This window comes from Serratia grimesii NBRC 13537 (genome assembly GCF_001590905.1).
GTDB lineage: Bacteria > Pseudomonadota > Gammaproteobacteria > Enterobacterales > Enterobacteriaceae > Serratia > Serratia grimesii.
On the sequence record NZ_BCTT01000015.1, the window covers coordinates 57,500 to 172,842 of the forward strand.

General features: G+C 53.5%; 98 protein-coding genes, 2 pseudogenes and 1 riboswitch (2 of these 101 running past the window's edge). Of the genes and pseudogenes, 46 read left to right on the top strand and 54 right to left on the bottom strand.

The features are described 5' to 3' along the window. Both SGR01S_RS18975 and SGR01S_RS18980 read left to right on the top strand, forming a co-directional pair. On the top strand, positions 1–2,368 hold the 3' portion of the coding sequence (locus SGR01S_RS18975) for a diguanylate cyclase (protein ID WP_061808279.1). Its footprint begins 974 nt before the window's first position; only the last 2,368 of its 3,342 coding nucleotides appear in the window; its start codon lies off the left edge, out of view; its stop codon occupies positions 2,366–2,368. A 208-nt stretch (positions 2,369–2,576) separates the two neighbouring features. Beyond that, positions 2,577–2,927 (top strand): DNA-binding protein, encoded by a 351-nt coding sequence (locus tag SGR01S_RS18980; protein WP_037424512.1) that lies wholly within the window; start codon positions 2,577–2,579, stop codon positions 2,925–2,927. Between the two features lie 10 nt (positions 2,928–2,937). Here SGR01S_RS18980 and alkA read toward each other — a convergent pair whose 3' ends face one another. Further along, entirely contained in the window at positions 2,938–4,434 is a 1,497-nt protein-coding gene (alkA, locus tag SGR01S_RS18985) for a DNA-3-methyladenine glycosylase 2 (protein ID WP_061808280.1), read from the bottom strand. A 166-nt stretch (positions 4,435–4,600) separates the two neighbouring features. Here alkA and yegD point away from each other — a divergent pair, with 166 nt between their 5' ends. From yegD to SGR01S_RS19000, 3 genes are all read left to right on the top strand, one after another. Further along, positions 4,601–5,953 carry a molecular chaperone gene (gene yegD / locus SGR01S_RS18990; protein ID WP_061808281.1) on the top strand — a complete coding sequence of 451 codons (1,353 nt, stop codon included), beginning with the start codon at positions 4,601–4,603 and terminating at the stop codon, positions 5,951–5,953. Between the two features lie 175 nt (positions 5,954–6,128). Further along, a complete protein-coding gene (locus SGR01S_RS18995; RefSeq protein WP_037424519.1) occupies positions 6,129–6,692 on the top strand; it encodes a GNAT family N-acetyltransferase in 564 nt (187 codons plus the stop codon). Continuing rightward, positions 6,671–7,195, top strand: a complete 525-nt coding sequence (locus SGR01S_RS19000) for a P-loop nucleotide/nucleoside kinase family protein (protein WP_061808282.1) — start codon at positions 6,671–6,673, stop codon at positions 7,193–7,195. Before SGR01S_RS18995 ends, SGR01S_RS19000 begins: the two co-directional genes overlap by 22 nt. A gap of 6 nt (positions 7,196–7,201) precedes the next feature. Here SGR01S_RS19000 and SGR01S_RS19005 read toward each other — a convergent pair whose 3' ends face one another. Next, on the bottom strand, positions 7,202–8,155 hold the full coding sequence (locus SGR01S_RS19005) for an aldo/keto reductase (protein ID WP_061808283.1): 954 nt from the start codon (positions 8,153–8,155) through the stop codon (positions 7,202–7,204). A 269-nt stretch (positions 8,156–8,424) separates the two neighbouring features. Here SGR01S_RS19005 and SGR01S_RS19010 point away from each other — a divergent pair, with 269 nt between their 5' ends. From SGR01S_RS19010 to baeR, 6 genes are read left to right on the top strand one after another with little or no spacing between them, the layout of a single operon-like run. After that, a complete protein-coding gene (locus SGR01S_RS19010) occupies positions 8,425–9,672 on the top strand; it encodes an MdtA/MuxA family multidrug efflux RND transporter periplasmic adaptor subunit (RefSeq protein WP_061808334.1) in 1,248 nt (415 codons plus the stop codon). After that, complete coding sequence (locus tag SGR01S_RS19015) at positions 9,672–12,791, top strand: MdtB/MuxB family multidrug efflux RND transporter permease subunit (protein ID WP_061808284.1); 3,120 nt, start codon at positions 9,672–9,674, stop codon at positions 12,789–12,791. The genes SGR01S_RS19010 and SGR01S_RS19015 overlap by 1 nt, the downstream gene beginning before the upstream one ends. Continuing rightward, a complete protein-coding gene (gene mdtC / locus SGR01S_RS19020; protein ID WP_061808285.1) occupies positions 12,788–15,868 on the top strand; it encodes a multidrug efflux RND transporter permease subunit MdtC in 3,081 nt (1,026 codons plus the stop codon). Before SGR01S_RS19015 ends, mdtC begins: the two co-directional genes overlap by 4 nt. A 10-nt stretch (positions 15,869–15,878) precedes the next feature. Continuing rightward, complete coding sequence (locus SGR01S_RS19025) at positions 15,879–17,309, top strand: MFS transporter (protein ID WP_061808286.1); 1,431 nt, start codon at positions 15,879–15,881, stop codon at positions 17,307–17,309. Beyond that, a complete protein-coding gene (baeS, locus tag SGR01S_RS19030; protein ID WP_037417777.1) occupies positions 17,309–18,691 on the top strand; it encodes an envelope stress sensor histidine kinase BaeS in 1,383 nt (460 codons plus the stop codon). The genes SGR01S_RS19025 and baeS overlap by 1 nt, the downstream gene beginning before the upstream one ends. Then, a complete protein-coding gene (gene baeR / locus SGR01S_RS19035) occupies positions 18,691–19,407 on the top strand; it encodes an envelope stress response regulator BaeR (protein ID WP_061808287.1) in 717 nt (238 codons plus the stop codon). Before baeS ends, baeR begins: the two co-directional genes overlap by 1 nt. On the opposite strand, the pseudogene SGR01S_RS19040 reads toward baeR, so the two are convergent. Continuing rightward, positions 19,402–19,554 (bottom strand): annotated as a pseudogene (locus tag SGR01S_RS19040) (PIN domain-containing protein); the annotation flags it as partial. The gene baeR and the pseudogene SGR01S_RS19040 overlap by 6 nt on opposite strands. A gap of 185 nt (positions 19,555–19,739) precedes the next feature. On the opposite strand from SGR01S_RS19040, the gene SGR01S_RS19045 reads away from it, so the two are divergent. From SGR01S_RS19045 to gutQ, 16 genes are all read left to right on the top strand, one after another. Then, positions 19,740–20,078: a YegP family protein gene (locus SGR01S_RS19045; protein WP_037417767.1), complete on the top strand. Its 339-nt coding sequence runs from the start codon at positions 19,740–19,742 to the stop codon at positions 20,076–20,078. A gap of 178 nt (positions 20,079–20,256) precedes the next feature. Next, positions 20,257–21,609 carry a prephenate-dependent tRNA uridine(34) hydroxylase TrhP gene (gene trhP / locus SGR01S_RS19050; RefSeq protein WP_061808288.1) on the top strand — a complete coding sequence of 451 codons (1,353 nt, stop codon included), beginning with the start codon at positions 20,257–20,259 and terminating at the stop codon, positions 21,607–21,609. A gap of 475 nt (positions 21,610–22,084) precedes the next feature. Further along, positions 22,085–22,999, top strand: coding sequence for a lipid kinase YegS (gene yegS / locus SGR01S_RS19055; RefSeq protein ID WP_037417760.1), 915 nt, complete (start codon positions 22,085–22,087; stop codon positions 22,997–22,999). Between the two features lie 224 nt (positions 23,000–23,223). Then, the gene (gene manD / locus SGR01S_RS19060; protein WP_037417757.1) at positions 23,224–24,438 is read left to right on the top strand and encodes a D-mannonate dehydratase ManD; all 1,215 of its coding nucleotides are present in this window, start codon (positions 23,224–23,226) and stop codon (positions 24,436–24,438) included. Positions 24,439–24,452: 14 nt separating this feature from the next. Further along, complete coding sequence (locus SGR01S_RS19065; RefSeq protein WP_061808335.1) at positions 24,453–25,469, top strand: Zn-dependent oxidoreductase; 1,017 nt, start codon at positions 24,453–24,455, stop codon at positions 25,467–25,469. An 88-nt stretch (positions 25,470–25,557) separates the two neighbouring features. Beyond that, positions 25,558–26,847, top strand: a complete 1,290-nt coding sequence (locus SGR01S_RS19070) for an MFS transporter (protein ID WP_037417819.1) — start codon at positions 25,558–25,560, stop codon at positions 26,845–26,847. 55 nt (positions 26,848–26,902) lie between these two features. After that, entirely contained in the window at positions 26,903–28,375 is a 1,473-nt protein-coding gene (locus SGR01S_RS19075; RefSeq protein ID WP_061808289.1) for a mannitol dehydrogenase family protein, read from the top strand. Positions 28,376–28,533: 158 nt separating this feature from the next. After that, on the top strand, positions 28,534–29,220 hold the full coding sequence (locus tag SGR01S_RS19080; protein ID WP_061808290.1) for a GntR family transcriptional regulator: 687 nt from the start codon (positions 28,534–28,536) through the stop codon (positions 29,218–29,220). Between the two features lie 206 nt (positions 29,221–29,426). Continuing rightward, complete coding sequence (gene fbaB / locus SGR01S_RS19085) at positions 29,427–30,476, top strand: class I fructose-bisphosphate aldolase (RefSeq protein ID WP_037417752.1); 1,050 nt, start codon at positions 29,427–29,429, stop codon at positions 30,474–30,476. A 268-nt stretch (positions 30,477–30,744) separates the two neighbouring features. After that, positions 30,745–31,293, top strand: a complete 549-nt coding sequence (srlA, locus tag SGR01S_RS19090) for a PTS glucitol/sorbitol transporter subunit IIC (RefSeq protein WP_061808291.1) — start codon at positions 30,745–30,747, stop codon at positions 31,291–31,293. Between the two features lie 15 nt (positions 31,294–31,308). Beyond that, entirely contained in the window at positions 31,309–32,289 is a 981-nt protein-coding gene (srlE, locus tag SGR01S_RS19095; protein ID WP_061808292.1) for a PTS glucitol/sorbitol transporter subunit IIB, read from the top strand. A 21-nt stretch (positions 32,290–32,310) separates the two neighbouring features. After that, on the top strand, positions 32,311–32,673 hold the full coding sequence (gene srlB / locus SGR01S_RS19100) for a PTS glucitol/sorbitol transporter subunit IIA (RefSeq protein WP_037417743.1): 363 nt from the start codon (positions 32,311–32,313) through the stop codon (positions 32,671–32,673). A 10-nt stretch (positions 32,674–32,683) separates the two neighbouring features. Beyond that, positions 32,684–33,463, top strand: a complete 780-nt coding sequence (gene srlD / locus SGR01S_RS19105) for a sorbitol-6-phosphate dehydrogenase (protein ID WP_037417740.1) — start codon at positions 32,684–32,686, stop codon at positions 33,461–33,463. A gap of 52 nt (positions 33,464–33,515) precedes the next feature. Continuing rightward, entirely contained in the window at positions 33,516–33,872 is a 357-nt protein-coding gene (gutM, locus tag SGR01S_RS19110; RefSeq protein ID WP_037417737.1) for a transcriptional regulator GutM, read from the top strand. Positions 33,873–33,955: 83 nt separating this feature from the next. Continuing rightward, positions 33,956–34,729, top strand: a complete 774-nt coding sequence (gene srlR / locus SGR01S_RS19115) for a glucitol operon DNA-binding transcriptional repressor SrlR (RefSeq protein WP_037417734.1) — start codon at positions 33,956–33,958, stop codon at positions 34,727–34,729. Beyond that, entirely contained in the window at positions 34,722–35,693 is a 972-nt protein-coding gene (gene gutQ, locus SGR01S_RS19120; protein ID WP_061808293.1) for an arabinose-5-phosphate isomerase GutQ, read from the top strand. Before srlR ends, gutQ begins: the two co-directional genes overlap by 8 nt. Before the next feature lie 57 nt (positions 35,694–35,750). Here gutQ and SGR01S_RS19125 read toward each other — a convergent pair whose 3' ends face one another. The 4 genes from SGR01S_RS19125 to thiM all read right to left on the bottom strand — a co-directional run bounded on the left by SGR01S_RS19125 (position 35,751) and on the right by thiM (position 39,269). Further along, positions 35,751–36,785, bottom strand: coding sequence for a methyltransferase (locus tag SGR01S_RS19125; protein WP_037417816.1), 1,035 nt, complete (start codon positions 36,783–36,785; stop codon positions 35,751–35,753). Between the two features lie 347 nt (positions 36,786–37,132). Then, on the bottom strand, positions 37,133–37,591 hold the full coding sequence (locus tag SGR01S_RS19130) for an inhibitor of vertebrate lysozyme family protein (protein ID WP_061808294.1): 459 nt from the start codon (positions 37,589–37,591) through the stop codon (positions 37,133–37,135). An 86-nt stretch (positions 37,592–37,677) separates the two neighbouring features. Beyond that, positions 37,678–38,478: a bifunctional hydroxymethylpyrimidine kinase/phosphomethylpyrimidine kinase gene (gene thiD, locus SGR01S_RS19135; RefSeq protein WP_037417728.1), complete on the bottom strand. Its 801-nt coding sequence runs from the start codon at positions 38,476–38,478 to the stop codon at positions 37,678–37,680. Continuing rightward, the gene (gene thiM / locus SGR01S_RS19140; RefSeq protein ID WP_061808295.1) at positions 38,475–39,269 is read right to left on the bottom strand and encodes a hydroxyethylthiazole kinase; all 795 of its coding nucleotides are present in this window, start codon (positions 39,267–39,269) and stop codon (positions 38,475–38,477) included. Before thiM ends, thiD begins: the two co-directional genes overlap by 4 nt. A gap of 36 nt (positions 39,270–39,305) precedes the next feature. Beyond that, positions 39,306–39,397: riboswitch (TPP riboswitch) on the bottom strand. A 68-nt stretch (positions 39,398–39,465) separates the two neighbouring features. Between thiM and SGR01S_RS19145 the strand changes: the two genes are divergently transcribed. Further along, a complete protein-coding gene (locus SGR01S_RS19145) occupies positions 39,466–39,891 on the top strand; it encodes a GNAT family N-acetyltransferase (RefSeq protein ID WP_061808296.1) in 426 nt (141 codons plus the stop codon). Positions 39,892–39,929: 38 nt separating this feature from the next. On the opposite strand, the gene SGR01S_RS19150 is transcribed toward SGR01S_RS19145, so the two are convergent. The 4 genes from SGR01S_RS19150 to SGR01S_RS19165 form a co-directional block, all read right to left on the bottom strand. Then, the gene (locus tag SGR01S_RS19150; RefSeq protein WP_037417722.1) at positions 39,930–41,195 is read right to left on the bottom strand and encodes an MFS transporter; all 1,266 of its coding nucleotides are present in this window, start codon (positions 41,193–41,195) and stop codon (positions 39,930–39,932) included. 107 nt (positions 41,196–41,302) lie between these two features. Continuing rightward, positions 41,303–42,280 carry a sugar phosphate isomerase/epimerase family protein gene (locus SGR01S_RS19155; RefSeq protein ID WP_061808297.1) on the bottom strand — a complete coding sequence of 326 codons (978 nt, stop codon included), beginning with the start codon at positions 42,278–42,280 and terminating at the stop codon, positions 41,303–41,305. A 9-nt stretch (positions 42,281–42,289) separates the two neighbouring features. Beyond that, a complete protein-coding gene (locus tag SGR01S_RS19160; protein ID WP_061808298.1) occupies positions 42,290–42,997 on the bottom strand; it encodes a GntR family transcriptional regulator in 708 nt (235 codons plus the stop codon). Between the two features lie 203 nt (positions 42,998–43,200). Further along, on the bottom strand, positions 43,201–44,436 hold the full coding sequence (locus tag SGR01S_RS19165) for an MFS transporter (protein WP_061808299.1): 1,236 nt from the start codon (positions 44,434–44,436) through the stop codon (positions 43,201–43,203). Positions 44,437–44,531: 95 nt separating this feature from the next. On the opposite strand from SGR01S_RS19165, the gene SGR01S_RS19170 reads away from it, so the two are divergent. Further along, a complete protein-coding gene (locus SGR01S_RS19170) occupies positions 44,532–44,981 on the top strand; it encodes a winged helix-turn-helix transcriptional regulator (RefSeq protein ID WP_073963485.1) in 450 nt (149 codons plus the stop codon). Between the two features lie 48 nt (positions 44,982–45,029). Here SGR01S_RS19170 and SGR01S_RS24570 read toward each other — a convergent pair. Then, a pseudogene (locus tag SGR01S_RS24570) lies at positions 45,030–45,298 on the bottom strand (Tn3 family transposase); the annotation flags it as partial. Positions 45,299–45,687: 389 nt separating this feature from the next. On the opposite strand from SGR01S_RS24570, the gene SGR01S_RS19180 reads away from it, so the two are divergent. Next, positions 45,688–47,409 carry a colicin-like pore-forming protein gene (locus tag SGR01S_RS19180; RefSeq protein WP_061808301.1) on the top strand — a complete coding sequence of 574 codons (1,722 nt, stop codon included), beginning with the start codon at positions 45,688–45,690 and terminating at the stop codon, positions 47,407–47,409. 14 nt (positions 47,410–47,423) lie between these two features. Here the strand turns inward: SGR01S_RS19180 and SGR01S_RS19185 are convergent, their stop codons facing one another. The 4 genes from SGR01S_RS19185 to SGR01S_RS19200 all read right to left on the bottom strand — a co-directional run bounded on the left by SGR01S_RS19185 (position 47,424) and on the right by SGR01S_RS19200 (position 49,328). Further along, positions 47,424–47,762 (bottom strand): colicin E1 family microcin immunity protein, encoded by a 339-nt coding sequence (locus tag SGR01S_RS19185; RefSeq protein ID WP_061808302.1) that lies wholly within the window; start codon positions 47,760–47,762, stop codon positions 47,424–47,426. Positions 47,763–47,829: 67 nt separating this feature from the next. Continuing rightward, positions 47,830–48,189 (bottom strand): TonB family protein, encoded by a 360-nt coding sequence (locus SGR01S_RS19190; protein ID WP_061808303.1) that lies wholly within the window; start codon positions 48,187–48,189, stop codon positions 47,830–47,832. 439 nt (positions 48,190–48,628) lie between these two features. After that, on the bottom strand, positions 48,629–48,970 hold the full coding sequence (locus SGR01S_RS19195) for a TonB family protein (RefSeq protein WP_061808304.1): 342 nt from the start codon (positions 48,968–48,970) through the stop codon (positions 48,629–48,631). A gap of 49 nt (positions 48,971–49,019) precedes the next feature. Continuing rightward, positions 49,020–49,328: a YcgJ family protein gene (locus SGR01S_RS19200; RefSeq protein ID WP_061808337.1), complete on the bottom strand. Its 309-nt coding sequence runs from the start codon at positions 49,326–49,328 to the stop codon at positions 49,020–49,022. Positions 49,329–49,526: 198 nt separating this feature from the next. Between SGR01S_RS19200 and rluF the strand changes: the two genes are divergently transcribed. Further along, entirely contained in the window at positions 49,527–50,327 is an 801-nt protein-coding gene (gene rluF, locus SGR01S_RS19205; RefSeq protein ID WP_061808305.1) for a 23S rRNA pseudouridine(2604) synthase RluF, read from the top strand. A gap of 23 nt (positions 50,328–50,350) precedes the next feature. On the opposite strand, the gene SGR01S_RS19210 is transcribed toward rluF, so the two are convergent. Together SGR01S_RS19210 and SGR01S_RS19215 are read right to left on the bottom strand one after the other, a co-directional pair. Next, positions 50,351–53,404 carry an autotransporter outer membrane beta-barrel domain-containing protein gene (locus SGR01S_RS19210; protein WP_061808306.1) on the bottom strand — a complete coding sequence of 1,018 codons (3,054 nt, stop codon included), beginning with the start codon at positions 53,402–53,404 and terminating at the stop codon, positions 50,351–50,353. 216 nt (positions 53,405–53,620) lie between these two features. After that, a complete protein-coding gene (locus SGR01S_RS19215) occupies positions 53,621–53,935 on the bottom strand; it encodes a putative periplasmic lipoprotein (RefSeq protein ID WP_037417704.1) in 315 nt (104 codons plus the stop codon). 179 nt (positions 53,936–54,114) lie between these two features. Between SGR01S_RS19215 and SGR01S_RS19220 the strand changes: the two genes are divergently transcribed. Together SGR01S_RS19220 and SGR01S_RS19225 are read left to right on the top strand one after the other, a co-directional pair. Then, the gene (locus SGR01S_RS19220; protein ID WP_061808307.1) at positions 54,115–54,741 is read left to right on the top strand and encodes a LuxR C-terminal-related transcriptional regulator; all 627 of its coding nucleotides are present in this window, start codon (positions 54,115–54,117) and stop codon (positions 54,739–54,741) included. Position 54,742: 1 nt separating this feature from the next. Beyond that, on the top strand, positions 54,743–56,524 hold the full coding sequence (locus SGR01S_RS19225; RefSeq protein ID WP_037417700.1) for a hybrid sensor histidine kinase/response regulator: 1,782 nt from the start codon (positions 54,743–54,745) through the stop codon (positions 56,522–56,524). Between the two features lie 101 nt (positions 56,525–56,625). Here SGR01S_RS19225 and SGR01S_RS19230 read toward each other — a convergent pair whose 3' ends face one another. After that, positions 56,626–57,468 carry an enoyl-CoA hydratase/isomerase family protein gene (locus SGR01S_RS19230; protein WP_061808308.1) on the bottom strand — a complete coding sequence of 281 codons (843 nt, stop codon included), beginning with the start codon at positions 57,466–57,468 and terminating at the stop codon, positions 56,626–56,628. 125 nt (positions 57,469–57,593) lie between these two features. On the opposite strand from SGR01S_RS19230, the gene SGR01S_RS19235 reads away from it, so the two are divergent. Continuing rightward, positions 57,594–57,953, top strand: a complete 360-nt coding sequence (locus SGR01S_RS19235; RefSeq protein ID WP_061808309.1) for a winged helix-turn-helix transcriptional regulator — start codon at positions 57,594–57,596, stop codon at positions 57,951–57,953. Positions 57,954–57,979: 26 nt separating this feature from the next. Here the strand turns inward: SGR01S_RS19235 and SGR01S_RS19240 are convergent, their stop codons facing one another. Next, entirely contained in the window at positions 57,980–58,510 is a 531-nt protein-coding gene (locus SGR01S_RS19240; protein WP_061808310.1) for a GNAT family N-acetyltransferase, read from the bottom strand. Positions 58,511–59,151: 641 nt separating this feature from the next. Here SGR01S_RS19240 and SGR01S_RS19245 point away from each other — a divergent pair. Further along, the gene (locus SGR01S_RS19245) at positions 59,152–60,564 is read left to right on the top strand and encodes an HdeD family acid-resistance protein (protein WP_061808311.1); all 1,413 of its coding nucleotides are present in this window, start codon (positions 59,152–59,154) and stop codon (positions 60,562–60,564) included. A gap of 5 nt (positions 60,565–60,569) precedes the next feature. Next, the gene (locus tag SGR01S_RS19250; protein ID WP_037417688.1) at positions 60,570–61,343 is read left to right on the top strand and encodes an Lnb N-terminal periplasmic domain-containing protein; all 774 of its coding nucleotides are present in this window, start codon (positions 60,570–60,572) and stop codon (positions 61,341–61,343) included. A gap of 171 nt (positions 61,344–61,514) precedes the next feature. Here SGR01S_RS19250 and guaA read toward each other — a convergent pair whose 3' ends face one another. After that, positions 61,515–63,092: a glutamine-hydrolyzing GMP synthase gene (guaA, locus tag SGR01S_RS19255; RefSeq protein ID WP_037417582.1), complete on the bottom strand. Its 1,578-nt coding sequence runs from the start codon at positions 63,090–63,092 to the stop codon at positions 61,515–61,517. A gap of 101 nt (positions 63,093–63,193) precedes the next feature. Next, the gene (gene guaB / locus SGR01S_RS19260; RefSeq protein WP_061808312.1) at positions 63,194–64,657 is read right to left on the bottom strand and encodes an IMP dehydrogenase; all 1,464 of its coding nucleotides are present in this window, start codon (positions 64,655–64,657) and stop codon (positions 63,194–63,196) included. A gap of 170 nt (positions 64,658–64,827) precedes the next feature. Here guaB and xseA point away from each other — a divergent pair, with 170 nt between their 5' ends. Continuing rightward, positions 64,828–66,219 carry an exodeoxyribonuclease VII large subunit gene (xseA, locus tag SGR01S_RS19265; RefSeq protein WP_061808338.1) on the top strand — a complete coding sequence of 464 codons (1,392 nt, stop codon included), beginning with the start codon at positions 64,828–64,830 and terminating at the stop codon, positions 66,217–66,219. A gap of 113 nt (positions 66,220–66,332) precedes the next feature. On the opposite strand, the gene SGR01S_RS19270 is transcribed toward xseA, so the two are convergent. Next, complete coding sequence (locus SGR01S_RS19270; RefSeq protein WP_061808313.1) at positions 66,333–68,699, bottom strand: glycoside hydrolase family 31 protein; 2,367 nt, start codon at positions 68,697–68,699, stop codon at positions 66,333–66,335. 11 nt (positions 68,700–68,710) lie between these two features. Next, a complete protein-coding gene (locus SGR01S_RS19275; RefSeq protein WP_037417576.1) occupies positions 68,711–70,018 on the bottom strand; it encodes an MFS transporter in 1,308 nt (435 codons plus the stop codon). A 365-nt stretch (positions 70,019–70,383) separates the two neighbouring features. Between SGR01S_RS19275 and SGR01S_RS19280 the strand changes: the two genes are divergently transcribed. From SGR01S_RS19280 to SGR01S_RS19290, 3 genes are all read left to right on the top strand, one after another. Then, positions 70,384–71,466 (top strand): LacI family DNA-binding transcriptional regulator, encoded by a 1,083-nt coding sequence (locus SGR01S_RS19280; RefSeq protein WP_037417573.1) that lies wholly within the window; start codon positions 70,384–70,386, stop codon positions 71,464–71,466. A 243-nt stretch (positions 71,467–71,709) separates the two neighbouring features. Continuing rightward, a complete protein-coding gene (locus SGR01S_RS19285) occupies positions 71,710–72,735 on the top strand; it encodes a M4 family metallopeptidase (RefSeq protein ID WP_061808314.1) in 1,026 nt (341 codons plus the stop codon). Continuing rightward, positions 72,735–73,076 carry a protealysin inhibitor emfourin gene (locus SGR01S_RS19290; protein ID WP_037417570.1) on the top strand — a complete coding sequence of 114 codons (342 nt, stop codon included), beginning with the start codon at positions 72,735–72,737 and terminating at the stop codon, positions 73,074–73,076. The genes SGR01S_RS19285 and SGR01S_RS19290 overlap by 1 nt, the downstream gene beginning before the upstream one ends. 70 nt (positions 73,077–73,146) lie before the next feature. Here the strand turns inward: SGR01S_RS19290 and SGR01S_RS19295 are convergent, their stop codons facing one another. The 13 genes from SGR01S_RS19295 to SGR01S_RS19355 form a co-directional block, all read right to left on the bottom strand. After that, positions 73,147–73,368 carry a zinc ribbon domain-containing protein gene (locus tag SGR01S_RS19295; RefSeq protein ID WP_061808315.1) on the bottom strand — a complete coding sequence of 74 codons (222 nt, stop codon included), beginning with the start codon at positions 73,366–73,368 and terminating at the stop codon, positions 73,147–73,149. Positions 73,369–73,381: 13 nt separating this feature from the next. After that, on the bottom strand, positions 73,382–74,338 hold the full coding sequence (locus tag SGR01S_RS19300) for an AEC family transporter (protein WP_037417564.1): 957 nt from the start codon (positions 74,336–74,338) through the stop codon (positions 73,382–73,384). Positions 74,339–74,436: 98 nt separating this feature from the next. Beyond that, on the bottom strand, positions 74,437–75,924 hold the full coding sequence (gene der, locus SGR01S_RS19305) for a ribosome biogenesis GTPase Der (RefSeq protein WP_037417561.1): 1,488 nt from the start codon (positions 75,922–75,924) through the stop codon (positions 74,437–74,439). A 241-nt stretch (positions 75,925–76,165) separates the two neighbouring features. Further along, the gene (bamB, locus tag SGR01S_RS19310) at positions 76,166–77,347 is read right to left on the bottom strand and encodes an outer membrane protein assembly factor BamB (RefSeq protein ID WP_037417558.1); all 1,182 of its coding nucleotides are present in this window, start codon (positions 77,345–77,347) and stop codon (positions 76,166–76,168) included. 11 nt (positions 77,348–77,358) lie between these two features. Continuing rightward, a complete protein-coding gene (locus SGR01S_RS19315) occupies positions 77,359–77,979 on the bottom strand; it encodes a YfgM family protein (protein ID WP_037417556.1) in 621 nt (206 codons plus the stop codon). A gap of 13 nt (positions 77,980–77,992) precedes the next feature. After that, on the bottom strand, positions 77,993–79,267 hold the full coding sequence (hisS, locus tag SGR01S_RS19320) for a histidine--tRNA ligase (protein ID WP_037417553.1): 1,275 nt from the start codon (positions 79,265–79,267) through the stop codon (positions 77,993–77,995). Positions 79,268–79,405: 138 nt separating this feature from the next. Then, positions 79,406–80,527 (bottom strand): flavodoxin-dependent (E)-4-hydroxy-3-methylbut-2-enyl-diphosphate synthase, encoded by a 1,122-nt coding sequence (gene ispG / locus SGR01S_RS19325; protein ID WP_037417550.1) that lies wholly within the window; start codon positions 80,525–80,527, stop codon positions 79,406–79,408. 47 nt (positions 80,528–80,574) lie between these two features. Next, positions 80,575–81,546 (bottom strand): cytoskeleton protein RodZ, encoded by a 972-nt coding sequence (rodZ, locus tag SGR01S_RS19330; protein WP_061808316.1) that lies wholly within the window; start codon positions 81,544–81,546, stop codon positions 80,575–80,577. Then, the gene (pilW, locus tag SGR01S_RS19335) at positions 81,536–82,285 is read right to left on the bottom strand and encodes a type IV pilus biogenesis/stability protein PilW (RefSeq protein WP_037417543.1); all 750 of its coding nucleotides are present in this window, start codon (positions 82,283–82,285) and stop codon (positions 81,536–81,538) included. Before pilW ends, rodZ begins: the two co-directional genes overlap by 11 nt. Before the next feature lie 87 nt (positions 82,286–82,372). Next, the gene (gene rlmN / locus SGR01S_RS19340; protein ID WP_061808317.1) at positions 82,373–83,569 is read right to left on the bottom strand and encodes a dual-specificity RNA methyltransferase RlmN; all 1,197 of its coding nucleotides are present in this window, start codon (positions 83,567–83,569) and stop codon (positions 82,373–82,375) included. A gap of 279 nt (positions 83,570–83,848) precedes the next feature. Continuing rightward, positions 83,849–84,274 (bottom strand): nucleoside-diphosphate kinase, encoded by a 426-nt coding sequence (ndk, locus tag SGR01S_RS19345; protein WP_012146321.1) that lies wholly within the window; start codon positions 84,272–84,274, stop codon positions 83,849–83,851. A gap of 181 nt (positions 84,275–84,455) precedes the next feature. Next, positions 84,456–86,780 (bottom strand): peptidoglycan glycosyltransferase PbpC, encoded by a 2,325-nt coding sequence (gene pbpC, locus SGR01S_RS19350; protein ID WP_061808318.1) that lies wholly within the window; start codon positions 86,778–86,780, stop codon positions 84,456–84,458. 61 nt (positions 86,781–86,841) lie between these two features. Beyond that, a complete protein-coding gene (locus SGR01S_RS19355; protein ID WP_061808319.1) occupies positions 86,842–91,833 on the bottom strand; it encodes an alpha-2-macroglobulin family protein in 4,992 nt (1,663 codons plus the stop codon). Between the two features lie 146 nt (positions 91,834–91,979). Here SGR01S_RS19355 and SGR01S_RS19360 point away from each other — a divergent pair, with 146 nt between their 5' ends. The 3 genes from SGR01S_RS19360 (at position 91,980) to SGR01S_RS19370 (ending at position 95,759) form a co-directional block, all read left to right on the top strand. Further along, positions 91,980–92,990: a LacI family DNA-binding transcriptional regulator gene (locus SGR01S_RS19360; RefSeq protein WP_037417534.1), complete on the top strand. Its 1,011-nt coding sequence runs from the start codon at positions 91,980–91,982 to the stop codon at positions 92,988–92,990. Positions 92,991–93,139: 149 nt separating this feature from the next. Next, the gene (nhaC, locus tag SGR01S_RS19365) at positions 93,140–94,579 is read left to right on the top strand and encodes a Na+/H+ antiporter NhaC (RefSeq protein ID WP_061808320.1); all 1,440 of its coding nucleotides are present in this window, start codon (positions 93,140–93,142) and stop codon (positions 94,577–94,579) included. 1 nt (position 94,580) lies between these two features. Then, positions 94,581–95,759, top strand: a complete 1,179-nt coding sequence (locus SGR01S_RS19370) for a MalY/PatB family protein (RefSeq protein ID WP_061808321.1) — start codon at positions 94,581–94,583, stop codon at positions 95,757–95,759. An 86-nt stretch (positions 95,760–95,845) separates the two neighbouring features. On the opposite strand, the gene sseB is transcribed toward SGR01S_RS19370, so the two are convergent. From sseB to trmJ, 11 genes are all read right to left on the bottom strand, one after another. Further along, positions 95,846–96,676 carry an enhanced serine sensitivity protein SseB gene (gene sseB / locus SGR01S_RS19375; protein WP_061808322.1) on the bottom strand — a complete coding sequence of 277 codons (831 nt, stop codon included), beginning with the start codon at positions 96,674–96,676 and terminating at the stop codon, positions 95,846–95,848. An 89-nt stretch (positions 96,677–96,765) separates the two neighbouring features. Beyond that, on the bottom strand, positions 96,766–98,061 hold the full coding sequence (pepB, locus tag SGR01S_RS19380; protein ID WP_061808323.1) for an aminopeptidase PepB: 1,296 nt from the start codon (positions 98,059–98,061) through the stop codon (positions 96,766–96,768). A 239-nt stretch (positions 98,062–98,300) separates the two neighbouring features. Then, positions 98,301–98,501, bottom strand: coding sequence for a Fe-S cluster assembly protein IscX (gene iscX, locus SGR01S_RS19385; protein ID WP_012146329.1), 201 nt, complete (start codon positions 98,499–98,501; stop codon positions 98,301–98,303). A gap of 13 nt (positions 98,502–98,514) precedes the next feature. Continuing rightward, on the bottom strand, positions 98,515–98,850 hold the full coding sequence (gene fdx / locus SGR01S_RS19390) for an ISC system 2Fe-2S type ferredoxin (protein ID WP_061808324.1): 336 nt from the start codon (positions 98,848–98,850) through the stop codon (positions 98,515–98,517). Between the two features lie 2 nt (positions 98,851–98,852). After that, entirely contained in the window at positions 98,853–100,703 is a 1,851-nt protein-coding gene (gene hscA, locus SGR01S_RS19395; protein WP_061808325.1) for a Fe-S protein assembly chaperone HscA, read from the bottom strand. Positions 100,704–100,853: 150 nt separating this feature from the next. Further along, positions 100,854–101,375, bottom strand: coding sequence for a co-chaperone HscB (hscB, locus tag SGR01S_RS19400; RefSeq protein WP_061808326.1), 522 nt, complete (start codon positions 101,373–101,375; stop codon positions 100,854–100,856). A gap of 63 nt (positions 101,376–101,438) precedes the next feature. Next, positions 101,439–101,762 (bottom strand): iron-sulfur cluster assembly protein IscA, encoded by a 324-nt coding sequence (gene iscA, locus SGR01S_RS19405; RefSeq protein WP_037417508.1) that lies wholly within the window; start codon positions 101,760–101,762, stop codon positions 101,439–101,441. A 55-nt stretch (positions 101,763–101,817) separates the two neighbouring features. Then, positions 101,818–102,204 (bottom strand): Fe-S cluster assembly scaffold IscU, encoded by a 387-nt coding sequence (gene iscU / locus SGR01S_RS19410; RefSeq protein WP_012146333.1) that lies wholly within the window; start codon positions 102,202–102,204, stop codon positions 101,818–101,820. Positions 102,205–102,228: 24 nt separating this feature from the next. Next, positions 102,229–103,443 carry an IscS subfamily cysteine desulfurase gene (locus SGR01S_RS19415; RefSeq protein ID WP_037417506.1) on the bottom strand — a complete coding sequence of 405 codons (1,215 nt, stop codon included), beginning with the start codon at positions 103,441–103,443 and terminating at the stop codon, positions 102,229–102,231. Between the two features lie 54 nt (positions 103,444–103,497). Next, entirely contained in the window at positions 103,498–103,992 is a 495-nt protein-coding gene (gene iscR / locus SGR01S_RS19420; RefSeq protein ID WP_006318200.1) for a Fe-S cluster assembly transcriptional regulator IscR, read from the bottom strand. Positions 103,993–104,185: 193 nt separating this feature from the next. Continuing rightward, positions 104,186–104,920, bottom strand: a complete 735-nt coding sequence (gene trmJ, locus SGR01S_RS19425; RefSeq protein ID WP_037417502.1) for a tRNA (cytosine(32)/uridine(32)-2'-O)-methyltransferase TrmJ — start codon at positions 104,918–104,920, stop codon at positions 104,186–104,188. 119 nt (positions 104,921–105,039) lie between these two features. Between trmJ and suhB the strand changes: the two genes are divergently transcribed. Continuing rightward, positions 105,040–105,843 (top strand): inositol-1-monophosphatase, encoded by an 804-nt coding sequence (suhB, locus tag SGR01S_RS19430; RefSeq protein ID WP_037417499.1) that lies wholly within the window; start codon positions 105,040–105,042, stop codon positions 105,841–105,843. Positions 105,844–105,946: 103 nt separating this feature from the next. Here the strand turns inward: suhB and SGR01S_RS19435 are convergent, their stop codons facing one another. After that, positions 105,947–106,969 (bottom strand): nickel/cobalt transporter, encoded by a 1,023-nt coding sequence (locus SGR01S_RS19435; protein ID WP_061808327.1) that lies wholly within the window; start codon positions 106,967–106,969, stop codon positions 105,947–105,949. Next, a complete protein-coding gene (locus SGR01S_RS19440) occupies positions 106,960–107,628 on the bottom strand; it encodes a DUF1007 family protein (RefSeq protein WP_037417494.1) in 669 nt (222 codons plus the stop codon). The genes SGR01S_RS19435 and SGR01S_RS19440 overlap by 10 nt, the downstream gene beginning before the upstream one ends. A gap of 144 nt (positions 107,629–107,772) precedes the next feature. Here SGR01S_RS19440 and csiE point away from each other — a divergent pair, with 144 nt between their 5' ends. After that, positions 107,773–109,038 (top strand): stationary phase inducible protein CsiE, encoded by a 1,266-nt coding sequence (gene csiE / locus SGR01S_RS19445; RefSeq protein ID WP_061808328.1) that lies wholly within the window; start codon positions 107,773–107,775, stop codon positions 109,036–109,038. On the opposite strand, the gene SGR01S_RS19450 is transcribed toward csiE, so the two are convergent. Then, on the bottom strand, positions 109,035–110,186 hold the full coding sequence (locus tag SGR01S_RS19450; protein ID WP_037417491.1) for a 3-phenylpropionate MFS transporter: 1,152 nt from the start codon (positions 110,184–110,186) through the stop codon (positions 109,035–109,037). The two genes, csiE and SGR01S_RS19450, sit on opposite strands and share 4 nt — an antisense overlap. Before the next feature lie 155 nt (positions 110,187–110,341). Further along, complete coding sequence (glyA, locus tag SGR01S_RS19455; protein WP_037417488.1) at positions 110,342–111,595, bottom strand: serine hydroxymethyltransferase; 1,254 nt, start codon at positions 111,593–111,595, stop codon at positions 110,342–110,344. A gap of 372 nt (positions 111,596–111,967) precedes the next feature. On the opposite strand from glyA, the gene hmpA reads away from it, so the two are divergent. After that, positions 111,968–113,158 carry an NO-inducible flavohemoprotein gene (gene hmpA, locus SGR01S_RS19460; RefSeq protein WP_037417485.1) on the top strand — a complete coding sequence of 397 codons (1,191 nt, stop codon included), beginning with the start codon at positions 111,968–111,970 and terminating at the stop codon, positions 113,156–113,158. 237 nt (positions 113,159–113,395) lie between these two features. Here hmpA and SGR01S_RS19465 read toward each other — a convergent pair whose 3' ends face one another. Together SGR01S_RS19465 and SGR01S_RS19470 are read right to left on the bottom strand one after the other, a co-directional pair. Beyond that, entirely contained in the window at positions 113,396–114,583 is a 1,188-nt protein-coding gene (locus SGR01S_RS19465) for a c-type cytochrome (RefSeq protein ID WP_061808329.1), read from the bottom strand. Continuing rightward, positions 114,580–115,343 carry the 3' portion of an NAD(P)-binding protein gene (locus tag SGR01S_RS19470; RefSeq protein ID WP_061808330.1) on the bottom strand. Its footprint extends 1,147 nt past the window's final position, so only the last 764 of its 1,911 coding nucleotides appear in the window; its start codon lies beyond the right edge, outside the window; it ends in the stop codon at positions 114,580–114,582. The genes SGR01S_RS19465 and SGR01S_RS19470 overlap by 4 nt, the downstream gene beginning before the upstream one ends.

Consider the following 115,343-nt stretch of genomic DNA (forward strand, 5'->3'; position numbering starts at 1 on the left):
GGTCAATCAGGCACTGTGTAAACTTCTGGGCTATACCCCGGAAGCCCTGCGACGCTTGACGTTTCAGGAGATCACTCACCCGGATGATCTGAATGCCGACCTGGAGCAGTTACACGATCTGCTCGATGGTCATATCAGCAGCTACACCCTGGAAAAACGTTATATTCGCAGCGATGGTGAACACGTCTGGGCTCTACTGGCCGTTTCAATGGTACGTGATGCCGAAGGCCTGCCGCTGTATTTTATTTCTCAGGTGGAAGACATCAGCGAACTGAAACGCACCGCCGCAGAGAATCATCGGTTGGTTGAGCGCATCACGCTAGCCAATCAGGTGGGAGGGATTGGCGTTTGGGAATGGATGATGGACGGTGAGGAACTCACCTGGGACAAACGCATGTTTGAGCTGTATGACCTCAGTCCAGACCAGACCCCCACGCTTTCACTGTGGCGCACGCTTCTCCTGCCGGAAGATCTCGAGCGAACCGATCGTGAGATGTCCTCTTTGCTGGACCAGCCGCGCCCCTTTATCCTCGAATTCCGGCTGCTAACCCGCCAGGGGAAAATCCGCCATATCCGTGGCCAGGGCAACGTCATTCTGGATTCGCAAGGCCGTCCGTTGCGAATGATCGGCACAAACATTGATATGACGGAAGTCCGTAATCTGACCGAAGCGCTGCACCAAGAGAAAGAACGTCTGCACATCACCTTAGATGCCATCGGCGAAGGTGTGATTTCCACTGACGACACCATGCATATCACTTTTATGAATCCGGTCGCCGAGCAGATGTGTGGCTGGCCACTGAGTCTGGCTGTCGGTATGCCACTTGCGGGTGTCGTACGCATGACCAACGGTAAAGATGGCATGGAAGTCGAAAACCCGGTCCAGTGCTGCCTACAGGAAAATCGTCAGCTTTCAGCGGATTATGCCCTGGTGCTGCACAGCCGCGACGGCCGCCACTTTGATATTCAACAATCGGTATCACCGCTGAAAACCATCGGGGGTGACGTGATGGGCGCAGTGATGGTATTGCAGGATGTCACCGCTTCACGCGAGTTGATGCGTAAACTCAGTTACAGCGCCGCCCATGATGCCCTGACCAGCCTGCCCAATCGCACCAGTTTTGAGAAGCGGCTGAAAGCCGCCATCGTAGGCGCCGGTGAAAAACAGCGGCAGCATGCGCTCGTATTCCTCGATCTCGACCGTTTCAAGGCAGTCAACGACAGCGCCGGGCATGCCGCTGGTGATGCATTGCTGAGGGATATTGCCCAACTGATGCAACGCCACGTGCGTGACAGCGACTGCCTGGCAAGGCTCGGGGGTGATGAATTCGGGCTGATCCTGTTTGATTGCGCTAGCGAGCAAGCCAAATCCCTGATGCAACAGCTTGTTAACCACATCAGTCAGCATCCGTTCTATTGGGAAGGAAAGGTTTATCACGTAGGTGCCAGCGCCGGCATCACCCGTATAGATACCGGCAGTGGCAAAAGCGGCGAGTTGCTGGCACAGGCGGACATTGCCTGTTATACCGCCAAGCATCGCGGTCGTGGACAGGTCTATCTGTATGAGGCGCGGCAAAAACAGATGCTGGAACGCCAGCATGAGTTGCTGACGCGACAGGAAGTGATGAGCATTATTGACGACGGGCAGTTGATGCTAAGTGTTAAAGCAGTGGCCCCGCCGAGAACGCCACTGGCAGTGTGTTTCTATCAGTTGAAACTGCAAGTCATGCCGCTGGATCCACGCCCGTTGAACAGTGACGCGTTTATCGCTGCGGCCCAGCTTTATGGCCTGCTGCCGGATGTCGACGACTGGATCAGCCGGCAGATTCTTGAACGTCACGCCGAAGAGATCAGCGCTAAAGGCCTGACAATCGCGCTCCCACTCGCGACAGATAGCCTGCTCGACGCCGGGTTCCGACACCATCTGATCACACGGCTGAACGCCTCGCCACTGCAACCTCAGGCTTTGTTGCTGGTCGTCGATGAAGCGGCGGTGTTGGAACACGATGACATTTGCAGACCCTTTATCCACCAATTGCAACAGCTAGGTTGCAAGCTGATCGTCAGTGGCTTCGGGCACAGTCTTAACGCTTTCGACGAACTGCATGGTCGTCGGATTGACTATATCCGCATTGATGAACGCTTTATCACCCACGTTCACTGCAATCAGATGGATGAACTGATGGTTTCAATGCTCAACGGTGCAGCCCATCGTGTACACGCCCAGACACTGGCAGGCCCGGCACACCAGCAGATAACGTTGAATACGCTACAAGCTCTGGGCGTCGATCTGGCAGACGGTGACGCAGTGGCACGGGAACAACCCCTTACCGAGCTACTCAGCGGTGGTTACTTCGGCATACGCTAACCGCCTTCGCGCGCTCTCCTTGGTTCTTTCGCGTTGCGGCGTCATTGCCGCACGCACCACATCACGTTTTTTGCTTAGCCGATCAGAGGTTAGTGGTATAACTAACGGGTGAAAGTTAATCCTTCGCACAATACTTTGATACGGAAATCAGCACGCCCGTTAATTTCCAAGAACCATCTTTGCACGTAATTGCTCAGGGATAATGGCTATGAAAAACGAGTGGTTTGCCGCCAGGGAGCTGACAGGCATTACAGGACTGCCCTCTTCACCACAGGGAATCAATTTGATGGCACGGCGCGAAGGTTGGATCAGCCGCCGCCGTAAAGGCATCCAGGGCAAAGCAGTGGAATACCATATCAACAGCTTGCCCGTCGAGGCGCGCAACCTGTTGATGCTGCAAGAAGAGCCCGCAGAATATCAGGTTGAACGCCAAGAGCCACTGGCGGTATGGGTGGAATATTACTATCACCTGAGCGAAACCGAACGCGAGAAGGTGCTAACGTTTCTGATGCGTGAAGGGATAGAAAGCCTACTGGCGCGTATCGGCAACGAAGAATAACGCCGCAGTGCTAGTCGTCGACATTCACCGACGGTGTCCATGCATCGTTATGCCACAAGTGGAGCGTGGCGTAAGAACGCCACGGCCGCCAGCGTTCGGCATACTTTTCAATTTGGCGCGGTGTCATGCCAGGGAAGCGCTGCTTGATCAAATAATCCCCCGCCAAAAACACATCAGGCCAGGACCAGGCACGCATAGCGATATAATTGGCAGTCCAACTGCCAATCCCTGGCAAGGCGGTCAACGCCTTGATACCTTGCTCAATATCCAACACGTTATCCAACTGGAGCCGCCCTTCGGTAATCGCACGCGCAATCTCAATAACTGCCGCTGCGCGTTTCAATTGCACCCCCAGCGAACGCAGCGCCTCAGGTTGTAACTGCGCGACCTGCTCCGCATTGGGGAACAGATGAGTAATGCCGCTATAAGGTTGCTCCAGCGGCGTCCCCCACTGCTCAGCCATCCGGCCGGCAAAGATCGCGGCCATCTTGACACTGACCAACTGCCCCAATACGGCACGGACCGCCTGCTCAAAACTGTTCACGCAACCGGGCAACCGCAACCCTGGCGCATCGGCAGCCAAGGTGCCCAAGGCATGGGCAATCAAATCTGGCGCAGCATCCAGATCAAACAGTTGGCGGATACGGCGCAGCACTTCCGTGGTCACCCGGCTTAATGAAGCTGCAATCTCTACCCGTACCCGATTGCGCGTCTCATCCGGCTGTACGCTGACCCAGCCGCAATACTCGACGCCCCCTTGGGTAATGGCTATCGCTCGCAGATACTGTTGCCCCTCAACCCGTTCGACACCACTCACCGCACGCGCATGCAAAAAGCCCAACATGCGCTGCCAGTCATAGGGTGGCCGGTAGCTCACATGAAACACCAGCCCGCTGGCAACCGTACGCTCATTACGTTCACTGCTGCTACGCAGCGCCGAAGGGATAAGCCGGTAACGAGCCTTGAACAACTCATTAAACCGCCGCAGGCTGCCAAAACCGGCAGCAAATGCGACGTCACTCAAGGGCATGTCGGTATCCGCCAGCAGTCGTTTGGCTTGCAACAGCCGATGCGACTGAGCGTAATCAATCGGCGATGCACCAAACTGATCGGCGAAGATGCGCCGTAAATGACGATCAGAAATCCCCAAACGCGCCGCCAGTTGCTCGCAACTGTGTTCTGACAGATATCCTTGTTCAATCAACTGCACCGCCACCTGAGCATAGCGATTGCCAAGATCGATCAACGCCAAGCCCGGTGCCAACTCCGGCCGGCATTTTAGGCAGGGACGGAAACCCGCCAGCTCTGCCGCGGCGGCGCTGGGATAAAAAGTGCAGTTCTCGATTTTCGGCGTACGGGCACTGCACACCGGCCGACAATAAATACCGGTCGAGGAAACACCGACGAAAAAGCGGCCGTCAAATTTGCGGTCGCGCGCGCTCAGTGCGTCGTACAGCGCCTGTTGTTGGTTTTTCATGGCAACGCTCGGGGTCAGTTTTTTGTTCATTATGCGACTCGGCTGGTGCGCTGACGTGCGGAATTCGGACATTAAGTTAAGCATGCCATTATGGTCGCCGCTAAATTTTTCGTCAGTTAAGCGCCCACACGTTGCCCAGGAGCCAAGTCTCGGGTAAAGTCGCCCCCCTTCATTGGCATGGGGATTGAGAAAAGACATGTTTATTGGATTCGATTACGGAACAGCCAACTGTTCTGTCGCAGTGATGCGTGATAACGGCCCCGAGCTACTGACGTTGGAAAACAACGAACCTTACCTGCCGTCGATGCTTTGTGCACCGACGCGTGAAGCCGTGAGCGAATGCTTGCACCGCCATTGGCAGGTGCCGACCGGCAGCGAAGAGAACCAGCAACTGCTGCGCCGGGCGATCAGCTACAACCGCGAAGAAGACATTCCCGTCGGCAACGACAGCGTGCTATTCGGTCTACAGGCACTGGCGCACTACTCGGAAGATCCGGAAGAGGTGTATTTTGTTCGCTCGCCGAAATCCTTCCTCGGTGCTAACGGCCTAAAACCCCAACAGATCGCGCTGTTTGAAGATCTGGTGTGTGCCATGATGTTCCACATCAAACGCCAGGCGGAAAACGTACTGCAAGACAGCATCAGCCAGGCAGTGATCGGCCGTCCGATCAACTTCCAGGGGATCGGGGGTGAGGACGCTAACCAGCAGGCACAAGGCATTTTGCACCGTGCTGCCGAGCGTGCCGGTTTCAAGGACATTGAATTCCAGTTTGAACCGGTAGCGGCAGGACTGGACTTCGAAGCAACGCTGAATGAAGAGAAAACCGTGCTGGTGGTAGACATCGGTGGTGGTACGACCGACTGTTCAGTACTGCTGATGGGGCCACAATGGCGTGACCGTGCCGATCGCCAGCAAAGCTTGCTGGGGCACAGCGGTTGCCGCGTTGGCGGTAACGATCTGGACATCATGTTGGCGTTCAAACAGCTGATGCCGCTGTTCGGCATGGGCGGCGAAACCGGAAAAGGGATCGCTCTGCCCGCACTGCCTTATTGGAACGCGGTAGCCACCAACGACGTGCCGGCGCAAAACGACTTTTACAGCGTCGCCAACGGTCGCATGCTGCGCGATCTGATCCGCGATGCCGCCGAACCGGAAAAGGTCAAACGCTTGCTGAAAGTGCATCAGCAACGTCTGAGCTACCGTTTGGTACGTGCAGCGGAAGAGAGTAAAATCGCTCTGTCAGCGCAGCAAAACATCAGCGCGCCTTTGGCGTTCGTCCAATCTGATTTGGTGGAAACCATCAACCAGGATCAGCTTGCCGAGGCCATTTCGCAGCCCCTGTTGCGTATTCAGGAGCAAGTCAGTGCCGCCCTGGCCAGCAGCCAAACTGCACCACAGGTGATTTATCTCACCGGCGGTAGTGCGCGTTCACCGTTGCTGCGCGCCGCACTGCAACAACAGTTGCCAGGCATTCCTATTGTCGGTGGCAACGACTTCGGCTCGGTTACCGCTGGACTGGCGCGCTGGGCCCAAACGCTGTTCCGTTAATTGCCTGAGGGCGCGGCATATCGCGCCCCAGACAACTGACAACCCCACATAAGGGCTAAACAGCCAGGGGCGACTATATTCGGCCCGATTTACCCCATTGAGCATGCGATAGGGCGCAGCTTGCAGCTGCACCTACCATGAAACCCCAGAGCACCTGGTTCTTGGAGGAAAGTCGATGTGTGAAATATTTTCCCTCGAAAGCGACCGGTTGCTGTTGCGCGCCTGGCGTGACGAAGATCTACCGGCCTTCGCTGCCCTTAACGCCGATCCACAGGTCATGCGTTATTTCCCTGCCCCACTCACCTCCGAGCAAAGCGACGCACTCGCAGACAAAATCCGCCAGTTCATGCGGCAGCATGGTTGGGGTTTATGGGCGCTGGAAGTGAAAGGCGGTGCGCCTTTTATCGGGTTTGTCGGGCTGGCTATCCCTGCCGATGACCTTCCCTGCTCTCCCTGCGTAGAAATTGGCTGGAGATTGGCGGCAGCACACTGGGGCAAAGGCTACGCCAGTGAAGCAGCAAAGGCCGCATTACACTTTGCCTTTGAGCACATGAATCTGGCAGAGGTGGTGTCCTTCACTGCCGGCACTAACCAACCGTCACGCCGGGTGATGGAGCGCATCGGTATGTCCTCTAATGGTGAAAGCTTTCTTCACCCACGACTACCCCAAGGCCATCCACTGCAAAAACATGTACTGTATCGGCTGGGACAATCCACATGGCGAGCGCAACAATGCTGATTATTTTTTCCGGGCTGCCGGGTAGCGGTAAAACGACGCTGGCACGGGCGCTGGCAGGTGCATTGCCCGCGATGCATCTGCGAATCGATACACTGGAACAGGCAATCCGTAACAGCGGAGCCTTAGCCGATGACGTAGGCCCATCAGGCTATTTTGCTGCCTATGGCGTCGCCGAGGATAATCTGCGTCTGGGTCACACCGTGATCGCCGATTCGGTCAATCCATTGCCCGTCACGCGTGAAGCCTGGCATGGCGTTGCACACCGGGCTGGCACAACCTGCATAGATATTGACGTGTTTTGTTCAGACCGCGCTGAGCACCGCCGCAGGATCGAAACCCGCGAAGGCGACATTGCCGGGTTACGGCTACCCAACTGGCAGGATGTCAGCACCCATGATTACATCCCCTGGAGCACACCAGTGGCCACTATTGATACCGCAGGGCGTACGATTGAAGCCTGCCTGACACAGCTGCTTAAATTAATCGAGACCGCCCGCGGCTAATCCTGATTACCAGGCGCTGGCTTCATTCAATGTGCTGATATCTTCAGCATCCAATCGAAGTCGGGTGGCACTAATCAGTTCATCCAGCTGTTTCAATGACGTTGCACTGACGATCGGCGCCGTGATGCTGGGCCGCGCTATCAGCCATGCCAGTGAAACCTGGGCCGGTGTGGCGTGGTGTTTCTTCGCAACCTGATCCAACCCTGCCAGAATGTTAAAACCCCGCGGATTAAGGTACTGCGCAATTATCCTGTCACCGCGCTGACTCTTGCCAATATCCTGCTCACTGCGGTATTTCCCGGTCAGAAAACCGCTGGCCAGCGAGAAGAAGTTAATCACGCCCAACCCATGACGCTGCGCAACGGCCTCCAACCCCTGTTCATAACCGGCTCGCGCATACAGGTTATATTCCGGTTGTAGGGTTTCGTAACGTGCCAGCCCTTCCTGCTTACTGACATTGAGTGCTTCTTCCAGACGATCGGCCTGATAGTTAGAGGCTCCAATTGCTCGCACTTTGCCAGCTTTGATTAATGCATCAAACGCAGCCAATGTTTCCGCGAGCGGTGTATCCTGATCATCATCATGTGACTGATAAAGATCGATATAGTCTGTTTGCAGACGGCGAAGGGAATCCTCTACCGCTTGTTGAATATAACGCGGCGACAGTCCTTGCTTGCCTTCGCCCATCGGCTTACCCACTTTGGTGGCAATAATCACCTGATCACGCTTGCCGCTCTTCTTCAACCACTGGCCAATCGTACTTTCGGACTCCCCGCCCTGGTTGCCAGGTGCCCAGCTCGAATACACATCTGCGGTATCAATGAAATTGAGCTGATTCTCCACCAGCGCATCGAGTAAGCTGAACGAAGTCTCTCGATCCGCCGTCCAACCAAATACGTTTCCGCCGAAGGTCAATGCTGGCACTTTGATGCCTGAACGGCCCAATTCTTTAAGACTCATTGCATGCTCCATAGAGTTAATAATTCGCAGGTTAATTATTAGCGCGAAAGCAGGGAATTCGCTAAAACGCATTCGCTATAAGCCGGATGGCATCGCTTATAAACATAGCATGATCAAATCTACAACTTATTCGGACAATGCTGACGGTTCCTCCATATTTCCTTCATTTTTATGCCGTCTTTCCTCGCTAAACTAGTATTCTGTAAGGAGTGTAACTTTTTTGGCAATGAGTGCCCGCACGCCTGCCTTTTGGAGAGATTTTCGCCACCATGAATGCAAAAAACCCACGTCGTTCACTGTTACTGCGCCTGCTGGTGGTGGTTATTGTGGCTATTGCCGCCGTATTGATTTGGCGTCACTTCAGCGCTGCGCAACCGGCCACAGATACGGCACCGAGTGCACGTCGCGCCGGCGCGAATCCAGCGGGTGCAAGCCACGCGGGTGGCCGACGTGGTGGCTCTATATCACCGGTGCAGGCCGCGACTGCCACCCAGCAGACCGTTCCTCGCTACCTGATCGGTCTGGGCACTGTCACTGCCGCTAATACCGTCACCGTTACCAGTCGGGTCGACGGACAGCTGATGTCATTGCATTTCACCGAAGGGCAACAGGTAAAAGCCGGGGACTTGCTGGCTGTAATCGATCCTCGTCCTTACCAGGTTCTGTTAACTCAGGCGCAAGGCCAATTGGCAAAAGATCAGGCTACGCTCGCTAACGCGCGGCGCGATCTGGCACGCTACCAGCAGTTGGTCAAAACCAATCTGGTCTCACGCCAAGAGCTCGATACCCAACTGTCGTTGGTCCAGCAGACTGAAGGGGCGATTAAGGCAGACCAAGGCGCCGTCGACAGCGCACAGCTGCAACTGACTTACAGTAAGATCATTGCACCTATCTCAGGCCGCGTCGGGTTAAAGCAGGTAGATATGGGGAATTACATCACCAGCGGCACCACTGCCATTGTGGTGATCACTCAAACCCATCCGATCGACGTGGTATTCACCCTGCCGGAAGGCAATATCAGCGATATCATTAAAGCGCAGAAGGCGGGGCCGGTGAGCGTAGATGCCTGGGGCCGTACCAATAAAGCCTTGTTAGCACAGGGCAACCTGCTCAGTATTGATAACCAGATCGACACCACCACCGGCACGATTAAATTGAAGGCGCAATATGCCAACGAAGACGATGCGTTGTTCCCTAACCAATTTGTGAATGCACGCCTGAAAGTCGCAACATTGCAGGACGCGGTAGTGGTACCGACCGCAGCCGTGCAAATGGGCAACGAAGGTAACTTCGTCTGGACCATGGATGATGAAAATAAGGTCAGCAAGCACCTCGTAACCCTGGGTATTGAAGACAGCCAGAACGTGGTTATCGCCAGCGGGCTCAACGCCGGACAACGGGTAGTAACCGACGGTATTGACCAACTGATTGAAGGCATGAAAGTGGAAGTGGTCACACCGCAGACCAAAGCGGCCGACAGCAGTACCAAACCGCATGCCAAGCGGGAGAAATCCTGATGCAGGTGATGACACCGAACCCCGGTGGCGGTCCATCCCGCCTATTTATCCTGCGCCCGGTGGCCACCACGCTGTTGATGGTGGCAATCTTGCTGGCGGGGATTATCGGTTATCGCTCACTGCCAGTCTCTGCCTTGCCGGAGGTAGATTATCCGACCATTCAGGTGGTGACGTTATACCCTGGCGCCAGTCCAGATGTCGTGACATCGGCAATTACGGCCCCATTGGAACGCCAATTCGGCCAAATGTCCGGGCTTAAACAGATGCTGTCGCAAAACTCCGGCGGCGCATCGGTGATCACGCTGCAATTCCAATTGGCGCTGTCACTAGACGTCGCCGAACAGGAAGTGCAGGCGGCGATTAACTCTGCTACTAACCTGTTGCCGACCGACCTGCCCTACCCACCCATTTACAGCAAAGTTAACCCTGCGGATCCACCTATCCTGACGCTGGCCGTGACTTCAACCGCCATGCCGATGACCCAGGTGGAAGATATGGTGGAAACCCGGGTTGCACAGAAAATATCCCAGGTGACCGGCGTTGGGTTGGTGACGCTGTCCGGCGGTCAACGACCTGCCGTACGCGTCAAACTCAATGCCCCCGCCATGGCTGCCAACGGTCTGGACAGTGAAACAGTTCGCACAGCCATTACCGGTGCCAACGTCAACTCGGCCAAGGGTAGCCTGGACGGTCCAGCGCGTTCAGTAACACTGTCCGCCAATGATCAGATGAAATCAGCAGATGAATATCGTCAGCTGATTGTCGCCTATAAAAATGGCGCACCTATTCGTTTGCAAGATATTGCGACCGTTGAACAGGGTGCCGAAAATACCCGACTGGCCGCCTGGGCTAACAAGCAACCGGCGATCGTGCTGAACATCCAGCGCCAGCCAGGGGTCAACGTCATTACCACTGCCGACAGCATCCGTGAGATGTTGCCCACACTGATCAAAAGCCTGCCAAAGTCAGTCGACGTCAAGGTGCTGACGGATCGTACCACCACCATTCGTGCCTCAGTCAGCGACGTGCAATTTGAGCTGCTGCTGGCCGTCGCTCTGGTGGTTATGGTCATTTACATCTTCCTGCGTAATGTGCCGGCTACCATAATCCCGAGTGTTGCAGTGCCGCTGTCACTGATCGGCACTTTTGCCGTCATGTACTTTCTCGGTTTTTCGATCAACAACCTGACGTTAATGGCACTGACTATCGCCACCGGGTTTGTGGTCGATGATGCGATTGTGGTGATCGAAAACATCTCTCGCTATATCGAAAAAGGAGAGAAACCGCTCGATGCCGCATTAAAAGGTGCCGGTGAAATCGGCTTCACCATCATTTCACTTACCTTCTCACTGGTGGCGGTACTGATTCCGCTGCTGTTTATGGGGGATATTGTCGGCCGTTTGTTCCGTGAGTTTGCCGTCACGCTGGCAGTTGCGATTCTGATTTCGGCCTTTATTTCCCTGACGCTGACGCCAATGATGTGCGCACGTATGCTGAGCCATGAATCACTGCGTAAACAGAACCGTTTTTCTGCTGCTTCTGAGCGTTTCTTCGAGCGAGTGATTGCCGGCTATGGCGTTTGGCTAAAAAAAGTGCTTGATCATCAGTGGTTAACACTTGGTGTAGCGCTGAGTACCATGGCGCTCACAGTGCTGTTGTACCTGTTTATCCCGAAAGGTTTTTTCCCGATTCAGGATAATGGCTTGATACAAGGCACGCTGGAGGCACCGCAGTCGGTTTCCTTCAGTAAAATGGCAGAGCTACAACAACAGGTAGCGGCCCAACTGTTACAAGATCCGGCGGTGGAAAGCCTCACCTCATTTATCGGTGTGGATGGTACCAATGCCGCCCTTAACAGCGGCCGTTTGCAAATCAACCTCAAACCACTGAGCGAACGCAGCGGCAGTCTGCAAGAAATCATCAACAGGATGCAGCAACAGGCGGCCAAACTACCCGGTCTGAATTTGTATCTGCAACCAGTGCAAGATTTGACTATCGATACTCAGGTGAGCCGTACCCAGTATCAGTTTACCCTGCAGGCAATGTCGCTGGAGCAGCTCAGCCAATGGGTACCACAGTTGGTCGATGAACTGCGACAAACCCCGGCATTGCAAGACGTCAGCAGCGACTGGCAAGATCAGGGGTTGGAAGCCTATATCAACGTCGACCGCGACTCAGCCTCTCGGTTGGGTGTCCAGATGAGCGACGTGGACAGCGCGCTGTATAACGCTTTTGGCCAGCGCTTAATCTCCACCATCTACACTCAGGCGAACCAGTATCGCGTGGTGCTGGTGCATGACGTGCAGGCAACGCCAGGTCTGGCTGCCTTGAACGATATTCGCCTGACCAGCAGTAACGGTACCATCGTGCCGTTGAACACGATTGCCAAAATTGAACAGCGCAACGGGCCGTTATCCATTAACCATCTTGACCAATTCCCGGCCACCACAGTGTCGTTCAATGTGGCGGACGGTTATTCACTTGAGCAAGCGGTCAATGCCATTACTCAGGTTGAGAAAAACCTCAACATGCCGAAAGACATCACCACCAAATTCCAAGGGGCAACGCTGGCGTTTCAGGCTGCACTCGGCAATACGCTGTGGCTTATCCTGGCCGCCGTGGTGGCAATGTATATCGTGCTGGGTGTGCTGTATGAGAGCTTTATCCATCCGGTCACGATCCTCTCTACCCTGCCAACTGCCGGGGTCGGTGCACTGTTAGCCTTGATAATGGCCGGCAGCGAGCTGGACGTGATCGCCATTATCGGCATCATCTTGCTGATCGGCATCGTGAAGAAAAACGCCATCATGATGATCGACTTCGCGCTCGCCGCCGAGCGCGAACAAGGCATGACACCGTATGACGCAATCTATCAGGCATGTCTGCTGCGCTTTAGGCCAATTTTAATGACTACGCTGGCTGCTTTGCTTGGTGCACTTCCTTTGATGCTCAGTACCGGTGTGGGCGCAGAGCTGCGCCGCCCGCTCGGCATCTGTATGGTGGGTGGCCTGATCATGAGCCAAGTGTTGACACTATTTACCACCCCGGTGATTTATCTGCTGTTTGACAAACTGGCGCGCAATACCCACGTCAAAGAAGAATCTCAGGAGACACCGTGAAATTCTTCTCGCTGTTTATCTTTAGGCCGGTCGCGACCACCCTGCTGACGCTAGCCATTGCGTTAGCCGGGGCGCTCGGGTTTAGCCTCTTGCCGGTAGCACCCTTGCCGCAGGTGGATTACCCGGTGATCTCTATCACTGCCACCCTGCCGGGCGCAGATCCAGAAACCATGGCGACCTCCGTCGCCACACCATTGGAGCGCGCACTGGGCCGCATCGCGGGGGTCAATGAAATGACCTCAATGAGCTCACTGGGCAGCACCCGCATTATCCTGCAGTTTGATCTTAATCGCGATATCAATGGCGCTGCGCGTGACGTGCAGGCGGCGATCAACGCGGCGCAAAGCCTGCTGCCTTCCGGCATGCCAAGTCGCCCCACATATCGCCAGATGAACCCCTCCGACGCGCCGATCATGATCCTGACGCTGACGTCCGATACCTATAGCCAGGGGCAACTTTATGACTTTGCCTCCACCCAACTGGCGCAAAAAATCTCGCAGACTGATGGCGTGGGCGATGTCACCGTGGGCGGGAGTTCCTTGCCGGCAGTGCGCGTCGAGTTGAATCCGTCCGCGCTGTTTAACCAGGGCGTATCACTGGACAGTGTGCGTCAGGCTATCAGTAACGCCAACCTGCGTACGCCGCTGGGAACGGCGGAAAGCCAGGACAAACGCTGGCAAATACAAAGCAACGATCAAATCAAGAAAGCAGAAGGCTACAAACCGCTGATCGTACATTACAACAACGGTTCTGCTGTACGACTCAGCGACGTTGCTGACGTCATTGATTCGGTCCAGGACGTCCGTAATGCCGGGATGACTAATGCCCAACCGGCCATCCTGCTGGTAGTAAGCCGTTCGCCAGACGCCAACATTATTGATACTGTCGATCGCATCCGCGCGGAATTGCCGACCCTTAGGGAGAGCATTCCGGCGTCGATCAAATTGAATATTGCCCAAGACCGTTCTCCGACCATTCGTGCGTCTCTGGCAGAGGTGGAACAGTCACTGGTGATCGCCATCGCGTTAGTAATTCTGGTCGTTTTTGCCTTCCTGCGCTCTGGGCGCGCCACGTTGATCCCGGCAGTCGCCGTACCGGTTTCACTGATTGGTACCTTCGCCGCTATGTACCTGTGCGGCTTCAGTCTGAACAATCTGTCACTGATGGCGTTGACCATCGCGACGGGCTTTGTGGTCGACGACGCCATCGTGGTCCTGGAGAATATCTCTCGCCACGTCGAAGCCGGTATGAAACCACTCCAGGCCGCTCTGCAAGGGATCCGTGAAGTTGGTTTTACCGTACTCTCGATGAGTATGTCGCTGGTGGCGGTATTTATTCCTCTGTTGCTGATGGACGGTCTGCCTGGCCGTCTGTTCCGCGAATTTGCCGTCACCTTGTCAGTATCTATCGGCCTTTCATTACTGATATCTCTGACCCTGACACCAATGATGTGCGCCTATTTGCTGCGCCAGCAGCCAGCGCACTCACAGCGGCGGGTTCGTGGTTTTGGCAAGCTGTTGCTGAAGCTGCAACAAGGTTACGGACGTTCGCTGAACTGGGTGCTCAACCATTCTCGTTGGGTGCTGGTGGTACTGTTGGCTACCGTGGCACTGAATGTCTGGTTGTATATCAGCATCCCAAAAACCTTTTTCCCTGAGCAGGATACCGGTCGCCTGATGGGATCAATTCAGGCTGACCAGAGCATCTCGTTCCAATCGATGCGCGTGAAACTGCAAGATTTTATGACCATTGTGCGTGATGACCCCGCAGTGGATAACGTCACTGGCTTTACCGGCGGTTCGCGCACCAACAGCGGTTCAATGTTTATCTCCCTGAAACCTCTGTCCGAACGCAAAGAAAGTGCTCAACAGGTGATTGCCCGCTTACGCGCAAAATTGGCAAAGGAGCCGGGTGCCAGCCTGTTCCTGATGGCCGTTCAGGATATTCGCGTGGGTGGCAGACAAGCCAATGCCAGCTATCAGTACACCTTGCTATCTGACGATTTAAGCGCATTGCGTACCTGGGAGCCTAAAATCCGTACCGCCCTGGCCGCACTGCCCGAATTGGCAGACGTCAATTCGGATCAACAGGATAAAGGCTCAGAGATGGACCTGATTTATGATCGCGACACCATGGCGCGGTTGGGTATTTCGGTTTCCGACGCCAATAACCTGCTCGACAACGCTTTTGGCCAGCGCCAGATATCCACCATTTACCAACCGCTCAATCAGTACAAGGTGGTCATGGAGGTGGCGCCAGCCTATACGCAAGATGTCAGCTCTCTTGATAAAATGTTCATTATCAACAGTGAAGGCAAAGCGATACCGTTGTCCTACTTTGCTCACTGGCAACCGGCCAACGCACCTTTGGCCGTAAACCACCAGGGGCTTTCTGCTGCCTCTACCATTTCGTTTAACCTGCCGCTCGGCTACAGTCTGGGTGATGCTACCGATGCCGTCACCCGTACCATGACCGCACTCGGCGTCCCCTCTACCGTACGCGGTGCCTTTGCCGGAACGGCTCAGGTCTTCCAGGAGACACTGAAATCCCAGGTGATCTTGATCCTGGCGGCAATAGCCACGGTATATATTGTGCTCGGTATTCTCTATGAAAGTTATATTCATCCGCTGACTATCTTGTCCACCCTGCCCTCCGCAGGGGTGGGTGCGTTGTTGGCGCTGGAACTTTTCGGCGCGCCGTTCAGCCTGATAGCATTGATTGGCATCATGCTGCTGATCGGCATTGTGAAGAAAAACGCCATCATGATGGTCGACTTCGCTCTTGATGCGCAGCGCAACGGCGGTATCAGCGCACGTGAGGCCATTTTCCAGGCATGTTTACTGCGTTTCAGACCGATCATGATGACCACACTGGCCGCGTTGTTCGGCGCGCTGCCACTGGTGTTAACCAGTGGTGACGGTGCAGAATTACGCCAGCCGTTGGGGATCACCATCGCCGGTGGGTTGGTGATGAGCCAACTGTTGACGCTGTACACCACGCCCGTGGTCTATCTGTATTTTGATCGGTTGCAGATGAAGTTACGTCGCGGCAAGAAATTGGTTCCGCTGCCTCAATAATGGTTGCCTGATGCTCATAAAACACACCGCCTCAGTACAATGGCAACTCTGGATTGTGGCGTTCGGCTTCTTCATGCAGACGCTGGACACCACCATAGTCAACACCGCCCTGCCGTCGATGGCCGTCAGCCTGGGGGAGAACCCGCTGCGTATGCAGTCGGTGATCGTCTCCTATGTGCTGACGGTGGCGGTAATGTTGCCTGCCAGCGGTTGGCTGGCGGATCGGGTTGGCGTCCAGCGAGTCTTCTTCAGCGCTATTGTGCTGTTCACTCTGGGATCGATCCTGTGTGCCCGCTCAGAAACGCTGAACGAACTGATCGCCTCACGTGTGGTTCAGGGGATTGGCGGGGCAATGATGGTGCCGGTTGGTCGGTTGACGGTGATGAAAATCGTCCCGCGCGAACAGTACATGGCAGCGATGACCTTCGTTACCCTACCCGGCCAAATCGGCCCACTGATGGGGCCGGCGTTGGGCGGGTTTCTCGTCCAGTACGCCAGTTGGCACTGGATTTTCCTGATCAATATCCCAGTAGGCATTGCCGGGGCCATCGCCACCCTATTGTTAATGCCTAACTACCGCATGCAAACGCGACGCTTCGACATTAGCGGCTTTATCATGCTGGCGATCGGCATGGCAACGCTGACCCTGGCGCTTGATGGGCACAAAGGGATGGGACTGTCTGCTATAGCAATCTCGGGTCTGGTTTTAGCCGGTGTGGCGGCGTTGGCCGGCTATTGGTGGCATGCGCACGGCAACAGTCGGGCATTATTCTCACTCAGGCTGTTTAAAACCCAGACCTATAAGGTGGGGCTGACGGCAAGCCTGTTAGGCCGTATCGGCAGTGGTATGTTGCCGTTTATGACGCCGTTATTCATGCAAGTCGGCATGGGGTTCTCCCCATTCCACGCTGGCTTGATGATGATCCCGATGATCATCGGCAGTATGGGAATGAAGCGGATTGTGGTGCGCGTGGTTAACCGTTTTGGGTATCGCAATGTGTTGGTGGCCGCCACACTGATGCTGGCGTTGATCAGCCTCAGCTTCCCGCTAGTGGCGATGATCGGTTGGATCTGGCTGTTGCCGGTAGTGCTGTTCTTCCAGGGGATGGTCAACTCGTTGCGCTTCTCGGCGATGAACACCCTGACACTTAAGGACTTGCCGGACAGGCTGGCCAGCAGCGGGAACAGTCTGTTGTCGATGGTGATGCAATTGTCGATGAGCCTCGGCGTCAGCATCGCCGGTATTCTTATTGGCAGCTTTGCCCATCATCAGGTGGTCACCGACAGCCCGGCAATTCATAGCGCATTTATTTACAGCTACTGCTGCATGGCATTAATTATCGCTCTGCCCGCACTGGCCTTCGCCCGCGTCCCGGCTGATACCACGACTAACCGTGCGCTGACCAAAGAGCCGGGCACAGGCTCCACGAGGTTGCAATAATGAAAATAGGCATTACCGGTAAACTGTTCATGGCGATTTTCGCCACCTGCATGCTGGTGTTAATCACCATGCACTGGGGTGTGCGTGTCAGCTTTGAACGCGGCTTTATCGACTACATCAAAAACAGCAACGAACAACGCATCAACATGCTGGGTGAAGCGCTGGAAGAACAGTACAGTCGCCATGGCAACTGGGTCTTTCTGCGCAATAACGATCAGGTGGTTTACCAGATCATGCGTTCGTTTGAACAAAACAGCGACAGCAGCCACAATCTGCCGCCCAAGGGCTGGCGCACCCAATTCTGGGTCGTAGACAGCCAGTTTAACCGGCTGGTGGGCCATTCAGGTCCGGTGCCGAGAGAAGGCCCACGCCATCCGATTCGCTACAACAATGAAATTGTCGGCTGGGTGATCACCACACCGATCGAGCGGCTAACGCGTAATACCGACATTAATTTCGATCAACAGCAAAGACGCACCAGTTGGATGATTGTCGCCCTTTCCACACTGTTAGCAGCGGCCGTTACCTGGTTAATGTCGCGTGGGTTGCTGGCACCGGTAAAACGGTTGGTCGCCGGTACTCATCGCTTGGCCGCAGGGGATTTCAGCACTCGAGTGGCAGTCAGCAGCCAGGATGAATTGGGGCGACTGGCGCAGGACTTTAACCAACTTGCTACATCCCTGGAAAAAAATGAACAGATGCGACGCGCTGTGATGGCTGACGTCTCGCATGAGCTACGCACCCCGTTGGCGATATTGCGCGGCGAACTGGAAGCATTACAGGACGGCGTGCGCCAACCGACCCCGGCCTCACTCAATTCGTTGCAGGCAGAAGTCTCTACCCTGACCAAACTGGTGGACGATCTGCATCAGCTGTCGTTATCCGATCTTGGCGCACTCGCCTACCGTAAATCCCCGGTCGACTGCGTGCATTTACTGCAAATTGCGGTTGCCAGTTTCCGTGAACGGTTTCGTGCCAAAGAGCTGGAGATTGTGACTTTGCTTCCTGAACAGGCGCTGCTGTTTGGCGATCCCGATCGTCTCAACCAGTTGTTTAACAACCTGTTGGAAAACAGCCTGCGATACACCGATGCGGGCGGTAAGCTGGAGATCGGTGCAGAACAGTTGCCAGGCTGCTTGCGCATTTACTGGCAGGACAGCGCACCCGGCGTCACTGATGAGCAGTTGGCGCGTATTTTTGAACGTTTTTACCGCACCGAAGGTTCGCGTAACCGCGCCAGCGGCGGCTCTGGTCTGGGGCTGTCGATCTGTCAAAATATTGTGGAAGCGCACAACGGGACGATCAACGCACAGCACTCGCCTTTAGGCGGCGTGCGGATTACAGTAGAATTTGCCACCCCGTTAATGAATAAGGCGTCATGATGGAAACCCAGAATCAGCCATTGCAGATTATGATTGTTGAAGATGAACCCAAACTCGGTCAACTACTGGTGGATTATCTGCAGGCCGCAGGGTACGCCACGCATTGGCTGACCAACGGCAGCGAGGTGGTGCCTGCAGTACATGAGCATAGCCCTGCGCTGATCCTGTTGGATCTGATGCTGCCGGGGGCCGATGGACTAACGGTATGCCGCGAACTGCGCCGCTTTACCGACGTCCCGGTTGTAATGGTGACGGCGAAAATCGAGGAGATTGACCGCCTGCTTGGGCTGGAGATTGGTGCGGACGATTACATTTGCAAACCTTACAGCCCGCGCGAAGTGGTCGCTCGGGTAAAAACCATTTTGCGTCGTTGCCATCGCCCGCTGGATAATTCGCAGGAAGAAACACAGCTGCACATCGATGAACCGCGCTTTCAGGCCAGTTACCAGAATCATATGTTGGATCTCACCCCGGCGGAGTTTCGTCTGCTTAAAACCCTCGCCAGCCAGCCGGGTAATGTGTTCTCACGCGAGCAGCTGCTGAATAATCTGTATGACGACTACCGCGTAGTGACCGATCGCACCATCGACAGCCATATCAAAAACCTGCGTCGCAAGCTGGAACTGATCGACGGCGAGAAATCCTTTATCCGTTCGGTATACGGTGTAGGTTACCGCTGGGAAGCCGAAGCTTGTCGGCTGGTGAATAACTTATAACCGGTACCAGGTCCAGTCCTCAATCGCTAAACCTGGTACCACGGCAAATGCTCGATCGTGAGTTACTCTTGTCGCACCGCGGCTCTGCGCGTGTGCGGCGATAAGCTGATCCAGCGCCCGTATCACCCGTCCCTTTTTCGCCATATCCCCCGCATCACATTCCTCCGTTAGCTTCCTGTGCTACAGCACGATTCGCTGATTGAAACTCAACGCCAGCGCAAAAAAATTGCGTATTTTTTGCGCTACGCTTCTCAGATAAGGTTTCTTAGCCGCTCAGTTTCACGCTATTGGCTACACTTACATCACTTATCGGAACCCACAGGAGAGGAACCATGGCAATCGGTCACTATGAGCTGAAAAAAGCAAAGAATGGACAGTACCACTTCAACCTGAAAGCCAGTAATGGCGAAATCATTTTGGCCAGTGAGATGTACGCCAGCAAAGCCTCGGCGGAAAATGGCATTGCCTCTGTGCAAACCAATTCACCTCACGAAGCGCAATATGAACTGAAACACAGCACCAGCAATCAGCCTTACTTTGTCCTGAAAGCCAAAAACCATCAGGTGATCGGCGTCAGCGAAATGTACAGCTCTGAAACTGCTGCAAAAAACGGTATTCAGTCGGTGATCAAGAATGGCCCGAACACCGACGTGCGCGATTTAAGCGCATAACATCATCTGTGCGGCGCGCGATGGCCGCCATCGCGCGTTTTTCTTATGACCAGGATCAATCTCCCTGTAATAAATCCGGTTACCTGCTGATTTCTTGCCGCACTGCCGCTACAATTCCCCGCTTTTACTGCGCCATTTGGTGGTGCAGTACTGACCTGAAATCAGACCGAGACTCATTATGTTTACACCGGAACTCCTCTCCCCGGCCGGCACGCTGAAAAACATGCGTTACGCCTTTGCCTATGGTGCTGACGCGGTTTATGCCGGTCAGCCGCGTTACAGCCTGCGGGTGCGTAACAACGAATTCAATCACGAGAACCTGGCGCAGGGCATTAACGAAGCTCACGCACTGGGTAAGAAATTCTACGTGGTCGTGAATATCGCCCCGCATAACGCCAAACTGAAAACCTTCTTGCGCGATCTTAAACCCGTGATCGACATGGGCCCAGATGCGCTGATCATGTCCGATCCTGGCCTGATCATGATGGTGCGTGAGGCCTTCCCACACATGGACATTCATTTGTCGGTACAGGCGAACGCGGTTAACTGGGCAACGGTTAAATTCTGGCAGCAAATGGGGCTGACGCGGGTGATCCTGTCGCGTGAGCTGTCACTGGAAGAGATCGCCGAGATCCGCACTCAAGTGCCGGATATGGAACTGGAAATTTTCGTTCATGGCGCCTTGTGCATGGCCTACTCCGGCCGCTGCCTGTTGTCCGGTTATATCAACAAACGCGACCCTAATCAGGGCACCTGCACCAACGCCTGCCGCTGGCAGTACAAAGCAGAAGAAGGCAAAGAAGACGATACCGGTAATATCGTGCATATCCATGAGCCTATCCCGGTACAAACCGTTGAACCAACATTGGGTATCGGTGCGCCGACAGACAAAGTGTTCATGCTTTCAGAAGCACAAAAACCGGGCGAATATATGAGCGCCTTCGAGGATGAACACGGCACTTACATCATGAACTCGAAAGATCTGCGTGCCATTCAACACGTGGAACGACTGACACAGCTAGGCGTACATTCGCTGAAAATCGAAGGCCGTACCAAATCCTTCTACTACTGCGCCCGTACTGCACAAGTCTACCGCCGCGCCATCGACGACGCCGTTGCCGGCAAGCCGTTTGATGCCACATTGCTTACCACGCTGGAAGGCCTGGCGCATCGCGGTTACACCGAAGGTTTCCTGCGCCGCCATGTGCATGACGCACAGCAAAACTACGATTACGGCTCTTCATTGTCTGAACGCCAGCAATTTGTGGGTGAATTTACCGGTGTACGCCGTGACGGTTGGGCTGAAGTCGATGTGAAAAACAAGTTCATGCTCGGTGATAGCGTAGAGATGATGACCCCGGGCGGTAACGTCTTGTTTACCCTCGAGAGCATGCAAAATAAGAAAGGCGAGGCGATCGACGTGGCTCCTGGCAACGGCCATATCGTTTATTTGCCGATCCCACAAGATATCGATCTCAATTACGCACTGCTGATACGAAATTTACCGGATACCAATAGTCCTGCGGCATAAAATGCAGATTATGCGGCTTTAAGGGTGATTTTTAGCAAATATTAGAATTGGATCACATCAATTAGTTCGCAGCTTGGTTACCATCAAGCTGCTTAAAACTAAGAACGAAAAATATTTGCATAGCAATACTAGGAACCACCTCCTTAGCCGGTCCAATCTCCCTTGGACTGGCTTTTTCTTTGGTACAAATAAATATCATATAAAATATACCCATTATCTTTCAAAGCACTACCTTCTCTATTTTTAATATTCCTCACACCTATTCCGATATAAAAATAATGCTACAACGCTTAATTAATTCATTAACAAAAATCGTTAACTTACTCACGGCATATATCTCAAATTAAGCCAATCATTCAGGGATAATCACTGCGTAATGGTTATTAATCCGAATTAACTGAATATTCTGATGGTTTGCCGTCGATAGGTAGTTTATCGTTGATCACTATCTGTTTTTAGCCGGGAGATATCAGGAATGCATCCATCAGCACCCGCGCTTCTTATCATTAACGGTAAAAGCGCCGGCAACGAAGAGCTCCGTTTTGCAGTACAGAAGCTGCGGGATGAAGGCCTGACATTGCATGTTCGCGTTACCTGGGAACAAGGAGACGCCGCACGTTATGTACAGGAAGCCTGCCAACTGGGCGTAACCACTCTGATTGCCGGCGGCGGTGATGGCACAATCAATGAAGTTGCCGCCGCGCTGACAACCGTATCGGCAGATCAGCGGCCCGCGCTAGGCATTCTGCCGCTGGGCACTGCCAACGACTTCGCCGTGGCCTGCAATATCCCACTGATGCCAGAACAGGCTCTACGGTTGGCGATGAAAGGCCGCGCCGTCCCTATCGATCTGGCGAAAGTGAATGATGAACGCTATTTCATCAATATGGCGACGGGTGGCTTCGGTACCCGAATCACCACCGAGACACCTGAAAAGCTAAAGGCAGTATTAGGCGGCGTTTCCTATTTTATCCACGGCCTGTTGCGCATGGATACACTCAAGGCCGATCGCTGCGAAATCCGTGGTCCTGATTTCCATTGGGCCGGTGACGCGTTGGTAATTGGCATTGGTAATGGCAAGCAGGCCGGAGGCGGCCAGCAATTGTGCCCAGATGCACTGATCAACGATGGGTTGCTGCAATTGCGCCTGTTGATCGCGGACGAACTGCTGCCAGCGTTAGTGGCCAGCTTGTTTAACGGCGAAGAAAACAAAAATGTGATCAGCGCTGCCTTACCTTGGTTGGAAATCAGTGCTCCCCACGAAATGACATTTAATCTCGACGGTGAACCGCTGAAGGGTACCCATTTCCGCATTGAAGTCCTGCCCAATGCCATTGAGTGCCGTCTGCCCCCCAATTGTGCGTTACTCGGTCAGACGTTTTCCCGTTAATCACTGCCAGAGGCGCCTAACAGAAGAAGTTGAGCGCCCAAGCCCCAGATAGATCGGCACAGCCTCTGTGCCGCACCACTGAAAACCCTCCCGTCCTCTACACTTTATTCTGCGATTAAATGTGATCTTCTCCGGCAAATTTTTTAAATCATACTTGTATGGTAGTTAGTTCATGGCGTATTTTTTGCCCATTATAATGACCCGTAAGAACAGGATTAGACGTTATGAAGATCATTAACGCAGAGGTATTTGTGACCTGCCCTGGCAGGAATTTTGTCACGCTGAAGATCACCACTGACGACGGGATTACCGGTATCGGCGACGCGACGCTTAACGGCCGTGAGCTGCCGGTAGCGTCCTATCTAAAAGATCACGTCTGTCCACAATTGATCGGGCGAGACGCTCATCAGATCGAAGATATCTGGCAATTCTTCTACAAAGGCGCCTACTGGCGGCGCGGCCCTGTCACCATGTCCGCCATCTCCGCTGTAGATATGGCGCTGTGGGATATCAAGGGCAAGGCTGCCAATATGCCGCTGTATCAGTTACTGGGCGGCGCATCACGTACCGGCGTAATGGTTTACTGCCACACCACCGGTCATTCCATCGACGAAGTCCTCGACGATTACGCCAAGCATAAAGAATTGGGCTTTAAAGCCATCCGCGCTCAGTGCGGCGTGCCAGGCATGAAAACCACCTACGGCATGGCCAAGGGCAAGGGGCTGGCCTATGAGCCCGCCACCAAGGGCAACGGGCCGGAAGAACAATTGTGGTCAACGGAAAAGTACCTCGATTTCACCCCCAAGCTGTTCGATGCAGTACGCAACCGGTTCGGGTTCGATGAGCATTTGCTGCACGACATGCACCATCGGCTAACGCCAATTGAGGCTGCGCGCTTTGGTAAAAGCATTGAGCAATACCGGCTGTTCTGGATGGAAGACCCGACGCCTGCAGAAAATCAGGAGTGCTTCCGCCTGATCCGCCAGCATACCGTCACGCCAATCGCCGTCGGTGAAGTGTTTAACAGCATCTGGGACTGCAAACAGCTGATTGAAGAACAGCTGATCGATTATATCCGTACCACCCTCACCCACGCCGGTGGAATCACCGGCATGCGCCGTATTGCCGATTTTGCTTCGCTGTATCAAGTGCGTACCGGTTCACACGGCCCCTCCGATTTGTCGCCAATTTGTATGGCAGCGGCGCTGCACTTTGATCTGTGGGTGCCGAACTTCGGCGTACAGGAATACATGGGTTATTCAGAACAAATGCTCGAGGTATTCCCACATAACTGGAGCTTCAACGACGGCTATATGCACCCAGGTAACAAACCGGGACTGGGCATTGAGTTCGATGAAAAACTGGCTGCCCGTTATCCCTACGAACCCGCTTATCTGCCGGTCGCACGTCTGGAGGATGGCACCCTATGGAACTGGTAACAGGAGAAAGCACCATGCAAAGCGTGGTCATTGAACAACCCGGCCTGCTGGCTATCCAGCAGCGCCCCCTGCCGCAACCGACCGCCAACGAAGTGCGGGTAAAGGTCCGGTTTGCCGGCATCTGCGGTTCTGATGTGCATATTTATCATGGCCACAATCCCTTCGCCCGCTACCCACGAGTGATCGGCCACGAGTTTTTTGGCGTGATTGATCAAGTCGGCAGCGATGTCAGCCCGCAGCGGCTCGGTGAACGCGTCTCTGTCGATCCGGTCGTCAGTTGTGGTCATTGTTACCCGTGTTCTATCGGTCGTCCCAACGTCTGCACCGAGCTACAAGTGATTGGTGTGCATCGCGACGGCGGTTTCAGTGACTACGCCTGTGCCCCGGCACGCAACGCCTACCGCATTCCGGAAAGCATCAGCGATCGCCACGCTGCCATGATCGAACCCTTCACCATTGCGGCTAATATTACCGCCCATCTCCAACCCAATGCCGATGATATTGCGTTGATCTACGGGGCTGGGCCAATGGGATTAACGGTGATCCAAACGCTGAAAGGCGTCTTCGGCGTGAAGCAGGTAATCGTCACCGATCGCGTCCCTGAACGGCTGGTGATGGCGCAGGAAAACGGCGCCGACTGGACGTTCAACAATGCCGAAGCGTCATTGCCCACCGAGCTGGAACGGCGCGGCATCCGCCCGACGTTAATCGTCGACGCCGCCTGTCATCCGGCCATTTTGCAAGAGGCGATCAATCTGGCGTCCCCGGCAGCACGCATCGGCATCATGGGGTTCTCCGGCGATGCCTGCACCATTACTCAACAAAGCATCACCAGTAAAGAGCTGTCAATTTTCTCCTCGCGCCTCAACAGCGCACGCTTCCCACAGGTTATCGATTGGATGGCCAGCGGGAAAATCGCCCCGCAGAAACTCATTACTCACTGCGTGCCGGCCAGCGAAGTTGAACAGGCAATGCTGATGTTCGAAAAAGATCAGCGCACCTGCTGCAAGGTATTACTGCAATTCGACTAATGACTACACCAGGGCCAAGGGCGGCAGGAAGCGGCCCTCTCCAACCATGAAGCATCGCGATTACAACAACACCAAGTGGAGTGCTTTTATGTTTAAAAACCTGCGTTGGACCATCGTATTCCTGCTGTTTATGGTTTACATGATCAACTACCTCGACCGCGTCGCGCTGTCGATTACCGTACCGATGATCGAGAAGGATCTGATGTTGAATGCCGAGCAGTTCGGCATCATCTTTGGCAGTTTCTTCTTCGGTTACGCCATCTTTAACTTTATCGGCGGGCTGGCGGTAGACAAATTCGGCCCAACGTTGGTGCTTGGCATTGCCGTCGGCCTGTGGTCCATCTTCTGCGGCATGACGGCATTAGCCACCGGCTTCTATTCCATGCTGATCCTACGCGTGCTGTTCGGCATGGCCGAAGGGCCAATCTGCGCCTCCGCCAATAAAATGATCAACGGCTGGTTCCCGAAAAAGCAGGCGGCGACCGCAATGGGCCTGCTCAGCGCCGGTTCCCCTTTGGGCGGTGCCGTGGCTGGGCCGATCGTCGGTTATCTGGCACTGGCATTCGGTTGGCGGCCAGCGTTTATGATTATCTGCTCGATCGGCATCGTTTGGATGCTGGTGTGGTTCTTCGTGGTGGCAGATAACCCGGCGAAAAGTAAACGCGTCAGTGACGAAGAGCTTGCGCTGATTAACCAGATGAAGGAAGAGACTCACAGTGCCGAAGAAGAACTGAGTAATGCCGCACACGGGCTGGGCTACTACCTGAAACAACCGATCATCCTGGTCACCGCGTTCGCCTTCTTCTGCTACAACTATATCCTGTTCTTCTTCCTGAGCTGGTTTCCGTCCTATCTGGTGCAAGCGCATAACCTGAACATCAAGGAAATGAGCCTCACCACCATGATCCCATGGATTGTCGGCTTTGTCGGGCTGGCGCTCGGCGGTTATATCTCCGACAAGATTTTCAATATTACCGGCAAGCTGCTGTTGTCACGCAAGATTGTGTTAGTCACCAGCCTGCTGGCAGCAGCCATTTGCGTGGCACTGGCAGGCACTGTCAGCAGTGTGGTCCCGGCGGTCATGCTGATGTCGGTATCAATATTCTTCCTATACATCACCGGTGCTATTTACTGGGCAATCATTCAAGACGTTGTACATAAATCCCGGGTCGGTGGCGCCAGCGGCTTTATCCATCTGGTCGGTAGCGTTTCCGGCATCATTGGCCCGATAGTCACCGGTTACATTGTGCAGAACACCGGCAAATTCGACAGCGCCTTTATGCTGGCAGGCGGCGTTGCGGCGCTCGGGGCCGTACTGGTCTTGTTGGTGATCAAAGCACCGCGCAACACCGTGCAACCGCAAATTTCAAAATCCTAACGCACTCGGGCGGCCGTCGCCGCCCTGTTCCCTGCCTCTCTTCAGGAATTCCAGCATGACACTTTTCAGTAACAGCGTGCTGCCAGCGGCAATTGCGCAACCGAATTACGATCGCGCACGGCTTAAACCACGCATCATACATATTGGCTTCGGTGCATTTTTCCGCGCACATCAGGCCGTGTATGCCGAGCAACTGGCTAACGATCACACCAGCGACTGGGGCTACTGTGTGATCAGCATGCACAACGGCAGGCAAAAAATCGCCGATTTACAGCAGCAGGATTTGCGATATACGGTTGCCGAAATGAACAATGCGAGTTGGCACGGTCAGGTGATAGGCGTCGTCAGGCAGGCGTTACACTTGCAGGTTGACGGACTGGAAGCCGTGCTCGAGGCCATGGCACAGCCGGAAGTAGCTATCGTTTCATTGACCATCAGCGAGAAAGGCTATTGTTATCAACCCGCCAACGGCCAGTTACTGTCAGAACACCCAGATATTCAGCATGATGCCGTTAATCCGCAGCAACCACGCTCCGCCCCCGGATTGATCCTGGCCGCACTGCGGTTGCGCCGGGCACGGGGGTTGCCTCCGTTTACCGTGATGTCCTGCGACAATATGCCAGCCAACGGCCAGATTACGCGTAATGTATTAACCCAACTGGCACAACGGCAAGACAATGAACAAGCGGTATGGATCGCACAGCACGTCGCGTTCCCCTCAACCATGGTCGATCGTATTGTCCCGGCAGTCACCTTGGATACGCTGCGATACATTGAGGATTTACTGGGTGGCGCCGTCGATCCGCTCGGGATCGCCTGCGAGCCGTTCCGCCAATGGGTGATCGAAGATAACTTCCCACAAGGCCGCCCCGATTGGGAAAAGGTCGGCGCCGGGTTGGTAAGCGACGTACTGCCCTACGAAGAAATGAAGTTACGGATGCTCAACGGCAGTCACTCGTTTCTCGCTTATCTGGGTTATTTAGCCGGCTATGCACATATCAGCGACTGTATGCAGGACGAGCACTTCGTTAAAGCGGCACACCACTTGATGTTGGCTGAGCAAGCACCGACGCTGCACGTCTGCGGCGTGGATCTGGCACAGTACGCTGACTCGCTGCTGGCGCGTTACCGCAATACCGCACTCAAACACCGTACCTGGCAGATTGCCATGGATGGTACCCAAAAACTGCCGCAGCGCTTGCTGGACTCAATTCGCTGGCATCTGACACACGACAGCAATTTTGATTGCCTGGCATTAGGTATTGCCGGTTGGATGCGTTATGTCGGCGCTCAGGATGAACAGGGGCAGACTATCGAAATCTGCGATCCGTTGCGGGAACGTCTCGCAGATGCAGTCAATAACAGTCGAGAAGGCCCTGAACGAGTGTTGGCCTTACTGCAACTTGATACCGTCTTCGGGCATGATCTGCCCGATAACCCGCGCTTTGTCAGGGCGGTTACCGATGCCTATCAGACACTGTTGGTACAAGGTGCCAAGGCCAGCGTTGCCGGATTGTCACTCGGTTAATCTGCACTCAGCGTGCAGAGAAGTCAGTGAATCCATTCACCCAAAGCGTAAAATTGCTTTGTTCATCAAGCTGCGGAAGGATTTATCCGCCCGCAGCAAGCCGATAATCTGCTAGTATGGTGGCATTCACACTCAAGCCTGAGTCATGAGTTGTCACCATGTCTGAATCCTACAGTCTCACCAACAATCTCCCGGTCAACCAGCAAGTCTACCGTTTCCTGCGCAAGGATATCGTCGACTGCACCATTCCCCCTGGTACGCTGCTGTCCGAGAAAGAGATTTCCACCCGCTTTTGCGTTTCTCGCCAACCCGTGCGCGAAGCCTTTATCAAATTGGCGGAGGCGGGATTGGTGCAGATTTTGCCGCAACGCGGTACGTTTGTGATGAAGATTTCTGCCAAGCGGGTGGCTGATGGACGTTTTATCCGTCAGGCGGTGGAATGCGCGATCGTGCGTCGCGCGGCGGAGCGGATCACACCGGAACAATTGATGACGCTGGAGCATAACTTGCATCGCCAGGAACTGGCGGCACAAAACCAGCAGACGCGTGAATTTCTGACGTTGGATGATAAATTTCACCAATTGTTGACCCAGTTTGCCGACTGTCCGTTGGCCTGGGAGACCATTGAAACTATCAAGGCCACCATGGACCGAGTCCGTTTTCTCAGCCTGAGTGAAGTCTCACCACCGGAAAGTTTGATCCAACAGCACTACCGCATTTTTGCGGCGCTGAAAGCGCAGGATGCAGACGCCGCCGAGCGCGCCATCCATGAGCATCTGCAAGAGATCATCTACTCCATTACCCCCATCGCCCTGCAAAACACCGAGTGGTTCGACGCCGAATAATCAACTGCTTGCCAGTCAAGGGGGCGATCGCCCCCACGTATTTGGCCATGCAAATGGCATTTCCTCTCAATCGCATCTATTGTTTCTCCTTGCCATCAGGATTTCATTAATATCGTTTTATCAGCTTCAATCACCGCTTTTTGCTGCGCCGGTGGTCAGATGCCTTGCATTACCGGTGTATGAAGAAGCTAAATCGGGAGTTAATCATGACTGATATTGCACAGTTGTTAGGAAAGGAAGCGGAAGACCTGTTGCAACACCGCTGTACTACCATCCCTGCTGAAAATCTCTACTTACCGGGCGCCGACTTTGTTGACCGGATAATGATCGATAACAACCGTCCCAACACCGTTCTGCGTTCCATGCAAAGCCTGCTTAATCACGGTCGTCTGGCTGGCACCGGTTATCTGTCAATTCTGCCTGTCGATCAGGGCATTGAGCACTCTGCCGGCGCGTCGTTTGCCGCCAACCCACTGTACTTTGATCCGAAAAATATTGTCGAACTGGCCATTGAGGCCGGTTGTAACTGTGTCGCCTCCACTTACGGCGTACTGGCGTCCGTATCACGACGCTATGCACACAAAATTCCGTTCCTGGTCAAACTGAACCATAACGAAACCCTGAGCTATCCGACCCAATATGACCAGACGTTGTATGCCAGTGTCGAACAAGCGTTCAACATGGGTGCAGTCGCGGTCGGTGCCACCATTTACTTTGGTTCTGAACAGTCACGCCGCCAGATTGAGGAAATTTCGATCGCCTTTGAGCGTGCCCATGAACTGGGTATGGTCACCGTGCTGTGGGCCTATCTGCGTAACCCGGCATTCAATAAAGACGGGGTGGATTATCATTCCAGCGCCGATCTCACCGGTCAGGCTAACCATATTGCCGCCACCATCGGTGCCGATATCGTTAAGCAGAAAATGGCGGAAAACAACGGCGGCTATCGCGCAGTGAAATTCGGTTATACCGATGACCGCGTCTACAGCAAACTGACCACCGACCACCCGATCGATCTGGTGCGTTACCAACTGGCCAACTGCTATATGGGCCGCGCCGGGCTGATTAACTCCGGCGGTGCTGCCGGTGAAAACGACCTTCAGGAATCGGTGCGTACTGCAGTTATCAACAAACGCGCAGGCGGCATGGGTCTGATCCTGGGACGTAAAGCGTTCAAGAAATCGATGAAAGAAGGTGTGGCGTTGATCAATGCCGTTCAGGACACCTATCTGGACAAGAAAGTTACCATCGCCTGATCACGACGGCGGCAAGTACATACAGTTCCCCCAGCCCGGTTCGCCGGGCTTTTTCATGGCTTTTATCTGCTGACCTCCCCTTCCAGCCTAACGATAACCACGCTTTTATGTTATTTTTCTTTCATTATTAACTTTCACAATAAAATATTTATCTTTCAAATTGTGATCTATTTAAAACAAATGAATCCGTAAAGTGATTAGTGTAAGGCCCATGGCGACAGAGCTGCCATTCGCTCCAGGCCATACCTTCCATCTCAGGAGAACAATAATGATTGAGCTAATCACTCACGGTGCCGAATGGTTTATCGGCCTGTTTCAGAAAGGCGGTGAAGTGTTTGTCGGCATGGTGACTGGCATTTTACCTTTGTTAATCAGCTTGTTGGTCATTATGAAAGCGCTGATTAAATTTGTTGGCCAGGAACGTATTGAACGCTTGGCGCAGCGCTGCGCGGGAAACCCTGTTTCACGCTATCTGCTGCTGCCGCTGCTCGGCACCTTTGTTTTTTGTAACCCGATGACCCTCAGCCTCGGGCGTTTTATGCCCGAGAAATACAAACCCAGCTACTACGCGGCGGCATCCTACAGCTGCCACTCAATGAATGGCCTGTTCCCACATATCAATCCCGGCGAACTGTTCGTTTACCTCGGCATCGCCAGCGGGCTGACCACTCTCGGCCTGCCACTTGGGCCACTGGCAGTGAGCTATTTTCTGGTCGGGCTGTTTACCAACTTTTTCCGCGGTTGGGTAACCGATCTCACCACCAGCCTGTTCGAACGCAAGATGGGCATCCGCCTAGACCGTCAGGTGCAACTTTAATCAGTGGAGTGCAGCATGAGTGCTTATATCCGTATTGAGAAAGGCGCCAGCGGCTGGGGCGGCCCATTACAGTTACCTATCGAGCCGGGCAAAAAAGTGGTGTACATCACCGCAGGAACCCGTCCGTCGATCGTCGATCGACTCAGTGAACTGACTGGCTGGCCTGCCGTCGACGGCTTCAAGGAAGGTGAACCGCCGGCAGACGAGATTGGTGTGATGGTGATTGACTGTGGGGGCACCCTACGCTGTGGTTTGTACCCTAAACGTCGTATTCCTACAGTCAATATCCACGCCACTGGCCAATCAGGCCCACTGGCAAAGTTTATCCTCGAGGACATCTACGTTTCTGGGGTACGTGATAACAACATCAGCCGGGTAGAGTCGGAAACGGATGTGGTGCAAGCCGTCTCTCCCCTCCAGTCAACGGGACGGGATTACGACACCAGTAAAAAAATCACCGAGCAGAGTGACGGCCTGTTGGCGAAAGTCGGCATGGGCATGGGATCGGTGGTCGCCGTGTTCTTCCAGGCGGGTCGCGACACCATCGACACAGTACTGAAAACCATTCTGCCGTTTATGGCATTCGTCTCGGCGTTGATCGGCATCATCATGGCATCCGGTTTGGGGGATTTCATCGCCCATGGCCTGACGCCGTTAGCCAGCAGCCCCATTGGTCTGGTGACGCTGGCGCTGATTTGCTCCTTCCCGCTGCTGTCACCCTTCCTGGGCCCCGGCGCGGTGATCGCTCAGGTGATAGGTGTGCTGGTTGGGGTACAAATTGGCCTGGGCCATATCCCGCCGCAACTGGCACTGCCCGCACTGTTTGCGATCAATGCACAAGCCGCCTGCGACTTTATTCCGGTGGGCCTATCGCTGGCGGAAGCCAAGCAGGACACGGTGCGAGTCGGTGTGCCTTCGGTCTTAGTCGGGCGTTTCCTGACCGGCGCACCCACAGTGCTGATCGCCTGGGCCGCCTCGGCCTTCATTTACCAATAACCTTACTGCCAGGGGCTAGTTATGAATACCATTTTCCAAACCACCATCACGCAGATTGGCGGTAGTGCCCGCGATGCGCTGTTTGATGACATGCTGATCACCTTTCGTGAAGGTGCACCGGCAGACATCGAAGAGTTTTGTTTTATCCACCAACACGGCAATACCCTCGGCGAACTGCGAGCCGGTGGATGGATGGAATTGGCGGATCAACGCTATCCGATCACTGCCGTCGGCAATGTTGCCAGCCAAAATTTGCGTGAGCTGGGCCACCTAACCGTGCGTTTTGACGGGGAAACCCAGGCCGAATTTCCTGGTTCGATCCATGTTTCCGGCACCACGCCAATTGATATTCCGATAGGCAGTACGCTGAAATTTATCGCATAAGGAGTAGACCATGTCTGAAGTAGCTGTAGTGATTGGCGGAGGCCAAACATTAGGTGCATTTTTGTGCCTGGGACTGGCGCAGGCGGGTTACCGCGTGGCGGTGGCCGATTTAAACGCAGATAACGCCCAACAGGTGGCGCAGCAGATTAATGACCAATACGGCGCAGGTTGTGCACAGGGCTTTCCGGCCGACGCCACCGATGAACAAAGCGTGATGAAACTGGCGGCGGCGGTTGATCGTACATTTGGACAGACCAACCTGCTGGTGTACAGCGCGGGTATCGCCAAGGCGGCTCCGATCACCGATTTTCCGTTAGGGGATTTTGACCGTTCTCTACAGGTCAATCTGGTGGGCTATTTTCTTTGTGCCCGCGAGTTTTCCCGCCTGATGATCCGCGATGGCATTGCCGGACGCATCATTCAGATCAACTCCAAGTCCGGTAAGGTCGGCAGTAAGCACAATTCAGGCTACAGTGCCGCCAAGTTCGGCGGCGTCGGGCTCACCCAATCACTGGCGCTTGATCTGGCGGAGTACGGCATTACCGTCCATTCACTGATGCTTGGTAATCTGCTGAAGTCGCCGATGTTCCAGTCGTTGCTGCCACAGTACGCACAGAAATTGGGGATCCAACCGGATCAGGTTGAAAAATATTACACCGATAAAGTGCCACTGAAACGCGGCTGTGACTATCAGGATGTCCTGAATACCCTGCTGTTTTATGCCAGCGACAAGGCGTCCTACTGCACGGGTCAGTCAATCAATATTACCGGCGGTCAGGTGATGTTCTGATCGGATTACCCCTCCCTCTCCCTTAGGAGAGGGAAACTAAACAGGAGACAACATGACCCAGGCATTAATCATTTTCGCCGTGCTGGCCTGGCTACTGCAAATCGCTTTCGGCTGGTGGCAGCTCCAACGTTTTAACCGCGCCTTCGACGGCCTATGCCGACTGGGTACCGTCGGTGTCGGGCGTTCTGGCGGGCGCTTTCAGCCACGGGTAGTACTGGCACTGGCTTTCGATACCGAGCAACGGGTCTGCGGCAGTATGCTGATGCGTGGCCTGACCATCTTCGCGCAACCACGACAGATCGCCCGTCTGCACGGACTTCATCAGAGAGATCTTCTCCCGGATGTGATCTTCCCCGAGGATCGCGCATGCCAGACTGCACTATCGTTAGCGATTGCCCCTAAATCATGATATTTTCACATTAAAAGACATTACCTTTCATGTTGAATTATTCGTTGAAGGGAAATGCTCAACTCTTGTGAACAGGACGGGCTATGAAACCAAAGCAGCGGCAGGCCGCTATCCTTGAATATCTGCAGCGGCATGGTAAAACGGCAGTGGATGCTCTGGCAGCACACTTCGCCACCACGGGAACCACTATCCGCAAAGACCTCACCCTGCTGGAAGACGAAGGCGAAGTAATCCGCACATACGGTGGCGTGGTTCTCAGCCGCGATGATGGCGATCAGCCCATCGACCGTAAAACCCACATCAATACCGAGAAGAAACGTCAGATCGCCTACGCCGCCATCAAACTGATCAACGATGGCGACTCACTGATTTTCGATGCTGGCAGTACTGTGCTGCAAATGGTACCGCATCTGGCGCAGTTCAATAACATCACCGTGATGACCAATAGCCTGCATATCGTCAATGCGCTGGTGGAGCTGGATAACGACCAGACCATCCTGATGCCCGGCGGTACCTACCGCAAAAAATCGGCGTCCTTTCACGGCAGCCTGGCAGAATCGGCTTTCCAACAGTTCAGCTTCGACAAACTGTTTATCGGGGCGGACGGCGTAGATCTCAACGCGGGTGTCACTACTTTTAACGAGGTGCATAACGTCAGTAAGGCAATGTGCGAAGCCGCCAGCCGCATTATTCTTCTGGTAGACTCGTCAAAATTCGGCCGTAAAAGTCCGAATGTGGTCTGCGAATTGGGCGCCGTTGATACACTGATTACGGATAAAAACATCAACCCGGATTATCTCGCTGCGCTGCAAGCGAAAGGTATCAATATCATTCTGGTAGGAGATTCTGATGAGTAACGCCACGGCCCTTCTGGCCTTTGCCCGCGAAACACTGGAGATTGAGCTGACTGAAGCGCAACGTCTGCTGGAAAGGCTGGATGACAATTTTGTCTGTGCCTGCGAACTGCTACTGAACTGCCGTGGCAAGGCCGTGGTTTCCGGCATTGGTAAATCCGGTCATATTGGCAAAAAAATCGCCGCTTCACTGGCCAGTACCGGCACACCGTCGTTCTTTGTACACCCGGCTGAAGCGCTGCACGGCGATCTCGGGATGATCGGAGCCGATGATGTGGTGGTGTTTATCTCGTATTCAGGCCGAGCCAAAGAACTGGATCTGATCCTGCCGCTGCTGGCGGAAAATAATATCCCGGTGATCGCCATCACTGGCGGTAAAGAGTCACCGTTGGCACTGGCAGCCGCCTGCATGCTGGATATCAGTGTCGAACGTGAAGCTTGCCCAATGGGGCTGGCGCCGACGTCCAGCGCAGTCAATACGCTGATGATGGGCGATGCACTGGCCATGGCGCTGATGCGTCAACGCGGTTTCAACGCCGAAGATTTTGCCCGCTCGCATCCAGGTGGCAGCCTGGGGGCACGTTTACTGAATCGGGTACATCACCTGATGCGCACAGGCGATCGCCTGCCTCAGGTCAGTGAAAATGCCAACGTCATGGAAGCGATGCTTGAACTGAGCCGCACCGGACTGGGCTTGGTACCCGTATGTAACGCGCAGCAGAAAGTGGTTGGCGTATTTACCGATGGCGACCTGCGTCGCTGGCTGGTGAAAGGCAATAGCCTACAGGATGCGTTAAGCCCAGCGATTACCCGCCCCGGCTACCGTTTGCCAGAACAGTGGCGCGCCGGAGAAGCGTTAGAGGCGTTACACGAACAGCACATCAGCGCCGCCCCTGTGGTCAATTTGGATGGCGTGCTGGTGGGCGCGATCAACCTGCATGACCTGCATCAAGCCGGGATCGGCTAACTAAGCTAAAGAAACCCGCAGCAATGCGGGTTCCTCCTTGCCGGTTCATCTCGGGTATCAATTCGGTACCGCCTCGACGATCGACAAATAACAGCCGGTATCGATAATCCGATTCAGCTTCAGGTCGGCACTGGCCAACAGCGCCTTCAGTTCTTCTTCGGTACGTACCTGCCCGCCGTCAAAACTGCCCATCAGCACCAAATCGAGCTCGCGACAGCTGTCCCAGGCCGTGTTATTCGGCACGATTACAGGTTCAATAAGCAATAGCTTCGATTGCGGATACATCGCATTACGACAAGTGCGCAATATCCGGCGGGCCGGCTCGTCAGCCCAGTCCATGACGATAAATTTCAACAGATAAAAATCTGCCGTCGGGCAGGCTTCAAAGAAACTGCCCGCACAGGTTTCCCACCGTGAATCATCACCCAACTCACCAAGGCGGTTTCTTGGCAATACCTGCGGTTGGTCAAAAAGAATGCCTTTAACCGTAGGGTTGGCGCGTAATACGCTCAGCAGCAATCCGCCAAACCCACCCGCGATATCCACCACCGTCGCATGCTCGGGGAATTTATAGCTACGCATCACAATTTTATTTTCCAACGCCGACATCGATGCCATACCGATATGGAAATCATTTTCCGAGTCAGGAATATCGTCTTGCGACCAATAATCATAGAATGGCATGCCGAATATTTGTTTAAATACCGGCTCACCGCGTAAAGTCGCAGCTAATTTTCCCAATGGGCGCCACATGGTTTCATCCGTCAGCATTAATACCCCACCGCGCAGTGAATCCGGCACGTCCGAACGTAAATATTGCGCTACGGGGTTTAGCGAGAAACGTCCGTCTTCGGAAACGGCAAAAATATTTCGTGATGCCAGAATACTCAAAACTCGGTGCAGCATACGGCCGTCCACCTCCAGCTTCCTTGCAAGCTCCTGGGCGGTTTTGGGACCGTCGATCAGATGATCGGCCACGCACAGCTCAGCCGCAGCCCGCAAGGCGGCCTGCACGGTGAATCCCATCGTTTGATCCAACAAATATAATGATGCTTTTTCATCTTCAGAAAGAGTAACCTGATTAGTTGCCATGATCATAATGCTCCGTTTGGATATTTAACCCCAGACACCATTGCAAAAAACTGCAATGCTTATTTTCCGGTGAAAACAAATTCGCCAAACAAGATCATAGACACTAAATAAAATAAAACCACAAAATATGTATTGATATTTTCCGGTGTGAAAAATAAAATATTCAACCGATTAAATACTAAGGAGAAAAATATAATGAATAATACAGATCGGGTATCATTAGATAATCAATTCATTATAAATTAAAACTATTCCTATCGGAGTTGATTTAATATTAATTTTATTTTAATAATTCCCATATTCCGCATAAAACCGGCTGAATACATCCGCACTCAGCCGAATACTGACTATTTCCAGTCGGGATTATTCTCGAACTGTTGTTTCAGCAGCGCTTTCATGTCCTCGTCCGGCTTACCCAACCATTGATACTTGGCGTATTTCTTCGGATGATCAACCGCTTCCGGCTTGTTGGCCACTTCGACGCGTACCGCCCAAGCTTGCGACTTGTCTTCTTTAAACGCCACCATCATAAAATTGTTGGCACAGTCGTGGGGTTTACACACATTACCCACCAGATAGTTTTGGCCCTTCCAGCTCAGACTCTGCGCCGGGGTTGATGTCCCCACGCCCTTACGCGCCCAACCCGGCAAGCGGGCCTGGCCTTTCACCATGTTCTGCCAACTGGTCTGGTACCCCGGCTGCTGGATCACATCTGAGGTAGTGACAATTTGTTGGGCAAAGCTGCCCGCGCTAAAGCTGAGTAACACGCCGAAGATGGCACCGCGAAGTGCGTTTTGTCCTGTCATGGCCTTCTCCTTTAATAAAATTCATTCGCACCCGGCCAAAACCGGGCCTGAATCTAGTCAGACCACAGTGACGGCAAAAAGTTGAGTCACCACCAGGCATGGAAATGATGTACCGGCCCGATACCCTGACCTACTTCCAAGGTGTCGGCTTGCTGCAACGCTTTTTGTAGATAATCCTTGGCTGAAGCCACCGTGCCGGCCCAATCATCATGGCGCGGGCGTAACGCGGCTAATGCGGCGGAAAGTGTACAACCGGTACCGTGCGTATGGCGGGTCGCCACACGCGGCGCGGTGAAACGCTGTTCCTGTCCAGCACTAAACAGCCAGTCCGGGCTTTCACTTTCGCTCAGATGACCCCCCTTCATCAGCACCGCCTGACACCCCATCGCCAACAGCGCCTGGCCTTGCTCGCGCATCTGTCGTTCATTTTCCGCCGGAGCACATTCCAACAATGCCGCAGCTTCTGGCAGATTCGGCGTGATAATCGATACCAATGGCAACAGTTCGCGACGAATAGAATCTACTGCCTCTGGCGCCAACAGTGGATCACCGCTTTTCGCCAGCATAACGGTATCCAGCACCACAAATGTCGGTTGGTAATGGCGCAAACGCTCCGCCACCGCCAGCACAATGTCGGTGTTAGCCAGCATACCGATTTTTGTGCTGTCGATACGCACATCACTGAACACGGAGTCGAGCTGAGCGGCAACAAAAGCAGGGTCAATATTGTAAACCGACTGTACCCCGCGGGTATTTTGGGCCACCAACGCGGTAATAACGGAAGTTCCGTAAGCCCCCAACGCAGAGAAGGCCTTCAGGTCAGCCTGGATACCTGCACCGCCGCTCGGATCGGTACCCGCGATGGTCAATGCGTTAATCCGTTTCATTGCAGATCCTCCGGTCGCAGTTGATACAAAGCGTCGAGGAACGCAGGGGTAAAGCTGCCCGGCCCGGCGGCATGCTGCGTAGCACGTTCACCACAAAGCGACATCACCCGGCAGGCAGTCGCCACATTGTCCAGCCGATCGCCCGGCAGACTGCAAAATGCCGCCACCACCGCCGACAGGGCACAACCGGTTCCCACGACCCGTGTCATCAGCGCGTCCCCTCCTGCAACGGCCCACTCACGCTGGCCGTCGGTGACATAATCCACGACCCCGGTTACCGCGACTATGGCACCACTGATCCGTGCCAACTCACGCGCGGCGGGTAAAGCCGCCAGCGAATCGTCCGTGCTGTCAACGCCGCGCCCGTTTGCCTGTAAACCGCTCAACGCCATGATTTCAGAAGCATTACCGCGAATCGCTGCCGGTTTTTCGCCTAACAAGCGCTGGGCAAATGCGGTACGGTACACCAACCCCCCCACCGCCACCGGATCCAGTGTCCATGGCGTACCCGCCGCATTAGCGGCCTCCACAGCCACCAGCATGGATTCGGCACGTGAAGCATTGAGAGTACCAATGTTAATCAGCAAAGCCTTCGCCAGCCGGCTGAACTGCGCCGCTTCGGTCGGTTCCACCACCATCGCAGGGGAAGCACCGAGCGCCAGCAACACGTTAGCCGTCAGTTCCTGCACAACTTCGTTGGTCAGGCAGTGAATCAATGGGGGTTGGCGTTTAAATTGGGTCAAACAAGCCGCGGCACGGGCGCCGGGTAAAGCATCAGGTCGAGCGAACATATTCCTCCCAACCGGCGTTCAAGAAGGCGGGTACCGGTTGAGGCACCGAGACTTCCCTACGCTGGCATAATCCAGATCAGGTAATACGGGTAAAATCTCAGCCCCTAGAGGCACCCCGAGTCAAGACGACCATTATTGAGGTTGCCGCCGGTGAGGTCAATCGCGCTATAGTGTCAAAAAATAAAAAGGAGATGCCATGCAGATAAGAACATACCAAGAGGCCGACCGCCCTTTCCTGCGCACGCTATATTTGGCGTCACGCAAAGCGGCGTTTCCGTGGCGCGATACTGCCGGTTATCGGCTGGAAGACTTCGATCGTTCAACGCTAGGTGAGGATATCTGGGTTGCGGAAGACCAAGGGAGGCTACTGGGGTTTGTATCGATTTATCGCCAAGATAACTTTATTCACAACCTGTATGTCGATCCTCACCTGCCGCCCTTGGGTGTCGGCAGCGCCTTACTGCAGGCGGCTGAACAGACGTTTACTGCCACCGGGTCATTGAAATGTCTGGTGAAAAATGAAAAGGCGTTGGCGTTTTACCATAAGCATGGCTGGAGAACGATCACCACGGGCAATGACGGCACGGAAGACTACTACCTGATGCATTCCCCTGCAAAATAAGGGCACGGCATATACCGTGCCCATCAAAGCAAACCTGATCAGGCAGCAGATACTTCCTGGGTCAATTTTGCACGCGCACGGATATTTCTCACCAACAGTCCCGACACGATAATCCCTGCGCAGGCAAACATGCCCATCAGACCAAAGACGATCTTGTAGCCGGTTAGCCCTGGGAAGGCATCGAGAATGTGGCCGTACAGGCTGAAACAAAACATCGCCGGGGCATAACCGATAAAGCTGCCTAACGCCATGGCCGCACCGGTGTGTTCTTCGTCAATTTCAGCCTCACCGATAGGTGCAAAGAACACCGCACGCTGGGTAAAGACCACGGCACCAAATCCTAGCGTACAAGCCATACCCAGATAGACCGGCATTTGTTCGTGCGGCAACAGAATCAAAAGTGCCAGCGCCACTGCGCTAATAATAAAGGTATAGAATAAGTACTTGCTGGGAGACTTTAATACTTTATCGGCAATTAAACCGCCAATAGGCCCACCCACCATTTTAAGGCAGTACTGATTAATAATTCCGTATGCACCTACCAATGCAATCGGTAATGCATAGACATTACTTAGGAAAGGAATAAAGAACGTCAATCCACAATACACGGCGTAGACGCAGAAAACGCTAAAAGCAATCAGCCATACCGTTTTGTTTTTTAATACGCTACTCATGCCTGGCTTGTTACTTGCAGGCATTTCATTCTTCGGCAACTTACTTTCCTGCGGGTGTTCTTTCATCACAAAAAGAATAATAACCCCTACGGCAATAGCGATCGCTGAATAGAACAGTATCCCGACCTTAAAGCCAAGATAGCCGCTGCCAAAAGCGGTAAACAACGCCAGTGCGGAAAATGCCACCACGGTATCGACCACACCGCGGCCCGTCTCGAAAAAACCAAACAAACGCCCTTGCTGAGTATTATCCCCCAACATACTTACCGATTTCAGTAACACCGGCCAGTTCAGCATGTCGCAGGTCACCCCAAATAGCGCCCAGACAAACAAAATCCCCCAGTAGCCAGGCATACTTGACAGGTAGATGCCGAGCAAACCTGTAGCTATCAATGAAAAAGACATGGTGAATCGCCGTGGCAGGCGATCGGAGAAATAAATTGATAAGAAGAAACCAATGGTCGTCACAATAGAGTTGACCGACATGGCATTACCTATTTCACCGTTGCTCAGATGAAAATATTCTTGCATTGGCACATAAAACGCATCTTTAAGGGAGGGCAATTTATATATTGTTCCCCCGCATAGAACCAACAAGCTAAATAGCGCCCATCTTTTTTTAGTCAGCATAATCCCCTCACAGCCATTAAATAATAAGCGGTGTTGTTACCCCAATGATGAGACGAACGGATCTTCACATCAGTGAGAATGTGTCATTTATAAATTTATTTATTATATTACGCCGGGGTTAATAGCCCCTTGGCTTGCTGCATCAGACTGTCGATAATAGTGCGAACGTAGTGAATTTGATTTAATGCATCTTGAGATTCTTTTTTTAACCTTTCCTCCAGCCCCTGCTCTGGTAACGGTGTTTCACTCATTTCACGCCATGGGATATAAGGGTTATCGCCCTCACCGCTGAAACGAAACGGCGGCGCATAATAATCCACTTCTTCTTCCAGACCATAGGCGGTGACCTGTGGTTGATCCTCTCCCAAACAAATGAGCCCCAAGAACAGCTCCCTGAACGGTAAATCGCCCTGTCCAGAAATGCAGGCGCGGTGCCCCAGGCCATTATTTTCACGGACAATAAGCGCATCCTTGATATGCACCTGTGTGATTTCTCCTGCCATTGCTGCCAGTGCCGGCAAGGGTTCTTCATTGGCATTAATCATGTTGGCGAAATCAAACAACAGGGAAAGTTGAGGGAAATCTGCCGCCTGGATCAAACTCACCAGTTCATGGCTCTTGAGATCTTCATGTTGTTCGAGGGTAAAACTCAGACCTGTGTGCTGGTAACGCTGCTTTATATACTGAATATCTGCGCTGATTCGCGCCAAGACCTCTTGTAATGCCCCCTGATAACGCGGATAAAAACGAACCGAACTTGCGCCGCATTTAAGGGCGATAGTGACCGCCTGATCGATTGTTTGCGCATCGGACGCGCTGGTTTCGATATGAACATCCAAACCGTAATGCTGCGCCTGTTCACCAAACCTGCGCAGCCTGTCGTCATCGGCATGGCAAAGTGCCTGACTTTCCCCATCCAGCACGTGCACCTTAACGCCACGCAACCGTTGCTGATGGGCAATCATCAGAAGATCCTCAGGCAGGATCCTTTCCATACGCATATTGAGATGATAGGCATAGGCATGCAGATAAAGAGGCAAGTTCTGCGCCCGCTGAAGGACTTTCTCCGCCGTTAAGCGATCCATGGTGTTCACCTATAAGTTAATGAAAAAATCCACCGACTCGAAACGCCAGTATTCGATATCCACCTGTACAATCCTACGTTGGGCATCGGCACGATGCTTTTCGACCAAAATTGACGGTGTGCTGGCATTGCCGCCCATGACCTTGCACGCATCACCGGATAATCGCGTAGGTTTAAAAGCCAGATGGCGGGTATGAGTGGCAATCCCGTAGGCGCTTTCCCACACTTCAGCGAAAGAGCGCTCACCCAGACGTTCGATAAATTCAGGTGCCGCAAGCGGGCTGATAAAGGTCTCGTGGTAAAACACGATGTGATTGTCCAAAGCTCCCCAACCACAAATCTTATATATCTCCGTTCCCTCATCAACGTGCAGTAATTCCGCAATAGGTGCCGGTGCCGACAATACCCGTTCCTTGGTCATGTAACCCCAGGACGGACAACGGCCCTGCTCAATCGCGGCCTGTTTGAAGCTGGTGGACGAGTTCGGGTTGTAATTAAACCGCGGTAATGCTGCAAACCAACCCCGACGATCCTTACGGAAAATCCGGGACTCACTTTCCAGGAATAGCAGCGCCTGACGCAACGTCATACGCTTTATATTCAACAACTCCCCCAGTTCTCGTTCTGAAGGTAGTTTGTCGCCAGGCGCTATCGCACCTTGACTCAGCCAGTCATTAAGCCTTTGCTTGGCCAATTCAACGGTAGAGTTGTTTTCCATGTCTCACTCAATTGGTTTAAACCAGATGTCATAACATTATCGCGGTGAATTATGACAAACAATGGGGGCATTGAATTTTATATGTGACTCCTGTCCCATAACCGACGGGATCCCGGAGATTCCAGACACAATCCGACCGGCATCATTCCGTGATGCCGGTTTATTACTCAGTTCACTGGTGTGTGGCATTCAGGCTGTTAGTGCTATCCCGCCGTACCAGAGGCAGGCATACCACGCAATGTCAGTCGCCAGAACAACAAGGCACTTAGGCTAACGCTCGCACCGAGCCAACACACACCACTCCATCCAGCCCAGGCGTAAGCATGTGTGCTGGCAAAGGCACCCAGCCCACTACCAATGGCGTAGAACAACATGTAGCAACCGACCAATCGGCTGTGAGCCTGCGGATGGGCGCTGAAAATCATGCTCTGATTCAATACGTGAATGGCCTGACCAGCCAGATCGAGCAACACAATGCCAATAATCAGCCAGCCTACACCGTACCCCAACATGCTGAGTGGTACCCAAGCCACCACCAATAGCAATAGGCAAATACCGCTCGCCACCTGCCCTAAACCGCGATCGGCCAGATGCCCGGCACGTACCGCCGCCAGCGCACCCACAGCCCCCACCAGACCAAAGGCACCAATCACCGAATGTGAAAAGTTAAACGGTGCCTGACTGAGTGGCAGAACCAGGGCACTCCAAAAAATGCTGAATGCCGCAAACATCAACAGCGCCAGCATTCCGCGGATCTGCAGCGTGCGATCGCGCCATAGCAGTGTCAGCATAGATCGCAACAGCGCCGGATAATTGAGTGTTGAAGGCGCTGTGTGGGGGACGGGCAACAGACGCGCCAGTACCGGTAGCAGAATCAACGTTACCGCAGCAGAGAAAAAATAGACGGCTCGCCAACCCCCTATATCCGCCAGTGCGCCAGAAAGCGTTCGCGCCAGCAGCAATCCCAATACCACCCCTCCTTGTGCAGCACCCACCACTCGCCCACGCTCATGAGGAGCTGCCAATGTCGCGGCAAAAGCGATCAACCCCTGCGTCATCGCGGTACCAAGCAACCCCACCAGCAGCATGCCACTCAGTAATAACAGACTGTTATCCGCCCAGCCGACCGCACACAATGCAGCAATCAACAACAGCTGTTGAACCGCCAACAGCCGATGGCGATTAACCCGATCGCCCAACGGCACCACCAGCAACAAGGCCAATGCGCAGCCTAACTGAGTGACGGTGATCACCATGCCCACCGACGCCAGGCTGATATGAAAATCCAGGGCAATGGCGTCCAGCAAAGGTTGAGCGTAATACACGTTTGCCACGCTAAAGGCACTGGCTCCCGCCAACAACAACACCAACGAAGCGGGAAGCTGGCCCAGCAGCTTTCCCTGTGTCGTACAGTTCGGATCCAGTGCTTTATCACTCATCGTTCACTCCAAAGTGGTTTCATTATTAAACCCAATGAACTTTACGCACAGAGGTTTTATAATGCAACCAGATCTTGCGACCAGGAGTGAAAGTGGTGAAACGTAAAAGTATGGAAGATGCGCAGTGCCCGGTGGCACGTACGCTGGATGTGATTGGTGACTGGTGGTCGCTGTTGATTGTGCGCGACGCCTTTGACGGTGTGCGCCGCTTCAGTGAGTTTCAAAAGGGGCTGGGGATGGCGAAGAATATTCTTTCCACCCGGCTACGCACCCTGGTGGCGCACGGAATTCTGGAGATTGCCCCTGCCTCGGACGGCAGTGCCTATCAGGAATATATTCTCACCGACAAGGGACGCGCCCTGTTCCCGGTGATTGTCGGCCTGCGCCAGTGGGGGGAGGATTATCTGTTTGACGCACAAGAGGCAAGATCAACGCTGGTAGAAAGCGACACCCGCCAACCGATCCCGCGCATGACGCCAACCGGCAGCACCGGGCAGGTTCTTACGCCGCTGAATACTTTGGTGGTGAAGGTCGGTGATGAATGAAATCCTGTGAGTAGGGGTCCGTATAGAAAACGGAAAATATCCCACGCCAGCCTCTTTTTTGTACAAACTGACATCATCTGCGCGTAATGACCGATATTTCCCAGACCCTAACTTAACGTTATTACGCCAAACATAATCCCCTGTCAGATTGAAATATTCCCAACCTAGCGGCGACAGGTGAGAAACCCTTTGTTCGCTAATCTGGATACCCTTTCGCCTCAGTGACCCAATAGCTCTTTATATACCGTATTCCACAAGATGATCACTGCCGTCAGCAATCTCAGTCCACTGGCGCGATAACGATCACGGACGTTTCCTGCTGCGGTGCCGCCAAAAACTCGTCACGGCTATGGAATTGGGCAAAGCTGCCATACAGAGGTTGTCCTTTAAAATTATATTACAATTCATAGTTGTGTATAGCCTCATAAATAATATCAATTATTATAAATTAATAATTTTGTATTTTAATATTAGATATATTTACGTGCATATTATTAAATAATCCTCTCATTGTCGATTTCCCGCCCAGCAGCTCCGGATCAGGCTGGCACAGGTCAGTTTTCATTAGTAACTTGTCATCCTCAATGAATGTTGTACCAGACATTGCACAAATGAGAATAGCTATCATTGTATTGTCACCGGAATACGCTGCCTATAAAGTCACTACAACTGTACATTCGTACAGCCTTGTTTATGGAGGTAGCATATGTTTTTTAATGCAAACACTAAGTTTAAGTTCCTTGCCCCGGGCAATGAGGACAGCATGACGGTAACGGGTGATCGCCCTGGCCCAACAGGGCCTAGTGGTAATGCGGGCGGCCACGATAACAGCGGTGGTAGTACCGGAAGTACCAGTTGGTTTGAAATGAAGCCCGGTGATGTGAATGTCAGCAAATATGGCAAAGTGATTATCAATGCACAGGGCCAGGCCACGATGAATGGTATCGTCATGAATTATGAGAATTCATCGTTAGTGGATGATGGTGCGGGCGGCGCGACCCGTGTACTGAATTCAATACTGGACGCAAACCCACCGACCGGAAAGAATTTTGGCAATAACGCCAGCGTCACGGATGGACGCTATTCCGGTAAAAACCCGGTTGCCGAGTATTCCGTTCCACTAAATATCTATACGGCGGTTCGGCGAGGTGAAATTCCACCTGGATTTTGGCTTGATAATAACAATATCATGACCGAAATTACGCAAAAATATGAGATCAACGGGGGCGGTAAAGGGAATGACCGTACCGGATACAGAAAAACCAATATTAGTGTTCCTTCCCTTACCAATGCGTACCAACAATGGAAAAAAGAACAGCAAGATATTGCGCAAAAAGAAGCTATACGTAAGGCAGAAGAGGAAGCCAGACGTAAAGCAGCAGAAGAAGCAAAACGTAAGGCCGATGAAGAAGCAAAACGCAAGGCGGCAGAAGCTGAAACCAAACGGCGCGCAGAGGAAGAAGCTAAACGTAAACAAGCCGAATTGGATGCTCAGAATAATGAGCAGTTACAACAGCGTAAGGTTAATGAAGCGCAGCAGCGGATCAACACAGCAAATATAGAGAAATCAGGTGCAGAGAGCCGTGCCGCTGAGTTTGAAAAGCAGCTTCCACTGCTAGTTGCAGAATGGGACAGGCTTATTGCGATATCGAAACGAGGCGGTAAGACTTCTCAGGCGAAAACTCGAGGTGATGCTGAGGACGCTGGCAACAAAGTCAATGCGCAAAAGGCGGCTATTGAATCGGCAAAGAATGAAGCAAGTTCGGCACAACGACGGATTGAACAGGCTCAGCGAGAAAAAGTGGAGGCAGAAAACCGGCTTAACACGCTGCGAGCAGAGCGGCAGGCACGGGAAGCCGCAGAAGCCAAGAAAAAAGAGGAAGATGCGGTGAAAGACGCCATTAAGACGACGGCTGACTTTTACAAGGAACTGACTGAGAAATTTGGTGAACAGTCCGCCAAGGTGTCAAAAGAATTGGCCGATGCGGCCAAGGGTAAAACCCTAAAAAATGCGGATGAAGCACTGAAGGCATTTGAAAAGTATAAGGACTCACTGAATAAGAAATTCAGTGTCGCCGATCGTGAGGCGGTCGCCAAGGCGCTCGAATCGGTACGCCGTGAACATATTGCTCAGAACCTCGCCAAGTTTAGCAAGGCGTTCAATTACACGGGCAAGGCCATCGATTTCTACGATATCTTCATCGTCGAGTTACCGAAGGCAATCAGAACGCAAAACTTTAGGGCGTTCTTCGTGAAATTAGAGACCATCGGCGCAGGTATGGCGGCGACTGCACTGACGGCGTTTGCCTACAGCATTATTCTTGGCACACCGTTGGGCCTTTTCGGGTTTGCCATCATGATGACCTTGGTCAGCGTGCTGGTGGATGAAAAGCTCATGGAGAAGGTCAACAAAGCGGTAGGTATTTAACGTACAAAGGCCGTTTACACGGCCTTTTTATTGCCCATAAACAGGGCAAACAGATAAATGATGCCTATCGGCAATGCCATGACAAAACAAAAGGCATAATACACAACCAGTGCGCCATTTTTACCAATGGTATCGGCGAATAATCCACGGTGCCAAAATGCATTACTCGTGAATCGCAAGGCGAACGTTTCAATGCCTTTTTTGGCATAGGGATACAGCAAGAAACTCAGGATGGCGATGATCAGATAGCGTGTGACATCCACGTTGTCCTGAAAAGAATACAGGTAATAGAGTGCGGTAAAAAAACAGACCACTCCCCAAATCTGACTTTTCCAATAATATCCTTTGGTCATTAGCGCATCCCTGGTCATAAGGTCTTTTTCATTTTTCTTGCTTGGCATCATTCGTGTTTAGCGGCGACTAGCGAAACGGAATACCGTTGCCAAAGATCGTGTTGTGCGGTTTGGTGGTGAAATTAAACGTAAACTCCCGGTTCTTCACCGGCTGAACGCTTTCAAAGCGCCATGTCTTCATGGCTGTCAGCACTGATTGGTCAAATACACCGACGGGCTTAGCCTGCAAAATACGCACGTGGCTTACCGTTCCGTCATGCTCTATATCGTACTTCACCTTGACGACGCCATCGGTTTTGTTCAACAAGGCCTGTTCAGGGTAAACAGGGGCCGTTTTGCTGATCGCTTTGGGGGACGGTTCTGCACCCAACGCCAGCGCAGGCGTCATGCACAGTAACAGGATGGCGGCAAACGTATGTTGTCTCATGTGATGATCCATCAATTAATAATGACTAGTTTATATAAGGCCGCTCATCAGCGGTCATCCTTAAATATAGGGCAGATATTGACATGTTGCTTTGCTAACTCGGTACCGCGATGATCACGGCAATCAGAGCCATTGCACCGATCCAGCGAACCCTACTGAGGCTTTGCCGCGTGTCTGATCGGCCGAATGTGGACACCACGGACGTCAATCAACTGAACAATATATTCCGAACGCCAAACAAACTGCTTCTTAACAGTCTGGCGCCACCTTACGACCCAGGGAAGATAACCTGACCGATGCATAACGGTATTGGCGCTAATCTCCCTTATCTGCAGTTTAATCACCAAGCCATTTCAGGACATCCTACACCCGATATATATCGAGGTTACCCACATCGACATAAAACTCATGAGTGTCATCGATAGCAGTGCAGAAAAAACTAAAATGATTTATCTACCGCAGGACTCTCACGTTTAAAACGGATGTTAACAATGAGATCTTTCGTAGGTTTACCGCTTTCATAACGCCACTTCTGCATTGCCATCCTCATCTCATTGTCAAAAATACCGCTGGGATGAGACTCAAGAAGACGTATGTTCTGGACACGCCCATCTGCATCAACGTCAAATTTAACTCTGGCGAAGTCGGTTTGCGGCTTCTGCTGGGCAGTTACTGAATTTGATGGTGATCTACCGGTCTGTTCACTGCCAGTTCCGATGCAAGCAGTCAGAGATAGCGAAAAAAACGCTAACAACATCATCTTGACGGTAGATTTCATCATTGCAACTCACTCCTTAAGTTAGCTCGTGCAACTGCCAGGCTCTGGCAGTTTAGTGGCCGAAAAGCAGCTCGGTGTATTTCCTGGAAACGGCTCCGGTGCGTTTACCGCCTTCGCCATAGTAGCGATCCTCGCGGCACAGTCGCTCTTTGACATCGCAGAAAATGCCATTGGCAAAGGTGAATTCGGTCGGGTCGAAGTCACCTTGCGAATACAGTTTGCTGGCGACTTTCTTGCCGAGATACTTTTCGGTCAGTGGGCGGGAAATGCCATCAGTACCATTCGCACAGGCATAACGGTCGCACAACACGCCTGATGCCGGTGACTTGAGGGATGAGTTTTGCTTCGCCTGCGCAGGCATCACGGATGCGGCAAGCAGCAGAGTCAGTGAGAACGAAAGTGCTATTTTATTCAATGAGTCAGCCTCGTTTAATGGCAGAGCGCCCGTTATTGGGAGCATCATACTGCCATACAAAACAGGGCCTTGACGATGTGCAATTTTAAGCAATCTTCGCAATACCCCCTGGGTGCTGTATAGTCCGCGTTTTACGGGGACACCATGCCAATTCAATCTTCCATTCGCCTGAATAAATACATTAGTGACAGCGGTATCTGTTCCCGCCGTCAGGCCGATCGCTATATCAAACTGGGTAAGGTTTTTATCAACGATAACCTGGCCGCAGTGGGTGCGCCGGTATTTATTGGCGATGTTGTGAGTGTTAACGGGCAGCAGATAGCGCCGCGTCATGATGCAGACCTGGTGCTGATCGCGCTGAATAAACCTGTTGGCATCCTCACCAGCATGGGAAAGCATGAGCGGGATAACATCGGCGATTTCGTTAACCACAGCCAACGCACCTTTCCTATCGGCCGCCTGGATAAGGCTTCTCAGGGGTTAATTTTCCTGACCAATAATGGTGAGTTGGTCAATAAAATCCTCCGTGCTGGCAACAATCACGAAAAAGAGTATCTGGTTACCGTCAACAAACCACTGACCGACGAATTTATTCAAGGTATGCGCGCAGGTGTGCCAATCCTGGGCAAAGTGACAAAAGAATGTCGGGTGGAGAAAGAGACCGAACAGGTATTTCGCATCACACTAGTGCAAGGGCTTAACCGACAAATACGCCGCATGTGCAAATATTTTGGTTATGAAGTCACCAAGCTTGAGCGCGTGCGCATCATGAATATTGATCTGACAGGACTGCCACTGGGCGAGTGGCGGGATTTAACCCATGATGAGCGAAGCACCCTATTCAAATTGCTGGAGCATTCCACGTCCGAAGACGACGACTTGCCCCAGAAAACCGAGATATCGCAAGGCAACAAGGGTCTGTTGCCCAACGGTATCCCGTTATAACCAACATCTAACTTTTCAGAAAATCAGAATGACCATCTGATATTGGCATTGACTGCATTCACCTGAGTATCAGCGCCGTATTGCCCTTGATAACCGAGATCCAACGTGGTGGAACGCGTCAGTTTCACACTCACACCGACGTCCGCCACCATCAGGTTGTCATCAACCGCTGTGCCTTGCGTGATAAATGCGTCACTGCCGGCAAAGGCCATACGTGAAGATGTAGATTTATCACCGTAGGCATGCTGCCAGCCCAATGAACCGTACAAGCTGACGTTGTTAGGCAGCTCAGTGAAACCTCGCACCCCCAACGTTGAATAGAAGGTATTCATCGTTTCATTACGTACGCTAAGTGCTGCAGCACCGCCCTTTTCCTGGAAATTATCGGTATGCAGGCGGATATAGCTCAGATTAACGAAGGGCTCAAGGTTCGCGTCCGACTGCCCAAAACGGTAACCCGCTTCGGTAAACGCCAGCAATGAATCTGCATCATAGTCAGCCTTAAGCCGATCCGAGTAATTGCCAAAGTTAACATTGCGTTCATTTTCCAACCGGTGCCAGGTGTAGCCCAGTGCACCGCGTAGCGAGAAGGCATCCTGCTGTCCTGCGGCATATAGACCAAGGTGGTAATTATCGCTGTCAGACTTGGAGCGACGGCTATCAATGTTGTAGTCACCGCGGCTATAACCAAAATATCCCCCAACGCGAACACTGTGATCGGCTAATTTATGATCCGCTCCCAGCAGGAAACCGCTGGTGTTGCCATCCAGTTTTCCGACATTCTCGTTACCACTGTTTCTTGCCCATGAGCCAAATGTCTGCCCCCAGACACCATTATTTTCAGCTTGAGTCGGCCGAACCAGCGTCATCGCCAGCGAAGGCACAGGTAACGGATCATTATCAAACACACGTAACATACGCTGGTTCAGCACATTGAACAGCATGGTGCTACCTGCGATCAAATTCGATTGCATGGACGGATAAACTTCGCCAGACAACTGATTGAACGCCTCGCGCGCTTCCGGTGCACTCAATAACAACACGGCGTTATACAGAGCCAATGAAGGGCCGCTTTGCGTCAATGTCGAAAGCGCCCCAGCGGTATTCCACTGATTGCTGGTTTGTGCAACCGTCTGGAAAATACCTGGCTCACCCGGATTTTCACCACCTGGGTTCTCACTGCCCGGATTCTCACCACCTGGGTTCTCACCGCCAGGGTTTTCGCCACCCGGATTCTCACCGCCTGGGTTCTCGCCACCAGGGTTTTCGCCACCCGGATTCTCACCGCCTGGGTTCTCCCCGCCAGGGTTTTCGCCGCCACCTTTTTGCGCGATGGTCAGATCCACGGCATTGGCGCTGTGGTTGAGTGCAACGTCCAGGAACGCAGATTTTGAGATAGCTTCAGCAAACTGACCGTCAATCCCACCTTGCGACGTTAAAATGCGGTAGCTTTGCCCAGTCTGATAGCTGGTCTGTGGATCCAGCGCAGTCACCTGCACTTTGGCTTGATCACTGATCGTGGTCTTCCCGGCGACCACCAGTTTGTCGCTGCTGCCGTCACCAGCGATATCAACGTCGTAGAAGGATTCGCCGATGAAATTCAGATAGCGTTGCAGCGTCAGAGTACCGATGTTGCCGTCACCGGGAGAAATATGGCCGCCAGACAGAATTTCTGTTTGGCCCAGAGTACCGTTGCCTCCTAGCGTACCACCGGCTTTTATCGATGCTGCACTGCTGTAACCCTGGCCATTGTTAACGTCCGAGCCGGCCGTCGCATTGAGGATCAGCGTACCGCCATTTTCGGCACTCAGCGTTTGAATATCAAAAATGTTGTCTTCTTTCAGCGTATTGATATCGCTGGCTATGATGATTTTCCCGCCTCGGGCGCCCACATTGGCCTTGAGTCCGGTCAGGTCACCACTCAGCGTCGTATGCCCAGCAGTATTAATAACCTCCCCTTCGCCAACCATCTTGTTGCGGAAATCGTAGTTGTCGGAAGTGTGGTTAAAGTACACATAACTGCCAAATAACCCGCCCTGCAGGTTGATTGTCGTTTGTGTGTCGACAGTACCTGCGGCGCCCGCCGCGCCGATCGTTGGATCGGTCAATCCAGTGCCGGTATCCATATTGCCGCGGCTGCCAATGATTAACGCACCTCGGTTCGAACCAGAACCGGTATCACCCAATCGCAATTCGTTAGCACCAGCGGAAAATACGCCGCCGTCTACCACCGACAGCACGCCGTTACCATAATCCCCCACGTTGACGCTGCTGCTGCTGGTAAAACGCGAGCCCTCGCCAGCGATATACAACTCAGCAGTTTTACGTGAACCTGAAACACCGGCAATCTCTGCACTGCCAACGTTGACCACCCCACCGTTCAGTACGTCCACATCACCGTTGGCCGTGAGCGTTTGGCCAATGTTCCACTGGGAGTTATTGCCAGTCACCGTGGCTTTAGGGTTCAGTTTGTCAGCTTCATCGGGTATGAAACCGCTGTCGATCCTGGCTGCGGCCGTTGTTGTTACCACCCCGCCGTCTTCAATCAATAGCGTTGAGCGCGCGCCCTGACCAAAACCAATACCAAGCCTGTCGCTGATGACCCTGGAGCCGGCACCCTTAACATTCAAATGGCTGTCGTAACCGCCCGTGGTGCCGACAATAATTTCTTTCGCACTGGCAAGCGCACCATCCTCAACCCGTAATGTCCCCAGGCCAAGATTCAGGCTGCCGCGCAGAACGGATTGATCGTTGATGGCGCTCAGTACCGCATCTGGCCCTCTGACCGTAACCAAGCTTTCATAAATTTTGCCGTCAGAACGGGTGCCAATATTGATGTTATAGGCATTGATTTTGCCATTATCGATCAACAGATTCCCACTTTGATTGCGGCCGACGTAAACATTTCCGGTGTAGGCTAAAGATTCTGTAACTTTGGATTCACCATCAAAAATGGCATCGTCGGCACGTGCAATATCAACAGGCCCGATCAATATCAATGGTGCAGAGAAGAGTGCGAGGTAAACTTTGGAAAGCGGCTTTCTTACCGCTAAATGATGCGATATTTTATCTTTCATGTTTTTCTCCGGCTCAATTACTTTGATGCCATCAACGTTATTATTTATATGAAAAACTCAATGTATTAGAGGAGATAAGAAGCGCTATACGTGAACACAGACTGATTAGCATCGATACGTTAGCTTATTGCCCCCCAGCGCTAACGCATCGATACCAAACTTATTGGGGTGATGAACATTCCTGATTACCAGCCCCGATTCGCGCCATGAGATGGATTATTTATGTGTGACCACCGGTGTACAGGTCGGCGCGCTCAGTGAAGGCGCGGAACCCAAAATTCCCGGCATCATCAGCGATGAGCAGTCAAAGATTCGCCCTTTTTCTGTGGTGGCACGGTAAGAGAGTTTTTGTCCGCCCAACGCATCGGGTTGCCCGCCATTAACATTGGTTACGGTAATTTCATCCGATGACCCCAGGCCAAGCATTTTAGCCGTTTCCGCTTGCAGTAGCGGTATTGCCTGATCGGTTTTCAATGTTGAACAACCGGTTACCAGTAAAGTAACGGCTAAAGCAATAAGTGGTTTTCTCATAAATTATCCTTTTCAACCAAACAGATCCAAATGCTGAATGGCTCTATGTTTTGTCTTATCAAAGTCCCCAAATAATATATTTCTCTTTCCTAAACGAAAAAACCCTCCTAAAGTAGGGAGGGTCAATAATAAAAAATTATCAGTGTCAATCTGATAGGTTTATGCGAAAGGAGATTGCTTTGGGGCAGGATTATGCACTGGTCGTTGATGACCATCCTTTGGTGGCTAGTGGTATCGCCAATTTCCTAAATACCCATTGTCGTTTTAAACATGTACATGTGGCGACCAACGAAGGTCACTGTTATCGCCACATACTTGAACATGGCGCCCCACGCTTAATCGTTATCGATTTTTGGCTATCCGATGGTACGGCATTAAAATTACTCAAAGAGATCAAACAGCTCTACCCTAGAGTGCGTTTACTGGTGGTCAGTGGCGATGAAAACAATGAAATATGGCAAAAAGTCCGTGATGCCGGTGGCCACGGTTTCGTGCTTAAAAATGAACCACCGGAATTATTCGCGAGAGCTGTCACTGCACTTATTGATAATCAACAGTGGTTCCCTTTGGATAATGAAATTAGCGGAGCCACCACACAAAACCACTTACAGAAATTCAACTTAACCCCAAGGCAAGTTGATGTATTAACCATGATGATGCGTGGCTTCCCCAATAAAAGAATAGCCTCAGAGCTTTCTATTTCAGAGCCCACCGTCAAAGAACACATCAGTAATATTTTAAAAAAAATAGGCGTTAATAGTCGGGTGGAAGCCATCACCCTATTGCATGGCAGACCGGGTCAATAGCATGAAGCTACTTCAATCTTTACAAGACGATGGAATCTCCCCAGGTGCGCAAATTCGCTTGCTGGACAACACGTTTATACGGTTAGTCTTTAGCTTTACTGCAGTGCCATTTGTCGGTATCCCTTTTGCTATTTGGATTTATTTACTGGGGGAAAATCTGTGGCCCATCATCATCTGGATCGTATTGTATCTGTTCTGCGCATTAGCAATTAGATTATGGCATCGCAGCTATCAAAATGAAGCAAAGACAAAAGACGCAGGGGTTATTCTTAATCGCTGGCTACCATATATTAACAAAGTAGCTTTTGTTCATGGGCTAGGTATTTCATCCTTATACTTAATCACCCCACAGATAAACAACTTTGACTTTTTCTTATTATTAAACATCAGTATCGCGGCAATCGTCGCAGCAAATGCAACACATCTGACACCAATAATTAGTACCTTTACGCTTTTCTTCTTTTCCTGCTGGGGAATGCTTAATATCGGCATTATCTGGCGTTTAAACGATGTTATGCTCATAGTGTTGATGCTCAATTTGCTTTATGGATTTGCTATTTACCGTCATGCACTGAGCTCTCACAAATTCTTTATCCAGCAAGCCCGTCTCGAAGAGCGCAGCTCTCGTCTTGCAGAACAATTTAGACAGGCCAAAGAAGAAGCGGAACAAGCATTGCTGGATAAGAATCAATTCCTTACTACTGCAAGCCATGATTTACGCCAACCGGTGCATGCCATGGGGTTTCTGATCGAAGCCATTATTCATAAAAATCGCGATGCCACACTTGTCCCTCAGCTATTGGATTTACAACAAAGCGTGCGGTCGGTGCATCTCATGTTTAATTCTTTACTCGACCTCAGCAAGATTGAATCTGGCAACGTCAGCACAGCGACCACTCATGTGGACATTGGCGCGCTACTTGATTCCGTCATTACCTTGTTTCGTGAAGAGGCGAACAGCCGGACGTTATCATTGCGGACATGGAGGCCAAAGCGACGAATTCTCGTGATGGGTGATCAATTACTCATCCGACAATCACTGATAAACCTGATACAAAATGCGCTGCGTTACACGCAAAAAGGGGGGGTTCTGATAGCAATTCGCCCTCATCGCGGGGAATGTTTGATCGAAGTTTGGGATACCGGCGTAGGCATTGCCGACGAAGAAAAAGGCAAAATATTTTCTCCCTATTATCGCCCTGAACTGGCGTGGAAAATCGACAGTGCCGGCCATGGATTGGGACTGGCGGTAGTGGCGCGTTGCGCAAAATTGATGAAGGTGAAGTACGGTATGCACTCCGTTGAAGGTAAAGGCTCCCGTTTCTGGATGCGCTTTGCCCTCTACACCGGCGAATACAAAATACAAGAAAGCGCTAATACATACTCAAACACCATCACACCAACCCGCTATGCCCCACTGTCCGGCGCCTGTCTGGTCGTGGACGATGATCCGCTGGTCACCTCCGCCTGGACGAGTTTGATGAGCACATGGGGTATAACCGTGCGCTGTGCAGCTTCGGCCGAAGAGGCTTTCGCTATCGTTGATGAAGGCTTCAGGCCCTTCGCCGTACTGTGTGACCAACGGCTCCGCTCTGGCGAAAGCGGCTTCGACATATTGAAAGCGCTGTTTGAGCGCTTACCGGATATCAGCGGTGCGATGGTCAGCGGGGAGTTCAATTCCCCCATTCTGCAAGAGGCCGAGCAAGAGGGTTATCTGGTATTAAGAAAGCCGCTGGAGCCCGCCAAACTGTATGCCCTATTAACGCAATGGGCAGCTTGTTAGCGCAAAGCCATAACCTGACGGTGACAACGCTTGACACAATTGCCCCCAAGCCGGAATGCCATGTCTGCATGGGGGCAATTTTTGACTTGGACCACGCCAATCTACCCTTCTGAAACGCCAAGATTACGCAGCAACTTCTCAAGGATGCGTTCCCCGTCCGGCGTTTGAGCGCCAGCCTTTAACCCACCGCGAATACGACTTTCCGCTGCGGGGCGTGCAAACAACCCCGCCCACGCGTTGTGTTCACGTTGAAACCCCTCATGCAGATCCGGCGCTGGCATCGCCTGTTTGGCTGCCGCGATAACCCCTTCCGGCAAAGCCGCGATATTATGCGCAAGTCGATTGACGAAATCATCGAGCTCGGCGGTGGGTAAGGCGCGATTAATCCACCCGTAGCGTTCTGCGGTCACTGCATCGATCAAATCAGCCCCCAGGATCACTTCAAGCGCACGGCCGCGTGTCATTCGACTCGTCAGGTATTGCGTCGCACCACCGCCGGGTGTGATACCCATCAAAGCTTCGCACTGGGCAAGCCCCGCTAGCCCTTCGGCGGCAAATGCCATGTCGGCAGCCGCAACAAATTCAGCACCGCCGCCGCGCGCCAGCCCAGCCAGTTTAACGATCGTTACCTGCGGCTGGCTACGCAGAAGCTCACCGAACGCCTGGAATGGGTTGAGCCCTTCCGGCGCGTTGCGTGCCAGCTCGTCAAAGGCGTGTGGCTCATCAATTAAGGTCATATCAACATGAGCAATGAAGAAATCTGGATTTGCACTCTGAAAAATCAGGACCTTCACATCAGGCTCATCACGCACGAAAAGCAGAAAGCGACTAATCTCCGACATCAAAGGCACATCAAGAACGTTTACCGGCGGATTGTCGATCGTCACCGTCGACACACCGCCATGATGAGAAATACTCAGTCGGCCAAAATCGGTATCCGTCATGTCAATTTCCTTTATCGTTTAGGAGAAATAGCACCGAGTTTTGGTGCCCGTCACCGCATGGTATACTTTGCATACCTAGGGTCAATTACGCACTTTAAACATCCCAGGGATGCTGGAGGATACCTATGAACGAGACAGATCCTGTCTACCGGGCCGATTGCCCAAGCCGAATCATTCTCGACCAGATTGCAGACAAGTGGTCAATGATGGTGCTGGAAGTATTACGTGAGCCACGGCGTTTTAACGCGATTAAGCGCCGCCTGGATGGCGTCACTCAACGCGTACTGACCCAGACGTTGCGTAAGTTGGAACGCAACGGCATGGTGAAACGCAAGGTTCTGGATGGGCGGGTGCTCGGCGTCGAGTATTCACTGACGCCGCTCGGACAATCATTACAAGGGCCGTTCTCGATACTGTTCGATTGGACACTGGGGAATATCGAGGCGATTCAGGACAGCCAGCGCAAGTATGACGAGCAAAGCTAACCGGTTGAAAATTGAGGACGGCAGCCTCACTTTTCTGTGCGATTAATGGCTGCGTACATCCAATAATCTCGGGCCTGCCCGCGCACGCGGCGGTAATGCCTGATTAAACCTTCGCGCTGCATGCCCACCCGCTCAAGGACGGCAATGGACAATATATTGCTATCAAGAACCGTAGCCTGAACACGCTGAAGGCCCAACGCCGTGTGCGCCCAATGAATAACAGCACGCGTCGCCTCAGTCGCCAACCCCCGGCCACAGTGGCACGGGTCAAGATCGTAGGCAATTTCCGCCCGACCATGATCGCGGCATATTTCGTTCAAACCTACCGTACCGAGCAAACTGTAACTCGAATCCACAATGGCCCAACGCAGTGAATCTCTGCCTTCGGCATAGTGGGAAACGAGTTTTTCGAGACTACTCGGGCTAATATCGCCCCAACTGGTGTGTTCCGTGACGCCAGGCTTACTCAAATACGCAGACCACGCGTATGCATCATCTAAACGCAGTGGCCTTAAAGACGCATGAAGCTCGTCAGGTAAAGGTATGCGTACCGACATTAAACCTCCATCGAACTCGTCACTGATGCAAAGATATAAAGTACTGTGGTTTAAATGCGTTGTGAACTTGCACAACAAAAATATCTCTGCATTAGCATGGGTCTGTTTTCCATTGCGGACCTCACCTCCCAACGGGAGATGGTGTGTCATGATGATCAGGCTGAAGGCGGGAACGAGCGCTATACGTAATCGAAAAATAAAAAAGCCCGCTACGCGGGGCTAGGTGTGATTTTTTATTTAGTGCCGGCGTAAGCTGGCAACAAAATTATGCCCCCTCAATTATCGTTAGTATGAAAACTCTTGATAAAGCAACGCTATATCACACTATGACTTAAACCCTACCGAGGAAGCTATGGCTGGCTACGAGTTTTTCCCGTTTTTCATAATCATAAGCAGGGTCTATTTCAGAGGCTGGCGCCGCATGAAACACACTTTGAATTTGATGAGGTGCGATGTGGAAAATTTGTCCAAACGTATCAATACTGAGTGTGTACCAATAGCAAGAGTGTGAATTTTAGAGAAGAAAAATAGCGATAAATAATTCAAGTTTATTTTTTAAGATTCGCATAAATATCTGTTTGAACCATGTTCAGATGGTCTTATGCGCTAAAAAACTACGCATGGTTTAAACGGGGAAAACTATGGTTCAGTTGGTAATGATTTTACTTGGCGTTGATTATTTACGTGCTCGCTGGAAAGGGTTGTTTATTTCTGGCTCCCTGGGAATAATCGCTGGGCTATGCATTTTCATTGACGCTTTGGATAACGTCATCTTTTTTCCTTTACAGCCATTTGCCTTAATACTGCTAATTGAAGGGCTGGCAACTCTGGGAGTCGCGCATACCGGTATCGGCGGGCAACGCACGTTACGCTATGTTAAAGGCGGTGCATTTTCGTTGGCCGCAGCATTAGTGCTCATCGGGCAATATAATGATCATGGTCATTTTATTCTATCGATGATTTTTGGCACCTTGTTTTTAGCCGATGGATTATTGCAGATAACCACGGCTACTGTGGTCCGTTTTAGAAAATGGAAACTGGTCGTAACGGGAGGTGTCATCGAGGTCCTTATCGCCATTTTCTTCTATCAACCTTATCCCTCGCATTATGTCGGTGCCATCTCTTATTGTTTGGGCTTAGGGCTGATCTTTGGCGGCTGGAATATGATATTGCTTGCGATGCGAGTCAAAAAGATGCGAGCAAACCCCGCTTTCCGAGGGGATGCTGCTGCAGACAAAGCGAGTAGTGTTGATACCAATCCTCAACTGGTTGAATGGTGGGATGGTCCACCTGCAGATGGTGAGCCGGCCCTCACGGTCCATGTTTGGACACCAACAGGGACATCTAAAAGTGCCGTCGTTCCTCATCCTGTTATTGACCGCTATATTGCTGCCGTTGACAGAAATGGCGTAATTTCAACCGGGCATGCGGCACTGGAGTCACCGGAAGGTGTATATATAAGCCTGTATCCCGCCGCAGATCTTGACCGCTCACCGGAACAATTTAGCCGGCTATTACGTGCAACCACCGACAATAATGTGCCCGGAGTTTTCCAGCCCGACTATGTCACTGAAGCGAATAAATGGTGCCACTCAACCATAAAAGTGAGGATCAGAAACTACGATGCCCAGAGTTTGCAAATATTCTGGGATGCTTATCAGCGGGATGCTACTTATAACCTCACACATCGAAATTGCTCGAGTAGCGTTTCACGTGGGCTTGAAGCCGCGCTTGAAGGCGTGATAGGCAGGATCTGGGGCAAGCGGGGGCATTGGTGGGTTCTCAGTAAAGTCCTCACTACCCCCGAATTGTGGGTGGCAGTGCAAATTCGCAAACGGGCCAAAACAATGGCCTGGACACCGGGGCTAACACTGGATTATGCGCGAGCCTTAAGCATGCTGGCGGACCCTCGTCGAGCAGGTTGGATAGCCACCATAAAACGCGTGGTGAGAAAAATGTTTGCTTTACGTAAACAATGGCGTGAGGAAAAAATCCATGGGAAGAGCATGCCCATCGACGACCGTCCCGAGCTCATAAATAACAAAGGTGAATAACACTTATGCCAATTTTTCCCAGATTGACATCAGCAACACCAAGTAATGAACTCGATTGCATCCTCGAGTATGCAAAATTACCTCAGGTTGAATGGCGTGCAGGCAGTAAAATATTTCTGCGTAATATCAGAAACTTCAGATACAACGGGACAAAAGATGACTATCTGCCGTCATGGTATGATGATGAATTCACTCTAGATGAACTGACGACAGTTGATGTCATTTCGTCATATTGGTCCGGCAATACTATTGCCCATCTTTTTCTCAGCTTTGGTTTTAAAGATGGTCGCCATTTAGCTATATCTATCGAAACACGGCGCAGGATCAATCAAATCTATTCTACATGGCGAGGATTTTTCAAACACTACACGCTGACTTATGTTCTTGCAGACGAGAGAGATTTGATTGGTGTCAGAACGGACGTGAGAAAAGAACGGGTTTATCTTTATTCTGTCAAGATCCCTGCTGAAACGGCTCAGGCTCTTTTTATAAACTATTTAGGACGTATCGAGAAACTTAGCCTGCAACCTGAGTTTTACAATACCTTTAATAATAACTGCACTACCAATATTTTACATCACGCCGCTTCAGTATCCCCCGAGATAAAATTTAACTGGAAGGTGTTAGTCAGTGGGTATGCCGACAAATATATTTATGAACTGGGTTTACTGGATAGCAGACTACCCTTTAAAAAATTGAAAGAGATCAGTTTAATACGAAGACCTTCTGATGCGGCCATTGCCGACGACTACTCAAAATCGATCCGGTTACCAAGCTAACAACATGGTATCGGTCAGGTAGTAATTACCATCACCATGCCATAGAAAATGGATTTTTGGCGATATAAAAGATTGCCACGCAATGCCAGACACAAAAACAAAAAAACCCGCAATTAAGCGGGCTTAGATGTAATTTTGATTATTCAGTGCTGGCCTAAGCCAGCAACCAAATCATTCCCACTCAATGGTAGCTGGTGGCTTGCCGCTGATGTCATAAACGACGCGGGAAATACCGTTCACTTCGTTGATGATGCGGTTGGAGACGCGGCCGAGGAAATCGTACGGCAGGTGCGCCCAATGCGCGGTCATAAAGTCGATGGTTTCCACTGCACGCAGTGAAACAACCCAGTCGTATTTACGGCCATCGCCCATCACGCCAACTGAACGTACCGGCAGGAACACAGTGAATGCCTGGCTAACCTTGTTGTACAGATCGGCCTTGTGCAGTTCTTCAATGAAGATGGCATCGGCACGACGCAGCAGGTCACAGTACTCTTTCTTCACTTCGCCCAGCACGCGCACGCCCAGACCTGGCCCCGGGAACGGGTGGCGGAACAGCATGTCGTAAGGCAGGCCCAGTTCCAGACCAATCTTGCGCACTTCGTCTTTGAACAGCTCTTTCAGCGGCTCGACCAGACCCAGCTTCATCTCTTTCGGCAGGCCACCCACATTGTGGTGTGACTTGATTACGTGTGCTTTACCGGTAGCAGAAGCGGCGGATTCAATTACGTCAGGATAGATGGTGCCTTGCGCCAGCCATTTCACGTCAGTCTGTTTGCAAGCTTCTTCGTCGAACAGCTCAACGAACACGCGACCAATGATCTTGCGTTTAGCTTCTGGCTCATCAACGCCAGCCAGTGCACTCAGGAAGCGATCTTCTGCCGCCACGTGAACAATGTTCAGGCCGAAGTGGTCACCAAACATTTCCAGCACCTGGTCGGCTTCGTTCAGGCGCAGCAGGCCGTTGTCGACAAACACGCAGGTCAGGCGTTTACCAATTGCGCGGTGCAACAACATCGCAGTAACGGAAGAGTCCACACCACCGGACAGGCCGAGGATCACGTGATCTTCACCTACCTGCTGACGAATACGCTCTACCGCATCTTCAATAATGGTCGCCGGGGTCCACAACGCTTCACACTGGCAGATATCCAGAACGAAACGCTCCAGCATGCGCTGGCCCTGACGGGTGTGGGTCACTTCCGGGTGGAACTGCACACCGTAGAAGCGTTTTTCTTCGTTGGCCATAATGGCAAACGGACAGGTATCGGTGCTGGCAACAGTGACGAAGTCAGACGGGATAGCGGTCACTTTGTCGCCGTGGCTCATCCACACGTCCAGCAGCGGTTTGCCGGCCGGGCTCAAGGCGTCTTCGATGTCGCGTACCAATGCGCTGTCGGTGGTGATTTCCACCTGGGCATAACCGAATTCACGCTCGTTGGAGCCTTCTACCTGGCCACCCAACTGCATCGCCATGGTCTGCATGCCGTAGCATACGCCCAGCACCGGTACACCGGCGGTGAAGACGTATTCTGGTGCGCGCGGGCTGTTGGCTTCGGTGGTACTTTCCGGGCCGCCGGACAGGATGATGCCGCTTGGATTGAATTCGCGGATTTGCTCTTCGCTAACGTCCCAGGCCCACAGCTCGCAGTAAACGCCGATTTCGCGCACGCGGCGTGCTACCAGTTGAGTGTATTGCGAACCAAAGTCCAGAATCAGGATGCGATGCTTATGGATATTTTTTGTCATGTGAGGCGAATTCCAGCAACAGAGAAAAAGAGCGAAAATAGTGTTTTCGGGGTGAAGCGTTACGCCCCACCCCGGCTTCTCCCGCAGGAGAAGTTAAAGCATTAACCCATGCGGTAGTTCGGTGACTCTTTGGTGATGGTCACGTCATGCACGTGGCTTTCCTGAATACCGGCGCCGCTGATGCGCACAAATTCAGCCTTGGTGCGCAGCTCATCGATGGTGCCGCAACCGGTCAGACCCATGCAAGAGCGCAGACCGCCCATTTGCTGGTGAACAATGGCTTTCAGCATGCCTTTGTAAGCCACACGGCCTTCGATACCTTCCGGCACCAATTTGTCAGCAGCATTATCGGTCTGGAAGTAACGGTCAGAAGAGCCTTTGGACATCGCACCCAGTGAACCCATCCCGCGATAGGATTTGAACGAACGCCCCTGGTACAGCTCGATTTCGCCCGGAGATTCTTCGGTACCTGCCAGCATGGAGCCAACCATGACACAAGATGCACCCGCCGCGATGGCTTTGGCGATGTCACCGGAGAAACGGATGCCGCCGTCGGCGATAACCGGGATACCGGTGCCTTCCAGCGCTTCAACCGCGTCGGCGATAGCGGTGATCTGCGGTACGCCTACGCCAGTTACGATACGGGTAGTACAGATAGAACCAGGACCGATACCCACTTTCACTGCGCTAACACCGGCATCAGCCAGTGCTTTGGCGCCAGAAGCGGTCGCGACGTTGCCGCCAACGATCTGCAGATCCGGGTATTTGGCGCGGGTTTCACGAATGCGCTGCAATACGCCTTCGGAATGGCCATGGGAAGAGTCGATCAGCAGGACGTCAACACCGGCAGCAACCAGCGCATCAACACGCTCTTCGTTACCTGCACCAGCGCCAACCGCAGCGCCTACGCGCAGACGGCCATGTTCGTCTTTACAGGCGTTTGGCTTGCGTTCTGCTTTTTGGAAGTCTTTTACGGTGATCATACCCAGCAGATGGAACTGGTCGTCTACCACCAGCGCCTTCTCAACGCGTTTTTCGTGCATTTTCTGCAGCACGACTTCACGCGCTTCACCTTCTTTCACCGTAACCAGGCGCTCTTTCGGCGTCATCACGGCGGTAACAGGCTGGTTCAGATCGGTAACGAAGCGGACGTCACGGCCGGTAATGATGCCGACCAGTTCGTTTTCTTCGGTCACGACCGGGTAGCCGGCAAAGCCGTTACGCGCGGTCAGTTCTTTCACTTCTTTCAGGGTGGTGGTCGGCGTTACGGATTGTGGGTCAGTGACCACGCCGCTTTCATGTTTTTTCACGCGGCGGACTTCTTCAGCCTGACGCTCGATGGACATGTTTTTGTGGATGAAGCCTAAACCGCCTTCCTGCGCCAGCGCGATAGCCAGATTGGCTTCGGTAACGGTATCCATGGCTGCGGACAGCATAGGGATGTTCAGGTGGATGGTTTTGGTCAATTGGGTGCCGAGCTCAGCGGTATTAGGCAGAACCGTAGAGTGAGCTGGAACCAGGAGAACGTCGTCGAATGTCAGTGCTTCTTTTGCGATGCGTAGCATGGGCAATATCTCACCAGAGTGGGCTGTGAAAAAGATAAAATATTGCCGCGGCATTATACAGAGCGTAAACGGTTGCCTCCAGCACTTTCTCACAAAAACTCTTGATTACCTTTTTCAGCCATGTAGTATCGACCAATTAAGTGCTTGTTTTGAAATTTGATCTGGGTCACATGTCGCTACCTGTTTCGCCGTCTATTTTTACCGTAAGCCGCCTGAATCAGACGGTTCGACAGCTGCTGGAAATGGAAATGGGCCAAATTTGGCTCTCCGCCGAGATTTCCAACTTCTCCCAACCCTCTTCCGGCCACTGGTATTTCACGCTGAAAGACGATCGTGCGCAGGTCCGTTGCGCGATGTTCCGCAACACTAACCGCCGCACCACTTTCCGTCCGCAGAATGGCCAACAGGTCCTGGTTCGCGCCAGCATTACGCTGTATGAACCCCGCGGCGACTACCAACTGATTGCCGAAAGCATGCAACCTGCCGGTGATGGCCTGTTGCAACAGCAGTTCGACCAGTTGAAACAGCGCCTGAGCGCCGAAGGCCTGTTCGACCAACAGTTCAAGCAAGCCTTGCCCAGCCCGGCCAAACGCGTCGGGGTCATTACCTCCGCCAGCGGTGCCGCGCTGCACGATGTGTTGCAGGTGCTGCAACGGCGTGATCCTTCACTGCCTATCATCATTTACCCCACGTCGGTGCAGGGTGCAGAAGCGCCATTGCAGATTGTGCGTGCCATCGAAACGGCTAACCGCCGCGACGAGTGTGACGTGCTGATTGTCGGCCGTGGTGGCGGTTCGCTGGAAGATCTGTGGAGTTTTAATGACGAACGCGTAGCGCGGGCGATTTTCGCCAGCCGCATTCCAATTGTCAGCGCCGTCGGCCATGAAACCGACGTCACCATTGCCGACTTTGTCGCCGACCTGCGTGCGCCAACCCCTTCAGCCGCCGCCGAACTGGTCAGCCGCAATCAGCTGGAGCTGCTGCGCCAGTTGCAGTCCCAGCAGCAGCGAATGGAAATGGCGATGGATTACTATCTGGCCCAGCGCCAACAACAGTTCACCCGCATCAACCACCGTTTGCAGCAACAGCATCCGCACCTGCGCCTGGCGCGCCAGCAGACACTGTTGTTCAAGCTGCAACGCCGGTTGGAAGAAGGTATGCAGAACCAACTGCGGGTCTCTTCACGCCGCAGCGAGCGGGCCCAACAGCGCTTGGCGCAGATGCAGCCACAGGCACGGATTCATCGCTATCAGCAACGTGTGCAGCAGCAGGAATACCGTTTGCAACAGACACTGGAGCGGCAGCTTAACGCCTGGCGTCAACGCTTTGGCGTGGCCTGTAGCCAGCTTGAGGCGGTCAGCCCACTGGCAACGCTGGCGCGTGGCTACAGCGTGACACAAACTCCACGCGGCGAAGTGCTGAAGACCACCAAACAGGCGCAGGTGGGTGAATTGCTGAAAACCCGTTTGCAGGATGGCTGGGTGGAAAGCGAGGTGAAGACCATCACCGTCACCAAAAAACCGCGCAAAAAACGCACGACTGAATCTCCCCCTAATACTTGAAGTTACATCAGTGTTGGCTGCACCCATTCACCCGAATCACTTACCTGGTAAGCTCATCGGGATGAACGTTCTTGCCGCCTTGCTGCAACTCCAATTATTTAGGGTATATAACGTTATTCCAGCGTAAAACTGTTGCCTGGCGCGCCGTTGATCCACAACTCGCGCGCTTCTCCAGCAGGCAAGCTGAAGGTCAGGGTTTGCCATGCCGGTTTAAAGCGGCCCTCGGTGGTGATGTTCAGCGTGATGCGCTGATTGTCACTGAGCATCTCCCAGCGCAGCCACAGTGCGTCGCCTTGCTGCCAGCCATAACTTTCCCCGTCATCTTCGAATAACAGCCCAGAAGCGCTGCCACAGCCTTTTTTCGGGTACAACTTAAGCTCACGTCGATCGTCTGCCGTTACGTCAACATGCGCCAGGCGGGATGACAATGGCAATGCCGCACCGGCACGTACCAGCAGCGGCAAGCGCTCCAGCGGGGCTTCCAGCACCACCGTCTGACCGCCACTGAACCATTGGCCGCTGTAGAAGCAATACCAGCCATCGCCGTTATCCGGCAGATACACCGGCCGCTGGCGTTGCCCCTGCTCCACTACGCTGGCCACCAGCAGATCGCGACCAATCATAAAATCATCGGTTTCTTTCAGGGTCTGTTCGTCATGCTCATGGTCGAGGAAGGTTGGACGCAGCATCGGCTCGTCATCGGCACTGGCCTGCCACAACAGGGTGTAGAAATACGGCATCAGTCGGTAACGCAGGTTAATCGCCTCGCGCACCGCCGGGGTGGCGGCCGGATACATCCAGGGTTCGTTAACCGTGGCGTCGTCGTTCCAGGAGTGAATGGTAAAACGCGGATGCATCACGCCGTTTTGCACCCAGCGCACCAGGAGTTCGGCGTCCGGCTTGTCACCGGAAAAACCGCCGACGTCGTGCCCCAGGTTATACAGGCCGGATAGACTCATGCCCAACCCCATGCGGATGTTGTAACGCAAAGTCTGCCAGTTGGTGCGGTTGTCACCGCTCCAGGTCTGCACGTAACGCTGCATACCGGCACAACCGGAACGCGAAATCAGGTAGGGCCGCAGCTCGGGAGCAAAGCGTTGCTGAGCCTCCATTGAAGCGCGCATCATCAGTAGCGGCATCACCGGGCGAATATGCTTGATGGCGATAGGTGTGCCAAAACCGTGGCAACGCGCCTCTCCGTCCCACACCTCATATTCGTTATTGTCATTCCAGGTAGAATCGATGCCCATCTCCAGCAGTTGCTGCGTCACACCCTGCTGCCACCATTGCAACGCCGCCGGGTTGGTGAAGTCGAGGTGCGAGCCTTCATCATCCCAAAAGCTGGAGCGCTCCGGCCGGTCGCTTTCGGAATCCCGGATAAACAGCCCCTGATCCGCCGCCTGCTGATACTGCGGATGATCCTGCAACAAACACGGTTTGATGTTGGCCGCCAGCTTTAACCCGGCATCGTGAAATGCCTGACTCAGTTGTTTGGGCTGCGGCACCTTGTCGTAGTTCCAGTTGAACACGTAGCGCTTGTTGCCGATCGAGGTATAACCCGATGACAGCTGGAACGAGTCGCACGGAATATCATGCTGGCGACAGAGCTGGATAAACTGCTGTAGCTGCTGCTGGGCGTCCGGCGCGTCGGTGTAATGCATGGTGGAACCGCTGTAGCCCAGGCTCCATTTCGGTCCAAAGTGAGTCTTGCCGGTCAGGCGTACAAACGCCTTGGTCACGTCCAGTACCTTAGGGCCGAGGAACAGGTAATAATCCAGATCCCCCGCTTCAGCCTGATAGCGGCGATAGGCCAGATGGTAGTTGTCGATTTCGTTACCCAGATCCAGCCAGCAACTGCTCAGGTTGTCGTAAAACAGCCCGAAACTGGCCTCTTCCCCGCGGGTGATGGTGAAAGGAATGTGCTTGTACAGCGGATCGGTGCTGGCGGCGTTGTAACCCATGGCGTCCAGGTTGCGCATTTCAAAGCGGCGGCCGCTGCGCTCCAAATCCCCGGCCTTCTCACCCAGGCCATAATAACGCTCGCCAGCCTGACGACGCTGATAGTGGGCCACGCCGTCACCATGCGGGTTCAGCAGGTAAGCGCTGGTTGGCCGATCGGCGGCAAGCGGGCGCCATTCACCGGCGGCGTTGCAGTGTTCCCATTCCAGCCACAGCGGCTGATGCACGGTAACGCGCAGTGCAGACGTCGTCACCACCAGCCGATCCTCATGTTGCTGCAACTGATAACCCGGCAGGCAGAAGCCGGCCACGCTCAAGCGGTCACGCCCTTCCCAGGGCACATCAACCTGCGGTGCGATGCTCCAGGTACGATCCAGCGCCAATTCGCCATTGCCTTTAATCAACACGCGGAACAGATCGTTTTCCAGCACATACAGACAGAACAGGTGACGTTCGTCGACCAACAGCTCAATGCGATCGCCATACTGGCCCGCCAACGTCCAATTTTTTAAGGTTTTCATAGGTATCCAACTTAACTATTGAGTGTTTTTTTACCGCCGCGTTCGGCGATTAAGGCAATCAGGAATACGGCACCGATCAGGTCGAAGAAGCCCATGGCGATAAATAACGGGTTGAAGCCGACGGTATCGGAGACCGCGCCAATCAGCAGCGTGAACAGGAAACTGGCGATCCAGGCGCTGGAGCCGCGCATACCGTTGACCGTCGCTACCTGATTTTTATCGAATGATTCCACCACCAGCGCGCTGAGCATGCAGGAGATCACCTGATGGCCGAAACCGCCGATCGAGATCAGTGCGATCGCCACATAGGGATCTTTGGTGATCGCCACAAACGCCAGCGAGACCATCATGAATGCGCCGGTGACCGAGCTGGCAACCACCGAGTTGACGCGGCTGCAACCAAACCATTTACGGTACAGCGTGGTGAGATAACCACTGGCAACGCTGCCGATGTCCGCCGCCAAAAACGGCAGCCAGGCAAACATGGCGATGTGTTTTAAATCCATGCCGCGTTCGGTGGCCAAATACAGTGGCACCCAGAAACTGAATACCGCCCAGGCCGGCTCGGCGAGAAAGGCCGGAATGGCAATGCCGTAAAACTTTTTGTTACGGCAGAGAATGGCCAACGACTTGAAGAAAGGCAGTCGGGGTAATTCCGGCTCGTTATCTTCGCGGATCAGATCCAGCTCCTGCTGGCTCAAATTGGGATGCTGTTGCGGTGAATGGTAGAATCGCCACCACAGCACCACCCAGATCAGCGCCAACGCGCCAGAGAATAGAAAGGCACCCTGCCAGCCAAAGGAAACGTGAGCAATTACGATGATTGGCGGTGCCAGCATGGCACCAATAGAAAACCCGACGCCCGCCCAACCGGCGGCAATGGGCCGTTCCTTTTTTGGGAACCAGTCAGAAATCGCTTTGGCGTTGGCCGGCGTAGCCGCCGCCTCCGCCCCGCCCATAAAGAAGCGCAAGATAGCCAGTTGCACCCAGGTCCCCGCTCCGGCATGCATCATGCAAACTACCGCCCAGATACTGGCGCAGATTAAAAATCCCATTTTCAGGCCGATTACGTCAATCAACCAGCCACATATGGGTTGAAACACCGTATAGGCCAATTGGAACGACGCGACGACCCAGGAATATTGCTCGGTAGTCATGTTCAGGCTGGTTTTCAGCTCCGGCGCCAGAATACCCAGCGAGTTGCGGGTAATGTAGTTGACCGTGACACCCAACAAAAACAACGCCAGCATCCACCAGCGCAGTGATTTAAATTTGCGCCGACCGCTAACCACAGCCGTCTGATTCATTTCCACACTCATCTGTCTTCTCTCCATAACGGCTGCCCGGTGAAACAGCGCGCTTTTTGGTAGGGTACGTTTTGGTATCGAAGGTATGGGTCGTTGAAAACTGCGTTGCACTTCAGAGAGACAGATGCATCATTATCACAACCACATGATTTATTTTCATTTTATTTATAATTCAGTCGATTAATTGGACTGATAAATCTATAAAGTTGGCATACCAATTCAGACTAGCGAGCCGGTGAAGAGAGCGAAACGTAGTTTTTTGCAAAAATTTTCATGTATAGGCTGAATGATCGCCATAATGGCGAAAGAAACCTGACAGTACGCCGAAAAAACACTGTGAAAATATTTTCACAGTCAAATTTGAAGGAGATCACAGAATGAACGGAAAGCTGAAAATACAGGAAATTGCCCAGCAAACGGGGCTATCAATCAGCACCGTTTCACGCGTACTCGCGGGCAAATCCAATACCAGTGCCGAAGCACGCCAGAAGGTGCTGGCCTGCGCGCAACAAAATGGCATCCTGCAAGGGATATCCAGCGGACGACTGATGCTGAACAGTGTCATGGTCTTTGCCCCACAGCGTGCCTTTGACGTACGTACAGACATCTTTTACTACAAAGTGATCCAGGGGATCACCGCCGCATTGGCGGAACATGAGGTGCGTATCCGCTACTGTGGGCTTGAGGAATTGCACAGCGACGGCGCACTGTTTCTGGAAAAAATGAGCGATCCACAGACACAAGCCGCACTGATTATCGGCATCGATGATGAACACATTCATCAATTGGCCGCCGATCTGAACAAACCCTGCGTACTGATTAACTGCACTGACCGCCAAATGCGGCTCGATAGTGTCTCACCCGATCATCAACTGATTGGCGAATTTTCTGCCAATTACCTGATCCAACAGGGTCACAGCCATATTCTTAACCTGCAATGCCTGCGTCGACACACCATGGAGCTGCGGCTGGCAGGCATTAAACACGCCTATGCACGGCATAATATTGCCTTTGATGACGGTCGCCATCTGGTTACCACTTCAGGTTTCGGTAGTGAAGAGGCTGAACAGGCGCTCACCACCTTTATCAACCGGGTCAGCCACCGTTCGCAGCTACCAACGGCCATTCTTGCCGGTGGCGACTATATGGCGGTTGGCGCGGTCAAGGCACTCAACAAATTGCAGTTGAGCGTGCCGGGCGATATTTCGGTAATGAGCACCGACGGTTTTAATCTGGCAGAAATTCATGACGTTCCCCTCACTTCCGTACATGTGCCTCGCGACGAACTGGGCTATGAGGCCATTCAGCTCTTGCAGCGCCGCATGCTGCGGGCCGATGCGCCGCCGTGCAATCTTCTGTTACATGGCAAGCTGGCGGTACGCGCTTCGGTCAAACGCGTCAGCGCTCATAAAACCAGCCCGGCGGTCAGCACTCACGATCACCGCCTTTACGATGTCTGAACTACACTTAGTGGCAGAATCTTTATAGGTACCCTATAGCTTTCAAGCTACAGTCAGGCAACCAGCTATCAGGGCGAATTTATTCGCCCCCTACAGTAACTGGAGTGAGCGACAAATCTGTCGGGAACAGATTTGAAAGCGTGATCAACGGCCCTGAAAGGACGAGGGCCGTAAGCAGGTAACAACGCTGTAGCTTGAAAGATGACGGGTAAATTTTTTGCCCTTTGCCTAAGGAGAGCCACTATGACGACCCTAACAGCACGATCGGTCATCCCCCCTTATATGCTGCGCCGGATCATTGAGCACGGCAGCCTGCCGCAGCGCGACTGCGCATTGCATACCCTGAATCATGTTCAAAGCCTGCTCGGCAACAAGCCGCTGCGCGCACCCGGTGCGAAAACCTCCAGCGCTGGTGTGGTCATCCGCGATATTTTTGATGCCGAAAACGGCACCCAACTGCCGGGTAAACAGGTGCGTAATGAGGGCCAGGCCAGTAATCATGACGTAGCGGTGGACGAAGCCTATGACTATCTTGGTGTTACCTATGATTTCTTCTGGCAAGCGTTCAAACGCAATTCTTTGGACAACAAAGGCCTGCCGCTAACCGGCAGCGTGCATTACGGTAAGGAATATCAGAACGCCTTTTGGAACGGCCAGCAGATGGTTTTCGGCGACGGTGACGGGGAGATCTTTAACCGCTTTACCATCGCTATCGACGTGGTCGGCCACGAGCTGGCGCACGGCGTGACCGAGAGTGAAGCCGGGTTAATTTACTTCCAGCAGGCCGGTGCGCTCAATGAGTCGCTGTCTGACGTGTTCGGCTCCTTGGTCAAGCAGTTCCACCTTCAGCAGACTGCTGAGAAAGCCGACTGGCTGATTGGCGAGGGGCTGTTGGCAAAAGGCATCAACGGTAAAGGCCTGCGTTCGATGTCGGCGCCCGGTACCGCCTACGACGATCCACTGCTGGGGAAAGATCCACAGCCAGCCAGCATGAAAGACTATATCCAGACCAAAGAAGATAACGGCGGCGTTCACCTTAACTCTGGCATTCCCAATCGCGCGTTCTATCTGGCGGCAACTGCACTGGGTGGTTTTGCCTGGGAGAAAGCCGGTTATATCTGGTATGACACACTTTGCGATAAGGCACTGCCGCAGGACGCTGACTTTGCCACCTTTGCTCGTACCACGGTGAAGCATGCCAAACAGCGTTTCGACAGCACGGTCGCGGACAAGGTACAGCAGGCCTGGCACCAGGTGGGAGTGGAATAATGAAACCTTTACCGGCGCTCAATCAGGACACCGTCATTGAGCTGGCGCGTGAAGGCGGCTTTGCCTTTATTCCTAAACTGGCAGGCCAGCGGCGCATTGCGCTGGCCGACATTACACCGGAACAACGGCAGCGCCTAAACCAACTGTTGAACCAGACGCTGCCCTACGCACAAGAAGAAGGCAAACCGGGCTCCCCCGGCTGCGGTGATCAACGTTATTTTCGCGTGCAGATCAGCTACTACAGTGAGGCCCTGTGCAGTGAGATCGTACTGCTGATCCCGGAAACCAGCGCCCCACAGGCGTTGATTGACTTGTGGAAAACGGGTCAGGTGGATGAGTGAACAAACATGGAGATGTAGAGGTGCCGCATGTTGCACCCACGTGGCGAATCGGGGCGAATTTGTTCGCCCCTTACAGAAGGATATAACTAAATAACACCCGCTTTTTGGATATCAGGCCATGGCCGTTCTGGCACAGGTAGTCCACCGCACCGCAAGCCTTCAGCTCTTGCAACGGCTGCCCGCAATCCGGGCAATTAGCCAACTGTTGATAATCGCTGTTACAGGCGACGCAATGGTAGTGACCATTCACCCACTCCATCTTTTGCTCGCATTGCGGACATTGCGCTTCCATAGTCACTCCCAGATTAAATCACGCCCCATGAGCGTAAGAAATAGATGCCCAGCGCGGTAGTGAAAAACGAGCCGACAGTGGTGATGGCGATAATATTCGCCGCCAGCGTGGCATTGCCCCCCATCGCACGCGTCATCACATAGCTGCCAGAAGCCGTTGGCGTGGCCGAGAACAGGAAGATAATCCCCAATGCCGCGCCGTGAAAACCGCACAACCAGCCACCGAGCGTCATTATCACTGGCACGACAAACAACTTGGCCGAAGAGGAGAGCGCCGCCACATTGGACGAGCGAAACATGGCGCGTAGATCCAAACTGGCACCGGTACACAGCAACGCCAGCGGCAGCGACAGTGCCGAGATGTAACTGCCGGTCTGTCTGATCACCTGCGGAATACCCAAACCAGTCTGCGCATACGCCAGCCCACACACCAGACCGATGATTAACGGGTTAGTCACGATGCTACGCAACAACGATAAGCGGCTGATTCGTTTCCCCTGCCCACCTTGTAAGCTGCGCGTCAGCGTAATCACAGACAGCACGTTGAACAGGATCACCGTCACCGTCAGATACAGCGAGCCCAACGCGATCCCTTCGCTGCCATAGGCCGTCATGGCGTATGCCAATCCAACAATGGCGGTATTGGCACGGAAGCCACCTTGCACGAACACACCACGCTCGCGCGGTTCCTTAACCAACCACACTGCCGCCATCTCCAGTAACAAGAAGGTGGCCAGAGTGCCAACCGCGCCGAAGATTACCAGCGGCAGGTTGCCCAATAATTGTGGATGGTTGGTCGCAATGCTGAAGAACAACAAACAGGGTAGCGCCAGATTGAACACCAACTTGGTGGCGCCGTCGATAAAACGATCGTCCATCAAACGCCAATGGCGCAACAGTATGCCCAACAACATCATTAACAGATTCGGTACGGTGACGTTGAATGCAAAACTCCAGGTTTCCCAGGACATGACGTTCCTTCAGCTGATGGCGATAATCTACGGATAATAAAACGATTTCAGACCAATAAAAAAGGGGCGCGGTATCACTACCGCGCCCCTCATACTGATTATTTGCTTTTCTTCAGGTGGCTCATCAAGCGTTTACGCTTGCGCATCTGGTTCGGCGTCAGCAGGTTACGCTTACCAGCAAACGGGTTTTCACCCTCTTTGAACTGGATACGGATTGGCGTACCCATTACCTTCAGAGAACGACGGAAGTAGTTCATCAGGTAACGTTTGTACGAATCGGACAGATCAGTCACCTGGTTGCCGTGGATCACCACAATCGGTGGGTTATAACCACCGGCATGTGCATACTTCAGCTTCACGCGGCGACCACGCACCAACGGTGGCTGGTGATCGTCGGCAGCCATCTGCATGATTTTGGTCAGCATTGAGGTGTTCACACGACGGGTCGCACACTCGTAAGCTTCCAGTATCGATACGAACAAGTTGCCAACACCGCTACCATGCAGGGCCGAGATGAAGTGGATGCGGGCGAAATCGACAAAGCCCAGGCGCAGATCAAGCATCTCTTTCACGTGGTCACGATCTTCCTCGCTCATGCCGTCCCACTTGTTGACCGCAATCACCAGTGAGCGTCCACTATTGAGGATAAAGCCAAGCAGCGATAGATCCTGATCGGAGATGCCTTCGCGTGCATCCACCACCAGCAATACTACGTTCGCGTCTTCGATCGCCTGCAGCGTTTTGATTACCGAGAACTTCTCTACGGTTTCCGTTACCTTGCCACGCTTGCGCACCCCGGCGGTATCGATCAACACATATTCGCGTTCGTCGCGTACCATCGGAATATAAATGCTGTCACGAGTGGTGCCTGGCATGTCGTACACCACAACACGTTCCTCGCCGAGGATACGGTTAGTGAGTGTGGACTTACCCACGTTAGGGCGACCCACGATAGCCAGTTTGATCGGCAAATCTTGTGGGTTGAAGTCGTCTTCCGGCTCTTCTTCTTCGCCTTCGAGGGTCTCACCTTCTTGCTCAGCCCAATAAGCGGCATTAGCCTCTTCTTCGGTCAGCTCTACTTCTTCCGGCTTTTCACCGACAAACGGCACCAGCACATGTTCAATCAACTGCGCGACACCACGGCCGTGAGAAGCGGCGATCGCATGCACGTCACCCAGACCCAGCGAGTAGAAATCGGCGGTGGCCATGTCAGGATCCATACCGTCGGTTTTGTTAGCGACGAGGAAGGTGGCCTTCTGGCGGTTGCGCAGATGCTGGGCGATGCCCAGATCGGCAGGCATCAGACCCGCGCGCGCATCAACCATAAACAACACGATATCAGCTTCTTCGATCGCCAACAGCGACTGGCCAGCCATACGTGTTTCAACACCGTCTTCGGTACCGTCAATACCGCCGGTATCAACGATGATAAATTCATTACCCTCAACTTCTGCACGACCATACTTGCGGTCTCGCGTTAGCCCGGGGAAATCCGCCACCAGCGCATCGCGCGTATGTGTTAAACGGTTAAACAAGGTGGATTTACCCACATTCGGGCGCCCAACTAGCGCGACGACAGGTATCATTGTGAAGCCTCATTACTTAATAATCAATGCGTTACTGCACCATGGGTAGACACCAAGCGTGCAGCTTATAAAATACGAAACGGCCCCTGAACCCTCAGGAGCCGTTTTCCCCTTCATCTTTCGCGTCGCAGTGGCATGGACTGCGCACCCTCATCCCAGTCACTTATCCTGGGGTTCTGTGCGCTTGTCGCCTGACTGCACCCGAAAACTTTGGGTACTGAAAAGGTTGCGACGATCGGCGTTAGCGGGTGAACGCGTAAACTTTACCGCCCTTCGCCTGGATGACCAGCTTATCGCCAGCTACCATCGGCGCAGACAGGAAGCCGGAGCTATCCACTTCCTGCTGAGCAACAAAACGGCCGTCCGTGGTGTTGATCCAGTGCAAGTAACCTTCAGAGTCACCCGTCACCAGGAAGCCATTATACATGACTGGCGGGGTCAGGTTACGGTGCAGCAGATCACTCTGCGTCCACACGGTCACGCCACCTTCGGTGCTCAACGCCACCACGCGATCATTCTGATCCACCAGGTAGATGCGACCGGCATCAACGATGAAATCGTTCACAGAACCCAGTTCACGCTTCCACATGATCTGACCTGAACGCAGATCCAACGCCGTCAGGTTACCATTGTAACCTAATGCGTAGACAACGCCTTCAACAATCACCGGCGTCGTGTCGACATCGTTCAAACGATCGATTTCAGTCGCGCCGCTCGGTTGAGAAATACGTTGCTGCCAGATCAACTGACCCTGCTGCATCAGCACTGCGCTGACGCGACCGTTATCACCGCCAACAATGGCTGCGCCAAAGGCAACGGCCGGTGCAGACTCACCACGCAGTGACAGAGAAGGCATATCCAGGTTAACAGTCCACTTCACCGCACCATCAGATTCGTTCAGCGCCTGCAGCAGACCGTTGGAGGTGTGGATCAGTACCATACCGTCGCTGATCACCGGACGTGAAATCGCTTCACCGGCAACCTTGGTCTGCCATGCCACTTTACCGTCTGCGGTATTCAGTGCGTAAACTACGGCTTTCTCACTGCCAACATAAACTTTGTCACCAGCTACCGCCATGCCACCCGACAGCAGCGCCGGCAGATTGCTGGACAAGAAGCCGGTTTTCTCAGAGAGATCAACCTTCCACTTTTCATTACCGCTGTCAGCGTCCATCGCTTTCACGATGCCGTGGCGATCGGCGGCATAAATTGTGTTGTCCTGGAAAGCGGGACGCAGGTGAGAATAAAACTCACCAACACCGTCACCGACCGAGGTGCTCCACGCTTTGTTTGGCGTGAACTGATTTTCAACTTTCGGCAGCGGCGACATGGTAACCACGTCTTCTTCACTGTTGAACAGTGAGCAACCACTCAGCAAGGCAACGGAAACCAGTCCGACCAAGAGTGTTTTACGCAATTGCATGGGAATTCCCCTTAGCTGGACAAGTTATTCAATTTCATGCGCAGCAGAACCTGCAGCGCCTGAGAAGCGTTAGACTCAATGCCTTTACTGTAAGCCTCACGCGCACCTTTGGTGTCGCCTTTGGCCAACAGCACGTCGCCGCGCGTATCTTGCGCCATCGCCGCCCAGCCTTCGCCTTTCACGCCATCCAGCGTTTTCAGCGCGTCATCCAGCTTTTTCTCTTGCATCTGAACACGTGCCAGACGCAGATTAATTATCGCAAGCAGGTTTTCGTCTTTGGTCTGACCTTGAGCCAGCACCAGTTGTTGATCCGCTTTGGCAAAGTCATTCTGCTCAACAAAATGCTTCGCCAGCTCCAGCGAGGCCAGCACGCCGTAGCTGTTGCTGTTGGCCTGAGCAAACTTCTGCGCAGCGGCCACGTCGTCCGGCTTACCGTCAGCCAGACGATCGCTGGCTTCCTGATAGGATTGGGACGCAACCATCATGTTGGCGTTTTCGTGGCTCTGCCAGTAACGCCAGCCGACCAGGGCACCAATTCCGAGCACCACGCCCACTGCCAGCGCTTTGCCATTCTCGGCAAAGAACCGACGCACGGCGTCGACTTGTTCGTTTTCAGTGGTATAGACTTCCACGGTGTCCTTCTCCTTAACCTAACATCAAAGCCAGACGCGCAGCGACTTCGCTTTGCGCCAGCGTTTCTTGTTCACCACTGCGCAGGTCTTTGACGACGACCTGCTGGGCCGCGACTTCGTTCTCACCCAGGATCAGGGCAATACGCGCGCCCCACTTATCTGCACGGGTAATCTGCTTCTTAAAGTTACCGCCACCGTAGTTGGTCATCAGTTTTAGCTGTGGCGCGGCATCACGCACGCGTTCAGCCAACTGCATCGCCGCACTTTGGGTACCGGCACCGGAGGAGATCACATACACGTCAATGGTCGCCGCGGCTTTAAACTCTGGGTTCACTGCCTGAACCAGCAGCACCAAACGCTCCAGACCCATCGCGAAACCGACCGCTGGCGTTGCACGCCCGCCCAGTTGCTCGACCAGCCCGTCATAACGACCACCAGCACACACTGTCCCCTGAGCACCCAAACTGTTGGTCACCCATTCAAATACAGTGCGGTTGTAGTAGTCCAGACCACGCACCAGGCGTTCATTGATGGTATATGGGATACCCGCCTGAGCTAAAAGTTCACACAGACCGTCGAAGTGGGCTTTGGATTCTTCATCCAGATACTCGGACAGGCGTGGCGCGTCGTTCAATAGCGCCTGCACTTCCGGGTTTTTCGAGTCCAGTACGCGCAGCGGGTTACTGTACATGCGGCGTTTACAATCGTCGTCCAGCTTCTCTTGATGCTGTTCCAGGAACGCCACTAAAGCATCACGGTAGTTAGCACGGGCTTCCAGTGAACCGATGGAGTTCAGCTCCAGCTTAACGTGCTCGGAGATCCCCAGCGCTTTCCACCAACGGGCGCTCAGCAAGATCAACTCGGCGTCGATATCCGGGCCTTGCAGGCCAAACACTTCTGCACCCAGTTGATGGAACTGGCGATAACGGCCTTTTTGCGGGCGCTCGTAGCGGAACATCGGACCGACGTACCACAGACGCTGCTCCTGATTGTACAGCAGACCATGTTCAATGCCGGCGCGCACGCAACCAGCAGTCCCTTCTGGACGCAGCGTCAGGCTTTCGCCGTTGCGATCGTCGAAGGTATACATCTCTTTTTCTACGACGTCGGTCACTTCGCCGATCGCGCGTTTGAATAACGGGGTCTGCTCTACAATCGGCAAGCGGATTTCGCTGTAACCGTAGCCGCTAAGCACCTGTTTCAGGATGCCTTCAATACGCTGCCATAATGCCGTTTCTTCCGGCAGGTAGTCGTTCATGCCGCGAATGGCTTGAATGTTCTTTGCCACGTGAGTTCTCTGTCCGTTGTCTATAAAAATGAACCCGATTATAGGGACTTTGCCGCCCTGTATTCAACGCGAATACAGCGTTCTGCTCCCGGGTTCATAAACAAGCGGGCTAAAAAGCCCGCCGTATCGATATAATGCTTATTTTTCCAGCAAGTTGACCGCGATGCGATTGCTTTCATCCATCATCGACGCCTTGGCGCGGATTTTGGCTTCCAGTTGGTCAATCATCTGTTCGTTGTCAAAACGTTCTCTCTGGCGCACGCCATCTTCGTAGAATCCGCTCTTTTTGTGACCACCGGTCACACCCAGCGTGGAAACCAACGCTTCGCCCGGACCATTGACCACACAACCGATAATCGAAATATCCATCGGTGTGATGATGTCTTCCAGACGCTGTTCCAGCGCGTTCACTGTGCCGATAACATCAAATTCTTGACGAGAACAGGTTGGGCACGCGATGAAGTTAATGCCGCGAGCACGAATGCGCAGCGATTTCAGAATGTCGAAACCGACCTTCACTTCTTCTACGGGATCGGCAGCCAGTGAAATACGCAAGGTATCGCCAATGCCTTCTGACAGCAGCAGCCCCAGACCAATCGCCGATTTCACTGACCCACTGCGAGCACCGCCAGCTTCGGTGATGCCCAGATGCAGCGGCTGATCGATACGGGCGGCCAACAGACGGTAGGATTGCACTGCCAGGAACACATCGGACGCCTTGACACTCACTTTGAACTGGTCAAAGTTGAGACGATCGAGAATATCCACATGACGCATAGCGGATTCGAGCAGCGCTTCCGGCGTAGGTTCGCCGTATTTTTCCTGGATGTCTTTTTCCAGAGAGCCGCCATTTACCCCGATACGGATCGGGATATTTTTATCGCGAGCGCAGTCCACGACTGAACGGATACGCGACTCGTTACCGATATTGCCTGGGTTGATGCGTAGGCAGTCGACGCCATATTCAGCAACTTGCAGCGCAATGCGGTAATCGAAGTGGATATCAGCGACCAGCGGCACGTTAACCTGCTGCTTGATCAGCTTGAACGCCTCAGCGGCATCCATGGTGGGAACTGAAACGCGGACAATATCAACGCCCACACGCTCCAGCGCTTTGATCTGATTAACCGTTGCTTCAACATCGGTAGTACGGGTGTTAGTCATCGACTGCACAGCAATCGGCGCACCATCACCAATAGGCACATTGCCGACGTAAATTCGCGTTGATTTTCGACGGTTGATGGGCGATTGGTTATGCATTACTTACTCTCCATTGTTGCCCTGACTTAACGACAATGGCCGCGCAATTACTGCGCGGCAACGGTCAGACGAGCAACACGGTTTGACTTAACAAACCGGCTTAAATCAACCGGCTTACCTTGATATTGAATCTGTACTGCGGCCGGTGCGCCAATAGTCAATTTGTACGGCGCGGTGCCCGCCAGGCTCAGCTTGCCGCCACTTTTCTGGCTGCCGCTGTACAGCGTTTTACCGCTGGCGTCGGTCACCTGCAACCAACAGTCGGCGGAGAAGCTCATCACCAGCGCGTTAGGATCAACAGCCGGTGCAGCCACACCCGCGTCTGCAGTCGGCAACGGTGCGGCTGGTGCCGCAGGCGTTGTCTCAGGCAGCGTCGTCTGGCTTGGTGAAACGACAGCAGGTTGCTGCGCAGTTGCACTGCCGGTAGCGGCCGGAGTCTGTGACGGCTGTGGAACAACGCCGGTATCAACCGGCGTAGAACCACTGTCAGCCAAAGGTGCACTGTTGTCGGCATTGCTGTCGGTCAACGGCACTGATTGGCCCTCACTGTTTTGTGAAAGCTGGGCAGAGGATTGATCGGCCATCGTGACGATCTCTTCCTGCTGGGCCTTGTGGTTTTGCCACCACCAGGCGCCGGTCAGGCCAACCACCACGAAAACGATCAACCACGTGAAGCTCATCAACCAACCGTCGCGTTTCTTGCGACGCTTGCCCAATGAGAAGCTCTGCATTGGCGCAACCTTTGCCACCTTCAGCGGAGCCTGCTTAGCCAACATCGGCAGCAGCTCATCCTCTGGCAAACGCACCAGCTTGGCGTAAGAACGGATATAACCGCGCACAAACGTTGAAGCCAGATCTGCGGAAAGATTGTCTTCTTCAATGTCACGCACAGTAGACATTTTGAGGCACAGGCGTTCTGCAACGGCCTGTTGACTCAACCCGAGTTGTTCACGGGCTTGACGCAGACGTTCGCCTGTCGTCATTGATACGGTTTTATCTTGGGAGGCTTCAGTATTCATTAGCTAAGAACTGCTGGTACTGTTTGGATTGTGGAAAACTTCGCGATAACTGCTTGCCATAGCGTTGCACGCTATCTTGGCGCCCGGCTAACGCGGCGAAACGAATCTGTAACCATAAGCTGTCGGCGCTAGCCGGCAAAACATGTTGATAACTATCCAATAAAAGTTGCGACTGTGCGCGCTTCCCTTCTCCAAATTGCTTTTCTGCCTCCACCAACAGTGGAGTGCCTTTGTCCGGATCGACCTTCAGCGCACGCGTTAACAAGGTACGTGCTTCATCGTTCTGTCCGGCCTTGAGAAAACAGTAACCTGCGTTTTCCAGGCTGTCGGCAACCTGACCGTAATCCGGTGCTACTGCCGCAGCGCTAAACTGCTGTTGTGCCGGTACATACTGCCCTAAACTGCAAAGAAACGCACCGTAATTATTCAGCACGGTGCCATTGCCCGGCGCAAGTTTGAGCGCCTGCTGATAACGTTGTTCAGCCGCGACATTCTCGCCAATCTGCTGCTCGTAGAGTGCCATTCCCAATTGGGTCCGGTAATCCTGTGGGGCAGCATCCGCCGCTTTCTCCAGATTCTGTCGTGCGGCGTTTAAATCGCCCTGCTTCAGATATTCCAGACCCAGTTGCAAACGCGTTTGGCCCACTTCAGGCTGCGCGTTTTTTTCTTCCGGTGCTGAACCGGAACAGCCCGCCAGTAACCCGGCCGCCAGCAACGTACCCCACAGAGTCAGCTTCATGCCTGCATTCATTTCCTTGTCTGATGCTATCTTGGCGTCCATTCACATAACAGACTGTAAGATAACAAAAAAATCATGCTATAGGGTTCAGACCGCACGCACGGTGATAGGTTCCCCGGCCATTTTCTTTTTCAGGGTACGCTTGGTACGGTCGATCACTTCACCCGCCAATTGCCCGCAGGCGGCATCGATATCATCACCACGGGTTTTACGAACAATAGTCGTAAAGCCGTATTCCATCAACACTTTGGAAAAACGATCCACGCGGCTGTTGGAGCTGCGGCCGTAAGGTGCGCCAGGGAACGGGTTCCATGGGATCAGGTTGATCTTGCACGGCGTGTCTTTGAGGACTTCGGCCAATTGGTGCGCGTCGTCAGTGCTGTCGTTGATATGATCCAACATGACATATTCGACCGTGACTCGGCCCTGATTCGCATTGGATTTTTCCAGGTAACGGCGTACCGCAGCCAAGAAGGTTTCGATATTGTATTTGCGGTTGATCGGCACGATATCATCGCGGATCTTGTCATTCGGTGCATGCAGCGAGATGGCCAGCGCAACGTCAATCATATCGCCCAGCTTGTCCAGGGCAGGCACGACACCTGATGTAGACAGGGTAACGCGGCGTTTGGACAGACCAAAACCAAAGTCGTCCAGCATGATTTCCATCGCCGGTACCACGTTGTTCAGGTTGAGCAACGGCTCACCCATGCCCATCATCACCACGTTGGTGATCGGACGTTCGCCGGTGACTTTCAGTGCGCCGATAATTTTCGCTGCACGCCACACCTGGCCAATGATTTCAGACACGCGCAGGTTGCGGTTAAAGCCTTGCTGCGCGGTCGAACAGAATTTGCATTCCAGTGCACAACCCACCTGGGAGGAGACACACAGGGTCGCGCGGTCGCCGTCCGGGATATACACGGTTTCGACCTGCTGGTCGCCAACCTTGATCGCCCATTTAATGGTGCCATCGGCTGAGCGTTGTTCTTCCGCCACTTCAGGTGCGCGGATCTCGGCAACGCGTTGCAATTTATTGCGCAGGACCTTGTTAATGTCGGTCATTTGCTCAAAATCATCGCAGCAATAGTGGTACATCCACTTCATTACCTGATCGGCACGGAAGGGTTTCTCGCCCATTTTGGCGAAGAATTCACGCAATTGCTGACGGTTCAAATCCAGCAGGTTAATTTTGGCCACAGCCGGTGTTTCCGCGTTAACGGATTGAGTAGTCAGCGAATTATTTTCAGACACGATGTGCTCGGACGTGATGGGTTCTAACATAATTGATCTCTGGCCTCGTTGTTACACTTTATGGCGCGAAAGAGTTGAAAGTAAGTGCGTCGTTCAACCCGCAAAAATCGGGCGACGGCGCTAAAAGCGCGCCCCTGATAAGTCGACTTATCAGGGGCGCGGCATTGTACAAATTTTAGTAGCAGCTTTCCACGTCTGAAAGATATTCAGGGCATTTTTATTGTTTCAGCCGATGAATACCGTGTTCTGGTCGGGTGCTGCACCCGTGCCAATCGGGGCGAATATATTCGCCCCCTGGCGACGGGCAGATTAACGTGAGCAGATTTCGCTTTCGTTAAAGAAATACGCGATTTCACGCTGTGCAGATTCTACTGCGTCAGAACCGTGTACGGCGTTAGCAGTGAAGCTGTCCGCGTAGTCAGCACGCAGGGTGCCGGCCAGCGCGTTGTCTGGGTTGGTAGCACCCATGATGTCACGGTTGCGCTGTACTGCGTTTTCCGCTTCCAGAACCTGAACCACGATCGGGCCAGAGGTCATGAACTCAACCAGACCATCGAAGAATGGGCGACCTTTGTGCTCAGCGTAGAAGCCTTCTGCTTGCTCGCGAGTCAGACGCAGCATCTTGGATGCGATGATTTTGAAACCAGCGCGCTCAAAACGCGCATAGATTGCGCCGATGTCGTTGTTAGCTACAGCGTTTGGTTTAATGATGGAAAAGGTACGTTCTACAGTCATGATGGCCTCTATATAACTTCCAAAATAGACCGGTCTGCAAACAGGGTGCCGGCCTTCTCAAGTGGCGCAGATTATATGTGCGCTGTTAACGCTTGCCTACGGGAAAATCAACATTTCATTAAAAAATTATTATCTTCATTCTTCACTTTGCGGTTCAGAGCGCAGGTTGCGAAAATCCAGCCTAATCGAAGGTAAATTCGCGCAGCGCGACCTGACCACTTTCATCCAACACACTGAGCTGATAGCGGCCCGGTTGCGTCAGTGTCTGCAATAACGATTCCCCTTCTCCCGCTAATTGGCCGTTCAGGAACCACCAACGCTGTCCACTGCCGCCCTGCGCACTGACCCGTAAATCCAGTGCATGCTTGCCGGGCAAACGACGCAGCAACGCGCCATCGCGCACGCCCAACATCAGTAACGGTGGTGCTTCCTGCTGTTGCAACGGTGGGCATTGTGGATCAACAGCCGGTAAACGCTGGGCACGGCGCTCAGTCAATGGCAGCCAGGGTTCCAATGGCGTAGGCCACAATGCCAACCGCCGAGGTGTTGCCCCTGGACAATCTGCCGCAACGCGAAGCCCGCGCGGGTTTAGCCACACCAGCGGCTGGCTACCCAGAACGCTTTCCTGCCCCGGTGCGGGTAACGTTGGCGGGATAGTTCCGTCAAGGATCCAACTCAGGCGACGTTGACGGCAATTACCGTCACCCGCAGGAAGCGGTTGCCCGCCCGGCCAGCAAATCACCGCGTGGCTGACGCTGGCAGGACGTGGATCCACCGGAATGCCTTCCCCACGCTGCCGTAAAGAGGTCAGCAACAGATTATTGACCTGATTGAGCAGTGGTACCGCCGTGGCAAAGCCAAATTGCCCGGCGACCGGCGTGCCGTCTGGTCGCCCGACCCAAATGCCGATCGTATAGCGCGCATTGACTCCGATGGCCCAGGCATCGCGATAGCCGTAACTGGTACCGGTCTTCCATGCCAGCGGCACAGTGGCGGGCAATGCATCATCTGGCAACGGACGAGCCTCCCCCGCCAAGATTCGCCGCACAATCCAGGCGGCACCCGGTGACAACAGTTGGCGATCATAAAGCCCTTGTTGAGGCGTAAAGCGCAGCGGTGCCACTCTACCTTGCCGAGCCAGTGAACTGAATCCGGCGACCAACTGATCCAACCGTGCACCGGCTCCGCCCAAAATCACAGCCAGACTCGGATCGGCATGCGCAGGCAGTCGCAGTTCAACGCCTACATTGCGTAGGTTGGCAGCAAAGCGTTTTGGTCCATAGGCCTCCAGCAATTGCACCGCGGGCAGATTAAGCGAGTGCGACAGTGCATCACTGGCGCTAACCGGACCATGAAAACCGGTATCAAAATTTCCGGGGCGATAATCACCAAAACGGCGAGGTACGTCCTGCAACAGCGATTCAGCGTGGATCAGGCCGTCATCCAGCGCCAAACCATACAAAAACGGTTTGAGCGTTGACCCCGGTGAACGCCAGGCGGCCACCATGTCGACATGGCCAAAGCGGCTGTTATCGTTAAAATCTAACGATCCCAGATAGGCACGTACTTTCATATTAGCGTGATCAACCACCAACACACCCACAGAGGTTTTCTCTGGTAATTGACTCTTCCAGCCGCGGGCCAGTTCTTCCAGCCGCCGTTGCAAGGTTGCGTCCAGCGTGGTGGTCACCACCTGGCTACGATTGCCTTGTGTCATCCGCCTTGCCAGTAACGGGGCCAACTGCGGTACCTGGCGCGGGGCCAACCACAACGCTTCCTGACGGATTTCCGCCACCTGCGGTGCTGGCCAAACCTGATAATACGCCAGGCGTTCCAGCACCTTGTCACGCGCAGCCTGCGCCCGTTCCGGATAACGGTCCGGCCGCAAACGGCTGGGAGCCTGCGGCAACACTGCCAGCAACGCCGCCTCGCCACGCGTCAGCGCCGAGGGTGGTTTACCCAAATACGTCCAACTGGCCGCGCCAATGCCCTGCAGCGTGCCGCCGTAAGGTGCCCGGTTAAGGTAGATTTCAAGGATTTGATCTTTCGACAGATGCCATTCCAACTGAGCGGTACGCCACACCTGCCGCAGTTTACCGCCAAGCGTACGTGGATGAGGATCAATCAAGCGTGCAACCTGCATCGACAACGTACTGCCGCCGGAGACAATCTGCCCGTTACGCAAATCTTGCCAGGCAGCACGGACCAGCGCCAAGGGGTTAATACCAGGATGCTGATAAAACCAACGATCCTCATAAGTCAGCAGCGCCTGCAAATAATAGGGCGATACCTGCTGCAGGCTGACCGGATAACGCCATACACCATCACTGTCCGCATAACGCCATAATGGTGTGCCGTCTTCCGCCACCACCACGCGCGCCATCTCGGCATCTTTTAAGGGTAACGGCCACAGCCGGTCTGCCAGCCACAGCAAAGCGGGCAGCAGGAAAATCGCCAGCAACCAGACTGCGCCACGGCGACGTAAATGGGTGAAAAATCGCTTCATCGATAAAGTATCACTCTCTTACCCCGCCACCGGAGAAATCACCGGGGCGGAGTAAAAGGGATTATTGCGCGATATCAAGCCGTTGCGGCGTCGCACCCAGCGCACGCCAGGCAGGAACATACATCGACTCAACCTGCGGTGCCGGCACCAGATAAGAACCCGGCGTCACGGCCCGAGCCAGATACAGCAGCGTGGTATGACGGTAGCCGTCAATATTCACCGCTGCCACATAGCGATCGTCACGGAACTCCTGATGTTTGATGTCGGCTTGCTGCATGTCCTGCAACAGTTCAGTCACGCTGCTGGCGCTTTCACCCAAGCTGGCGCTGCTGTCGCCCAAATTCTGGTTCTCCAGTTCCAGACCCGCGGGCAGGAGATCAACCACCAGCGCATCCGGCACCTGGTTATCAGCCCAGACATCCAGGTGTACCAAGATCAATTGGCCACTTTTTAGTTGGGTCAGATCCACCGCTTTACCGTCCAGCCCAAGGAATTCACGACGAATATTCAGCACATTGCTTTGCGGCTGCGGTGCTTGTTGCGGATAACCGACCAGATCGACCCGGTTGTACAGCGTACCGCTGCCGGTATTGGTAAGCTGTAACCCGGTAGCCAACTGTTCAGCAGACAGGTTTTGCGTCAGCGCCTGGCTACCGGACAGGGTCTTGCCCTGCGCCGTTTGCGCTTGCCATGGCGTTTCAGCACTGCCAATCAGGTTGCGCGCAGCCAGGAACAAGGCATTGCTCTCCTGCGTGGATAGATAGCGTTCACCGTTAAGTCGTTCAGATAGCGTCAGCAAGCGCTGGTCGCGCTCGGCCGGCAGCAGATTATTTTCGGTCAACAACGCCAGAATCATCGCGTCATCACGCAATGGACTGCCGTAATCTTCCAGCCAGTAGTCCTTGGCATTACGCTGCGTAGCCAGCCCCTGTTCGATCGCCTGATTAGCTCGCGGCATATCCCCCATCAACTTCAGCGCCACACCAAGCTGCACCAGCGGCAAGCCCGAACGAGCATCGGCGCGACGCTCAAACAACTGTCGCAATGCTCCAAGCGGTGCCTGTTGTTGACGCGCCAGTACCAATCCGGCATAAGCCTGCACCGCAAAACGGGTGTGGTCCGGATACTGGGTGGAAGCAACGTCGATCTGGCTGCGATCCTGCAAATAGCGTTGCAGACGATTGTTGGCAGCCGTCAGGGCATCGGCCGGCACGCTGTAGTTTTGCTCACTGGCGCGGAACAGGAAGTCGGTGGCATAGGCCGTCAGCCAGAACTCCTCCTGACTATCGCGGTTCCACAAGCCAAAACCTCCGTTATAGCGCTGCATGCTAAGCAGATGCTCGATGCCGACATCGATACTGGTACGGCGACTTTCATCGCTACCGGATTTGATGCCCAGCGCGCTGAGCTGCGCCCGGTTGGTATACAGCGACGGATAAAGCCCGCTGGTCGTCTGCTCCAGGCAGCCATAGGGATAGGCATACAGTTCGCTGATGTAACGCGCCAGGTTGATTGGCGGACGGCTGGTCAACAGCAGTTGCCCTTCGGTCGTCGCCTGCACCAGCCCGGCGGCGGCATCTGCCGGCAGATCCCAACGTTCACCGGCGTGGATTACGCTGGCGAACTGACGGGTTTGTGCTGGATAGGCCGGCCGCACGCCAATCTTCCAGGTATGCTGATAGTCTTTTAACGTTTCCCCCGGCAGTACCAAACCACTAACCGTCAGCGATACTTCGCCTTGTCCAAAGCCTGCCAACGCCTGCACGGGGATGTGTAGCGTGGTGCGCTGGCCGTTTGTCAGGTTGACTTGCTGTTCAGTTGCCCCCTGCAATGCCACCAGCCCGTTGGAAGTCAGTTTTACTATTAATGCCTGCGGTTGCCCGGACAGGTTACTGACATCTAGCGCCAACTGGGTGCTGTCACCCCCAGCCAGGAAGCGCGGTGTCGCCAATTCAGCCACCACAGGTGCGGCCACGACGGTCTTGCCTTCTGCATTGCCGAAGTCTTCATCACTCCACGCCTGCGCCATCAGCCGCAGCTCACCGTTGAAGTCCGGAATGGCGATCTGGATTTCACCTTCGCCGTTGGCATCCAGCTTAACCGGTTGCGCCTGCTGGGCAACAATGGTTACCGCAGTGATCGGCTTTTTGCCACCGCGTGACAGCGCATCTTCGTCATCGCCGTCGCCACCGTAACGCAGGTTAGCCAAGCGCCCTTTACCTTCGATCAGTTGGCCGTAAACATCGTACTGATCGGCACTGTAGCGTTTGCGGCCAAAGAAGGCCTGATAGGGATCCGGCGTTGCATAGTCAGTGATATTGAGGATGCCGCTGTCCACTGCGGAAAGCAGCACGTTGATTTGTTGCGGCGGTTTACCGCTGCTGTGAGCAGCCTTCACTTTCACCGTCAGCATCTGGTTTGGCCGCATACGCTGCGGCGCGTCCAACGTCAGCGCCAGTTTACGTCCCTCATCCACTAAAGGCAGATGCAACAATCCGACAGCACGTTTCGGCGTCGACTGCTGTTGCTTATCGCCCGGACGGATCACCAATGCACTGAGATACAGATCATGACGTTTCCAGTCCTGGTTGATGGGCACTTCAACATCAACCCCTTTAGCGGGTACGTCCAACTCCTGCCACCACAACGGGCCGTCACTGGATTCCACCAGCAGATAACCCTTGCCGGCGGCTGGCGCTTCAATATGCAGCTTCACTTTTTCACCCGGCTTATAGGCCGGTTTGTCCAGCTTCAGCTTCACTTGATCTGGACGCACTGCGCCGCTGCCGTTGGTGTTGTCCTGCCAGCTGTAGCCCGCCCAGAAACGCAGGCTGCTGATCAGATTGCTTTGCGGATCCACCACCTCAATGCGATACGCGCCCCACTCCACCGGGAAACTGACCTTTGCACTGCCATTGGCAGCAATATCGATGGTTTGCTCTGCCAAAGGCAGATCTTTCTTGTCGTACAATGACTGCCAGCCTTCGCCTTCTGACCACTGCCAGTAATAGTCGCGACGTTCACGCACCAGACGGGCTTTCAATCCGTTGACCGCCAGCTTTTCACCAGCAGCATTGGCATAGACGATATCAAAACCAGCCTGGGTATTTTCATCCACCACGGGCTGGGCCTGATAGCTGTTACTACGATAATCATAAATCTGTTGTTTGTTGAATAATGGCCGTATGCCAGGCAGCGCATCAGCAGGCCAGATCGCCTGTTCGGCGCGGCGCGTCACCGGACGGCCACCAGACTCCAGCAGGCTGGCCTGCAAGATGGCCTTCAGTGGCGATTTCACCTCAGCCCAACTACTGTCCACCGCCACTTGCGCTTTGCCGGCATTATCCAACGCTTGATCAAACTCATCCATATTGCGTGACAGGCTTTCTTCCGTCACCGAACCGAATTCATAACCCGGTAGACTACTGACGGCTTCACGCTGTGGTCGCAGGAATACCTGCCCTTGCAGACGGTTGCCCGAAGCCGGTGCGCCGTAGAGATAACGGCCGGTAACATCGAACACCAGTTGCGCGTCAGGACGCAGCGGGGTTTTCTCCCCGGTAATATCGAGCGCCATACGTTCCGGCAGGAAATCCTCTACCTTGAAGCTGTAAAGCCGCGGCTGGTTATCACCCAGATTAAAGCGCAACGACCAGTTGCCCGTCGGGCCACCCTCGGGGATTTGATATTGGTATTGGTACAGACCATCCTGCGGTTGCCAGACAAAGCTCCTCGCCACCTGATCGTCCGGTTTGACGATATCCACCTTCACTGGCTGAGCTGGCAGCGGCTTGCCGTCAGCGTCACGCAGCAGGCCATTAACGATCAGTGTTTCGCCTGGGCGATATAAATCACGCGGTCCGAAAGCGAAGAACTGTTTGCTGTAACCTTCCGGGCCGGCAATATCGAACTCAGCCAAATCCAACGCCGGTGTCGACAGATCAATCATGCTGGTCTGGCCCTGTTGAGTGGCCAGCAACAAGCGCGCCTTATTGCTTTTCGTCAACTGGGCATGCCCTTGCTTATCGGTGGTCCCCTGAGCCAGCGCTTGACCTTTTTCATCCAATAGACGCAGTTCAACGGCACCCAATGCTGCGCCACCATCCAGCGCCTGGGTGAACACGTCCAGACGATCATGATAGCTGTGGAGTGAAACACCGATATCGCTGAGGGTAAACAGAGTCGCCGGATTGGTATAGCCATAGTGTCCGGCCTGTTGCATCACCGCCAGGTAGACCCCCGGTTTCTGCAAGGCTTCGATGCCGCTCAGCGGCAACAGCAGGCGTTCGCGGGTATTGCGCTGCGGGTTAAGATCAAAACGGCCGCTGTAGACCAGATCGGCCATTTTCAGCAGTTCTTCCGACTCCCAACTGGAGAGCGAATTGCGATATTCCCAGTTTGCCAGGAACGCCGGTAAGGCATCGGCCTTCACCCGGAAGAAGTTGACGTCAACATTGTCGACGTTCAACGCCATGACCGGTAAGCCCGCTGCCAGCTTAGTCGGCAGCAATGAGCCTTTACCGGCAAAGCCGACGCTTGGTTTGATGTCGCGGGTGGTAATCGTCTGTTCCTGCTGTTTGCCCAGTTCGGCACCGTTGACCGCTTTAAGGCCACTTTCAATGGTCAGCACCAGTTTGCGGTTAGGTTGCAGATGACGCAGCCGCAGTTCCATCAGGTTGTCTGATAGTTCCCAGGCACCGTCGATTTTACCGCTGACACTGTCGACCAGATGGACTCGTGCGGCGAAATCTTGATTGGGATCGAGCGGCAAAGAAAACGTCAACACCATGGCACTGGCGCCGTCGAGCTGCAGTTCAGAGGCATCGAGCAGCGTCAATGGCTTGCCAGCGTCGCGTTTCGCTAACGTCGCCAGCGCAGCAGCATCCGGTCTCTTGGCCTGTGTAACGCTGCTCGCCTGAGCATCAGCCTGCACTGCCGTGGGCGTTTTACCGCCGTCATCACAGGCGGTCAGCAGCAGTAAGCCCCCCGCCAATGCAATCCCCTGACAAAGCTTCTTGCCTGATGCAAATGCCCCTGAATGGCATGGTTTCATCGTTTAACTCCCTGGCAACGTTTACGCGACACGGGTCGACGCAATATCCGAATATGGATGAATAATAGCAGTGCTGTTAGCATCAGACCCAGCCCAATTTCCCCCTTTAACGGAAAGCGCTGCCACAGCCTTAAGCAGGAGATGATATGGCCACAATGAAAGAGGTTGCCCGGCGCGCTGGCGTATCAACGGCCACCGTCAGCAGGGTTATCAATAACACCGCCTATGTTGAGCCGGTAACTCGCGAGCGCGTTGAAAAGGCCATGCGTGAGTTTAACTACCACCGCAATGCTGCCGCGCTGGCTCTGGCAAAAAGAAGTGGGAATATGCTGGGGTTATTGACCGGTAATCTCGACGACCCTTTTTTTTCACGGCTCGCACGGGGCGTAGAGGATGTCACCCGCAAAGGCGGCGTAAAACTGATGGTCTGCAGTGGGGGGCATCAAGCCGAACTGGAGAAAAACGGCCTCGACTTTCTGATCAATCAGGGTTGCGAATCCATCGTTGCTCACGTTACCCGAATGAGTGATGCCGACGTTTTGCGCTATGCCGCCCATACCCCTGCAATGGTGGTGATTAATCGCTATTTGCCCGCCATCGCCAATCGTTGCATTTGGCTAGACAATGCCAGCGCTTCACGAGCCGCCACCCAAATGCTTATTGAGCATGGGCACAGGAACATCGCCTGCATCACCACAGACTTGCCGATCGATGACCGAAAACAGCGTCTGGAGGGATATCGAACGGCCATGGCTGATGCCGGGATCTCGGTACCGGGTTCTTGGATCATCAGTGTCCCCTTCAATGAGCAAGGGGGCGAATTAGCCGCAGAAAAAATACGGGCCAGCAAGCATCCGTTTACCGCTGCACTCACCTTCAATGACGTGATGGCCGCTGGCATGATGCGCACCTTCCACCAGCATCAAATGAACCTGCCTGAAGATCTCTCGATTGTCGGGTTTGATGACGTGGCTTTGGCTAAATACCTCCATCCATCACTAACCACGGTGCATTACCCGGTTGAGAAAATGGCCCGACGCGCGGCTAATTTGGCGTTGCAGCTCAATTCCGGTGCTGCTGTGACACCCCAGAACAATATGTTTACTGCTGAGCTGATCCTGCGAGACTCCGTCGCTTCCATAGAAAAAATACGCTAAATCAAGAAAACAAGGTCATTAAGTGAGAGGTGACTCACATAACCCTATGCCATGAAACCGATTACATAGACAGTTGCCCGCGCTCACACCTCATTCATAACGAATTCATTAGGCTTGCGTCACACCCTCATCCTTAACCGGAGTTGTAAATGAATGACAAGAAGAAACTCAACCTGGGGCTAGCGATGCTACCCATTGTGGCGATGCTCCTGCTGCTTATCATCGGCTATGGCCAGTTTGGCCTGCGGATCGAGCCGTTGCTGTTGGTCTCTGCCGGTATTGCCGCCGCCCTGGCCTACTGGCAAGGTTACGGCTGGAACGACATTATTGACTCTATCGTTGCCAAGTTAGCCAAGGCAATGCCGGTTATCATGATCCTGATCTGCGTCGGCGGGTTGATCGGCACCTGGATGTTCAGCGGCACCATTCCTTACATGGTGTACTGGGGCTTAAAGCTGATCAGTCCGCAATATATCCTGATTGCCGCGTTCTTTATTACCAGCGTAATTTCCGTGTGTACCGGGACATCCTGGGGGGCAGCAGGCACTGTGGGTGTTGCCTTGATGGGCGTAGCTGCTGGCCTGGATGTGCCATTGGCCGCCGCTGCCGGTGCGGTAGTTTCCGGCGCCTACTTTGGCGACAAAATCTCTCCGCTGTCTGATTCTACCAATTTCGCGGCTATCGTCGCAGATACCGACCTCTACAGCCATATTCAGCATCTGTTGTATACGACATTGCCGAGCTTTGTTTTAGCCGCAGTGGTGTATCTGATTGCCGGGCACACTAGCGCCGTCGGCAGCGTGGCTACGCCAGAAAAAGTGACGGAGATCGTCACGGCTCTGGAAGGTCTGTACCACTTCAACTTGCTGTTAATCCTGCCACCGGCCTTAGTGCTGTGGGGGGCCGTCACCAAACGTCCCGTGATCCCCGTGATGCTGGCAGCCTGTACTCTGGCGATTGCCATTGGTGTGTTCCTTCAGGGGTTCAACTTGCAGCAAGGCCTAAATGCGTTGATGGATGGTTTTAACCTTTCGATGTTCACGGCACAGGGACAAAGCATTACCGGCATCGTCCTAGATGTTCCACGTCTGCTCAACCGAGGCGGTATGTTCTCAATGATGAGCACCATCCTGCTGGTCTTCTGCGCATTTTCATTTGCGGGCGCATTAACACTCACCGGAGCGCTGACCGTGATCATCAATCGCTTGCTGAAAGTGGTTCATACCACCGGTCAATTGATTGCCGCGACAGTCGCGACCACCATTCTGGTTACCGGTGCCACCAGCGATGGAAAGTTGGCACTGCTCATCCCTGCCGAGCTGTTCAAGGGCGCCTATCACCGCATGGGTTTAGACAATAAGAACCTGTCACGAACCGTGGAAGATGCTGGCACCGTCATAGAACCTTTAATCCCATGGACAGCCGCTGGCATTTATATGGCAACCACCTTGGGTGTCAGCACGCTGGATTTACTCCCTTGGGCAATTCAATGCTACGCCGCCGTGGTATTCGCCCTGATTTATGGGTTTACCGGATTCGGGATAGCCAAAATACAGCCACAGAACGATTTACAGCGTAAGGAAGCCTGACGTGAAACAGACCGATTTTAATCAGATCATCAACCGTCATAATACCGGGTCGGTGAAATGGGACTTTATCGACCGCTATCTGCAACTCGATGAAACAGACCTTCTGCCGATGTGGGTCTCTGATTTTGACTTCCAGTGTCCTGTTGAAGTCCGGCAAGCGCTGCATAACCGTGTTGAACACGGCATCTTTGGCTACAGTGAACGTGACTCTCAGTATTACCAAGCAGCGATGGATTGGTTCTCGAGTCGGCATAATTTGCCTTTGCAGCGTGAGTGGTTCACCTCTATCGAAGGTGTTGTACCAGGCTTGGCAATCTTGATCCAACTGCTCAGTCAGCCTGGAGATCCTGTCGTCATCCAGGGCCCCTACTATGGATCTTTCGCCAAAATAATCGCCATGAACGGTCGAGAAGTGCTAGAAAATCCGTTGAAAGAAAGCGCACAAGGCTACCAGTTCGACTTCGAGCACCTGGAGGCGTGCTTCGAGCAACGACGTCCCCCGGTGTTGTTGTTGTGTAATCCGCACAACCCTACCGGTCGATGCTGGACCCACAGTGAACTGACGCAACTGATGGCACTGTGCAGCCGCTATGGCGTGACGGTCATTTCCGATGAAATTTGGGCCGACTTATTGCTGCCGGGCGAGGTCTTCACTTCCGTGCTGCACCTGGATGAGGCTTGGCATGACAATCTGATTTCGGCGACCTCTGCCAGCAAGAGCTTTGGCTTGTCGTCACTCAGGATCTCAAATTTCCTGATCCCCAATGCTCACACTAGAAATGCATTCATCGAACGCCTTAATGCCCACGGGTTGGATGTCTTCAATGCGCTATCGATGACCGCCGCAACGGCCGCTTATCAACAGGGAGAAGCCTGGCTTGATGATTTACAAGGTTATCTGGCCGACAACCGGCGTTGGTTTGAACAGGCGTTAGCCTATGCCGCACCCTGGTGCAAAATGACCCCAGCCGAGGGTACCTACCTTGCCTGGTTGGATTGTCGCGCGCTGGGCCTGGATGATAACGCCCTACAACAGGCGTTAATCCGCCAGTCAAAGATTGCCGCCTCGATGGGAATCAGCTTTGGCGAGCAGGGAAAGGGGTTTATTCGCATCAACCTCGGCTGCCCACGCCGATACCTTGAACGCGCCATTGAAGGGCTCGCCCGTTTAGCCCCATAAACAAGGCATTCCGGCGTAAAAAAGGCCCCAAATGGGGCCTTTTTATTGAACAAGGTATCGCAACACACCGCTCAGAGCGATGAAGATTACTGCGTCTTATCGGTCGAAGGGATAATGTTACGCAACCAACTGCCCCAGCGACGTTGGTAGAAGGGTTGGGTATGGGTGATCAGGTAATGACTGACGCCACGTTCCTTTTCCGATACCAGACAAAAATCCACCGGTTCGTCGTTAGGCGCGGTTTCGCTGGCCACGCTGCCCGCTTCATTGATCAGTGCCTCGACATCGCCTTGTTCGCCGTCTACTTCCAGCCCGACCAGCAGATTGGGTTTTTCGTCGACCGCCTGGTCGTGCATCAGCGCCAGAAACGCGCGGCGTACCGGCTTGCGCTGGCTAAAGAGCGTGGTCAACGCATCGATCATCGCTGACGGATATTCCTCCGGCTGGCCCAATAGGATCTGAGTATCCTTATCGATATAGCGTTCTGCCGGTTTGCTTACACCGCCGGTGGCCAGCAGCATTGCCACCTCTTCAGGATAAAACTCCTTGCCGTACTCGGCCTTCGGGTTGAGGAACAGATCCGCACCCTGCGTAATCTCGAATAATACCCGCGCCGGCATGGCGATGAAGGGTTGTTCATCCTCAACGGCCTTTTGCAGCGCCTCTACCGAGGTGAAAAACGGGATGATGCTACCGCCGTCCTGCTTTTCCCAATGCTGGATATTCACCGGTGTGTCGGCGTTGAGCGTGATGTCACCGCCGAGTTGTACCTGTTCGCTGTCACCGAGGATCAACACCGTAGCCTCAAGCAGTTCACGGAAGAATGCCGGACGATGGGCCGGCTCCGTCACCGCCAGTTTCAACAGGCGTTCAAGTTCGTTTTCGCCTGTGGCGACTTCGTGATGGTGAGAACTCATGACAAACTCCAGCAATCAAATAACGGGGCCCAGCATGCTGGGCCCCGAGGGTAAATGATATTCTAACGCCCACCTGAGTGAGCGTTCAATTATTTGGCTTTGCTCAGCAGCAGGTTGGCCAGTGCACGTACACCCAGACCGGTTGCGCCAGCTGACCATTGATCCACTGCACCTTTGCGGTAAGTTGCAGAACAGTCAATGTGCACCCAACCCTGCTGGTAGTTTTTCACGAAGTGCGACAGGAATGCAGCTGCGGTGCTGGCACCCGCGGTGTAGGCAGGACCGGCCACGTTGTTCAGTTCAGCAAAGTTAGACGGCAATTGGCTACGATGGAACTCAGCCAACGGCAGGCGCCAGAATGGCTCTTGTTCTGCGGCAGCACTCACCAGTAGTTCTTGTGCCAGCGCGTCATCGAAGCTGAACAATGCATGGTAGTCATTACCCACCGCTGTTTTCGCCGCCCCAGTCAGAGTGGCGCAGTCAATGATCAGCTGTGGATTCTGCTCAGATGCGTCGATCAGGCCGTCGGCCAGAACCAAGCGCCCTTCCGCATCGGTATTCATCACTTCAACGGTTTTTCCGTTACGGTAACGGATGATGTCGCCCAGTTTGAACGCGTTACCGCTGACCATGTTATCGGCGCAGCACAGGTACAGTTTCACACGTTGTTTCAGACCGCGAGCCGCCGCCAGCGCCAGTGCGCCGGTAATGGTGGCCGCACCGCCCATATCCGCTTTCATGGAGTCCATAAAAGCGCTTTGTTTCAGGCTGTAGCCACCGGTGTCAAAGGTAATGCCTTTGCCCACCAAACAGGCAAACACCGGTGCTTCCGGGTTTCCAGTCGGGTTGAAGTCCAATGCCAACAGAACGGGTGAACGATCAGAACCCCGGCCAACGGTGTGAATACCAGCGTAGTTTTGCTCACGCAGATCCTCACCCTTGGTGATACGGTAGCTGACAGCCTCGCAACCGACGTCACACATCAGATCAACCGCGCGGGTAGCCAGTTGCTCCGGCCCCAGTTCCTCTGCCGACATATTGATGGTGTCACGCACCCAATCAACGATCTTCAGGCGCTGATCCAGCTCTTTGCGGTCTGTTTCCGACAGTTCAGTCCATTCAACGGTGCGCTTGCCTTTCGGCCCACGGAAACCTTGCCAAAATGCCCAGCTGTTTTCCAGATCCCAGCCTTCGCCTGCCAGTTTGACGTTTTTGACGCCCTGACCGTCGATCTTACGGGCTGCACGTTGAATGATGCCCAACTTGTCGTTGCCGGTCAGGTGAATGGTCATCCCTTCTGCACCGGTGCTCAGTAGCGCTTTCTCGCCCCAGCGAGCGTCAGCAGGTTTGTTCGACAGCGTTACCAGCATAAATTCAGTTGTCATAGCCTTACTCCGGATTTCCCCTTCTTTTTCACGTTATTGCGCGAAATCTATTGGGGATTTTTATTGTATACCCTATGAGTTTCAAGTTGCAGCTAGGCGGCCAGCTCACTCATCCCCAGGCGCTTACTTGAGTAAGTAACTGGGGGGAGTGAGTGCAGGTAACAACGCTGCAGCTTGAAAGGCGACGGGTATGTCGGATACAAAATAAACGGGCCGCCTATGGCAGCCCGTTACGCTATTTACTCTGCTTCATCTAACCAGACCAGCAGGACAGCTTCCAGTATTTTTTCATTGGAAGCCTGTGGATCGTCGTCAAAATCTTCCAGATCGCAAATCCACTGATGCATGTCGGTAAAACGTACGGTTTTCGGATCGGTATCCGGGTATTGGTCATACAGGGCTTCGCCGATTTCACGGCTGTCGGTCCACTTCAGTCCCATTATTATTGTCCTCTTACCCTTCACGCGCATGGTTGACGGTATAACGCGGCATTTCAACCACAAGATCTTCGTCAGCCACCAGCGCCTGACAGCTCAGACGACTCTCTGGCTCCAGACCCCAGGCCTTGTCCAGCATGTCATCTTCCAGTTCGCTGCTCTCTTCAAGAGAGTCAAAACCTTCACGAACGATACAGTGACACGTGGTGCAGGCACAGGATTTCTCACAGGCGTGCTCAATATCGATACCGTTGCGCAGCGCAACGTTGAGGATTGATTCCCCTTGTTCGGCTTCCAATACTGCCCCCTCCGGGCATAAATCTTGATGGGGCAGGAAAACAATTTTAGGCATGATTAAACCTCATCCACAGAATGGCCAGCCAGCGCACGGCGAATGGAAGCATCCATGCGGCGCGCGGCAAAGTCTTGCGTTTGTGCATCTAATGTTTTAATTGCGGCTTCAATAGCGGCAGGATCGGTGCCCTGCGTCGCCTGTTGCAAGGCGTCCACAGCCGCAGTGATCGCCGTACTTTCTGCTTCGCTCAGCAATGCGGCGTCGCTGGCCAATGCACCTTGCAGGCTTTCCAGCACGCGTGACGCCTCGACCCGTTGTTCGGCCAGCATGCGTGCGCCAACATCACTCTGCGCATTAGCCATCGAATCTTTAATCATACCGGCGATTTCGGCGTCAGACAGACCATACGACGGTTTAACCTGGATCGATGCCTCAACACCGGTAGATTTCTCCATCGCGGTGACGCTCAGCAAGCCATCGGCATCCACCTGGAAGGTGACGCGAATATGCGCGCCGCCAGCAGGCAGTGGTGGCAAACCACGCAGCGAGAAGCGTGCCAGCGAGCGGCAATCCTGCACCAGCTCACGTTCGCCCTGCAGCACGTGGATCATCATCGCGCTTTGGCCGTCTTTAAAGGTGGTGAACTCCTGCGCACGCGCCACCGGAATGGTGGTGTTCCGCGGGATCACTTTCTCAACCAGACCGCCCATGGTTTCCAGACCGAGTGACAGCGGGATCACGTCCAACAACAGCATGTCGCTGTCTGGCTTGTTACCCACCAGAATATCGGCCTGGATTGCAGCGCCAATAGCGACCACTTTATCCGGGTCGATCGACGTCAACGGCGTACGCCCAAAGAACGTACCTACCTGCTCACGTACCAACGGCACGCGGGTAGAACCGCCAACCATCACCACTTCCAACACCTCTTCGGCGCTAACGCCTGCGTCTTTCAGTGCGCGACGGCATGCCATCAGGGTGCGTTTAACCAGCGTCGTGATCAGCGCGTCAAACTGTGCACGGGTCACTTCGCCCTGCCAACCGGCAACCTCAACGGTGGTGCTATCAGCATCGCTCAGCGTAATCTTGGCTGCGATGGCCGCATCCAACAATTGACGCTGCACACCGTGATCGCTGCGATCAGCCACACCAGACTGCTCACGCAGCCAGTCAGCCAACAGATGATCAAAGTCGTCGCCGCCCAGCGCGGAATCCCCGCCGGTGGCCAACACTTCGAATACCCCACGGCTCAGCCGCAGAATAGAAATATCAAAGGTACCGCCGCCCAGATCGTACACGGCGATGATGCCTTCCTGCCCAGAATCCAGACCATAGGCAATTGCTGCCGCCGTCGGTTCATTCAGTAGACGCAGTACATGCAGCCCGGCCAGACGCGCAGCGTCTTTGGTCCCCTGGCGCTGTGCATCATCAAAATAGGCAGGAACCGTGATCACGACACCATCGAGATCCCCTTCCAGTGCGGTTTTCGCACGCGCAGCAAGCGCCCTGAGAATATCGGCTGAAACACCCACCGGGTTAACCGGACCGGCGGCAGTGACGATCATAGGCAAACCATTGTCACTGGCCTGGAATTGATACGGCAGGTTCGGGTAGCGCTGCTGTACGTCGGCCAATGACCGGCCCATCATGCGCTTGATTGAGCTGATGGTGTTGGCAGGGTCCTGGGCCGCTTGCTGACGTGCATCCCAGCCAACACGCAACGTGTCCGCCTGATAGTGCACCACCGACGGCAGCAAATCGCGCCCTTCGGCATCGGCCAGCGTTTCCGCCTGTCCGCTGCGCACGGTAGCAACCAGAGAATTGGTCGTGCCTAAATCAATACCGGCAGCCAGACGGCGCTGGTGCGGCGCGGCGCTGAGGCCAGGCTCACTAATTTGTAATAAGGCCATATTGAAGCTTCCCATATCCTTCATACTTGAAGCCGCATCGTTGTTGGCTGCATTTATTCGCACCAGTCACATAGTTACCTATGCTCCTGGGGGGTCACAAATTTGCCGCCTTGATGCAACGCCAATTATTTTGGGTATAAATGAAAAGAATTACTCAAAACCCAACAGTTTTTCTTCGAGTTGTTCAACTTGTTGCTGGAGTTTGTCCAAGAAACGTAGCTTACGCACGGTATCTGCGGCCTCAGGCCATTGTTGATTATCCAACTGCTGCACCATCAGCGCGCTGCGCTGTTTGACCGTCTCGTTCACCCGTGCACCAAAGCTGGCCAACAGGCTTTCCGCGTCCACTTTGCGTTCAATAGCATCGAGCTCTTCGCGCAGTTCCAATTGTTCCATCAGAAACGCAGTATCACGCAGGGTGTGTTGCTCGTTGCCCAAATCAAAACCGTGCAAAGATAGCATATACTCCGCGCGTTTTAATGGGTGCTTCAGCGTTTGGTAGGCTTCATTGATAGTCGCAGCCTGTTGCAACGCCATTAGACGTTCGCGTTCTGGCTGACTGGCAAAACGATCGGGATGGAATTGGCGCTGCAGATCCTGATAGCGAGATGCAAGCAGGCTGCCGTCCACGGGATAGCGAACTGGCAGCCCGAATAAAGTAAAGTAATCCATAGCGTGCTCTGGGCGTTATCGGATGAAGTTCCCCCGCACCTGGCGGGGGAGCACGATGGACTGTCAGACGTTGAAACTTTCGCCGCAGCCACACTCGCTTGAGACATTTGGGTTGTTGAACTTGAAGCCTTCGTTCAGGCCTTCCTTAACGAAATCAAGCTCGGTGCCGTCAAGGTAGACCAGGCTCTTGCCGTCAATGATCACCTTAACGCCTTTGTTTTCAAAAACGATGTCGTCATCGTTCATTTCGTCAACAAATTCCAGCACGTACGCCATCCCGGAGCAGCCAGAGGTTCTCACCCCCAGACGCAGGCCAAGGCCTTTGCCACGGTTATCCATAAATGCCTGAACGCGCTGTGCAGCGCTGTCGCTCATGGTAATTGACATCACAACCTCACACTTCAAAGCCCAACCAAGGCCGGGCTAAATGACTCAGAAATAATTACTTGGCGCTGTGTTTGCTCTTGTAGTCGGCAATCGCTGCTTTAATGGCGTCTTCGGCCAGAATTGAGCAGTGAATTTTTACCGGCGGTAATTCCAGCTCTTCGGCGATCTGAGTGTTTTTGATCGCTTCAGCCTGATCAAGAGACTTGCCTTTCATCCATTCGGTCACCAGCGAGCTGGAAGCGATGGCGGAACCGCAGCCGTAAGTCTTGAAACGCGCGTCTTCAATGATACCTTCATTGTTGACTTTGATTTGCAACTTCATCACGTCGCCACAGGCCGGTGCACCCACCATGCCGCTGCCAACGCTAGGATCTTCGTTGTCGAAAGAACCCACGTTACGCGGGTTTTCATAATGATCGATTACTTTTTCGCTGTAAGCCATGACCTTGCTCCTGAATCCTGAGAATTAATGATGTGCCCATTCGATGCTGTTGATATCCACGCCTTGCTTGAACATGTCCCACAGTGGAGACAGGTCACGCAGACGGCCGATGGATTTACGCACCAGTTGAATGGTGTAATCGATCTCTTCTTCTGTGGTGAAACGCCCCAGAGAGAAACGGATCGAGCTATGCGCTAACTCGTCGGTCATTCCCAACGCGCGCAGCACGTAAGATGGCTCAAGGCTAGCAGAGGTACAGGCAGAACCCGAAGATACGGCCAGGTCTTTCAATGCCATGATCAGCGATTCACCTTCAACATAGTTGAAGCTGACGTTCAGGATGTTAGGAACCCCGTTCTCCAGGGAGCCGTTCAGATACACTTCTTCCATATCTTTCACGCCGTTCCACAGACGATCACGCAGTGTGCGCAAGCGTGCCATTTCTGTCGGCATTTCTTCTTTGGCGATACGGTAAGCTTCGCCCATCCCGGCGATCTGATGCACAGGCAGGGTACCGGAACGCATACCGCGCTCATGGCCACCGCCGTGGATCTGGGCTTCAATACGGATACGTGGTTTACGACGCACGTACAGCGCACCAATGCCTTTCGGACCATAAATTTTGTGGCCGGAGAACGACATCAGGTCGACTTTCAATTTGCTCAGATCGATAGGCAATTTGCCTACGCTCTGGGTCGCATCAACGTGATAAATGATACCGCGTGCACGGCACATTTCGCCGATAGCGTCGATATCCTGCACCACACCGATCTCGTTATTCACGTGCATGATAGAAACCAGAATGGTGTCTTCACGCATCGCCGCTTCGAGGTCCTGCAGGCTGATAATACCGTTGCTCTGCGGTGCCAGATAGGTCACTTCAAAGCCTTCACGCTCAAGCTGACGGCAAGTGTCCAGCACGGCTTTGTGTTCGGTTTTGCTGGTGATGATGTGCTTGCCTTTCTTTTGATAGAAATTGGCAGCACCTTTAATCGCCAGGTTGTCGGATTCGGTTGCTCCGGAAGTGAACACGATTTCGCGCGGGTCAGCGCCAACCAGTTCAGCAATTTGGTTACGGGCGATATCTACCGCTTCTTCCGCCTGCCAACCGAAACGGTGGGAACGGGAAGCCGGGTTACCGAAAGTCCCGTCCAGAGTCAAAAACTGCATCATTTTCTCAGCAACGCGCGGATCAACCGGCGTCGTTGCTGAGTAGTCTAAATAGATCGGTAATTTCATTGCTCTTGTGCTCCGTACATCACTTCCAAAAACTAAAAAAATATCGCCAGCTGCTTATGCGCGCAGATTAACGTTGATAGTTTCTTGCGGACGACCGTTGGCCGTGCGACGGGTATCATTATTTTGACGATCCGCCACCACCAGCACTTCCTGGTTGTTTACCAGTTCAGCCAGCGTAATGTTGTTCAGGAACCCGCTGATGCGCTCGCTCAGATCGCGCCACAGGGTATGGGTCAGGCAGCGATCGCCACCCTGACAGCCTTCTTTACCCTGGCAACGGGTTGCATCTACCGATTCATCGACAGCAGTGATGACTGCACCAACGGCAATCTCACTCGCGTCTTTCCCCAGCAGATAACCACCGCCCGGTCCACGTACGCTGGCAACCAGGCCATTCTTACGCAGACGGGAGAATAATTGTTCCAGATAAGAGAGCGAGATACCTTGGCGCTCAGAAATATCCGCCAGAGGTACGGGCCCTTCCTGGGAGTGCAATGCCACGTCAAGCATAGCGGTTACGGCATAACGGCCTTTGGATGTCAGTCTCATAGCTAATGGTTACCTGTTGGTCAAACATGGCCGAAAGTCTGACATTCCCGAGTAAATCAGTCAACTATTTAACCTAGTAATTTACTCAAGTATTAGCACATTTTGGACTAAGCCATATAAAATGCATATAGAATACACATTATAACCATTGGATAACTAATACTATTACCGCGAGCCGTTACAACACATCAAATTAATTACCTTGATGTTTGTCCTGTTTCTCAATCGACGTCAGCATGCCGCGCAAGATATTCAGCTCTTGTGCTTCTGGTCGCGCGCGGGTGAATAAACGGCGCAAACGGCTCATGACCTGCCCCGGATGTGACGGGCGAATAAAGCCACTGTGCTGTAGCGTTTGTTCCAGATGCTGATAGAAACGCTCAAGATCGTCCACCAGCGGATAAGGTGTTTCTTCCAACGGCGGCACGCCTGCCTGTTGGCGATCTAGATAAGCCACTCGCACTTCGTACGCCAGGATCTGCACGGCCATTGCCAGATTCAGGGAGCTGTAATCCGGATTAGCGGGAATGGCGACGTGATAATGGCATTTTTGCAGCTCATCATTCGTCAGACCAACACGTTCACGGCCGAAGACCAGCGCGACTGGCGCGTGCTCGCCTTCGTGCACAGCGCGTACGCCGCATTCACGCGGTTCCAGCATCGGCCACGGCAAGGTACGTGAGCGCGCACTGGTGCCGACCACCAGGCTACAGCCGGCAATGGCGTCATCCAAGGTATCAACGATAGTGGCGTTGCCAATTACGTCACTGGCACCTGCAGCCAGGGCGATCGCCTGAGAATCAGGTTTTATCAGCGGATTAACCAGATAAAGGTTGGTTAACCCCATGGTTTTCATGGCTCTGGCGGTCGAGCCCATGTTGCCGGTATGGGAAGTCTCTACCAGAACAATGCGGATGTTATGCAGCATACAAACTCTGAGCGTAGCGGAAAATCACAGCATCTTAACACAGCCGTAGGCAATTTGCCGAACACCTGCTATACTTCGCGCCGTTTCCTGTTCTTTAACATCCTAGTTGGAAGATACCCATGCATCCGATGCTGACTATCGCCGTGCGCGCTGCGCGCAAGGCCGGTAACCTGATTGCCAAAAACTACGAAACCCCGGACGCTGTAGAAGCGAGCCAGAAAGGGACCAATGACTTCGTCACTAACGTCGATCGCGATGCAGAGCATCTGATCATTGACGTCATTCGCAAGTCCTATCCGCAACATAGCATTGTTACCGAAGAACGCGGCGAATTGGTCGGCGAAGACAAAGATGTACAATGGGTGATCGATCCACTGGATGGCACATCAAACTTCATCAAACGTTTCCCACACTTCTCAGTTTCCATCGCCGTACGCATTAAAGGCCGTACTGAAGTGGCTGTGGTATACGATCCAATGCGTAACGAACTGTTCACCGCAACTCGCGGTCAGGGCGCACAGCTCAACGGTTACCGTCTGCGCGGCACCAATGCCAAAGATCTGGATGGCACCATCCTGGCAACCGGCTTCCCGTTCAAAGTTAAACAGCACGCAACGCCATACATTAATGTGGTTGGCAAACTGTTCACTCAGTGTGCCGACTTCCGTCGCACCGGTTCTGCCGCGCTGGATTTGGCCTATGTGGCTGCCGGTCGCGTTGACGGTTTCTTCGAGATTGGCCTGAAGCCATGGGATTTCGCCGCGGGCGAACTGCTGGTGCGTGAATCTGGCGGCCTGGTGACTGACTTTGTCGGCGGCCACAACCACTTCAGCTCCGGCAACGTGGTAGCGGGTAACCCACGCGTAGTGAAAGCCATGCTTTCCACCATGCGTGAAGAACTGAGCGAAGCGCTAAAGCGTTAATTCAGGCTATTACGCTGAGCGCACCCAAACTGTCTGCGCTCATGACACCTGATCCTGTTTTGAATATTGAAGCGCTGCCTCGGCAGCGCTTTTTTTATGCCTGTCAGCGAGAGAAAGGCCGGATGCCGCCACCGAACTCCGGTTGGGCGCTGACGTATAACAGCAGCCCGGCGAATAACAGGACCAGGCCACCAGCCAGCGCCAACGAACCCCAGGCCACTGCACTCCAGGCGGCGGGCGCACGTGAACGGCTTAAGCGCACTGCCAACCGGCGGCTGTAATGCACCAGTAAAGCCAATAATGAGATGGTCAACGAAGTACCCAGCGCCATGGCTAACGCAGAAATAACCCCCCAGATAAAGACACCAATCACTTTTGAAAACAGTAACACCAGTATCGCGCCCGAACATGGCCGCATCCCCATCGCCAACACAATGGCGGTCTGTGTGCGCCAGTCGCTACCGGCCTGCAGCTCGCTGTCACTTGGCATATGCCGGTGGCCGCAACCGCAATGTTCGTTATGAATATGATCCGCCGACAATGGCTGCAGGCTATTGATACGCAACGCAGGCGACGGACGCATCGCTTTCACCGCGTGATAAAGCCGCTTCAAGGCGCGCCAGCTCAGTAATACTCCAAGCAGTATCACCAGAATAAAACTGCCCTTCTCCAGCCAGAAACTGCTTTGGTGCAGTTGCCGTGATGACAGTTGCAACACCACCAGCATCAGCGTTACCAATGCAATCGCCACCAGTCCCTGGACCAACGACGCAGCAAAGGTCAGTTTTAGACTGCTTTTCAGCCGCGCTGGATGTGTTGCCAAATAGGTGGCGATCACCACCTTACCGTGACCGGGGCCCAGCGCATGCAGCACGCCATAACTCAGGCTGAACAGCATCAATGCCAGCCCGGCCTGCTGCGGTGCTGCTTTTACCTGCTGTAGCAAACCGGCTAATTGCTGATGCAGCCCTTTCTGCCACACAACACTTTGCATCAACAGCTGCGGCCAATAGTGCCACGCCAACTGGGCACCCAGCGCCAGCAACAATGCAAACAAAAGCAATGGCCACAGACTGAAAGCCCAGTGTCGCTTACGCACCGTCTGCTGGCTGAGGTTTATTGACATTGCAGGCTGACCCGTTGTGCAAACTGTTGCCCTAGCGCCATATCTTCGCCGGGCGAATCGTTCTTATCGAGGGACAAGGCATATGCCTGCAAAGACGAGTTTGGTTTAGGTGTCATCAGCTTGAACTTGCACTGCGATGCCATGTCTGGCGGCAAGTGCAGCGCTGTCTTATCTTTGTAGGTCATATCGACAAAATAGGTTGGATCGTAAGTAGAGATCTCAAACGGCTTACCCGCCAGCGGTTGCGGCTCGGCCAGGGGTAACACAAACTCAAGCACCGCCTGGTGCCCCTGGCGCGACAAATGGTATTCCGTCGGCAAATTCAAATATTTCACCCGCTTACCGTCGCGATACATATCCGTGAAATAATGCTGACCCAGCACATTGGCCATGACCTGCGCTGCCAGCTTTTTCCATACTTCTGAATCGCTTTTGGCATTCTCCGCATCGTATAGCAGATCCGCCGAGGTGATTTCATCCATAACCCAAACCATTTTCAAGCCAACCAGCTGTTGATCCTTCGCCACAAAGGTGGTGTTCATATCAATAAAGCTGTGCGGGTGAGCGACAGCGCCGGTGCTGCATAGCATGAGAAAACCGGCCAGAATAAAACGTAACTTCATCATCAAACGATACTCATTATTGTTATAAAGTAACATCAACCAATCTTAAACCGCCGTGATTCCGCCCAATAATTGTGACGAAAGTTGTAAGCCGAAGTAAAACCGGGTGCCGTCGCCACGCCGCGCATCGCCTTTTGCTATGCTTATTCATAATTTAAACGTGACCTGCCTGAAGGTGATATGAGCCTGGACACTGCCCCTGTGCCTGAGCTCTCCGGTCAACAACGACGCTGCCATCTGTTATTGATGCTGTATGCGCCGGTGCCCGCAGTACAACTGGAGACTATCAGCCAAATTAATGGCGTCGCCCCCCCTATCACCCGGCAAGATATAGCCGAGGTTGCCAGTGAAATCCAGCGTTTCCATCATCTGGAGATCGACGGCAATCCCGACGAGGGATACCGGATTCGGGGCAGTGCGCTCAATCAACGTCTCTGCCTGCTCCACTGGCTGCGACGGGCGCTGCGCTGCAGCCCGGACTTTATTGAACAGCATTTCTCCCTGTGGCTACAGCAGGCACTGGGGTTGAACCAAGATTTGACCATGCAGTTGGAACAGTACATCAGCACATGTGAACCCTTGATTAACCGCAGCTTTGATCGGCGTGATCGTCAGTTCCTACAGCACTATCTCCCCTATTGCGTGTGGGAAGCACGGTGCCAGCGGCACCCCACGTTCAACCCCACCCAGCGCGACTGGCTGCATCAGAAGCCAGAACATCAGGTGGCGGGTACACTACTTCACTCATTGAGCCAACTTTTTGCCTTGCAACCCGAAGAGAGTGAAAGCGACTTTCTTGTATTGATGTTCACCATGCTGAAAAACCACAGTTATCAGAGCAATGACTCTGCAGAAGACCTGCGGCTGATGACTGCAATTGAAAATATGGTCGAGTGCTTCCAACAGATATCCGGTATGACCTTCAGCAGTAAAGACGATTTGATCAGTCAATTGTTTGCCCATCTGGCGCCTGCGGTGGAGCGTTGCCACTTTGAGATTGGTATCGACAACACGCTGCTAGAAGAAGTCGAACGCAAATACCCACGCCTGATGCGCACGGCTCAGGAGGCGCTGTCACCGCTTGAACAGGAATACGGCATTCATTTCTCCAACGAGGAGGCCGGCCTGGTCGCGATCAGTTTTGGCGCTTGGTTAATGCAAGGTAATGCGTTGCAAGAAAAGCAGGTGTTACTACTGACGCTGGACAACCCGCAGCTGGAAGAGGAAGTGGAATATCAGATCCGTGAATTAACGCTACTGCCATTGAATATCAAATATTTGCCGTTGCGTGATTACCTGCATTCCGGCCCCCCTCAAGGGGTCACCTTAGTGATCACCCCTTACGCTACGGAGCACGGTGAACGGCAACCGCCGCTGATTTACACTGAGTTACCGTTAGAACGCCAGCAGCGCAAAGCCATCCGTGCGCTGCTGGAAACCTCTTAACGGCTGCTGCTGACCGCGACAGCCGGCGGACGAATAAACAGTGCCGGCAATGCCACTGCCGCCATCACCCAGAATACCCCGCCTTGCAGATGCTCGAACAGGAAGCCGGCAATCACTGTCATAATCGCAATCCCACCCCCCATCGCCAGCGCCGAATAAACCGCCTGCAAGCGGATCACTTCCGGCCCCTTGCGTGCCGCGATAAACCGCATCGCCGCCAGATGGCAAACCGTAAAGGTGCCGCAGTGCAGAATCTGAATCACCAACAGCCATCCCAATTCGGTACTGCTGGCCATCAAACCCCAGCGCACTATTCCGCAACAGGCGGAAAGCAGTAACAAATTGCGTGCATTCCAGCGACGGAACAGGAAATTACTGCTGGCGAAAATGATCACCTCTGCCACGACCCCCAGCGACCACAAGTAACCAATGGTCGACGCCGAGTAACCCGCCTCTTGCCAATAGATGGACCCAAAACTGTAATAGCCTGCGTGTGCGCCCTGCAACAGGGTTACGCACAACAGGAAGCGCCAAACCGGCCCTTCTTTAAGCATCTCCCACAATGAACGGTTTGCTTCATTGTGGGTACGCGCCTCACCCTGTGGCATCACGCTTGGCTTCAGCATCATGCCCAACAGCATGGCCAATATGCTGATAATCAAGCTGTAGAGAATAGCGTTATGGCCCCAAACGGAAACCATCTGGCCGGTCAATGCCGAACCAATCACAAACGCCAGCGATCCCCATAACCGGACACGGCCATAATCCATGGTGATCTGTTTTTGCCAGGTACCGGCCAACGCGTCAGTAAGCGGGACCAACGGCGAAAAGAACAAGTTGAAGCCGGCGATCACCAACATTAACCAACCCCAGCCATTACCGAAACAGAACCCGACGGCAAAAGCCAGTGTCAACAATGCCAACAGGCGCAGGGCAGTCACCAGATGAGCGGGATCTTTTACGCGCGGGGCAATCAGCAAACTACCGAGGAAACGTGCAACCAGACCTGCGCCAAGCAGAATACCGATAGTTTCAGGCGGTATACCTTCGCCTTTTAACCAAACACCCCAAAAAGGTAAGAAGATGCCATAAGAAAAGAAGTAGGTGAAATAGCTGAGAGCGAGCCAACGCGTTGATTGCAAAACCATGATCCCTCCGGTGTGAGGGCGATACTTTGACAGAGGTCACACTGGCTAGCAATGTACATTCACCGTCGAGGGGGTAGAGTGCTAGGTAGTTCACAGTTTGTCTGCAACAGGCATAAAAAAACCCGCCGAAGCGGGTTTTTAAAGGGAAAGCAGAGTTATGCGTAAACCGGTAGACGGGCGCAAATATCCAATACTTTCTTCTTGGTGCGTTCAATGGTGGCTTCATCATTGATGTTGTCCAGCACATCGCAGATCCAACCAGCCAATTCACGCACTTCAGCTTCTTTGAAGCCACGGCGAGTCACTGCCGGCGTACCGATACGCACACCAGAAGTCACGAATGGGCTCTTAGGATCGTTTGGCACGCTGTTTTTGTTCACAGTGATGTTGGCACGGCCCAAGGCTGCGTCAGCTTCTTTACCAGTCAGGTTCTTATCAACCAGATCCAGCAGGAACAGGTGGTTATGAGTGCCACCGGAAACCACTTTGTAGCCGCGATCCAGGAACACTTGTACCATCGCTTTAGCGTTATCAGCCACTTGCTGCTGGTAAATTTTGAACTCAGGCTCCATCGCTTCTTTCAGTGCTACCGCTTTACCGGCGATCACGTGCATCAGCGGGCCGCCCTGGCCACCAGGGAACACTGCAGAGTTCAGTTTTTTGTAAAGGTCTTCATCACCGCCTTTCGCCAGGATCAGGCCGCCACGCGGACCCGCCAGGGTTTTATGGGTCGTGGTGGTAACGATGTGTGCGTGTGGTACTGGGTTCGGATAAACGCCGGCGGCGATCAGGCCTGCAACGTGTGCCATGTCAACGAACAGGTAAGCACCGATGCTGTCGGCGATTTCACGCATTTTTGCCCAATCAACGATACCGGAGAAGGCTGAGAAGCCACCGATGATCATTTTTGGTTTATGAGTTTGTGCCTGTTTCGCCAGATCTTCGTAGTCGATTTGGCCTTTTTCGTCGATGCCGTAAGGCACCACGTTATACAGCTTACCGGACAGGTTGACAGGTGAACCATGAGTCAGGTGACCACCATGTGCCAGGTTCATCCCCAGAATGGTGTCGCCCGGCTGCAACAGCGCGGTATAAACAGCGAAGTTCGCCTGAGAGCCGGAGTGCGGCTGTACGTTGGCATAATCGGCACCGAACAGCTCTTTAGCACGGTCGATAGCCAGTTGCTCAACGATATCCACGTATTCGCAGCCGCCGTAATAGCGCTTGCCTGGATAACCTTCAGCGTATTTGTTGGTCAACTGGGAACCCTGAGCCTGCATAACGCGCGGGCTGGTGTAGTTCTCAGACGCAATCAGCTCAATGTGCTCTTCCTGACGCACAACTTCTTGCTCCATTGCACGCCACAGTTCGGCATCGTAATCAGCAATGTTCATTTCACGCTTTAACATCCGGCTTCTCCTGACTAAATCAGCTAACTAAAAAATCACCAAACAACTACCCGTTCGGGTTCTGGCCCACAGTGTAAACTGTTTCGCCCCACCGAGGATAGGTCTTGACAGAGGTTTTTACGCAAACGATTGGCTTTAGACGCAGCAAGGCTTTGATCCGATAAATAGTGCCATTGGGCAACGGACTTTTACTCATGCTAAGAATGCGGTTTTTTCATGTTCTGTGAGCGGGATCGTCGCTTAACGATTCCGTAACAAAAACAGGGGTATTTACAGCCACCTCAGAAACCGCTAGGATGCGTCTAAACTTAAAGATGTATTTTAAATACATCATTATAAAACGCCAATAATAACCGACCAAGGAGCGCTACCATGCTGGATAGCAAAACCATCGCCACCGTAAAATCTACTATTCCCCTGCTGGCCGCTACCGGGCCAAAACTGACCGCACATTTCTACGATCGTATGTTCGAACACAACCCCGAATTAAAAGATGTGTTCAATATGAACAACCAACGTAATGGCGATCAGCGCCAAGCACTGTTCGACGCAATCTGCGCCTACGCCTCGAATATCGAAAATCTGGCGGCACTGCTGCCAGCAGTGGAGCGTATTGCCAACAAACACACCAGCCTGAATATTCAGCCGGATCAATACCACATTGTCGGCGGTCATCTGCTGGCCACGTTGGATGAAATGTTCAGCCCGGGCCAAGAGGTATTGGATGCCTGGGGCAAAGCCTATGGCGTGTTGGCGAATGTGTTTATTCAGCGTGAAGACCAGATTTATCAGGCCAGCGCAGCCGCCGACGGCGGCTGGCGTGACCTGCGTGCCTTCCGCATCGTCAAAAAACAGCCGCAAAGTGACGTGATTTGCAGCTTCGTGTTGGCACCGGTTGACGGTGGTCGGGTAATCGATTTCAAACCTGGCCAATATCTGGCGGTCTACATCAAACACGACAGCATGGAAAACCAGGAAATACGTCAATACTCACTGACCACTTCGCCTAACGGCGAATACTACCGTATTGCGGTGAAGCGTGAGGATCAGGGCAAAGTGTCTAACTTCCTGCATCAACAAGCCAAAGAAGGTGACGTGATTTACATCGCCCCGCCGCACGGGGATTTCTTTCTCGACGCGCAGCCGGACACACCTGTGGCACTGATTTCCGCCGGTGTCGGCCAAACCCCGATGCTCGGCATGCTAAATACACTGCACGATAACCAGCACCCGGCAGATATACACTGGCTGCATGCAGCTGAAAACGGCAGTGTTCACGCCTTTGCCGATGAAGTTGCGGATATTGCCAAACGTATGCCTAATCTGCGCCGTCACGTGTGGTACAACCAACCCGGTGCCGACGATGTAGAAGGCCGTGACTACCAAAGCCGTGGTTTGATGAATCTGAGTGCCCTGCGCGAAACGCTCAGCACCCCACAGATGCATTACTATTTCTGCGGCCCGGTACCCTTCATGCAATATGTGGCCAAGCAGTTACTGGAGATGGGCGTGGACGCCGATCGCATCCACTACGAATGCTTCGGTCCGCATAAGGTCATGTAATTGAAAGGGGCGCGGCCTATTACCGCGCCCTCATACGGCTGATAATGTCCATTATTAGGGAGCGCGAGCCGAAGGAGTCGTAGCAGCTTTAGCTGCCGACCAATTTGCCGGGAGCAAATTGGAACGACGTCCAGTCGGCCCGTAGGGTGGGACACACGGATGTGTCCCATAAGTGCCCCTCGGTGCGCCAGGTACAAGTATCTCTATCTAACAAACAGCTCAACGCGCGCCCTTGCGTTATTTCTCCGCCAGCTTGCGTGTCTCTTTTACCTGCTGCGGCGTAACCGGTGCAGCTTGATTACCCCAGCTTCCTCGTAAATAACTCATCAGATCGGCAGCTTGCTGGTCATTCAACGCCCAAGCGTAACCCGGCATGGCAACTGCCGTGGCATGTTGCGTGATTGGCGTATGAGCCCCTTCCAACACCACGCGCAGCGCGGTTAATGGATTCTCCGCTGTAACCGTTGCGTTACCCGCCAGTGCCGGAATGGTGTTGTCACTGCCCTCACCCTTATTACCATGACAGGTTGAACAATACATGGCATAGGTGCCTTGCCCCGCTTTCCAGTTGTCGACCGCCATGGCAACAGGTTTCTCCGTCGACGGTTTTTCTGCCGCCAGACTATGCAGGTAAGTGGCAATGGCGCTCAAATCACCGTCGGTCAGATATTGCGTGCTGTGGCTAACCACGTCACTCATCGGCCCGGCGACCGCGGCATGTTGGCTGCGCCCGGTTTTCAGCAAAGACACGACTTCATCAGGTTTCAGTCCACGTATTCCAGAAGCGTACCAGCCATCCAGCTCAGCGCCACTCAGGAAAGCGGGCTCTTTGCTGTCCAGTCCCTTCTCCTGCATTGCCCAGCCGCGTGGCGTATGGCAACTGCCGCAGTGTCCAGCGCCCTGAACCAGGTAAGCTCCACGATTCCACTCGGCACTCTGACTGCTGTCTGCCTGGTAGGGCGTATCGTCATGGAACAGCTGGTTCCAGACCGCCAGTGGCCAACGCATCGACAACGGCCAACTGATATCACTGGCGCGGTTAGCCGTATTCTGTGCCGGCACTTCCTTCATCAGGTAGTCATACAGCGCACGCATATCTTCCGCATTCATTTTGGCGTAAGAGGTGTACGGCATCGCCGGATACAGTCGATGACCATCTTTAGCAATCCCCTGACGCATAGCACGATCAAATTCGTCAAAAGAATAAGCACCGATGCCCTGCTGTTTGTCCGGCGTGATGTTGGTGGCGTAAATGTTACCCAACGGAGTGGGGAACTTCATCCCGCCAGCAAACAGAGCCCCGCCCGGCGTGGTATGACAGGCGGTACAGTCACCGGCTTTCGCCACATACTCCCCCGCCGACATCGCCTGAGCAGACCCTCCCGCCGCGAGTAAGGTCAGCAAATACAGTGAACGCATGCTCATGCTCCCTCCTTGGTGGCAGCCTGGCCGAAGGCCAATTCATTAACCGCTCGCCATGCCTGGTCGATCGCCGAGTTGGCATACGGGCTCCAGTCTGAGTCCGAGTTGGCAATTACAATTTTGCCGATCGGCTTACGCGCAGTCTCAATGATTTTCTTTGCTTCGTCTTCATCGTCAAACAAGCCGTTCAGGAAGTAAGAATAACCATGTGACCAACGGTTCACGGTAATTGCTTCGATATCGCGCTGGTGATCAAAACCGGCGGAACCGAGCATGCCCTGCAACTGCTCACGGATCATCTGTTCATGCACTTCAAACGGCGTGCCCAATAGCAATGCACGGCCTTTGCGCGACTGTTCGCGTGGGCTTAACCCACTGCCCGCCAGCGTCGGCACATACACCATGTGCAGGCCAATCGGTTGGTTCGGATCGCGTGGGTGCTGATAACCCCCCATGCTCACCGGATAATCCAGCTTCACGCGGCAATACGGTGCCGTTGGTGAGTAAACCTCATGCACGCCCAGCTTAATAAACGGCTGCCAGTTGCGGATCACCACTTTGCTGTACACCAACGGTGACTTAACGTTCTGCTTCAGCGCTTCTTGCTGTTCCGACGACATTTCCGGTACCAGATACGGGATCATCATATTGTACCCGGCCATCACTACTTGCCCGGCGCGCACCTTGGTCATTTTTTCGCCGGTCATATAGGTCACTTCGACCTTGTCGCCGACGTTGGCTGCATGCAGACCCGTACTATTCA

Excerpts from the sequence above, each read along its gene's own strand:
- SGR01S_RS18980 (WP_037424512.1), top strand. The coding sequence starts at position 2,577 with ATGAAAAACGAGTGGTTTGCCGCCAGGGAGCTGACAGGCATTACAGGA.
- alkA (WP_061808280.1), bottom strand. The coding sequence starts at position 4,434 with ATGAACAAAAAACTGACCCCGAGCGTTGCCATGAAAAACCAACAACAG.
- yegD (WP_061808281.1), top strand. The coding sequence starts at position 4,601 with ATGTTTATTGGATTCGATTACGGAACAGCCAACTGTTCTGTCGCAGTG.
- SGR01S_RS18995 (WP_037424519.1), top strand. The coding sequence starts at position 6,129 with ATGTGTGAAATATTTTCCCTCGAAAGCGACCGGTTGCTGTTGCGCGCC.
- SGR01S_RS19000 (WP_061808282.1), top strand. The coding sequence starts at position 6,671 with ATGGCGAGCGCAACAATGCTGATTATTTTTTCCGGGCTGCCGGGTAGC.
- SGR01S_RS19005 (WP_061808283.1), bottom strand. The coding sequence starts at position 8,155 with ATGAGTCTTAAAGAATTGGGCCGTTCAGGCATCAAAGTGCCAGCATTG.
- SGR01S_RS19010 (WP_061808334.1), top strand. The coding sequence starts at position 8,425 with ATGAATGCAAAAAACCCACGTCGTTCACTGTTACTGCGCCTGCTGGTG.
- SGR01S_RS19015 (WP_061808284.1), top strand. The coding sequence starts at position 9,672 with ATGCAGGTGATGACACCGAACCCCGGTGGCGGTCCATCCCGCCTATTT.
- SGR01S_RS19025 (WP_061808286.1), top strand. The coding sequence starts at position 15,879 with ATGCTCATAAAACACACCGCCTCAGTACAATGGCAACTCTGGATTGTG.
- baeS (WP_037417777.1), top strand. The coding sequence starts at position 17,309 with ATGAAAATAGGCATTACCGGTAAACTGTTCATGGCGATTTTCGCCACC.
- baeR (WP_061808287.1), top strand. The coding sequence starts at position 18,691 with ATGGAAACCCAGAATCAGCCATTGCAGATTATGATTGTTGAAGATGAA.
- SGR01S_RS19045 (WP_037417767.1), top strand. The coding sequence starts at position 19,740 with ATGGCAATCGGTCACTATGAGCTGAAAAAAGCAAAGAATGGACAGTAC.
- trhP (WP_061808288.1), top strand. The coding sequence starts at position 20,257 with ATGTTTACACCGGAACTCCTCTCCCCGGCCGGCACGCTGAAAAACATG.
- yegS (WP_037417760.1), top strand. The coding sequence starts at position 22,085 with ATGCATCCATCAGCACCCGCGCTTCTTATCATTAACGGTAAAAGCGCC.
- manD (WP_037417757.1), top strand. The coding sequence starts at position 23,224 with ATGAAGATCATTAACGCAGAGGTATTTGTGACCTGCCCTGGCAGGAAT.
- SGR01S_RS19065 (WP_061808335.1), top strand. The coding sequence starts at position 24,453 with ATGCAAAGCGTGGTCATTGAACAACCCGGCCTGCTGGCTATCCAGCAG.
- SGR01S_RS19070 (WP_037417819.1), top strand. The coding sequence starts at position 25,558 with ATGTTTAAAAACCTGCGTTGGACCATCGTATTCCTGCTGTTTATGGTT.
- SGR01S_RS19075 (WP_061808289.1), top strand. The coding sequence starts at position 26,903 with ATGACACTTTTCAGTAACAGCGTGCTGCCAGCGGCAATTGCGCAACCG.
- SGR01S_RS19080 (WP_061808290.1), top strand. The coding sequence starts at position 28,534 with ATGTCTGAATCCTACAGTCTCACCAACAATCTCCCGGTCAACCAGCAA.
- fbaB (WP_037417752.1), top strand. The coding sequence starts at position 29,427 with ATGACTGATATTGCACAGTTGTTAGGAAAGGAAGCGGAAGACCTGTTG.
- srlA (WP_061808291.1), top strand. The coding sequence starts at position 30,745 with ATGATTGAGCTAATCACTCACGGTGCCGAATGGTTTATCGGCCTGTTT.
- srlE (WP_061808292.1), top strand. The coding sequence starts at position 31,309 with ATGAGTGCTTATATCCGTATTGAGAAAGGCGCCAGCGGCTGGGGCGGC.
- srlB (WP_037417743.1), top strand. The coding sequence starts at position 32,311 with ATGAATACCATTTTCCAAACCACCATCACGCAGATTGGCGGTAGTGCC.
- srlD (WP_037417740.1), top strand. The coding sequence starts at position 32,684 with ATGTCTGAAGTAGCTGTAGTGATTGGCGGAGGCCAAACATTAGGTGCA.
- gutM (WP_037417737.1), top strand. The coding sequence starts at position 33,516 with ATGACCCAGGCATTAATCATTTTCGCCGTGCTGGCCTGGCTACTGCAA.
- srlR (WP_037417734.1), top strand. The coding sequence starts at position 33,956 with ATGAAACCAAAGCAGCGGCAGGCCGCTATCCTTGAATATCTGCAGCGG.
- gutQ (WP_061808293.1), top strand. The coding sequence starts at position 34,722 with ATGAGTAACGCCACGGCCCTTCTGGCCTTTGCCCGCGAAACACTGGAG.
- SGR01S_RS19125 (WP_037417816.1), bottom strand. The coding sequence starts at position 36,785 with ATGGCAACTAATCAGGTTACTCTTTCTGAAGATGAAAAAGCATCATTA.
- SGR01S_RS19130 (WP_061808294.1), bottom strand. The coding sequence starts at position 37,591 with ATGACAGGACAAAACGCACTTCGCGGTGCCATCTTCGGCGTGTTACTC.
- thiD (WP_037417728.1), bottom strand. The coding sequence starts at position 38,478 with ATGAAACGGATTAACGCATTGACCATCGCGGGTACCGATCCGAGCGGC.
- thiM (WP_061808295.1), bottom strand. The coding sequence starts at position 39,269 with ATGTTCGCTCGACCTGATGCTTTACCCGGCGCCCGTGCCGCGGCTTGT.
- SGR01S_RS19145 (WP_061808296.1), top strand. The coding sequence starts at position 39,466 with ATGCAGATAAGAACATACCAAGAGGCCGACCGCCCTTTCCTGCGCACG.
- SGR01S_RS19150 (WP_037417722.1), bottom strand. The coding sequence starts at position 41,195 with ATGCTGACTAAAAAAAGATGGGCGCTATTTAGCTTGTTGGTTCTATGC.
- SGR01S_RS19155 (WP_061808297.1), bottom strand. The coding sequence starts at position 42,280 with ATGGATCGCTTAACGGCGGAGAAAGTCCTTCAGCGGGCGCAGAACTTG.
- SGR01S_RS19160 (WP_061808298.1), bottom strand. The coding sequence starts at position 42,997 with ATGGAAAACAACTCTACCGTTGAATTGGCCAAGCAAAGGCTTAATGAC.
- SGR01S_RS19165 (WP_061808299.1), bottom strand. The coding sequence starts at position 44,436 with ATGAGTGATAAAGCACTGGATCCGAACTGTACGACACAGGGAAAGCTG.
- SGR01S_RS19180 (WP_061808301.1), top strand. The coding sequence starts at position 45,688 with ATGTTTTTTAATGCAAACACTAAGTTTAAGTTCCTTGCCCCGGGCAAT.
- SGR01S_RS19185 (WP_061808302.1), bottom strand. The coding sequence starts at position 47,762 with ATGACCAAAGGATATTATTGGAAAAGTCAGATTTGGGGAGTGGTCTGT.
- SGR01S_RS19190 (WP_061808303.1), bottom strand. The coding sequence starts at position 48,189 with ATGAGACAACATACGTTTGCCGCCATCCTGTTACTGTGCATGACGCCT.
- SGR01S_RS19195 (WP_061808304.1), bottom strand. The coding sequence starts at position 48,970 with ATGATGAAATCTACCGTCAAGATGATGTTGTTAGCGTTTTTTTCGCTA.
- SGR01S_RS19200 (WP_061808337.1), bottom strand. The coding sequence starts at position 49,328 with ATGCCTGCGCAGGCGAAGCAAAACTCATCCCTCAAGTCACCGGCATCA.
- rluF (WP_061808305.1), top strand. The coding sequence starts at position 49,527 with ATGCCAATTCAATCTTCCATTCGCCTGAATAAATACATTAGTGACAGC.
- SGR01S_RS19210 (WP_061808306.1), bottom strand. The coding sequence starts at position 53,404 with ATGAAAGATAAAATATCGCATCATTTAGCGGTAAGAAAGCCGCTTTCC.
- SGR01S_RS19215 (WP_037417704.1), bottom strand. The coding sequence starts at position 53,935 with ATGAGAAAACCACTTATTGCTTTAGCCGTTACTTTACTGGTAACCGGT.
- SGR01S_RS19225 (WP_037417700.1), top strand. The coding sequence starts at position 54,743 with ATGAAGCTACTTCAATCTTTACAAGACGATGGAATCTCCCCAGGTGCG.
- SGR01S_RS19230 (WP_061808308.1), bottom strand. The coding sequence starts at position 57,468 with ATGACGGATACCGATTTTGGCCGACTGAGTATTTCTCATCATGGCGGT.
- SGR01S_RS19235 (WP_061808309.1), top strand. The coding sequence starts at position 57,594 with ATGAACGAGACAGATCCTGTCTACCGGGCCGATTGCCCAAGCCGAATC.
- SGR01S_RS19240 (WP_061808310.1), bottom strand. The coding sequence starts at position 58,510 with ATGTCGGTACGCATACCTTTACCTGACGAGCTTCATGCGTCTTTAAGG.
- SGR01S_RS19245 (WP_061808311.1), top strand. The coding sequence starts at position 59,152 with ATGGTTCAGTTGGTAATGATTTTACTTGGCGTTGATTATTTACGTGCT.
- SGR01S_RS19250 (WP_037417688.1), top strand. The coding sequence starts at position 60,570 with ATGCCAATTTTTCCCAGATTGACATCAGCAACACCAAGTAATGAACTC.
- guaA (WP_037417582.1), bottom strand. The coding sequence starts at position 63,092 with ATGACAAAAAATATCCATAAGCATCGCATCCTGATTCTGGACTTTGGT.
- guaB (WP_061808312.1), bottom strand. The coding sequence starts at position 64,657 with ATGCTACGCATCGCAAAAGAAGCACTGACATTCGACGACGTTCTCCTG.
- xseA (WP_061808338.1), top strand. The coding sequence starts at position 64,828 with ATGTCGCTACCTGTTTCGCCGTCTATTTTTACCGTAAGCCGCCTGAAT.
- SGR01S_RS19270 (WP_061808313.1), bottom strand. The coding sequence starts at position 68,699 with ATGAAAACCTTAAAAAATTGGACGTTGGCGGGCCAGTATGGCGATCGC.
- SGR01S_RS19275 (WP_037417576.1), bottom strand. The coding sequence starts at position 70,018 with ATGAGTGTGGAAATGAATCAGACGGCTGTGGTTAGCGGTCGGCGCAAA.
- SGR01S_RS19280 (WP_037417573.1), top strand. The coding sequence starts at position 70,384 with ATGAACGGAAAGCTGAAAATACAGGAAATTGCCCAGCAAACGGGGCTA.
- SGR01S_RS19285 (WP_061808314.1), top strand. The coding sequence starts at position 71,710 with ATGACGACCCTAACAGCACGATCGGTCATCCCCCCTTATATGCTGCGC.
- SGR01S_RS19290 (WP_037417570.1), top strand. The coding sequence starts at position 72,735 with ATGAAACCTTTACCGGCGCTCAATCAGGACACCGTCATTGAGCTGGCG.
- SGR01S_RS19295 (WP_061808315.1), bottom strand. The coding sequence starts at position 73,368 with ATGGAAGCGCAATGTCCGCAATGCGAGCAAAAGATGGAGTGGGTGAAT.
- SGR01S_RS19300 (WP_037417564.1), bottom strand. The coding sequence starts at position 74,338 with ATGTCCTGGGAAACCTGGAGTTTTGCATTCAACGTCACCGTACCGAAT.
- der (WP_037417561.1), bottom strand. The coding sequence starts at position 75,924 with ATGATACCTGTCGTCGCGCTAGTTGGGCGCCCGAATGTGGGTAAATCC.
- bamB (WP_037417558.1), bottom strand. The coding sequence starts at position 77,347 with ATGCAATTGCGTAAAACACTCTTGGTCGGACTGGTTTCCGTTGCCTTG.
- ispG (WP_037417550.1), bottom strand. The coding sequence starts at position 80,527 with ATGCATAACCAATCGCCCATCAACCGTCGAAAATCAACGCGAATTTAC.
- rodZ (WP_061808316.1), bottom strand. The coding sequence starts at position 81,546 with ATGAATACTGAAGCCTCCCAAGATAAAACCGTATCAATGACGACAGGC.
- pilW (WP_037417543.1), bottom strand. The coding sequence starts at position 82,285 with ATGAAGCTGACTCTGTGGGGTACGTTGCTGGCGGCCGGGTTACTGGCG.
- rlmN (WP_061808317.1), bottom strand. The coding sequence starts at position 83,569 with ATGTTAGAACCCATCACGTCCGAGCACATCGTGTCTGAAAATAATTCG.
- ndk (WP_012146321.1), bottom strand. The coding sequence starts at position 84,274 with ATGACTGTAGAACGTACCTTTTCCATCATTAAACCAAACGCTGTAGCT.
- pbpC (WP_061808318.1), bottom strand. The coding sequence starts at position 86,780 with ATGAAGCGATTTTTCACCCATTTACGTCGCCGTGGCGCAGTCTGGTTG.
- SGR01S_RS19355 (WP_061808319.1), bottom strand. The coding sequence starts at position 91,833 with ATGAAACCATGCCATTCAGGGGCATTTGCATCAGGCAAGAAGCTTTGT.
- SGR01S_RS19360 (WP_037417534.1), top strand. The coding sequence starts at position 91,980 with ATGGCCACAATGAAAGAGGTTGCCCGGCGCGCTGGCGTATCAACGGCC.
- nhaC (WP_061808320.1), top strand. The coding sequence starts at position 93,140 with ATGAATGACAAGAAGAAACTCAACCTGGGGCTAGCGATGCTACCCATT.
- sseB (WP_061808322.1), bottom strand. The coding sequence starts at position 96,676 with ATGAGTTCTCACCATCACGAAGTCGCCACAGGCGAAAACGAACTTGAA.
- pepB (WP_061808323.1), bottom strand. The coding sequence starts at position 98,061 with ATGACAACTGAATTTATGCTGGTAACGCTGTCGAACAAACCTGCTGAC.
- iscX (WP_012146329.1), bottom strand. The coding sequence starts at position 98,501 with ATGGGACTGAAGTGGACCGACAGCCGTGAAATCGGCGAAGCCCTGTAT.
- fdx (WP_061808324.1), bottom strand. The coding sequence starts at position 98,850 with ATGCCTAAAATTGTTTTCCTGCCCCATCAAGATTTATGCCCGGAGGGG.
- hscA (WP_061808325.1), bottom strand. The coding sequence starts at position 100,703 with ATGGCCTTATTACAAATTAGTGAGCCTGGCCTCAGCGCCGCGCCGCAC.
- hscB (WP_061808326.1), bottom strand. The coding sequence starts at position 101,375 with ATGGATTACTTTACTTTATTCGGGCTGCCAGTTCGCTATCCCGTGGAC.
- iscA (WP_037417508.1), bottom strand. The coding sequence starts at position 101,762 with ATGTCAATTACCATGAGCGACAGCGCTGCACAGCGCGTTCAGGCATTT.
- iscU (WP_012146333.1), bottom strand. The coding sequence starts at position 102,204 with ATGGCTTACAGCGAAAAAGTAATCGATCATTATGAAAACCCGCGTAAC.
- SGR01S_RS19415 (WP_037417506.1), bottom strand. The coding sequence starts at position 103,443 with ATGAAATTACCGATCTATTTAGACTACTCAGCAACGACGCCGGTTGAT.
- iscR (WP_006318200.1), bottom strand. The coding sequence starts at position 103,992 with ATGAGACTGACATCCAAAGGCCGTTATGCCGTAACCGCTATGCTTGAC.
- trmJ (WP_037417502.1), bottom strand. The coding sequence starts at position 104,920 with ATGCTGCATAACATCCGCATTGTTCTGGTAGAGACTTCCCATACCGGC.
- suhB (WP_037417499.1), top strand. The coding sequence starts at position 105,040 with ATGCATCCGATGCTGACTATCGCCGTGCGCGCTGCGCGCAAGGCCGGT.
- SGR01S_RS19435 (WP_061808327.1), bottom strand. The coding sequence starts at position 106,969 with ATGTCAATAAACCTCAGCCAGCAGACGGTGCGTAAGCGACACTGGGCT.
- SGR01S_RS19440 (WP_037417494.1), bottom strand. The coding sequence starts at position 107,628 with ATGTTACTTTATAACAATAATGAGTATCGTTTGATGATGAAGTTACGT.
- csiE (WP_061808328.1), top strand. The coding sequence starts at position 107,773 with ATGAGCCTGGACACTGCCCCTGTGCCTGAGCTCTCCGGTCAACAACGA.
- SGR01S_RS19450 (WP_037417491.1), bottom strand. The coding sequence starts at position 110,186 with ATGGTTTTGCAATCAACGCGTTGGCTCGCTCTCAGCTATTTCACCTAC.
- glyA (WP_037417488.1), bottom strand. The coding sequence starts at position 111,595 with ATGTTAAAGCGTGAAATGAACATTGCTGATTACGATGCCGAACTGTGG.
- hmpA (WP_037417485.1), top strand. The coding sequence starts at position 111,968 with ATGCTGGATAGCAAAACCATCGCCACCGTAAAATCTACTATTCCCCTG.
- SGR01S_RS19465 (WP_061808329.1), bottom strand. The coding sequence starts at position 114,583 with ATGAGCATGCGTTCACTGTATTTGCTGACCTTACTCGCGGCGGGAGGG.